This is a genomic window from Nonomuraea sediminis (assembly GCF_018531495.1).
Taxonomy (GTDB): domain Bacteria; phylum Actinomycetota; class Actinomycetes; order Streptosporangiales; family Streptosporangiaceae; genus Nonomuraea; species Nonomuraea sediminis.
The window spans coordinates 566,155-678,763 of sequence record NZ_JAHDTI010000001.1; the positions used below are offsets into that span (position 1 = coordinate 566,155).

119 protein-coding genes and 1 pseudogene (1 of these 120 cut by a window edge) are annotated in these 112,609 nt (G+C 69.9%); 44 read left to right on the forward strand and 76 right to left on the reverse strand.

Going from position 1 to position 112,609, the window contains the following annotated elements; translation table 11 throughout:
- A protein-coding gene (locus tag KIK09_RS02520; RefSeq protein ID WP_214316957.1) for an MFS transporter crosses the window boundary here: on the reverse strand, positions 1–969 show its 5' portion. Its footprint begins 522 nt before the window's first position; only the first 969 of its 1,491 coding nucleotides appear in the window; the start codon lies at positions 967–969; the stop codon falls past the left edge of the window.
- A gap of 103 nt (positions 970–1,072) precedes the next feature.
- Between KIK09_RS02520 and KIK09_RS02525 the strand changes: the two genes are divergently transcribed.
- Positions 1,073–1,666, forward strand: coding sequence for a TetR/AcrR family transcriptional regulator (locus KIK09_RS02525; RefSeq protein WP_214316958.1), 594 nt, complete (start codon positions 1,073–1,075; stop codon positions 1,664–1,666).
- Positions 1,667–1,685: 19 nt separating this feature from the next.
- A pseudogene (locus KIK09_RS60485) lies at positions 1,686–2,882 on the forward strand (glycoside hydrolase family 125 protein); the annotation flags it as partial.
- A 45-nt stretch (positions 2,883–2,927) separates the two neighbouring features.
- On the opposite strand, the gene KIK09_RS60490 reads toward KIK09_RS60485, so the two are convergent.
- The 10 genes from KIK09_RS60490 to KIK09_RS02575 are packed head-to-tail and all read right to left on the reverse strand — an operon-like array spanning position 2,928 to position 10,141.
- Positions 2,928–3,650, reverse strand: coding sequence for a GntR family transcriptional regulator (locus KIK09_RS60490; protein ID WP_372455577.1), 723 nt, complete (start codon positions 3,648–3,650; stop codon positions 2,928–2,930).
- Positions 3,651–3,688: 38 nt separating this feature from the next.
- Positions 3,689–4,447 (reverse strand): 3-oxoacyl-ACP reductase FabG, encoded by a 759-nt coding sequence (gene fabG, locus KIK09_RS02535; RefSeq protein WP_214316960.1) that lies wholly within the window; start codon positions 4,445–4,447, stop codon positions 3,689–3,691.
- A complete protein-coding gene (locus KIK09_RS02540; protein ID WP_214316961.1) occupies positions 4,448–5,392 on the reverse strand; it encodes a phosphotransferase enzyme family protein in 945 nt (314 codons plus the stop codon). It abuts the gene before it with no gap.
- Entirely contained in the window at positions 5,385–6,020 is a 636-nt protein-coding gene (locus KIK09_RS02545) for a microcompartment protein (protein ID WP_214316962.1), read from the reverse strand. Before KIK09_RS02545 ends, KIK09_RS02540 begins: the two co-directional genes overlap by 8 nt.
- The gene (locus KIK09_RS02550; RefSeq protein ID WP_214316963.1) at positions 6,017–6,298 is read right to left on the reverse strand and encodes a BMC domain-containing protein; all 282 of its coding nucleotides are present in this window, start codon (positions 6,296–6,298) and stop codon (positions 6,017–6,019) included. The genes KIK09_RS02545 and KIK09_RS02550 overlap by 4 nt, the downstream gene beginning before the upstream one ends.
- 7 nt (positions 6,299–6,305) lie before the next feature.
- Complete coding sequence (locus tag KIK09_RS02555; protein WP_214316964.1) at positions 6,306–6,539, reverse strand: EutN/CcmL family microcompartment protein; 234 nt, start codon at positions 6,537–6,539, stop codon at positions 6,306–6,308.
- Between the two features lie 2 nt (positions 6,540–6,541).
- The gene (locus KIK09_RS02560) at positions 6,542–6,820 is read right to left on the reverse strand and encodes a hypothetical protein (protein WP_214316965.1); all 279 of its coding nucleotides are present in this window, start codon (positions 6,818–6,820) and stop codon (positions 6,542–6,544) included.
- Positions 6,817–7,410 (reverse strand): BMC domain-containing protein, encoded by a 594-nt coding sequence (locus KIK09_RS02565; protein WP_214316966.1) that lies wholly within the window; start codon positions 7,408–7,410, stop codon positions 6,817–6,819. Before KIK09_RS02565 ends, KIK09_RS02560 begins: the two co-directional genes overlap by 4 nt.
- Positions 7,410–8,885, reverse strand: a complete 1,476-nt coding sequence (locus tag KIK09_RS02570; RefSeq protein WP_214316967.1) for an aldehyde dehydrogenase family protein — start codon at positions 8,883–8,885, stop codon at positions 7,410–7,412. The genes KIK09_RS02565 and KIK09_RS02570 overlap by 1 nt, the downstream gene beginning before the upstream one ends.
- Entirely contained in the window at positions 8,885–10,141 is a 1,257-nt protein-coding gene (locus tag KIK09_RS02575) for a class-III pyridoxal-phosphate-dependent aminotransferase (RefSeq protein WP_214316968.1), read from the reverse strand. Before KIK09_RS02575 ends, KIK09_RS02570 begins: the two co-directional genes overlap by 1 nt.
- Before the next feature lie 178 nt (positions 10,142–10,319).
- Between KIK09_RS02575 and KIK09_RS02580 the strand changes: the two genes are divergently transcribed.
- From KIK09_RS02580 to KIK09_RS02610, 7 genes are all read left to right on the forward strand, one after another.
- Positions 10,320–11,867 (forward strand): APC family permease, encoded by a 1,548-nt coding sequence (locus tag KIK09_RS02580; protein WP_214316969.1) that lies wholly within the window; start codon positions 10,320–10,322, stop codon positions 11,865–11,867.
- A complete protein-coding gene (locus KIK09_RS02585; RefSeq protein WP_214316970.1) occupies positions 11,864–14,080 on the forward strand; it encodes a propanediol/glycerol family dehydratase large subunit in 2,217 nt (738 codons plus the stop codon). The genes KIK09_RS02580 and KIK09_RS02585 overlap by 4 nt, the downstream gene beginning before the upstream one ends.
- Positions 14,077–14,343, forward strand: coding sequence for a diol dehydratase small subunit (locus KIK09_RS02590; protein WP_214316971.1), 267 nt, complete (start codon positions 14,077–14,079; stop codon positions 14,341–14,343). The genes KIK09_RS02585 and KIK09_RS02590 overlap by 4 nt, the downstream gene beginning before the upstream one ends.
- Positions 14,343–15,308 carry a LacI family DNA-binding transcriptional regulator gene (locus KIK09_RS02595; protein ID WP_214316972.1) on the forward strand — a complete coding sequence of 322 codons (966 nt, stop codon included), beginning with the start codon at positions 14,343–14,345 and terminating at the stop codon, positions 15,306–15,308. Before KIK09_RS02590 ends, KIK09_RS02595 begins: the two co-directional genes overlap by 1 nt.
- Before the next feature lie 114 nt (positions 15,309–15,422).
- Positions 15,423–16,856: a flavin monoamine oxidase family protein gene (locus tag KIK09_RS02600; RefSeq protein ID WP_214316973.1), complete on the forward strand. Its 1,434-nt coding sequence runs from the start codon at positions 15,423–15,425 to the stop codon at positions 16,854–16,856.
- Positions 16,857–16,907: 51 nt separating this feature from the next.
- Positions 16,908–17,849, forward strand: coding sequence for a lytic transglycosylase domain-containing protein (locus tag KIK09_RS02605; RefSeq protein WP_214316974.1), 942 nt, complete (start codon positions 16,908–16,910; stop codon positions 17,847–17,849).
- Between the two features lie 12 nt (positions 17,850–17,861).
- Positions 17,862–18,335, forward strand: a complete 474-nt coding sequence (locus KIK09_RS02610) for a hypothetical protein (RefSeq protein WP_214316975.1) — start codon at positions 17,862–17,864, stop codon at positions 18,333–18,335.
- Between the two features lie 48 nt (positions 18,336–18,383).
- On the opposite strand, the gene KIK09_RS02615 is transcribed toward KIK09_RS02610, so the two are convergent.
- Positions 18,384–20,144 (reverse strand): amidohydrolase, encoded by a 1,761-nt coding sequence (locus KIK09_RS02615; RefSeq protein ID WP_214316976.1) that lies wholly within the window; start codon positions 20,142–20,144, stop codon positions 18,384–18,386.
- A 28-nt stretch (positions 20,145–20,172) separates the two neighbouring features.
- Between KIK09_RS02615 and KIK09_RS02620 the strand changes: the two genes are divergently transcribed.
- The 7 genes from KIK09_RS02620 to KIK09_RS02650 are packed head-to-tail and all read left to right on the forward strand — an operon-like array spanning position 20,173 to position 31,335.
- The gene (locus tag KIK09_RS02620) at positions 20,173–20,775 is read left to right on the forward strand and encodes a TetR/AcrR family transcriptional regulator (protein WP_214316977.1); all 603 of its coding nucleotides are present in this window, start codon (positions 20,173–20,175) and stop codon (positions 20,773–20,775) included.
- Between the two features lie 47 nt (positions 20,776–20,822).
- Positions 20,823–23,159 (forward strand): ATP-binding cassette domain-containing protein, encoded by a 2,337-nt coding sequence (locus tag KIK09_RS02625; protein ID WP_214316978.1) that lies wholly within the window; start codon positions 20,823–20,825, stop codon positions 23,157–23,159.
- Positions 23,160–23,217: 58 nt separating this feature from the next.
- Positions 23,218–25,164 carry a CHAT domain-containing protein gene (locus KIK09_RS02630; protein WP_214316979.1) on the forward strand — a complete coding sequence of 649 codons (1,947 nt, stop codon included), beginning with the start codon at positions 23,218–23,220 and terminating at the stop codon, positions 25,162–25,164.
- Positions 25,161–29,699, forward strand: a complete 4,539-nt coding sequence (locus KIK09_RS02635) for a hypothetical protein (protein WP_214316980.1) — start codon at positions 25,161–25,163, stop codon at positions 29,697–29,699. Before KIK09_RS02630 ends, KIK09_RS02635 begins: the two co-directional genes overlap by 4 nt.
- Positions 29,700–29,741: 42 nt before the next feature.
- Complete coding sequence (locus KIK09_RS02640) at positions 29,742–30,170, forward strand: hypothetical protein (RefSeq protein ID WP_250572491.1); 429 nt, start codon at positions 29,742–29,744, stop codon at positions 30,168–30,170.
- Entirely contained in the window at positions 30,167–30,388 is a 222-nt protein-coding gene (locus KIK09_RS02645; protein WP_372455492.1) for a helix-turn-helix transcriptional regulator, read from the forward strand. Before KIK09_RS02640 ends, KIK09_RS02645 begins: the two co-directional genes overlap by 4 nt.
- A complete protein-coding gene (locus KIK09_RS02650) occupies positions 30,385–31,335 on the forward strand; it encodes an NAD(P)-dependent alcohol dehydrogenase (RefSeq protein WP_214316982.1) in 951 nt (316 codons plus the stop codon). The genes KIK09_RS02645 and KIK09_RS02650 overlap by 4 nt, the downstream gene beginning before the upstream one ends.
- Here the strand turns inward: KIK09_RS02650 and KIK09_RS02655 are convergent.
- The 4 genes from KIK09_RS02655 to KIK09_RS02670 form a co-directional block, all read right to left on the reverse strand.
- Complete coding sequence (locus KIK09_RS02655; RefSeq protein WP_214316983.1) at positions 31,325–34,627, reverse strand: glycoside hydrolase family 84 protein; 3,303 nt, start codon at positions 34,625–34,627, stop codon at positions 31,325–31,327. The genes KIK09_RS02650 and KIK09_RS02655 overlap by 11 nt on opposite strands.
- Positions 34,628–34,752: 125 nt before the next feature.
- Positions 34,753–34,917 carry a 50S ribosomal protein L33 gene (rpmG, locus tag KIK09_RS02660; protein ID WP_214316984.1) on the reverse strand — a complete coding sequence of 55 codons (165 nt, stop codon included), beginning with the start codon at positions 34,915–34,917 and terminating at the stop codon, positions 34,753–34,755.
- A 66-nt stretch (positions 34,918–34,983) separates the two neighbouring features.
- Positions 34,984–35,427, reverse strand: coding sequence for a hypothetical protein (locus KIK09_RS02665; RefSeq protein ID WP_214316985.1), 444 nt, complete (start codon positions 35,425–35,427; stop codon positions 34,984–34,986).
- Complete coding sequence (locus tag KIK09_RS02670) at positions 35,424–35,930, reverse strand: RNA polymerase sigma factor (RefSeq protein WP_308163897.1); 507 nt, start codon at positions 35,928–35,930, stop codon at positions 35,424–35,426. Before KIK09_RS02670 ends, KIK09_RS02665 begins: the two co-directional genes overlap by 4 nt.
- A 99-nt stretch (positions 35,931–36,029) precedes the next feature.
- Between KIK09_RS02670 and KIK09_RS02675 the strand changes: the two genes are divergently transcribed.
- A complete protein-coding gene (locus tag KIK09_RS02675) occupies positions 36,030–36,962 on the forward strand; it encodes a DUF4331 family protein (RefSeq protein ID WP_214316987.1) in 933 nt (310 codons plus the stop codon).
- Here KIK09_RS02675 and KIK09_RS02680 read toward each other — a convergent pair.
- Both KIK09_RS02680 and KIK09_RS02685 read right to left on the reverse strand, forming a co-directional pair.
- Entirely contained in the window at positions 36,938–37,573 is a 636-nt protein-coding gene (locus KIK09_RS02680; RefSeq protein WP_214316988.1) for a response regulator, read from the reverse strand. The two genes, KIK09_RS02675 and KIK09_RS02680, sit on opposite strands and share 25 nt — an antisense overlap.
- A complete protein-coding gene (locus KIK09_RS02685) occupies positions 37,570–38,274 on the reverse strand; it encodes a histidine kinase (RefSeq protein ID WP_214316989.1) in 705 nt (234 codons plus the stop codon). Before KIK09_RS02685 ends, KIK09_RS02680 begins: the two co-directional genes overlap by 4 nt.
- 111 nt (positions 38,275–38,385) lie before the next feature.
- On the opposite strand from KIK09_RS02685, the gene KIK09_RS02690 reads away from it, so the two are divergent.
- Genes KIK09_RS02690 through KIK09_RS02700 form a run of 3 tightly spaced genes read left to right on the forward strand, consistent with a single transcriptional unit; the run spans position 38,386 to position 40,730 of the window.
- The gene (locus KIK09_RS02690; RefSeq protein ID WP_214316990.1) at positions 38,386–39,381 is read left to right on the forward strand and encodes a DUF418 domain-containing protein; all 996 of its coding nucleotides are present in this window, start codon (positions 38,386–38,388) and stop codon (positions 39,379–39,381) included.
- Positions 39,382–39,405: 24 nt separating this feature from the next.
- Positions 39,406–39,777: a BlaI/MecI/CopY family transcriptional regulator gene (locus tag KIK09_RS02695; RefSeq protein ID WP_214316991.1), complete on the forward strand. Its 372-nt coding sequence runs from the start codon at positions 39,406–39,408 to the stop codon at positions 39,775–39,777.
- Positions 39,774–40,730, forward strand: a complete 957-nt coding sequence (locus KIK09_RS02700) for a M56 family metallopeptidase (RefSeq protein WP_214316992.1) — start codon at positions 39,774–39,776, stop codon at positions 40,728–40,730. Before KIK09_RS02695 ends, KIK09_RS02700 begins: the two co-directional genes overlap by 4 nt.
- 9 nt (positions 40,731–40,739) lie before the next feature.
- Here the strand turns inward: KIK09_RS02700 and KIK09_RS02705 are convergent, their stop codons facing one another.
- On the reverse strand, positions 40,740–41,618 hold the full coding sequence (locus tag KIK09_RS02705; RefSeq protein ID WP_214316993.1) for an NAD(P)/FAD-dependent oxidoreductase: 879 nt from the start codon (positions 41,616–41,618) through the stop codon (positions 40,740–40,742).
- Between the two features lie 59 nt (positions 41,619–41,677).
- Positions 41,678–43,060 carry a DHA2 family efflux MFS transporter permease subunit gene (locus tag KIK09_RS02710; RefSeq protein ID WP_308163898.1) on the reverse strand — a complete coding sequence of 461 codons (1,383 nt, stop codon included), beginning with the start codon at positions 43,058–43,060 and terminating at the stop codon, positions 41,678–41,680.
- A 129-nt stretch (positions 43,061–43,189) separates the two neighbouring features.
- On the opposite strand from KIK09_RS02710, the gene KIK09_RS59875 reads away from it, so the two are divergent.
- The 3 genes from KIK09_RS59875 (at position 43,190) to KIK09_RS02725 (ending at position 45,913) form a co-directional block, all read left to right on the forward strand.
- Complete coding sequence (locus KIK09_RS59875) at positions 43,190–44,521, forward strand: sensor histidine kinase (RefSeq protein ID WP_214316994.1); 1,332 nt, start codon at positions 43,190–43,192, stop codon at positions 44,519–44,521.
- Between the two features lie 108 nt (positions 44,522–44,629).
- Positions 44,630–45,055, forward strand: coding sequence for a hypothetical protein (locus tag KIK09_RS02720; RefSeq protein ID WP_214316995.1), 426 nt, complete (start codon positions 44,630–44,632; stop codon positions 45,053–45,055).
- Between the two features lie 54 nt (positions 45,056–45,109).
- On the forward strand, positions 45,110–45,913 hold the full coding sequence (locus tag KIK09_RS02725) for an alpha/beta fold hydrolase (protein ID WP_214316996.1): 804 nt from the start codon (positions 45,110–45,112) through the stop codon (positions 45,911–45,913).
- Here the strand turns inward: KIK09_RS02725 and KIK09_RS59880 are convergent.
- Positions 45,910–48,303, reverse strand: a complete 2,394-nt coding sequence (locus tag KIK09_RS59880; RefSeq protein ID WP_214316997.1) for an RICIN domain-containing protein — start codon at positions 48,301–48,303, stop codon at positions 45,910–45,912. The genes KIK09_RS02725 and KIK09_RS59880 overlap by 4 nt on opposite strands.
- 102 nt (positions 48,304–48,405) lie before the next feature.
- On the opposite strand from KIK09_RS59880, the gene KIK09_RS02735 reads away from it, so the two are divergent.
- Both KIK09_RS02735 and KIK09_RS02740 read left to right on the forward strand, forming a co-directional pair.
- The gene (locus KIK09_RS02735; protein WP_214316998.1) at positions 48,406–49,389 is read left to right on the forward strand and encodes a LacI family DNA-binding transcriptional regulator; all 984 of its coding nucleotides are present in this window, start codon (positions 48,406–48,408) and stop codon (positions 49,387–49,389) included.
- 65 nt (positions 49,390–49,454) lie between these two features.
- Entirely contained in the window at positions 49,455–51,995 is a 2,541-nt protein-coding gene (locus tag KIK09_RS02740) for a family 78 glycoside hydrolase catalytic domain (RefSeq protein WP_214316999.1), read from the forward strand.
- On the opposite strand, the gene KIK09_RS02745 is transcribed toward KIK09_RS02740, so the two are convergent.
- The 3 genes from KIK09_RS02745 to KIK09_RS02755 form a co-directional block, all read right to left on the reverse strand.
- A complete protein-coding gene (locus KIK09_RS02745) occupies positions 51,988–53,196 on the reverse strand; it encodes a cytochrome P450 (RefSeq protein ID WP_214317000.1) in 1,209 nt (402 codons plus the stop codon). The two genes, KIK09_RS02740 and KIK09_RS02745, sit on opposite strands and share 8 nt — an antisense overlap.
- 10 nt (positions 53,197–53,206) lie before the next feature.
- Positions 53,207–53,398, reverse strand: a complete 192-nt coding sequence (locus tag KIK09_RS02750) for a ferredoxin (RefSeq protein ID WP_214317001.1) — start codon at positions 53,396–53,398, stop codon at positions 53,207–53,209.
- A 91-nt stretch (positions 53,399–53,489) separates the two neighbouring features.
- Complete coding sequence (locus tag KIK09_RS02755; RefSeq protein ID WP_214317002.1) at positions 53,490–54,611, reverse strand: alanine racemase; 1,122 nt, start codon at positions 54,609–54,611, stop codon at positions 53,490–53,492.
- 101 nt (positions 54,612–54,712) lie between these two features.
- Between KIK09_RS02755 and KIK09_RS02760 the strand changes: the two genes are divergently transcribed.
- The 3 genes from KIK09_RS02760 to KIK09_RS02770 all read left to right on the forward strand — a co-directional run bounded on the left by KIK09_RS02760 (position 54,713) and on the right by KIK09_RS02770 (position 58,648).
- Positions 54,713–55,579 (forward strand): aldo/keto reductase, encoded by an 867-nt coding sequence (locus tag KIK09_RS02760; protein ID WP_214317003.1) that lies wholly within the window; start codon positions 54,713–54,715, stop codon positions 55,577–55,579.
- A 722-nt stretch (positions 55,580–56,301) separates the two neighbouring features.
- Positions 56,302–56,910, forward strand: a complete 609-nt coding sequence (locus KIK09_RS60495; protein WP_372455578.1) for a GNAT family N-acetyltransferase — start codon at positions 56,302–56,304, stop codon at positions 56,908–56,910.
- 979 nt (positions 56,911–57,889) lie between these two features.
- Positions 57,890–58,648 (forward strand): class I SAM-dependent methyltransferase, encoded by a 759-nt coding sequence (locus KIK09_RS02770; protein WP_214317005.1) that lies wholly within the window; start codon positions 57,890–57,892, stop codon positions 58,646–58,648.
- A 323-nt stretch (positions 58,649–58,971) separates the two neighbouring features.
- Here the strand turns inward: KIK09_RS02770 and KIK09_RS60500 are convergent, their stop codons facing one another.
- The 10 genes from KIK09_RS60500 to KIK09_RS02820 all read right to left on the reverse strand — a co-directional run bounded on the left by KIK09_RS60500 (position 58,972) and on the right by KIK09_RS02820 (position 66,028).
- A complete protein-coding gene (locus KIK09_RS60500; RefSeq protein ID WP_372455493.1) occupies positions 58,972–59,262 on the reverse strand; it encodes a helix-turn-helix transcriptional regulator in 291 nt (96 codons plus the stop codon).
- Positions 59,262–59,555, reverse strand: a complete 294-nt coding sequence (locus KIK09_RS02780) for a hypothetical protein (RefSeq protein ID WP_214317007.1) — start codon at positions 59,553–59,555, stop codon at positions 59,262–59,264. Before KIK09_RS02780 ends, KIK09_RS60500 begins: the two co-directional genes overlap by 1 nt.
- A complete protein-coding gene (locus KIK09_RS02785; protein ID WP_214317008.1) occupies positions 59,555–61,447 on the reverse strand; it encodes a hypothetical protein in 1,893 nt (630 codons plus the stop codon). The genes KIK09_RS02780 and KIK09_RS02785 overlap by 1 nt, the downstream gene beginning before the upstream one ends.
- Positions 61,448–61,491: 44 nt before the next feature.
- Positions 61,492–62,373 (reverse strand): hypothetical protein, encoded by an 882-nt coding sequence (locus KIK09_RS02790; RefSeq protein WP_214317009.1) that lies wholly within the window; start codon positions 62,371–62,373, stop codon positions 61,492–61,494.
- A complete protein-coding gene (locus KIK09_RS02795) occupies positions 62,370–62,783 on the reverse strand; it encodes a hypothetical protein (protein ID WP_214317010.1) in 414 nt (137 codons plus the stop codon). Before KIK09_RS02795 ends, KIK09_RS02790 begins: the two co-directional genes overlap by 4 nt.
- 15 nt (positions 62,784–62,798) lie before the next feature.
- On the reverse strand, positions 62,799–63,248 hold the full coding sequence (locus KIK09_RS02800; RefSeq protein ID WP_214317011.1) for a hypothetical protein: 450 nt from the start codon (positions 63,246–63,248) through the stop codon (positions 62,799–62,801).
- 2 nt (positions 63,249–63,250) lie between these two features.
- The gene (locus KIK09_RS02805; RefSeq protein ID WP_214317012.1) at positions 63,251–63,475 is read right to left on the reverse strand and encodes a hypothetical protein; all 225 of its coding nucleotides are present in this window, start codon (positions 63,473–63,475) and stop codon (positions 63,251–63,253) included.
- A 161-nt stretch (positions 63,476–63,636) separates the two neighbouring features.
- Positions 63,637–64,062 carry a hypothetical protein gene (locus KIK09_RS02810; protein ID WP_214317013.1) on the reverse strand — a complete coding sequence of 142 codons (426 nt, stop codon included), beginning with the start codon at positions 64,060–64,062 and terminating at the stop codon, positions 63,637–63,639.
- Positions 64,062–65,630, reverse strand: a complete 1,569-nt coding sequence (locus KIK09_RS02815) for a hypothetical protein (RefSeq protein WP_214317014.1) — start codon at positions 65,628–65,630, stop codon at positions 64,062–64,064. Before KIK09_RS02815 ends, KIK09_RS02810 begins: the two co-directional genes overlap by 1 nt.
- A gap of 74 nt (positions 65,631–65,704) precedes the next feature.
- Positions 65,705–66,028, reverse strand: coding sequence for a WhiB family transcriptional regulator (locus tag KIK09_RS02820; RefSeq protein WP_214317015.1), 324 nt, complete (start codon positions 66,026–66,028; stop codon positions 65,705–65,707).
- Between the two features lie 268 nt (positions 66,029–66,296).
- Here KIK09_RS02820 and KIK09_RS02825 point away from each other — a divergent pair, with 268 nt between their 5' ends.
- Both KIK09_RS02825 and KIK09_RS02830 read left to right on the forward strand, forming a co-directional pair.
- Positions 66,297–67,034: a GntR family transcriptional regulator gene (locus tag KIK09_RS02825; protein ID WP_214317016.1), complete on the forward strand. Its 738-nt coding sequence runs from the start codon at positions 66,297–66,299 to the stop codon at positions 67,032–67,034.
- A 187-nt stretch (positions 67,035–67,221) separates the two neighbouring features.
- Positions 67,222–68,049 carry an alpha/beta hydrolase gene (locus tag KIK09_RS02830; RefSeq protein WP_214317017.1) on the forward strand — a complete coding sequence of 276 codons (828 nt, stop codon included), beginning with the start codon at positions 67,222–67,224 and terminating at the stop codon, positions 68,047–68,049.
- Here the strand turns inward: KIK09_RS02830 and KIK09_RS02835 are convergent.
- A complete protein-coding gene (locus tag KIK09_RS02835; RefSeq protein WP_214317018.1) occupies positions 68,046–69,224 on the reverse strand; it encodes a helix-turn-helix domain-containing protein in 1,179 nt (392 codons plus the stop codon). The genes KIK09_RS02830 and KIK09_RS02835 overlap by 4 nt on opposite strands.
- A 289-nt stretch (positions 69,225–69,513) precedes the next feature.
- On the opposite strand from KIK09_RS02835, the gene KIK09_RS02840 reads away from it, so the two are divergent.
- The 11 genes from KIK09_RS02840 to KIK09_RS02890 all read left to right on the forward strand — a co-directional run bounded on the left by KIK09_RS02840 (position 69,514) and on the right by KIK09_RS02890 (position 79,163).
- Positions 69,514–69,795: a hypothetical protein gene (locus KIK09_RS02840; protein WP_214317019.1), complete on the forward strand. Its 282-nt coding sequence runs from the start codon at positions 69,514–69,516 to the stop codon at positions 69,793–69,795.
- Positions 69,796–69,883: 88 nt separating this feature from the next.
- Positions 69,884–70,291: a hypothetical protein gene (locus KIK09_RS02845; protein WP_214317020.1), complete on the forward strand. Its 408-nt coding sequence runs from the start codon at positions 69,884–69,886 to the stop codon at positions 70,289–70,291.
- Positions 70,292–70,715: 424 nt separating this feature from the next.
- On the forward strand, positions 70,716–71,660 hold the full coding sequence (locus KIK09_RS02850; RefSeq protein WP_308163899.1) for a thymidylate synthase: 945 nt from the start codon (positions 70,716–70,718) through the stop codon (positions 71,658–71,660).
- Positions 71,657–73,399: a carbamoyltransferase family protein gene (locus tag KIK09_RS02855; protein WP_250572494.1), complete on the forward strand. Its 1,743-nt coding sequence runs from the start codon at positions 71,657–71,659 to the stop codon at positions 73,397–73,399. Before KIK09_RS02850 ends, KIK09_RS02855 begins: the two co-directional genes overlap by 4 nt.
- Positions 73,396–74,454 (forward strand): glycosyltransferase family protein, encoded by a 1,059-nt coding sequence (locus KIK09_RS02860; protein WP_214317021.1) that lies wholly within the window; start codon positions 73,396–73,398, stop codon positions 74,452–74,454. Before KIK09_RS02855 ends, KIK09_RS02860 begins: the two co-directional genes overlap by 4 nt.
- Positions 74,455–74,517: 63 nt before the next feature.
- A complete protein-coding gene (locus KIK09_RS02865; RefSeq protein WP_250572495.1) occupies positions 74,518–75,024 on the forward strand; it encodes a P-loop NTPase family protein in 507 nt (168 codons plus the stop codon).
- A 34-nt stretch (positions 75,025–75,058) separates the two neighbouring features.
- A complete protein-coding gene (locus KIK09_RS02870) occupies positions 75,059–75,904 on the forward strand; it encodes a class I SAM-dependent methyltransferase (protein WP_214317023.1) in 846 nt (281 codons plus the stop codon).
- A complete protein-coding gene (locus tag KIK09_RS02875) occupies positions 75,901–76,659 on the forward strand; it encodes a phosphotransferase (RefSeq protein WP_214317024.1) in 759 nt (252 codons plus the stop codon). Before KIK09_RS02870 ends, KIK09_RS02875 begins: the two co-directional genes overlap by 4 nt.
- Entirely contained in the window at positions 76,656–77,303 is a 648-nt protein-coding gene (locus KIK09_RS02880) for a histidine phosphatase family protein (RefSeq protein WP_214317025.1), read from the forward strand. Before KIK09_RS02875 ends, KIK09_RS02880 begins: the two co-directional genes overlap by 4 nt.
- The gene (locus tag KIK09_RS02885) at positions 77,300–78,142 is read left to right on the forward strand and encodes an aminoglycoside phosphotransferase family protein (RefSeq protein WP_214317026.1); all 843 of its coding nucleotides are present in this window, start codon (positions 77,300–77,302) and stop codon (positions 78,140–78,142) included. The genes KIK09_RS02880 and KIK09_RS02885 overlap by 4 nt, the downstream gene beginning before the upstream one ends.
- Before the next feature lie 13 nt (positions 78,143–78,155).
- Positions 78,156–79,163: an NAD-dependent epimerase/dehydratase family protein gene (locus KIK09_RS02890; RefSeq protein ID WP_214317027.1), complete on the forward strand. Its 1,008-nt coding sequence runs from the start codon at positions 78,156–78,158 to the stop codon at positions 79,161–79,163.
- Positions 79,164–79,403: 240 nt separating this feature from the next.
- On the opposite strand, the gene KIK09_RS02895 is transcribed toward KIK09_RS02890, so the two are convergent.
- The 33 genes from KIK09_RS02895 to KIK09_RS03055 all read right to left on the reverse strand — a co-directional run bounded on the left by KIK09_RS02895 (position 79,404) and on the right by KIK09_RS03055 (position 105,385).
- A complete protein-coding gene (locus KIK09_RS02895; protein ID WP_214317028.1) occupies positions 79,404–79,664 on the reverse strand; it encodes a hypothetical protein in 261 nt (86 codons plus the stop codon).
- 65 nt (positions 79,665–79,729) lie between these two features.
- Positions 79,730–80,035: a hypothetical protein gene (locus tag KIK09_RS02900; RefSeq protein ID WP_214317029.1), complete on the reverse strand. Its 306-nt coding sequence runs from the start codon at positions 80,033–80,035 to the stop codon at positions 79,730–79,732.
- Between the two features lie 36 nt (positions 80,036–80,071).
- Complete coding sequence (locus tag KIK09_RS02905; protein WP_214317030.1) at positions 80,072–81,043, reverse strand: peptidoglycan recognition protein family protein; 972 nt, start codon at positions 81,041–81,043, stop codon at positions 80,072–80,074.
- Between the two features lie 41 nt (positions 81,044–81,084).
- Positions 81,085–81,420 (reverse strand): hypothetical protein, encoded by a 336-nt coding sequence (locus tag KIK09_RS02910; protein WP_214317031.1) that lies wholly within the window; start codon positions 81,418–81,420, stop codon positions 81,085–81,087.
- Positions 81,413–82,087: a hypothetical protein gene (locus tag KIK09_RS02915; protein ID WP_214317032.1), complete on the reverse strand. Its 675-nt coding sequence runs from the start codon at positions 82,085–82,087 to the stop codon at positions 81,413–81,415. The genes KIK09_RS02910 and KIK09_RS02915 overlap by 8 nt, the downstream gene beginning before the upstream one ends.
- A 28-nt stretch (positions 82,088–82,115) precedes the next feature.
- Entirely contained in the window at positions 82,116–84,899 is a 2,784-nt protein-coding gene (locus KIK09_RS02920; protein WP_214317033.1) for a phage tail protein, read from the reverse strand.
- Positions 84,877–85,041, reverse strand: coding sequence for a hypothetical protein (locus tag KIK09_RS02925; RefSeq protein WP_214317034.1), 165 nt, complete (start codon positions 85,039–85,041; stop codon positions 84,877–84,879). Before KIK09_RS02925 ends, KIK09_RS02920 begins: the two co-directional genes overlap by 23 nt.
- Positions 85,041–85,514 (reverse strand): hypothetical protein, encoded by a 474-nt coding sequence (locus KIK09_RS02930; RefSeq protein ID WP_214317035.1) that lies wholly within the window; start codon positions 85,512–85,514, stop codon positions 85,041–85,043. Before KIK09_RS02930 ends, KIK09_RS02925 begins: the two co-directional genes overlap by 1 nt.
- A 4-nt stretch (positions 85,515–85,518) precedes the next feature.
- Positions 85,519–88,335, reverse strand: a complete 2,817-nt coding sequence (locus tag KIK09_RS02935; RefSeq protein ID WP_214317036.1) for a phage tail protein — start codon at positions 88,333–88,335, stop codon at positions 85,519–85,521.
- A gap of 200 nt (positions 88,336–88,535) precedes the next feature.
- Positions 88,536–89,405, reverse strand: coding sequence for a phage tail family protein (locus KIK09_RS02940; protein WP_214317037.1), 870 nt, complete (start codon positions 89,403–89,405; stop codon positions 88,536–88,538).
- Position 89,406: 1 nt separating this feature from the next.
- Complete coding sequence (locus tag KIK09_RS02945) at positions 89,407–91,779, reverse strand: phage tail protein (RefSeq protein WP_214317038.1); 2,373 nt, start codon at positions 91,777–91,779, stop codon at positions 89,407–89,409.
- A gap of 65 nt (positions 91,780–91,844) precedes the next feature.
- Positions 91,845–91,988 carry a hypothetical protein gene (locus tag KIK09_RS02950; protein WP_214317039.1) on the reverse strand — a complete coding sequence of 48 codons (144 nt, stop codon included), beginning with the start codon at positions 91,986–91,988 and terminating at the stop codon, positions 91,845–91,847.
- Positions 91,989–92,014: 26 nt separating this feature from the next.
- Positions 92,015–92,536, reverse strand: a complete 522-nt coding sequence (locus KIK09_RS02955; RefSeq protein ID WP_214317040.1) for a DUF7426 family protein — start codon at positions 92,534–92,536, stop codon at positions 92,015–92,017.
- A complete protein-coding gene (locus KIK09_RS02960) occupies positions 92,533–93,006 on the reverse strand; it encodes a phage tail tube protein (RefSeq protein ID WP_214317041.1) in 474 nt (157 codons plus the stop codon). Before KIK09_RS02960 ends, KIK09_RS02955 begins: the two co-directional genes overlap by 4 nt.
- Before the next feature lie 64 nt (positions 93,007–93,070).
- Positions 93,071–93,514 carry a minor capsid protein gene (locus KIK09_RS02965; RefSeq protein ID WP_214317042.1) on the reverse strand — a complete coding sequence of 148 codons (444 nt, stop codon included), beginning with the start codon at positions 93,512–93,514 and terminating at the stop codon, positions 93,071–93,073.
- A complete protein-coding gene (locus KIK09_RS02970) occupies positions 93,511–93,873 on the reverse strand; it encodes a minor capsid protein (RefSeq protein WP_214317043.1) in 363 nt (120 codons plus the stop codon). The genes KIK09_RS02965 and KIK09_RS02970 overlap by 4 nt, the downstream gene beginning before the upstream one ends.
- Entirely contained in the window at positions 93,864–94,175 is a 312-nt protein-coding gene (locus KIK09_RS02975) for a hypothetical protein (protein WP_214317044.1), read from the reverse strand. Before KIK09_RS02975 ends, KIK09_RS02970 begins: the two co-directional genes overlap by 10 nt.
- Positions 94,172–94,561, reverse strand: coding sequence for a head-tail connector protein (locus KIK09_RS02980; protein ID WP_214317045.1), 390 nt, complete (start codon positions 94,559–94,561; stop codon positions 94,172–94,174). Before KIK09_RS02980 ends, KIK09_RS02975 begins: the two co-directional genes overlap by 4 nt.
- Before the next feature lie 2 nt (positions 94,562–94,563).
- Entirely contained in the window at positions 94,564–94,908 is a 345-nt protein-coding gene (locus KIK09_RS02985; protein ID WP_214317046.1) for a hypothetical protein, read from the reverse strand.
- The gene (locus tag KIK09_RS02990; protein WP_214317047.1) at positions 94,895–95,185 is read right to left on the reverse strand and encodes a hypothetical protein; all 291 of its coding nucleotides are present in this window, start codon (positions 95,183–95,185) and stop codon (positions 94,895–94,897) included. Before KIK09_RS02990 ends, KIK09_RS02985 begins: the two co-directional genes overlap by 14 nt.
- A complete protein-coding gene (locus tag KIK09_RS02995) occupies positions 95,182–96,120 on the reverse strand; it encodes a major capsid protein (RefSeq protein WP_214317048.1) in 939 nt (312 codons plus the stop codon). Before KIK09_RS02995 ends, KIK09_RS02990 begins: the two co-directional genes overlap by 4 nt.
- Before the next feature lie 51 nt (positions 96,121–96,171).
- On the reverse strand, positions 96,172–97,002 hold the full coding sequence (locus KIK09_RS03000) for a DUF7239 family protein (RefSeq protein ID WP_214317049.1): 831 nt from the start codon (positions 97,000–97,002) through the stop codon (positions 96,172–96,174).
- Between the two features lie 89 nt (positions 97,003–97,091).
- Positions 97,092–98,234: a phage minor capsid protein gene (locus KIK09_RS03005; protein WP_214317050.1), complete on the reverse strand. Its 1,143-nt coding sequence runs from the start codon at positions 98,232–98,234 to the stop codon at positions 97,092–97,094.
- Entirely contained in the window at positions 98,234–99,805 is a 1,572-nt protein-coding gene (locus KIK09_RS03010; RefSeq protein WP_214317051.1) for a phage portal protein, read from the reverse strand. The genes KIK09_RS03005 and KIK09_RS03010 overlap by 1 nt, the downstream gene beginning before the upstream one ends.
- A gap of 15 nt (positions 99,806–99,820) precedes the next feature.
- Positions 99,821–99,985: a hypothetical protein gene (locus KIK09_RS03015; protein WP_214317052.1), complete on the reverse strand. Its 165-nt coding sequence runs from the start codon at positions 99,983–99,985 to the stop codon at positions 99,821–99,823.
- Positions 99,982–100,245 (reverse strand): hypothetical protein, encoded by a 264-nt coding sequence (locus KIK09_RS03020; RefSeq protein ID WP_214317053.1) that lies wholly within the window; start codon positions 100,243–100,245, stop codon positions 99,982–99,984. Before KIK09_RS03020 ends, KIK09_RS03015 begins: the two co-directional genes overlap by 4 nt.
- An 11-nt stretch (positions 100,246–100,256) precedes the next feature.
- A complete protein-coding gene (locus KIK09_RS03025; RefSeq protein ID WP_214317054.1) occupies positions 100,257–100,547 on the reverse strand; it encodes a hypothetical protein in 291 nt (96 codons plus the stop codon).
- Between the two features lie 11 nt (positions 100,548–100,558).
- A complete protein-coding gene (locus KIK09_RS03030) occupies positions 100,559–101,212 on the reverse strand; it encodes a hypothetical protein (RefSeq protein ID WP_214317055.1) in 654 nt (217 codons plus the stop codon).
- Positions 101,213–101,349: 137 nt separating this feature from the next.
- Positions 101,350–102,483, reverse strand: coding sequence for a hypothetical protein (locus KIK09_RS03035; protein WP_214317056.1), 1,134 nt, complete (start codon positions 102,481–102,483; stop codon positions 101,350–101,352).
- Between the two features lie 27 nt (positions 102,484–102,510).
- Positions 102,511–102,984 (reverse strand): hypothetical protein, encoded by a 474-nt coding sequence (locus tag KIK09_RS03040; RefSeq protein ID WP_214317057.1) that lies wholly within the window; start codon positions 102,982–102,984, stop codon positions 102,511–102,513.
- A 2-nt stretch (positions 102,985–102,986) separates the two neighbouring features.
- Positions 102,987–103,457: a hypothetical protein gene (locus KIK09_RS03045; protein ID WP_214317058.1), complete on the reverse strand. Its 471-nt coding sequence runs from the start codon at positions 103,455–103,457 to the stop codon at positions 102,987–102,989.
- Positions 103,458–103,622: 165 nt separating this feature from the next.
- Entirely contained in the window at positions 103,623–104,897 is a 1,275-nt protein-coding gene (locus KIK09_RS03050; RefSeq protein WP_250572667.1) for a PBSX family phage terminase large subunit, read from the reverse strand.
- A 2-nt stretch (positions 104,898–104,899) separates the two neighbouring features.
- Positions 104,900–105,385, reverse strand: a complete 486-nt coding sequence (locus KIK09_RS03055; RefSeq protein ID WP_214317060.1) for a hypothetical protein — start codon at positions 105,383–105,385, stop codon at positions 104,900–104,902.
- Between the two features lie 39 nt (positions 105,386–105,424).
- On the opposite strand from KIK09_RS03055, the gene KIK09_RS03060 reads away from it, so the two are divergent.
- A complete protein-coding gene (locus KIK09_RS03060) occupies positions 105,425–105,799 on the forward strand; it encodes an ASCH domain-containing protein (RefSeq protein WP_250572668.1) in 375 nt (124 codons plus the stop codon).
- On the opposite strand, the gene KIK09_RS03065 is transcribed toward KIK09_RS03060, so the two are convergent.
- The gene (locus KIK09_RS03065; protein ID WP_214317062.1) at positions 105,796–106,881 is read right to left on the reverse strand and encodes a GNAT family N-acetyltransferase; all 1,086 of its coding nucleotides are present in this window, start codon (positions 106,879–106,881) and stop codon (positions 105,796–105,798) included. The genes KIK09_RS03060 and KIK09_RS03065 overlap by 4 nt on opposite strands.
- A 33-nt stretch (positions 106,882–106,914) precedes the next feature.
- Positions 106,915–107,553 (reverse strand): ParB/RepB/Spo0J family partition protein, encoded by a 639-nt coding sequence (locus KIK09_RS03070; protein WP_214317063.1) that lies wholly within the window; start codon positions 107,551–107,553, stop codon positions 106,915–106,917.
- A 343-nt stretch (positions 107,554–107,896) separates the two neighbouring features.
- Between KIK09_RS03070 and KIK09_RS03075 the strand changes: the two genes are divergently transcribed.
- Positions 107,897–108,115: a hypothetical protein gene (locus tag KIK09_RS03075; RefSeq protein ID WP_214317064.1), complete on the forward strand. Its 219-nt coding sequence runs from the start codon at positions 107,897–107,899 to the stop codon at positions 108,113–108,115.
- Between the two features lie 228 nt (positions 108,116–108,343).
- On the opposite strand, the gene KIK09_RS03080 is transcribed toward KIK09_RS03075, so the two are convergent.
- From KIK09_RS03080 to KIK09_RS03090, 3 genes are read right to left on the reverse strand one after another with little or no spacing between them, the layout of a single operon-like run.
- Positions 108,344–108,508: a hypothetical protein gene (locus KIK09_RS03080; protein ID WP_214317065.1), complete on the reverse strand. Its 165-nt coding sequence runs from the start codon at positions 108,506–108,508 to the stop codon at positions 108,344–108,346.
- Between the two features lie 9 nt (positions 108,509–108,517).
- Positions 108,518–109,486: a tyrosine-type recombinase/integrase gene (locus KIK09_RS57325; protein WP_214317066.1), complete on the reverse strand. Its 969-nt coding sequence runs from the start codon at positions 109,484–109,486 to the stop codon at positions 108,518–108,520.
- A complete protein-coding gene (locus KIK09_RS03090; protein ID WP_214317067.1) occupies positions 109,483–109,734 on the reverse strand; it encodes a hypothetical protein in 252 nt (83 codons plus the stop codon). Before KIK09_RS03090 ends, KIK09_RS57325 begins: the two co-directional genes overlap by 4 nt.
- A 90-nt stretch (positions 109,735–109,824) precedes the next feature.
- Between KIK09_RS03090 and KIK09_RS03095 the strand changes: the two genes are divergently transcribed.
- The gene (locus tag KIK09_RS03095; protein WP_214317068.1) at positions 109,825–110,400 is read left to right on the forward strand and encodes a hypothetical protein; all 576 of its coding nucleotides are present in this window, start codon (positions 109,825–109,827) and stop codon (positions 110,398–110,400) included.
- On the opposite strand, the gene KIK09_RS57330 is transcribed toward KIK09_RS03095, so the two are convergent.
- From KIK09_RS57330 to KIK09_RS03105, 3 genes are all read right to left on the reverse strand, one after another.
- Positions 110,393–110,602: a helix-turn-helix domain-containing protein gene (locus KIK09_RS57330; RefSeq protein ID WP_308163900.1), complete on the reverse strand. Its 210-nt coding sequence runs from the start codon at positions 110,600–110,602 to the stop codon at positions 110,393–110,395. The two genes, KIK09_RS03095 and KIK09_RS57330, sit on opposite strands and share 8 nt — an antisense overlap.
- A 374-nt stretch (positions 110,603–110,976) precedes the next feature.
- Positions 110,977–111,369: a TFIIB-type zinc ribbon-containing protein gene (locus tag KIK09_RS03100; protein WP_214317069.1), complete on the reverse strand. Its 393-nt coding sequence runs from the start codon at positions 111,367–111,369 to the stop codon at positions 110,977–110,979.
- 526 nt (positions 111,370–111,895) lie between these two features.
- Positions 111,896–112,582: a hypothetical protein gene (locus KIK09_RS03105; RefSeq protein ID WP_214317070.1), complete on the reverse strand. Its 687-nt coding sequence runs from the start codon at positions 112,580–112,582 to the stop codon at positions 111,896–111,898.
- Positions 112,583–112,609 lie beyond the last annotated feature (27 nt).

Sequence of the window (112,609 nt, forward strand, 5' to 3'; positions counted from 1 at the left end):
GACCGCGATCACGGTGCCCACCACCATGAACGGCTTGCGCACCCGCAGCCGGTCGGACAGGATGCCCGCGATCACCAGCGCCACCGCGTCGACCGCCCAGTACCAGGCGTTCAGCCCGTTGGCCTGCGAGGTGGTGAACGCGAAGATCGTGGTCAGGTAGATGGTGAAGAAGCCCACCGCGGTGTAGTAGATCAGCAGAAAAATCGAGATGCCCAGCGCGGGCAGGATGATGTCCCTGCGCATCATCTGCCGCCACGGGTGCGACAGGTCCACGTCGAGCTGCTTGGCCCGGGCCTCGATGATCTTCCTGTCGCGGACGCTGACCATGATCTGGTCGCGCAGGCCCGGCGCGAGCTCGCGCAGCCCGAACAGGGCGACGACGAACATGATCAGGCCGACCACGCCGACGATGTAGAACTGGCTCTCCCAGGTGAGCAGCCTGGGCAGCGTGGCGGTGGCCACCCAGCTCACCACGAGGCTGCCGACGACCGGGCCGAGGGTCCAGAAGCCCATCGCCGAGGCCCGGCCGAGCTGCGGGGAGAAGTCCCTGACCAGTGCGGGGGTGGCGACGAGGATGACGCCCTCGACGATGCCGACCACGACCGACAGGATCGCGAAGACGACGGAGTTCGGCGCCGCGGGCAGCACGAACATCATCACGCCGGTGATCAGCAGGCCGTAGGTGACGAGGTTGGCCCGCCCCCATCGGTCGGCCAGCCCCGCGGCCAGCGAGGCGAACGCGCCGAACAGGTTCGCCACCACCAGCATGTTCACGTAGAACGTGAACGACATCTTGTAGTGCTCCAGGATCAGCGGGGCCACCCCGCCGCCCACGTAGAGCTCGTAGTAGAGGACGACCGTGGCGAGCACGGCCACGGTCAGGTACCAGAGGCGGGGCCCGGTGTCGGGGTAGCTCTGGAGCTGGCGGTTCCACAGCCGGGACGGGTGGGCGTCGGAGATTGTTGCCATCGCTGCTCCTGCCTGGCGAGCCCGCTCCCCCGCAACGGCATAAACAAGCGTTCATATAGTCGTACGTCGGCTCCCAGCGACCGTCAAGTGCGACACTTGGCGCATGGGCTCCCCCGCACGTGACCTGACCGCCGCGGCCGTCGAGCTGTTCTACGAGCAGGGCGCCCAGGCGACCACGGTCCGGGAGATCACCAAGGCGTGCGGGCTGACGGCCGGAGCGCTCTACAACCACTTCACCTCCAAGGAGGAGCTGCTCTTCACCGTCATCATGGGCAGCCACGCCACCCTCGAGCAGCTGGTGGTCGCCGCCCAGGCGGAGGCCGCGGGGCCGCGCGGGCAGTTCGTCGCGATCGTGCGGGTCTACGTGGAGCAGCACGCGCAGCACCGCAAGTCCTCGCGGGTGGCCAACCGCGAGTACGGCCAGCTAGGCAAGGACCGCCGGGCCGAGATCGTGTCCATCAGGCGGCGGCTGCGCGACCGTTTCATCCGTGTCATCGAGGCCGGGGAGCGTTCGGGGGACTTCAGGCTGGACGGGGTCTCGGCCACGATCGTGGCCCGGGCGATTCTGGACATGTGCGTGCACATCAGCGCCTGGTTCCACGAGGGGCAGCCGCTGTCGATCGCCGAGCTCCAGGACCGCTACGTCCGCCTCGCGCTGCGCATGGTGGGCGCGAGTGATGGTCACCGACCAGAATGACGTCATGACTTTTCAGGACATGGTGGGCCGGATCCCGGATTCGCTGGAGGAGCTCGCCCTGGCCGTCACCCGGGACCTGGGCGGCCACCCGGCGGCCGGGCTGGTCCGCGGCTGCCTGACCAACACGTGGGCGACCTCGATGCGGCCCGTGGGCGACGGTGAGGTGTTCGTCATCACCGGCGACATCCCCGCCATGTGGTTACGCGACAGCACCGCCCAGGTCAGGCCGTACCTTGCGGTGGCCGGGCAGGATCCGTCGGTGGCCGACGCGCTGGCCGGGGTGTCGCGGCGGCAGGTGCGCTACGTGCTGACCGACCCGTACGCCAACGCCTTCAACGAAGGCCCGGACGGCGGGCGCGCCTATCCGTTCGACGTGCCGCCGCCTGGGCCGTGGGTGTGGGAGCGCAAGTACGAGGTGGACTCGCTCGCCGCCGTGCTGCAGCTGGCGTACGCGCTGTGGCGGGCGACCGGGCGGACCGATCACCTGGACGACCGCTTCACCGAGGCGGCGTGGGCGATCGTCCGGCTGTGGCGGCTGGAGCAGCGGCACGACGGCTCGCCGTACGCCTTCGAGCGGAACGAGGGGCCGTGGGCGGGCGACAGCCTGTCGGGGACGCCGGTGGGGTGGACGGGGATGACGTGGTCGGGGTTCCGGCCGAGCGACGACCCGTGCAGCTACGGCTACCTGGTGCCGTCGAACGCGCTGGCGAGCGTGAGCCTGCGCGGGCTGGCCGAGATGACCGCGGACGCGGAGCTGGCCCTGGAGAGCCTGGCGCTGGCGGACGAGATCGACGCGGGGATCCGGGCACACGCGGTCGTGGACGGGGTGCTGGCCTACGAGGTGGACGGGCTGGGCGGGGCGCTGCTGGCCGACGACGCGAACCTGCCGAGCCTGCTGTCGCTGCCGTTCACCGGCTGGTGCACCTATGACGACCCGCTCTACCTGGCCACCAGGGAATTGGTCCTGTCCCCCGCCAATCCCTGGTACTTCTCCGGCAAGGCGGCGGCGGGGATCGGCAGCCCGCACACCGAGCCCGGCTACGTCTGGCCGCTCGCCCTGGCGGCCCGCGGCCTGACGGCACCCGGCGAGGCCGAGGAGATGCTCGCGGTGCTGGCGCGCACGACCGGCGGCACGGGCCTCATGCACGAGAGCTTCGACGCCGACGACCCGTCCAGGTTCACCCGCGAGTGGTTCGGCTGGGCCAACGCCATGTTCGCCGAACTCGCGATGACGCTGACCGGCCCCCCCTCACCCCGCTGTTCAGCCGAGGTCGATGAGGCGGCCGTTCTCGCGGGCGGAGGCGGCCGTGCCGATGCCGCCGGGGATGCGGACCAGGACCCTGGTGCGGTCGGCGCGGAACAGGTCGTGGGAGTACTCGAACGGCCTGCCGGAGGAGTCCAGCGCCGTCCTGGTGATGGCCAGGGCGGGCGTGCCCTCCGGCACCTCCAGGACCGCCGCTTCCTCGGGGCCGCAGGCCACCGCCTCGATGCGCTCGATGGCCTCCGCGGGACGCGTGCCGTACCGCGCGTCGAGCAGCTCGTAGAGCGAGCCGCCGAGCGGCAGGTCGAGCAGGCCGGGGAAGAGCGCCGCGGGCAGGCGCGCCCGCTCGAGCGACAGCGGCGCGCCGTCCGCGAGCCGGATGCGGACGATCTCGGCGACCAGGTCGCCCGGCTCGAGCCCGAGCGCGGCGGCGGTGACCTCGGGCGCGGGCACCAGCGCGGCGCTGACCACCCGCGACCCGGCGGTGAAACCCTGCTCGCGCAGCAGCGCGGGCACGCCGACCACGGTGGACAGGTCGCGCTCGACCATCGGGTGGCTGACGAACGTGCCGCCGCCTCTGCCCTGCACCCGCCGCACCGACCCGGACTCCTCCAGCAGCGCGAGCGCCTGTCTGAGAGTGGTACGGCTGACGCCCAGGCGCAGGGCCAGCTCCCGTTCCCCGCCGATCCGGTCACCCGGCTGCAGGGCCCCGGAGGCGATCATGGCCAGCAGGTCGCGGCGGGCCGTGGAGACGTCGCCCACTACATCTGACCCAGGGCGTCCTGCGACTCCGGCAGCACCTGCCCGCCGTCCACGACGAGCGGGTGGCCGGTGATGTAGGCGGCCTCGTCGCCGGCCAGGAACAGGCAGGCGTAGCCGATGTCGTCGACCGTGCCCAGGCGCCTGAGCGGGATGGCGGCCTCCATGCCGCGCAGGTACTCCTCGCCCAGGTCGGCCAGCCCCTCGGTGGCGATGTTGCCGGGCAGGACGGCGTTGACCGTGATGCCCTTGGGCGCCAGCTCCATGGCGGCGGTGCGCATGAAGCCGAGTTGCCCGCTCTTGCTGGCGCCGTAGTGGGTCCAGCCGGGGTAGCCGGTCATCGGGCCCGTGATCGAGGAGGTGAGGATGACGCGGCCGCGGCCGGAGGCGGCCAGCGCGGGCAGGCACGCCTTGACGGTCAGCATGGTGCCCTTGAGGTTGACGCCGAGCACCTCGTCGATGTCGGCCTCGGTCATCTCCTCTAGCCGCCTGTCGGGGAAGATCCCTGCGTTGGCGCAGAGGACGTCGATGCCGCCGTGCCGTTCGATCGCCGTCGCGGCGATGCGCTCGCAGTCCGCCGCGCTGGACACGTCACCGGCGGCGAAGCTCATGCCGTCGGGCAGCTTCTCCGGCGCTTCGGGCCCGCGCCCGGTGATCAGCACCCGGGCCCCGGCGCGCGCGAAGACGGCCGCTATCCCCTTGCCGATGCCTTTGGTGCCGCCGGTGACCACGACCGAGCGTCCCGCCACGGATGTGAACATCTACAGTCCTCCCAGATAACGCTCGGCCAGCTCGCAGCTGCCCAGGGTGTAGCCGGCGCCGAGCGCCCTGGCCTCGTCGACGGCCGAGTGCGAGCCGATCCAGGCCACCAGCAGCAGCCGGCGGAACATCACGAACGTCCACAGCTCCTTCTCGTCCTCGGCGGGCAGCTCGAGCACGCTCCGGTAGCCGCGCACCCACGAGTCGATCATCTCCGGAACCTGCGGGTAATGCTCGATAAAGCTGACAGCGGCTCCGAAGTCGTACATGTACCAGCCGAAACCGCAGTCGTCGAAGTCGATGACGCTGACCCGCGAGCCGTCGGTGAGCAGGTTGGCCAGTCGCAGGTCGGCGTGGATCAGCCCGAACCGATCGGCCGTGTGCCCGTAGCGTTCGAGCCGCTCGTGCAGCACCCTCTCCAGCCGCCCCAGCACCTCGCGTTCCCCGGCGCCGACGCCGATGCCGTCCTGCCAGCGGCCCCAGCGCGCCGCGGGCCCGAAAGCGGCCTCGAAGTCCCAGGTGAAGCGGGTGAACCCGGGCGGGCGCGGCCAGGTCCTGGCGTGACCGTGCATCCGGGCGGTGATCGCGCCCAGCTCGTGGAAGTCCTCGACCAGCCGGTCCTCGGCGGGCTCCGCGCCCGGTAAGAACTCGAACATCACGCAGTTGCGCTCGCCCTCGACCACCAGCGAGCCGTCGCGCGCGGGGATGACGCGGGGCGTGCTGATCCCCGCCTGGTCCCGCAGCGCGTCCAGCCAGGCCAGTTCCGACCTGATGGAGTCGGTCGAGTGGTAGCCGGGCCTGTGCACGCGAAGGATCGTGGCCGAGCCCGTGTCGGGGTCGTCGACCCGGTAGGTGGTGTTCTCCGAGACGTTGATCAGCGTCGCGCGGGCCCGCGGGGACAGGCCGTAGCGCGCGAGCGCCGGACCTACGGCCCGCTGCTCATCCATGTGACCTCCCGTCCAGCCCGTCCAGCGCTTCGGTGATCGCGTCGCGCGCCTTGAGTATGGACCCGGTGGAGCCGCTGAGGTAGAGGCGGCCCGCGGCGCCGATCATCTGCACGTCGACCAGGGTGTTGTCGGGTGCCGCCTTCTCCGCCTCGTTCGCCGCCAGCGCCGCGAACAGCGCCGGCGTCACCTCGTAGACCAGCAGCGTCTCGCCGGGCAGGACCATCGACGCCTGCCGGTTCCTGTTGATGATGACCGCGTGCTGGTCGGTGAGGTCCTCGATCACGTCCTGGTAGAGGATCTTGGGGCGCAGCCGGTCGGTCTCGGCGGCGCCGATGCCCTCCAGCACGGCCGCGCCGGCCCGCCGTACCTCGGCCAGGTCGGAGGAGTGCACCTCGAGCACGCCGAACTGCCGCTCCACGAACAGGATGCCCGGCTCCACGCCGGGGACCGCGCGCAGCGCCAGGTCGATGACGCGCTCGATGGCCAGGCCGGGCGCGACCTCGACGATCACCGCGTGCTGCCCCTCGAAGGGCGGGTAGCCGCGTGCCCGCGTCGGCGTGGCCAGGTAGGCGGCGAACTGCCGCTGCAAGTCCTCGATCAGCAGGTAGACGCGGAGCTCGGTGGTCATTCGTTGGCGACGGGGAAGGCGCGCGCCAGGTCGGCGTGCGGGCGCGGGATGACGTGCACCGACACCAGCTCGCCCACGGCGGAGGCCGTCTCCGCGCCGGCCTCGGTGGCGGCCTTGACCGCGCCGACGTCGCCGATCACGGTGACGGCGACCAGCCCGGCGCCCACCTGCTCACGGCCGACGATGGTGACGTTGGCCGCCTTGACCATGGCGTCGGCGGCGGCCAGCGCGGCCACGTACCCCTTGGTCTCGATCAGGCCGATCGCGTTGTTGGACATGTCTCTCCTACTCGTCGATGGAACCGATGATCAATGCGTCGATGGGTGGATTGTCCGGCAGGTGGGCGGCGGCGACGGATCCCTGGACGATCAGCACCCGCTCGCCGGGGCCGCTGCCGAGGGTGTCGAAGGCGACGAGCCGGGCGCCGCCGTCCAGCTCCACTTCGAGGAAGGCGCCGCTGGGCAGCCCGTCGAGCCGCTTGGTCGCCCAGACGCTGCCGATGACGGTCCCGCGCACCATGGCTAGTCCTCCCTTTCGACCGTGACGCCGGTGGCCCTGATCCTGTCCCTGGCCAGCGGCGTCAACACCGCTCGCGGCCCGAGCACCAGCTTGGCCCCGGCCTTGGCGGCCGCGTTCACGTGCCGCTCGGTGACGGCGCCGCGCTCGATCCGGTGTACGGCCTGCGGCCCGGGAGGCCGGTCCACCTCTCCCGGGGGCCTGAGCCCGGCCTTGATCCCCTGCTCGGCCAGCACCTCGCGCAGTACCTCGCGGATCAGGGCGCGCAGCTCGTCGGGGTTCACGACAGCGCCTCCATGGCCGCCTCGGCCGCCTGCCGTACGTCCGACTCGTTGCCGGACAGGTAGACCCGCCCGGTGGCGCCCATCATGCGGTAGTCGACCACCTTGATCTCGGCGGCCTTCTCGGCCTCGTTCGTGGCCAGGATGGCGTAGGAGGCGGGCTGGCATTCGAGCACGAACAGCGACTCGCCGGTAAGCGCCATCGAGCCGAGCTTGTTGCGGTTGATCAGAAAGGCGTGCTGCCCGTCGAGCCGCGGGATGATCCGCGAGGCCAGCACCTTGGGCTTGGCCGTCTGGTCCGCGGTGGTGCCGAGCGCTTCCAGCACGGCCTCACCGGCGGCGCGCACCTGCGCGGTCTGCCCGTGGAACTCCAGGTAGCCGAACTGCCGCTCGACCACCAGGATCCCGGCGCGCACGTCGGCGTGCTTGATCGCCACATCGGTCAGCGGCTCGATGTCCAGCCCGGGCGCGACCTCGACGACCTGCGCCGCCATGCCCTGCCTGGGCAGCGAGCCGCGGATCCAGGTGCCCAGGTAGCACATGGTCTGCGGCTGCAGCCGGTCGATGAAGATGAACGAGCGCAGCTCCGCCATCAGGCACCCCGCATGGCGGCGAGCTCTTCGAGGATGAGCCGCCTGATCTCGGCCCGCAGCGCCTGGTCCCCGTCACCGGCCGCCGGTCGCGCGGGCGGCCGCGGGTCGCTCGCGGCGTTCGAGGCGTGCGGGTACGGCGGGACGGCTCCGGTGGGCGCGTGCCACGGATCCAGTCCCGAAAAATCGGGAAACGTGGTGTCGGTGCCGGACGCCAGGCGGGTCCAGTTGATTAGGTGGGCGGGGTTGAGGTTCTCCCCCACGGAGGACCCGCCGACGAACCCGGTGCCGATCGTCATCGACGGGGCCAGCCCGGTGGTGATCCCCGCGCTGCCCAGGCTGTTGCCCGCGTTGACGGAGACGCGCAGGACCGGGACGGCCGCGCCGTACTTCATGATCGTGGCGGCGTCGGTGCTGTGGATCGCGGCCGAGTGGCCCGCGCCCGAGATGCGCAGGACGGCCTGCGCCGCCCGGATGCCGCCCTCGGCCGAGGGGACCCGGAGCAGGCCGAGGACGGGCATGAGCTTCTCGCGGGCCAGGGGTTCCTCTGGCACGGCCAGGTCGAAGGGCGCCAGGAGGACCTTGGTGCCCGCGGGGACGCGGAACCCGGCGCGCTCGGCGACGCGGACCGCGCTCTGCCCGATGTTCTCCCGGTCGCCGACGGCCGCGCGCAACCGGTCGAGGCCGTCTGCCACCAGGTGCGCGCCCTCGCGGGACAGCGCGGACAGCAGCGTGTCGTAGGCGGCGTCCTCGACGATGAGGACGGACTCGTTGGTGCAGAGGATGGAGTTGTCGAAGCTCTTGCTCTCCACGATGCGCCGCGCGGCGGCGGGCAGGTCGGCGGTGCGGTCGACCAGGACCGGCACGTTGCCCGGCCCGACGCCGATCGCCGGGTTGCCCGAGCGGTAGGAGGCGTGCACGACCGCGGGACCGCCGGTGGCCACGATCAGGTCGGTGCGCGGGTCGGCCATCAGCGACTCGATGAGCGGGATCGTGGGCTCCTCGACGACCTGGACGATCCCGTCCGGCGCCCCGGCCGCGACGGCGGCCTCGCCGAGCACGCGGGCGGCGTCGGCACAGCACTCCTTGGCCAGCGGGTGCGGGCTGACCACGACCGCGTTGCGCGTCATGAGGGCGAGCAGCACCTTGAAGTAGACCGTGGCGACCGGGTTGGTCGAGGGCGTGAGCGCGAGCACCACGCCGGCCGGCCGCGGCACCGAGACGATCTTCCGCGCGGGGTCGATCGAAGGGGAGACGAAGTCCTGGCCCGCGTAGATCTCGACCAGGCCGGTCGAGCAGGCCAGGTTCTTGACGACCTTGTGCTCGGCCACGCCGAGCCCCGTCTCCTTGACGGCCCGTTCGGCGTAGCGGGCGGCGTTGTCGGCGGCGACCCTGGCCACGGCGGCCACGACCCGGTCGACGGCGGGCTTGTCGTAGGTGGCGTAGGCGCGGGCGGCCCAGCGGGCGCGGTCGAGCATCACGGCCTCGCCTGCGCGATGGCGTGAGCCGTACGGTCGAGCAGCTCGTCCACCAGCGGCGGGCTCAGCAGGATGCCCGGTTTGTACTGCAGGACGCGCGGATCGAGCGTCGAGAAGATCGCCCACACCCCGTTCTCGTACAGGCTGCGCATGACGAACTTGGCCCCCTCCGGATGGTCGAACTCCAGGCCGATGACCACGCCGTTCTGCCGGATCCCGGTGAACCAGCCCGCGTTGTCGGCCTTGATGCGCTCCAGCCCGCTGCCGACGGCGTCGCTGATGTAGTGCACGACCGAGCGGGTCTCCGGCCGGGTGCAGATCTCCAGCGTCTTCATCGCGGCCACGCAGCCGAGTTCGGCGCCGCCGAAGGAGGCCATGTGCGCGAAGCCGTCCTCGGTGAGCCAGCCGGCGCAGCGCTCGCTGACCAGCACGGCCGCGATCGGGTAGATCCCGCCCGACAGGCCCTTGCCGGTGACCAGCAGGTCGGGCTCGATGCCGTGCTTGGTGATGCCCCACAGCTCGCCGGTGCGCATCAGCCCGGTCTGCACCTCGTCGGCGATGTAGAGGGTGCCGTGCGACTCGCACAGCCGTTTGACGGCCTCCAGGTAGCCGGGTTCGGGGAGCGGGAAGCCGTACGTGGCCGGGATCGTCTCCATGATCACGGCGGCCACGTCGCCACCCGACAGGGCCTGCTCCATCGCCTCGAGGGAGTTGAACGGCACGTGGGTGAAGTCCGACGGCTGGTCCGACAGGAAGATCTTGGAGAAGCGGTCGTCGCCCGTGCCCACGGCCAGCCCGGTGTGGCCGTGGTAGGCCTTGATGACCGAGACGATCCTGCGCCTGCCGGTGGCGTGGCGGGCGGTCTTGAGCGCGATGTCGATGGCCTCGCCGCCGCCGCTGGCGTAGATGACCTTCGACAGGCCGGGCGGGGCGGTCTGGATGAGCCGCTCGGCCAGCGCGGTGCGCGCCAGCGAGGGGAAATGGTGGTTGCCGATGTCGAAGCGGTCCATGGCCTGGCGCACGGCCGCCACGACCTCGGCGTTGCGGTGGCCGATGTTGTACGTGCCGCCGTTGAGGTGCACGTCGATCAGGCGCTTGCCGGTGACGTCGTAGAGGTAGTAGTCCTCCCGCCGGTCGATGACCAGCGGGACTCCGGAGTCCTCCCAGAACTGGGTCTTGCCCGGATTCCAGAACTCCTTGGACTTGGCCAGCACCTCGTCCTTGGATTCGAAAGCGAATATCCCGTAGTCGAGCATGCACGCCCCAACGGTCCGCGAATCGGTACAGGATCGACATCTAAAAGGTCCAACCGAAGGCCGTCAAGAGGATGTAACAAACCGTAAATAACAAGCCATTGAAGTTGACTACATAGAGATGTCAGCATTTCGCCCAGTACGTATGGTTCGGGGGCCTGCCCAAGGAGGCTGCTGACCGGTGAGCACCATCCAAGACAAGAGCGAGGTCCAGCGGCTCAAGCCGGGAGCCGTGGGCCTGCTCGCGGTCCTGTTCATGGCCGTGGCGAACGCGGCCCCTATCACCGCCATGACCGGCAACGTCCCCATCGCCGTGGGCTTCGGCGACGGTGTCGGCGTGGCCATGGCCTTCGCCTTCGCGACCGTCGTGCTGAGCATCTTCGCGGTGGGCTACACCGCGATGGCCAGGCACATCACCGCGACGGGCACCTTCTACGGCTTCATCTCCCACGGGCTCGGCCAGCTGTGGGGCATGATCTCCGGACTGATGGCGACCGTCGCCTACATCGTGTTCGAGGCGTCGCTGATCGGCATCTTCGCCTCCTTCGCCAAGAACGCGGTCGAGGGCTTCGGCGGGCCCGCGATCAGCTGGATCTGGTACGCGCTGCTGGCCATCGCCGTGATCAGCGTGCTCGGCTACCGGAACATCGCGCTGTCGGGCCGGGTGCTCGGGGTGTTCCTGGTCTCCGAGGTCACCGTGCTGACGCTGCTCGGCGTGTCGATCCTGATCCAGGGCGGCGGACCCGACGGACTGCTGCCTGAGGCGCTCAACCCCGTGTCCGCCTTCCAGTCCGTGGCCGACGACGCGGCGGCGGGGATCACCGGCAGCGCGGCGATCGGGCTGTTCTTCGCGTTCTGGTCGTGGGTGGGCTTCGAGACGACGGCCGTCTACGGCGAGGAGTCGCGCAACCCGCGCAAGATCGTGCCCAAGGCCACCATGATCGCGGTGATCGGGCTCGGCGTCTTCTACACGATCATCTCCTGGCTGTGCGTGGCCGCCAACGGCAAGGCCCAGGCCATCGCCATCGCCCGCGGCAGCACGGGCAACGCCTTCGACCTGTGGTACGGCATCACCGAGCACTTCCTGGGCGGGTGGGCCAAGAGCCTGTACCTGATCCTGGCGGTGGCCGGGTCGTTCGCCTGCGCGCTGGCCTTCCACAACGCGGCCTCCCGCTACATCTACGCGATGGGCCGTGAGGGCCTGTCGGCCAGGCTCAAGCGCACCATCGGCGCCACCCACGACTCGCACGGCTCGCCGCACATGGCCTCGATCGTGCAGTCGGTGATCACGCTGCTGATCACGGTGGGCTTCTTCTGGCTCCAGGCGCCGACCAAGGCCGCGCCCGACGTGGCCTACTTCCACCTGTACGGGCTGATGGCCATCCTGGGCACGGCGATGCTGCTCATCGTGCAGACGATCTGCTCGATCGCGGTGATCTCCTACTTCCACGTCAAGGGCAACCATCCTGAGACCAAGCACTGGTGGCGGACGCTGATCTCGCCGGTCATCGGGGCGCTCGGCATGGGCTACGTGGTGTTCCTGCTGTTCAGCAACATCGAGTTCGCCGCCGGCGCGGCGGCAAGCAGCCCGGTCTTCACCGCGATCCCCTACCTCATCGTGGGCATCTTCCTGGTGGGGCTGGCGATCGGCCTGACGCTGCGGCTACGCAGCCCCGAGCGGTACGCGATGATCGGCCGCACCATCCTGGAGGAGGCGCACGAGCGATGAAGCCCATCGGCCGGGTCCGGTACATGGACGCCCAGCGCGTCAATCTCGACGGGTTCGCCGTGGAGGATCCGGCACTCGGCCTGGTGGCGTTGCGCTCGCCGTACGATCCGGAACCGAGCCTGACCGTCAGCGGCGGTCAGGTGAGCGAGATGGACGGGGTGCGGGCGGAGGACTTCGACTCCATCGACGCCTTCATCGCCGCGCACGGCCTGGACCTGGCCGTGGCCGAGGAGGCGATGGCGCTGTCCGACGTCGAGCTGGCCAGGATGATGGTCGATCCGTCCGTGCCGCGGGCGGAGGTGGTACGGCTGTGCGGCGGGATCACCCCGGCCAAGATGGCCAGGGTGGTCGCGTTGCTGCGGCCGGCCGAGCTGACCATGGCGATGACCAAGCTGCGGGCCCGGCGTACGCCGTCCAACCAGGCGCACGTGACCAACCGGCTCGACGATCCGCTGCTGCTGGCCGCCGACGCGGCCACGGCGGCGGCGTTCGGTTTCCGCGAGCTGGAGACGACCGTGCCCGTGCTGGGCGACGCCTGGTCGAACGCGGTGGCGGTCAGCATCGGCTCGGCCGCCGGCGCCGCAGGGGTGCTCGTGCAGTGCTCGGTGGAGGAGGCGATGGAGCTGGAGCTGGGCATGCGCGGCTTCGCCTCCTACGCCGAGACGATCTCCATCTACGGCACGGAACGGGTCTTCACCGACGGCGACGACACGCCTTGGTCGAAGGCGTTCCTGGCCTCGGCCTACGCCTCGCGCGGCATGAAGATGCGCGTCACCTCGGGCGCGGGCGCCGAGGTGCTGATGGGCGAGCCGGAGCGGCGCTCCATGCTGTACCTGGAGTCGCGGTGCGTGTCGCTGGCCAGGGCGATGGGCGCGCAGGGCGTGCAGAACGGCGGCATCGACGGCGCCAGCGTGGCCGCCGCCGTGCCGCGCGGGGTGCGCGAGCTGATGGCCGAGAACGTCATGGTGATGGCGCGCGGGCTGGAGTCGTGCTCGGGCAACGACGCGCTGATGTCGGAGTCGGACGTGCGCCGCACCTCGCGCACGCTGCCGATCCTCCTGGCCGGCAGCGACTACGTCTGCTCGGGCTTCGGCTCGATCCAGCGCTACGACAACATGTTCGGCCCCTCGCAGTGGAACGCCGAGGACGTCGACGACTTCCTGGTCATGCAGCGCGACTGGGGCGTCGACGGCGGCCTGCGTACGGCTCCCGCCGATCTGGAGGGCCTGCGGCGGCGGGCGGCGCGAGCCGTACAGGCCGTGTATCGATATTTCGGGCTTTGCGACTACAGCGACGCGCAGGTGGAGGCGGCCGTGGACGCGGCCGGGTCCAAGGACCTCGTGGAGTCCGACGGCGCCACCGTGCTGGCCATTTCCGGAAAAATCCGCTCATCCAGGTTGACGATGGATGATGTCGTGAAGGCGCTGCGGGAGACCGGCTTCGCCGTGGAGGCGGGGCGACTCGACGCGATGCTGCGCGCCCGGCTCGACGGCGACCACCTGCAGACGGCGGCCATCTTCACCGAGGACATGCGGGTGCTGTCGGCCGTCACCGATCCCAACGACTACGCGGGACCCGGCACCGGCTACGAGCCCTCTCCTGTACGGCAGGCCGAGATCGACGCCATCCGGCAGGCCCGCTCGGTGGAGGACCTGCGCGACGAGCAGCTCGCCCACCGCACTTCTGTGCGGGTGCTCGGACCCGCGGGCCCGGGCAAGGATCCGGGCGAGGTGGTGATCGGCCTGTCCCCCGCCACCGGGCGCGACGTCTGGCTGACGCTGTGCGGCATGCCCGTCGTGGACGTGCTGGGCGAGCTGCTGGCGGGGCTGGCCGAGGAGGGCTGCACGGGCCGGGTCGTGCGCTTCAACGACACCATCGACCTGGGCATGATCGGGCTGTCGGCGGCGCGGCTGTCGGGGTCGGGCATCGGGATCGGGCTGCAGGGCAAGGGCACCGCGCTCATCCACCGCAGCGACCTGGCGCCGCTGGCCAACCTGGAGCTGTACTCGATCGCGCCGGCGCTGTCGGCCGCCGACTACCGGCTGCTCGGCGCCAACGCCGCCCGCCACGCCCGCGGCCTGACACCCGCGCCCGCCCGCAACCCCTACACCGACGAGGCCATCGAGGCCCGCTACCACACCAAGGTCGTGTCGCTGATCGCCATCGAACGCGGCCACTGCACCGGAGCGGCGCCGGAGGAGCTGAGCCTGTGAACCGCATCTCACCGCAGACCCTGCGCCACCAGGCCGAGGTGGCCCTGACCCACGGCAACCCGCAACTGGCCGCCAACTTCCGGCGCGCCGCCGAGCTGGCGACCCTGTCGGACGAGGACGTGCTGCGCGTCTACGAGGCGCTGCGGCCCGGCCGTTCCAAGTACGACGAGCTGTCCGATCTGGCCGACTGGCTCGAGGCGAACGGCTGCCCGCTGACCGCGGCCCTGGTCAGGGAGGCGCGCGACCACCCGCCCACGCGCTGATGGTCAACATCCGCCAGGTGGCGGCCGCCGCCGGGGTGTCCATCGCCACGGTCTCCAACGCGCTCAAGGGCACGGGCAGGGTCTCGGACGGCACGCGCGACCGGGTCCGGCGCGTCGCCCACGACCTGGGGTACGGCCAGGCGTCCCGGCACGTGCTGGGGCTGGCGGTGACGACCTTCGGCGACCGGTCGTGGAACTTCGCCGGGGTCGACTACTTCGCCCGGTCCATCAGCACGGCCACGGCCGCCGCGCACGCCCGCGGCTACGCGCTGACCGTGCTGCCCGCCTCGCTGGGGACCGCCTCGTGGCGGTCGCTGCCGGTGGACGGTGTGCTGCTGATCGACAGCCCGCAGGACGATCCGGTGGTGCGCACGCTGCGCGGCAGGGGCCTGCCGATCGCCTTCGACGGGCGGCCTGAGGAGGTGCGGCCGGGCGAGGCCTGGGTGGACAACGACCACGCGGCCGCCAGCCGCAGCGTGCTCGACCAGCTGGCCGCGCAGGGCGCGCGGCGGGTGGCGCTCGTGGCCGGTCGCGGGCGCGACCACTACAACCGGGCGTGGATCGCCAACTACCGGGCCTGGTGCGCCTCGCGGAGCCAGGCCGAACTGCTCGTCAGCGCCTCGCGGCCGGACGCGGCCGAGGCGCTGCTCGGGCTCGCCGAGCCGCCCGACGCGATCTACACCACCTACGACTGGGGGCGGGAGCTGCTGGCCCTGGCCCGCCGGCGCGGGCTGCGGGTTCCCGGGGACCTGATGCTGGCCTGCGTCAGCGAGGATCCGCGTTACGCGGCCACGGATCCGCCGGTGACGACGCTGTCGCTGCTTCCCGGGACCTCGGTCGCGCTCGCGGTCGACGCGCTGGTGGACCTGGTCGAGTGCGTTCCCGTGGCGCCGCAGCCGCCGGTGCCGACGCGGCTGGCCGTACGGGAGTCGACGCTGCGAATATCGTCGTTGATTAACAGTTAAGCAACCGAATCTGCAGTTCTTTATCGGAATTTATGCTGATTTCGGGATACGATCTTCGGGATTGCCTGACTCTCACCCCCCAAGGAGACGGCCATGCCCTCAGGTGGATCTCTCGTGTCCAGGCGGACCTTCATGGCCGCGGGCGGCGCGCTCGCGCTCGGCGCGGTCACCCCGATCCAGGCTCTCGCGGCGCCCCGCCGTAGTCCGCACGACGCGCGCGTCGTCGTGGTCGGCGCCGGGCTCGCGGGCGTGACCTGCGCGTACCGGCTCGCGCGGCGCGGTGTGAACGTGCGGCTGTTCGAGGCGCGCGACCGGGTGGGCGGGCGCTGCTGGTCGGCCAGGGACTTCGCCGGAGGGCAGGTGGCCGAGCACGGCGGCGAGTTCGTCGACACCCGCCACGTCCACCTGCGCAGGCTCGTCAAGGCGCTCGGGCTCAGGCTCGACGACCGCGAAGCCCGCTCCCCCAAGCACGTCAGGGGTGTGCTCGACCTGCACGGCAAGGTTCGCGACCGGGCGAGCGTCTACAAGGACATACCGCTGGTCATCAAGCGGATCACCCGCGACGCCAGGCGGATCGGCGGCTACCGCTACGACCGGGCCTCGCGGGCGGCGCGCGCCTTCGACGAGATGTCGGTGCGCGACTGGCTCGACGCCAACGTGCCCGGCTCGCTGCTGGCCACCGCGCTCGCCGACGGCGTGGCCGGATTCTGGGGCGGCGACGCGGAGGACCTGAGCGCGATCAACCTGATCGAGCAGTTCGTGGCGCCCTACGAGGGGGCCGACGAGCGCTGGCTCATCCACGGCGGCAACGACCAGGTGCCCAACCTGCTCGCGGACAAGCTGCCCGAGGGGTGCCTGCAACTGGAGACGCCGCTGACGGCGGTCCGGCGCTCGGGGAACGGCTACCGGCTCGACTTCGGCTCCTCCGGTGAGGTGGAGGCGGATTTCGTGGTCTTCGCGCTGCCCTTCACCACGCTGCGCAGAGTCGACCTGACCCACGCCGGGCTCAGCGCCCGCAAGCTGGACGCCATCGCCCACCACGGCATGGGCACCAACGCCAAGGTGATGCTGCAGTTCTCCGACAAGTTCGCCACGCACCACCGGTGGAACGGCAGCCTGTCCAGCGACAGGCCGCGCTGGAGCACCTGGGACAGCTCCATCGCCGACGGCGGCGGCGAGAGCCTCCTGACGATCTTCTCCGGCGGTACGGCGGGCGCCTCCTACCCCGCCACCCAGCCGCACGGCCCCGCGCCCGACTCGGTGGTCTCCCGCTCGCTGGCCTGGCTCGACCGCCACATCCCCGGCCTCGCCGACTCCTACAACGGCAACTCGTGGCTGGACTCCTGGGTCGACGACCCGTGGGCGCACGGCTCCTACGCCACGTTCCGCCCCGGCCAGTACACCAGGTACTGGGGCCTTTCCAAGCTCCCCGAGGGCCGCCTGCACTTCGCCGGCGAACACACCAGCACCCACAGCCAGGGCTACCTCAACGGCGGCGTCGAAAGCGGCGAACGCGCCGCCCGGGAGATCCTCACCGCTCTGGGCTGACGCGGCGGGGTAGATCGTCCGGGGCGTGATCGACCGGTACGGTGGGGCGTCATGAGGTTTCCCGACGTGGTGGTCGCTGGTGGGCTCGTGGTCGTTCTCGCGGGATGCGGGGTGGCCGAAGGGACGCAACGGGTCGATGGCGGGCCGGGTGCTTCGGTCGCGGGCTCGCGAAATACCGGTGGGAGCAGCTCGCTGGGTGCTGGTGGGAACGGCTCCGGGGCGGCGGTGCAAGCGCCCGCGCCCGACGTCGAGATTCCGGCTGAGGCGGGGGCGTTGGCCGCGGCCTTGAAGCAGACGACGGCGGCGTTGTACGCCGGGATCGACGCGTGGACCGCCGGGTCCGCGGCCGCGGCGCCGCAGGACGTGGTGCTGTACGCGCTGCACCAGCAGCGGATCTACCGGGCGATGGCCAGGGATCCCAAGCTGGCGAGGGAGACGATCGGCCGCCTGCCCAAGCCGCTGGCCGCCGAGGCGCGCGACGACGTGAAGGCCGTCAGCGGCCTGCTGTCCCTGGCCCGCCCGATCAGCGCCGCCCAGCGGAAGAGGATGCGGCTGGCCGAGGCCGAACCCGCCAAGCGCCTGCGCGGCTACTTCCTGGCCGGGGAGAAGCGGTTCGGCGTCGAGTGGGAGGTCCTGGCCGCGATCATGCTGGTCGAGACGAAGTTCGGCCGCGTGAGATCCGCCAGCTCCAGCGGCGCGCAGGGCCCGATGCAGTTCATGCCCGGCACCTGGAAGCAGTACGGCATGGGCGGAAACGTCCACCGCGCCAAGGACGCCGTCCTCGGCGCGGCCAACTACCTGAAGGCCTCAGGCGCCCCAGGAAACTACCGCCGCGCCATCTGGGCCTACAACCACGACACCCACTACGTCGACGCCGTCCTCGCCCACGCCCGCCAGATCAAACGCGACCCGCGCAGCTTCTACGCCTACTACAACTGGCAGGTCTTCGTCCTCTCCAAGACCGGCGAAATCCGCCTCACCGGCCCCCGCTAGAGGCGGCGCGTCATGGCGGAGCTCATCGCGCACGCGGTCGAGGAGGTCAGTGTCGCCTGGTCCTCTCCGATGGTGGTCGACTCGGCTGTCCTCGACCACGAGGATCATGCGCCGTGGGATGAGGAGTGGTCGCCGTTGGAGCTGGACGGGTGGGCGCGCGTGGGACGCAACGCGGTGGTCCTCGAGAAGTCCGCGAGCGCCACCGCCTGCATCCGGCTCGAGCTGTGGACCGGCGAACCCGCCATGAAACAACCGGCCTGGGGTCACGTGTGGACCGGTGAGATCCACCTCCGGTCAGCGCGGCTCCACATCCGCGATCTCTGGGAGGACTGGTCCAGGGGAGACGCGTTCGACCTCGGACAGGCAGGCGCCACCTGGCCTGTGCGGATCCAGCACAGACGGCTGGTGAACGATCAGGAACCTGCCTTTCCTCGCGACCTCTTCCAGGTGGACCTTTACTTGCTGCAGTTCTGGAAGCGTCCTTGACCTGCGCATCGTGAAAGCTCGCCCACCTGGAGTGCGGCCATGCGGGTGCTAGAGGCGGCCGTGGACGATTTTTCCGCCGACCATGGTGAGGAGGACTTGGGTGCGGGGGATCTGTTCGGCGGGGATCTTCATGATGTTGCGGTCCAGGACGATCAGGTCGGCGAGTTTGCCGACCTCGAGGGAGCCTGTGAGTTCTTCCTGCCTTAGCTGGTAGGCGCCGTTGTAGGTGGCGGCTCGGATGGCGGCGGCGCGGGTGAGTCGCTGATGGGGGGTCATGGCGCCGAGTTTGTGGTAGGGGCTGCCGAGCGCGGCGGTGCGGGTGATGACGGTCTTGATCGCCGTCCACTCGTCCAGCGGGTCGACCGGCCAGTCGCTGCCCAGCGAGACGCGCCCGCCGCTGCGGAAGATGTCGCCCTCGGGCTCGTAGTTGGCCCAGCGCTTCGGCCCGAGGTACGGCTTGACCGATTCGACCGAGTCGGGGGCGGGTTTGGCCCAGTGGAAGCCCATCGCGGCCACCACGTCCAGCTCGGCGAAGCGGGCGATGTCGGCCGGGTCGACGAGTTCGGCGTGCGCGACCGTGGGGCGGGTGCGGGTGTCGCCGTCGGCGCGGATCCCGGCGAAGGCGTCCAGCGCCAGCCGTACCGCTCTGTCGCCGATGGCGTGGATGTGCGGGTCGAAGCCCGCCTCGGCGATCTGGCGGACGACGGCGTCGAGCTTGTCGGCGCTCCAGTACTGCGCGCCGTGCTTGGTGCCGGGCACCCAGTGGTCGTGCTTGTGCACCAGGTACGGCTCGAGCAGCCCGGCGGTCTGGGCGGGATACTGCAGCACGCCGTCCATGAAGAGCTTGACGTTGTGTACGGCGACGCCGGGCCGCACCCTGGCGGCCCCGCCGTGGTAGCGGGAACGCAGCCGGGAGACGCGGGCGACCGGCTCCCGCTCCGAGACGTCGACCACCGGCGCGAGGTGGGCGCGGGCGGTGAGCTCGCCGCGCTGGTGCAGCGTGGTGAAGGCCCGCATGGTCGACTCGGGCGCGGCGGCGTCCATGAAGGTGGTGACGCCCTGGCGGGCGAGCGCGGCGAGCGCGGTCCTGGCGATCTTCAGGTTCTCGGCCGCGGTGGGCGCCGGGATCGCGGCGCTGACCAGGCTCTGGGCGCCGTCCTGCAGGACGCCGGTGGGCTCGCCGTGCGCGTCGCGCTCGATGGTGCCGTCCGGCGGGTTCTTGGTCTTCGCCGTGATCTTGGCTAACGCGAGGGCGCGGCTGTTGACCAGCGTGGTGTGCCCGTCGGTGGACCCCATGACGATGGGCCGCCTGGCGTCGACCGCGTCGAGGTCGGCCTTGGTGAGTTCGGTCCCGGCCGGCCGTACCGCCTGGACGTACCAGTGCGTGACGTTCACCCAGCCGTCGCCCGGGTTCTTGGCCAGGTGGGCGCGGATCTTGTCCTGGATCTGCTTGACCGTGAGGGCGGCGTAGTCCAGGTCGCAGCCGAGCAGGCCCTGGCCGCCGTCCATGGGATGCAGGTGCCCGTCGTGCAGGCCCGGCATGACCATGCGGCCGTGCAGGTCGATCACCTTGGTGCGCTTGCCCACGTGCCGTTTTGCGCCGGCGGCGGTGCCGACGTAGACGATGCGGCCGCCGGTGACGGCGACGGCCTCGTGCACGCTGTCGTCGGCGTCGACGGTGTAGACATAGCCGTTGGTGAGGACCAGGTCGGCGCCGGAGGCGGCCTCGGCCGGCGTGGCCAGCGCGGCGGCAGCCGTCACGGCGGCGCCGGCGGCGAGCACGCCGCGGCGGGACGGGTTATTCTCCACGGGTTCTCTCCCCAGATTGCGAGGGTGGATGGCAGAGCAGCGCGGCAGGACGCAGGAACGCGGCAGGCAGGCCAGGCGCCAGGTGCTTGAGGCGGCGCTGGAGGTGATCGCCGAGCGGCCGGTGGCCGAGATCCAGGTCCAGCAGATCGCCGAGCGGGCCGGGATGAGCCCCGCCCGGGTCCTGTACTACTTCCATTCCAGGGACCAGATCCTGGTCGAGACGTTCCGCTGGAGCGAGCGGGGGCTGTCCGAGCGGCGGGCGGCCGAGTTCGCGACGCTGGCCGACCCGGTGGCAAGGCTCGACCGGTACGTCCGGCTCTACCTGCCTGTGGATCGTCACGACGTCTCCTGGAAGCTCTGGTTGGAGGCCTGGCTGCGTTCGACGTCCGCCAACGAACTGAGCAGGACGGCCGACGAGATCGACGGCGGCTGGATGCGTGACCTGGTCGCGATCATCGCTGACGGCGTGGCGAGCGGGGTCTTCCGCTCCCTGCCCGCCGAGGAGTTCCTGCCTTCGTTCAACGCGTTGCTTGACGGACTGGCGGTGCACGTGCTCATCGGCCGGCTCGACCGGGCGCGGGCCGTACGGACAGCGCTCGACGAGGCAGCCGAGAAGCTCGGCACCAACTAAAACTTGAATCAGATTTAAGTTCACTGTGGCGACCGCGTCAATGCAGAATGCTGGGCATGGACAACTACGTCCGGGTGCGTGGGGCCCGGGTGCACAACCTTCGCGACGTCGACGTCAAACTGCCGAGGGACGCGATCGTCGCGTTCACCGGCGTTTCTGGCTCGGGGAAGTCGTCGCTGGCGTTCGGGACCCTGTACGCCGAGTCGCAGCACCGCTTCCTGGAGTCCGTCGCGCCGTATGCGCGCAGGCTGCTGCAGCAGGCGGGCACGCCGGACGTGGACGAGGTGACGGGGCTGCCCCCGGCCGTGGCGCTCGAGCAGCGGCGTTCGGTGCCGTCGGCGCGCTCGTCGGTCGGGACCGTGACGATGATCTCCAACTCCCTGCGGATGCTGATGTCGCGGGCGGGCGACTACCCGCCGGGCGCCGGGCGGCTGGACTCCGACGCGTTCTCGCCCAACACCGCCGCCGGGGCCTGCCCGAACTGCCACGGGCAGGGCGTGGTCTACGAGGTGACCGAGGACTCCCTGGTGCCCGATCCGTCGCTGACGATCAGGCAGGGGGCGATCGCGTCGTGGCCGGGCGCCTGGCAGGGCAAGAACCTGCGCGACATCCTGGCAGTGCTCGGTTACGACCTGGACCTGCCCTGGCGCGACCTGCCTCAGGCGGATCGCGAGTGGATCCTGTTCACGGACGAGCAGCCGGTCGTCACGGTGCACCCGGAACGGGACCCCGACCGGATCCAGCGGCCCTACCAGGGCAAGTACTCCAGCGCCAAGCGCCTGGTGCTGCACGCCTACGCTGACTCCAAGAGCGAGACCAGCCGGGCCAAGGCCGCGCGCTTCCTGGTGAGCGCGACGTGCCCGGTGTGCGGCGGGCGGCGGCTGCGGCCCGAGGCCCTCGCGGTGCGCTTCGACGGGCGCGACATCGCCGAGCTGGCCGCGATGCCGCTGGTGGAGCTGGCCGGGCTGCTGCGCCCGCACGCGGTGGGCTCGGGTCCCGCCGCGGTGCTGTCGCAGGATCTGGTGGCCCGCATCGACGTGCTGGTCGAGCTGGGCCTGGGCTACCTGAGCGCGAGCCGGTCGAGCCCGACGCTGTCCGGCGGGGAGCTGCAGCGGCTGCGGCTGGGCACACAGCTGCGCTCGGGCCTGTTCGGCGTGGTCTACGTGCTCGACGAGCCGTCCGCGGGCCTGCATCCGGCCGATTCCGAGGCGCTGATCTCGGTGCTGCGGCGGCTGAAGGACTCGGGCAACAGCGTCTTCCTCGTCGAGCACGACCTCGACGTGGTGCGGGAGGCCGACTGGCTGGTGGACGTGGGCCCCGGCGCGGGCGTGCACGGCGGCCGGGTCCTGCACAGCGGGCCGCTCGCGCAGCTGCGCGACGTGCCGGAGTCCGTCACGCGCCGCTACCTGTTCTCCGGTACGGCACGGCCGCCCCGCCGCCCGCGCGCGCCGCGGGGGTGGCTGAAGCTGCGCGGCGTACGGCGCAACAACCTGCGCGGCGTGGACGTCGAGGTGCCGCTGGGCGTGCTCACGGCGGTCACGGGCGTGTCGGGCGCGGGCAAGACCACGCTGCTCGGCGCCATCGGCGACCTGCCGGAGGCGGACCGGGTGGTGCGGGTGGACCAGCAGCCGATCGGGCGGACGCCGCGCTCGAACCTGGCCACCTACACCGGGCTGTTCGACGTGGTGCGCAAGCTGTTCTCGGCCACGCAGGAGGCCCGCGCGCGCGGCTACGACGCCGGGCGCTTCTCCTTCAACGTGCAGGGCGGGCGGTGCGAGACGTGCAAGGGCGAGGGGTACGTGGCGGTGGAGCTGCTGTTCCTGCCCACCACGTACTCGCCGTGTCCCGACTGCCACGGGGCCCGCTACAACCCGGCCACGCTGGAGATCGCCTATCGCGACGCGACGATCGCTCAGGTGCTCGACCTGCCGGTGGACGACGCCGCGGACTTCCTGGCTGACGTGCCCGCGGCGATGCGGCCGCTGCGCGCCCTGCGCGAGGTGGGCCTGGGATACCTGCGGCTCGGCCAGCCCGCGACGGAGCTGTCGGGCGGGGAGGCGCAGCGCGTCAAGCTGGCCTCCGAGCTGCAGCGCACCAGCCGCGGCGCGACCCTCTACCTGCTCGACGAACCCACGGGCGGCCTGCACCCGGCCGATGTCGAGGTCCTGATGCGCCAGCTCGAGGCGCTGGTCGAGGCGGGCAACACGGTCGTGCTGGCCGAGCACGACCTGGCCGTGGTCGCCGCGGCCGACCACGTCATCGACCTGGGCCCCGGCGGCGGCGACGCGGGCGGCACGATCGTCGCCCACGGCCCTCCCGCCCGCATCGCCGCCAACCCGTCGAGCCGCACCGGTTCCTACCTGGCGCCCGTCCTGCGATCTTGATCGCAACGATCCGGTGTCTGCGCTACCGCCCCGGCGGCGGAGCGGGAACGATGAACGGGTGAGCCTGCCTCGTGTCCGCGTCGTCGTCGAAGGGGACCGGGTGGAGGTCCACCACGCCGGCACGCCGCTGGCCGGGCCGTACCCTCTGGGACCCGTCGGCGTGGAGGAGGACCGCGGCGCCGTCGCCTACGGCAGGGCGCTGTTCGACGCGCTGCTGGCTCCCGCGTGGCCGGCCATCACCGCGCTGCCCGAGGTCGGCGCGGCGGGCGGGGTCGAGCTCGCCCTGCTCTGGCCGCCGGAGAGCGACCTGCACCGCCTGCTGTGGGAGGCGATGCACGACGGCCGCTGGCACCTGGCGGCCCGCCCCGACCTGCTGGTGGCCGTCACCCGGGTGATCCCCGGCGGCCCGCCCGTGCCCGGCGGCGAAGCCCGGGCTCCCCGAGTGCTGTTCGCGGTGGGCGCGCCGCTGACGGACGAGGTCATCAGGCCGGGCGCGATGTTCATGGGCCTGCTGCGCGCGCTGGACGCGGAGGGCGTGGCGGTCACCCGCGTCGCCCAGGTCTCGCCGGAGGAGCTGGCCGAGGTGTGCACGAGCTTCCGCCCTGACATCGTCCACCTGGTCGCCCACGGGTCGGCGGACGAGGACGGCCGGTCGGTGCTGCACCTGCGCGGCAGGCGATCGGACGGCTGGGTGGGCGCCGCCGAGCTGGCCGCCGCGCTGACGGCCGGCGGCCAGGTCAGGGCCGTCGTGCTGAGCGCCTGCCACAGCGGGGCCGGATTCCCTGCCGAGCTGGTCGGTGCCGGGATCCCGCTGGTCTCCGCGATGGCGGGAGAGATCAGCGAGCAGGCCTGCCGCCTGTTCGCCCGCCGGCTGGCCGGCGCGCTGCCCGGCGGGGAGCCGGTCGTCGAGGCCTCGGCCAAGGGGCGCAGGGCCGCGCTCCTCAGCGCCTCCCGCGACCACCTGGACTGGGCCAGGCCGGCCCTGTTCCTGTCGGAGGGGCTGGACGTCACCCGGCCGCTGGTCGAGCCGGCCGCCGCGCACCGGCTGGTGCGCCTGGCCGACGAGCTGCGGCTGCGCCGCCAGCCGCTGCACATCGGGCGGGAGCGGATCCTGGACCAGGTGGATCGGCTGTTCACCGACCGGCTCGGGTTCCTGCTCGCCTGCCGTGACGGCACGATCCGCCGGACCGGCGGCACCCGGCTGCTGCGCGAGGCGGGCTTCAGGCTCTTACGCGACGGGCACGTGCCGCTGTTCGTCGGCCCGTTCAGCGGGTCGGCGCCGCAGAGCTGCGGCGAGCTGCTGCGCGAGCTGTACTTCCAGGCGGCCGACGTGTCCGCCACGCTCGGCGGTCCCGCTCCCCCGGTGTACGGCAGGCAGCCCGACGGGTTCGAGGAGGCGTTCGCGTGGATCTCGGAGCTCGGCGAGCGCGATCCCCGTGCCGCCAGGCTCACCCTCGCCAGGGATCTCACGGCGTTCGGCGAGCTGATGGGGACGCTGGGCGACCCGTTCGGCCCGCACACCCGGGTGGTCGTCCTCCTCGACAGCCTGCACGCCTACGGCGACGCGCTCACGGCGCTGCTCGCCATGATCCGGCCCACCGGCCTGGGCACGCCGGAGATGCCCGTCCCCGTGGTGGCCACCGCCTCGTTCACCGAGGACCACGGGCGGCTGCTGAAGTCGTTCAGCGAGCGGGAGGGCGGGGTGCCCGGGTTCGCCTTTCCCGAGCTGGCCGCACTGGGCGACGAGGAGGCGGTGCTCGGCTTCCAGTGGGTGCTGCTGCACCCGTGGCGCAGGGACAGGGAGCCGGAGTACCGGCGTGTCTACGTCGCCCCCCGCAACGTCAGGCCGGAGAAGGTGCGTGAGGGGCTGCGCCTGCTCAAGGGCGACCCGACCGTGGTGGACGACAAGCTGTATCTGGCGGCGCAGCTGATGACGCTGCACGAGCTGTTCGTCACCGACGACGACGAGGCCGCCTACGCCAAGTACGTGGAGCGGTTCGAGTGAGCGGGCTCGAGCAGGAGCTGGCCAGGCGCGGCACCGAGCTGCTCAGGCGCCGGCTGTCCGGGTTCGACCCTGATCTGCTGGCCGCGCTGGCGCTGGTGCCGGAGTGGACGCAGGAGCTGGCGGGCAGCGTTTCCCTGCTGTCCGGTGACGACCTGGACCGGCTGGAGGACGTGGGGCTGATCGAGCGGCGGCGCGTCCTGGCGAGTTCGGGCGGGCGGCAGGAGGCGTTCTGGCTGCGTGCCGCGGTCCGCCCGGAGGCCGCCAGGCTGGTCCGCTCCCGGCTCTCCGCGACGTGCGACCTCCTCGAGGCGAACCTCCCCCCGCTCACGCCGACGATCCAGGCCTGGCTGCGGGCCGCCGCGCTGCGGGCCGAACCCACGGGGCTCGAGCTGGTCGAGGCCGTCGACCGCATGATCAACGACGGGGACCTGGCGGGCGCGTCCCGGCTGGTCACCGCCGCGGAGGTGCTCGGTCAGACGCTCGGCGGGCCGCTGGCCGACGCGGCGCGCAGGGCCGGCTGGCGCGTGGACAGGCTCGCCCGCGCGGCCGACGACCTGGAACAGCTGCGCCACTACCTGCACCGCGGCGAGGCGGAGGAGGCGCTGACCGAGCTGATCACCGGCGAGGCGGAACCGTGGGCGCTCCACCTGCTCGGCGGCGGCGGGACCGGCAAGACCATGCTGGTCCGCTACCTGGCCTCGGGCCGCTTCGCGGAGGACCGCGGGATCGCGCCGTTCCCCGTGGCCAGGGCGGACTTCGACCATCTCGACCCGCGCTATCCGGAGCAGCGGCCCGGCGAGCTGCTGCACGCCCTGGCCGGTGAGCTGCTCGGGTACGGCGCCGACCGGCACGCCTCCCAGTCCTTCCGCGCCTTCGAGGACTCCTCCGTGGCGTTGACCGAGGAGCTGGCGCGCACCGGGCCGTCGCCCAGCCGCGTGGAGCAGCTGTTACGCGCCATGGTCTCGGCCTTCGCCGGCTTCGTCGGCGCGCTGCCCTCGCCCGCCGTCCTGGTGCTCGACACCTGCGAGGAGCTGGCCAAGCTGTATCCGCCCGGCTCCACGGCCCCCGGCATCGAGCACACCTTCCGCCTGCTCGAGCTGATGCACGCCGAGCTGCCGCAGCTCAAGGTGGTGCTCGCGGGGCGCCGCTGGCTGGTGCCGCCGCCGTCGGAGCTGACGGTGGGACCGGTGCTCACCTCGCGCCCGTACGTGCGGGTGCTCAAGCTGGGCGGCTTCGCCCTGCCGGAGGCCGAGCTCTACCTGGACCGGCGCGCCCCCGGCATCCCCGCCCCGCTGCGCGAGGCCGTGCTGGAAAGGGCGAGGCAGCAGGACTCCTACAACCCCTTCGAGCTGGCGGCCTACGCCCACTGGGCGGCGGCGGAGCCGGGCATGGACGCCGCCGCGCTGCTGGGCGCGCCCGGCGATCCGTATGTCGAGAGGCGCATCGTGGGCCGGGTGTCGGCCGCGGCGGTGCGCGCGGCGCTGCCCGTGGCGGCCGAGCTGGGCAGGTTCGACCTGGACCTGCTCAGGCCCGCGCTGACGCGCGCCGGGATCGATCCCATGGCCGCCTTCGACGAGCTGGCCACCCACGACTGGATCAACGTGGTCAGCCTGGGCCCCGACGGCCGCGCCGGCGTGGTCGAGGTGGACGAGCACCTGCGTGACCGGCTGCGGTCCGCCCTGCCGCTGTCTGATCCTGGCGCGCTCGGCCGGGACGCCGCCGCGGTCATCGCATCGACGCCGCTTCCGGACCTGCCGGTCGAGACCGTGGAGGCGGCGGTACGGCTGCTGCCGCCCGCGGAGGCGGCGATGCTGTGGGCGTCGCTGGAGCGGCGGGTACTCGACGGGGGCCACTGGGGATGGGCCGTCCAGGTGTCCGCGCGCGTCGGGGCGGGTGAGGAGGGCAGGCAGGGCGAGAGCATCCTGGCCGCGATCCTGGCCACGCAGGCCGCCGCCGCCACGCGGGCGGGCCGCCCGGCGGCGCGGCTGTGGGAGGCGGTGGCCGCCCACGCGGGCCGCCATCCGGACCCGGTAGCGCGGGAGACGCTCGCGCTGCGGGCCGCACTCTGGGATCAGGACCCGCGCCAGGCCATCCGCGACGCCATGGAGCGCGAGGGTCGGCCGGGCATCGGCTCGGTGGCCGCGATCCTGCACCGACGACCCGTCGCGGTACCAGGTCTGGAGGCGCTCTGGGAGAACCCCGGCCCGTTCAACGCGGCGGCGGCGATCATCTTGGCCTCCCAGGCGGTGACCGCCGACACGCCCGAGGCGGCGACCCGTCACGCCGATCGGGCCCTCGGGCTGGCGGCGCTGGATCCAGGTCCGCCACTGCCGGACTGGGAGCCGCCCGCCGGCCTGCTCGACCACTGCCGCGCCGCCCGGCTGGCCGTGGCCACGCGATGGGGCGAACCACTCGACGCGGTGCCCTGGGAATCGTGGCGCGAGGAATGCCTGGCGCGGGCGGACGGACCGGAGCCGCAGCTGGTGCTGGCCTTCGGCGTGGCCTTCGCGCTGGGGCATCGTGCCGTCGACGCCGACACGCTGACGACGCTCGAAGCCGTGGCCACGCCCGGCCCGCTGGCGGCCGAGCTCGCCACCGCCTGGGCCGTCGCCGGCGACCCGGGGCGCGGTCAGGCGCTGCTCGCGCGCTGCCTGGCCGAGGCCGCGGGTTCGGACCTGCCGCCCGACCTCGTCGAGGAGTGCCGGATCGCCCTGATCAGGCTGGCGACCCGATGCCTGACTGCGGCCTGGGTACCCGACCTGGTGCACATCGAGCGCACCGGCACCTCCGCGGAACGCGAGGCCGCCGGCCTGCTCACCCTGGCGCTCGGCAACGCCCCTCTCGAGGTGGACCCGCCGCCCGAGGCCGAGCCGCCCTCGTGGACCGCCGTCGCAAGGTCCTCCGCCGCTGTCACCGGCGCCCCGGGGACTCGCGGCCGCGCGCTGCTGCTCGAGGCGCTGACGTGCGTCAGAACCTCCCGCGACCGGGCGCTCCCGCTGCTCTCCCAGGCCGCGGCGCTGCTGCGCGAGGCCCAGGACGCCGACGGCGCCGACATGGCCCGCGTGCTCGGGCTCCTCTGCAGGGTACTGACCGGCTCGGCCGACGCCCGCGAGACGACCTCGCTCGCCCCGCCCGACCAGCTCATGAACGGCGTGCGCGCCGTCCCGGGCTCCCGCTGGCCCGCGCTGCTGAAGGCGACCGCCGACGTCCTGGCGGCCAGATCCGACACCGCCGCGCGGCGGGCCGCCTCCCTGGCACTCGGCTCCTCGCAGGAGCAGGGGCTGACCGCCACCCCGCGGGCCCGCTCGGGCGGCTCGTCCCGTATTGGCGCCGGTCCAGCGGCCGCCGTCCTGTATCTCGGCTCGGCCGCAGCCGCCGCGTACGGCTTGGCCACGCTCATAGCGGCGCTGCCCGTCGGCCCTCCCCTGAGCGTGGTCTTCGCCGCGACGCTCGGCGTCGCCGTGCTCACCGGCGCCGCCGCCGTCGCCTTCGGCGCCCTGGGCTCGGACAGCCTCAACGGCATGGCGGGCGCGGCGTGGGGTGCGGGGGTCGGGCTGTCGTGCCTGGCGGCAGCCGTACCGGAGGGCCCGCTCAGAATCGCGGCGTTCTGCGTGGCGATGCTGCCCCCGGTGGTGGCGGTGGCGATCATCGCCCGCGTCCGCGCCCTCGTGCGCCGCCATCCGGCCTACTACACGCTGCGCGTCCGCCCCGAGGGGATCCGCCTGTACGAGCGCGGGTCGGCGGCCACGCTCAACGGCGGGCTCGGCCCGCTGGTGCAGCGCTTCGACAGCGTGTACCGGCAGACGTGGGAGCAGGAGGATCCGGACGCCCCGCCGGCACTCGGGAGCGTCTTCCCCCCGGGCGGCGGGCCAGTCGCGGTCTCGCTGGACATCGGCGAGGAGTTCAGGAACCGGCCATGGGAGCAGCTCGTGACCGCCGGGTTCGCGCCCGCCGTCCGCCCGCGCCTGGTGATCTTCCACAGGGACGGCGAAGGACGCGCCAAACGCCGCCACTGGCGCACCTCCCGCCGAGAGGCCTATCTGGGCCCGCCCCACCTGGCCGAGGGGCGTGAACCTCCACGCGAGCGCGGCACGTACCGGATGATCCACGCCATCGGCCGGCCGCTCGACACCGCCGCAGGCCCGCAGCTGCGTGTCATGGACGAGGCCGCCAAGGCCAAGGGGCAGCGGGTGCGCGAGGGCGAGCGGCTCGTCCGCCTCGAGTTGCAGCAGGCGCTCGGCCTGGTCATCCTCCAGGCCGACCCCGCCGAACGCGCCCGCCCCCTGGCGGAGAGCCGCGAGGCCTTTCTCGACGTGGCGGACATCGTCTTCTTCGGCAAGCCCAAGAGCGTCCTGGTCATCCCCGCGTTACCGGACGACGTCGCGCTCGACGCCGTCGCCACGCTGCGCCGCGAGTATCTGGCCCGTGGCCGCCAGCCGTACCCGACCGAGCTCATCGACCTCGTGCTCCAGCTCAAAGGCCGGCTCCCGCCCGAGGTCGCGCCCGACGTCATGCTGTTCATGAAGGTCATGTAAAACAAACTAGACATGATGTCGGTGATGTTTTACATTACCGGCATGCCCTTCGAAGAGAAGCTCGCGTGGATCATGGCGGTCGTCTCGGCCGTCGCCTACGCGGTCTACCTCGCCCTGATGCTCGCCGCCACCGGCCAGACCCCGATCCCCGAGGTGCCGTACGTGGCCACGATGCTGTGGAGCATCGGCGGAGCGATCCTCGCCTCGATCGTGCTGCGCGTGGTGGCCTCCGCCCTGGCGCCGCAGGACGCCGGCAAGAAGGACCAGCGCGACCGGGAGATCAGCCGGTTCGGCGACCACGTCGGCCAGTCGTTCGTCGTGATAGGCGGCATCGTGGCCACCGTGCTCGCCATGGCCAGGGTGGACCAGTTCTGGATCGCCAACGTGCTCTACCTGGCGTTCGTGCTGTCGGCCATCCTCGGCTCCTTCACCAAGATCGCCGCCTACCGCCGGGGCTTCTGGCCGTGGTGAAGGCGACGAGGGTCACGAACTCGATCCGGACGCTGCGCTTCGCCTGCGGCGAGATGACCCAGGCCGAGCTGGCCGACCGCATCGACGTGACCCGCCAGACCGTCATCGCCATCGAGCAGGGCCGCTACTCGCCGTCCCTGGAGATGGCTTTCAAGATCGCACGCGTCTTCGGCGTCCCGCTCGACGACGTGTTCCAGTACCCCGAGGAGGAATCATGAAGGCGATCGTCCACGACAGGTACGGCACGGCCGACGTGTTACACGTGGCCGAGATCGACCGTCCGGAGCCCCGCCAGGGCGAGGTGCTTATCCGGGTCCGCGCGGCCGGCGTGGACCGGGGCGTGGTGCATCTCGTGAGCGGCCTGCCGTACCTGGTGCGGCTGGGGTTCGGGCTGCGCGGCCCGAGGACCCGTGTCCGCGGCATGGACGTGGCGGGCGTGGTGGAGGCGGTCGGTCCGGGTGTGACCAGGTTCCGGCCGGGCGAGGAGGTGTTCGGCGTCTGCGCGGGCGCCTTCGCCGAGTACGCCAGGGCCAGGCAGGACCGGCTGGTTCCCAAACCCGCCGGGCTCACCTTCGAGCAGGCCGCGGCAGTCCCCGTGTCCGGCACCACGGCCCTGCAGGGAGTTGGAACGCTCCAGGAGGGGCAGCGGGTGCTGGTGCTCGGCGCGGGCGGCGGGGTGGGCACGTTCGCGGTGCAGGTGGCCAAGGCCGCCGGCGGCCGGGTGACCGGCGTGTGCGGCCCCGGCAAGGCGGACCTGGTGCGCTCGCTCGGCGCCGAGCAGGTCGTCGACTACACCACGCAGGAGGTCGAGGGCCGCTACGACGTGGTCCTGGACATCGCGGGCGACCGCCCCCTGTCGCGGCTGCGGCGGCTGCTCGTGCCCGGCGGGCGGCTGGTCATCGTCGGCAGCGAGAAGGGCGGGCGGCTCCTCAGCGGCATGCACCGCCAGTTCGGGGCGATGCTGCTGGCGCCGTTCGTCCGCGACCGGATCCGCATGCTGGTGTCGCTGGTGCGCGAGGACGACCTGCGCCGCCTGGCAGAACTGCTGGAGTCCGGCCAGGTGACGCCGGTCGTCGGGCGGACCTACCCGCTGGACGAGGCCCCCGACGCCGTCCGGTACGTCGCCGGGAGCCACGCCCTGGGCAAGGTCGTGCTCACCGTGTAGCGCGCACCTCGAGCTCCCACAGGGAGTAACCCCACTCGAGCGCCCGCTTCACGCCCTGCAGCCGCAGGTAGCGCGTGGAGTTGGGCTGGTCGATCCAGAGCACGTCCACGCCGCCGTCACCGTCGGCGACCTCGGCCAGCGGCTTCCAGGTGGCGCCGTCGGCCGACGACTCCACCCGGTAGGCCTTGCCGTAGGCGGTCTCCCAGCGCAGCGTCACCTGGCCGACGTCGACCGCGCTGCCCAGGTCCACCTTCAGCCACTCGCCGTCGGTGTAGCCCGACGACCAGCGGGTGCCCGGATCCCCGTCGACGGCCCTGGCCGCCTCGAACGCGGTGCCTCCCTCGACGCTTGAGGCCGTGACCGGCTTGCCGAGCGCCAGGTTGGTCTCGCCGACCGGCCGGTGCGCCTGGACGGTCACGCTGGTCTTGATCCCGGCGAAGGAGACGTCCAGAGTGCCGGAACCGGTGGGAGTGAAGGCGACGGGCAGCGCGAGCACGCCGCCGCGCGGCAGCGTGACCTCCCGGTCCGCCGGCACCTTCCAGCCGTCGGGTCCCTTCACCGCGAGCGTGCCGATGATCGCGGCGGCCCGCTCGCTGCTCAGGCTGACCGTCACGGTCGCCTGCTCGCCCGCGGTGGTGTCGAGCGTGGCCGGATCGGCCGACAGCACGGCGGCGGGGACGTCGGCGTACCTGGGCACGATCTCGGCGATCTTCGGCGCCGCGCTGCCCGCCGTCCAGGCCAGCCTGATCGCGTCGGCCTTGACGTCCTGCGGGTCGAGCTCGGTGTACGGCGGGGCCAGCCGCCCGATCGCCTGCCACTTCCCGTCGACGCGCAATTGGACCTCGGCGTCGCCGGAGCCGACGACGGCCACCTTGTCGATCAGTCTCGGCTTGGACAGCTCGGCCTGCAGCGCGTCCCCGGCCGCGGGGGCGGCCGAGGCGGTCCAGGCGGTGGCCAGGTTGCCGTCGGCGGCGGCGCCCGGGTTGGCGCCGGCCGGGGTACCGCTCACGGTGATCCTGGTGGCGTCGTCGCCGAGCGTGGCGACCTGGAACTCGCGCACGACCAGCCAGTAGTCGTTGCCTCCGGTGGCCCGGTAGCGGACGTAGCGGGCCTTGGTCCCGGCCGGGGCGGTGGCCTTGACCTCGGGAGTGGTGCCGGTGGTCAGCTGGGTCCAGGCGGCTGCGTCGGTGGAGTACTCGAGCACCCCGGCGTGGATGTAGTCGTTGGGGCTGCCCGGCTTGCCCATGAGCACCGCGACGTCGCCGATCACGCGGATCGCACCCAGGTCCACGCTCACCGCGTCGCCCGCCCCTGGTGAGCCGTTGCTCCAGTAGAAGGTGGACGGGTCACGGTCGACCATCCTGTCGGCGGTGTTGTCGGCGTAGGTGCCGAGCGTGGTGGAGGCGGCGGGCCGGTCGTTGACCACGCCGATCCACCGGTCGAGCGCGGCCAGCGCCCGGTCGATGAAGCGGTCGAGGACGCCGTCGCCGATGCGCGGGAACGTCGTGGCGTGCGGCTGGCGCGGGTCGCGGATGGCCTTGGCGGAGGCGATCAGGGTCAGCGCCTGGTCCCTGGCCTTGACCGCGGTCACGCCGTCGTCGCCGCGGACGGCCTCGAGCAGGTCCAGCGCCTTGAGCATGGCCTTGGCCCACAGCCTGGTGGCCTCGAGCCACGACTTGGCCTCCTCGAGGAAGGCCTGGTCCTTGACGCCGCGGGCGATCACGTCCGGCGCCTGGAGGAGCCGCTCGCCGTACTCGCGCAGGGGCTCGATCCTGCCGTCGCGCCAGAAGTCGGCGATCTTGGCGGCCAGGACGGGAGACTGCTTGGTGTGCAGGGTGCCGTCGTAGGTCGACAGGTCGGCGAAGTCGCGCAGCGCCCGCACCACGGCCGGGTCGTGCCCGGCGACCTCGTCGAGCGCGCGCAGCCATGACGCCTGGGCGTCGAAGGCCTTGTCGTTCCAGCCGAAGTCGGCGAAGGAGTAGAGCGCGACCTTGCTGACGGCGGCCTGGTTCATCGGGTTGGAGATGATGCCGGCCAGCTGCTCCGACAGGCCGGGCTCGCGGCCGGCGTAGTCGTTGAGCGGGATCCTGCCCGGGTTGTAGTCGTTGACCGGGTAGTTGTCCCAGACCAGGATCTGGTGGCCGAAGACCTTCCTGGCCTGCGCCGCCTGCGCCTTGGTGATCGCGCCGGGCACGACGCCCAGGCCGGTCCAGTGCACGACGACCTTCTGGTCGAGCATCTCCCTGACGGCCTTCTTGTAGGGCGACTCGGAGGCGTTGTAGTACTCGGTCGGCACCATCTGCAGCGGCGCGACGTCGCCCTTGGCCGTGGCCCAGGCCTGGACGGCGTTGATCAGCTCGCTCTGCGCGCGGCCCGCGCCCGCGCCGCCGGGGTTGCCGTACTTGGCCTTGTCGCCGTCGCAGTTCCACCTGCCGGCGTCGATGTCGTCCATCGGGATGTTGAACGAGCGGCCGCCCAGCTGATAGATCGCCTCGAACTTGGCCAGCAGCTTGGCCAGGTCGCCGGGGTCGGTGTAGCAGATCGACAGGCCGGGCGACAGGGCGAAGGTGAAGCGCACGTGGTTCTCACGCGCCCGGGTGACCAGCTCGCCGAGCTGGGCCAGCTTGTCCGCCGGGTATGGCTCGCGCCACCTGTCGCGGTGGTAGGGATCGTCCTTGGGCGCGTACTCGTAGGTGTTCATCTTGTGCGCGCCCAGGTAGGCGAGGTGGTCCAGGCGGTCCTGGTGCGACCAGGGCGTGCCGTAGAAGCCCTCGATGGAGCCGCGGTAGCGCATGGTGGGCCAGTCGCGCACCTCGATGCCGGGCATCCGGCGGTCCTTGACGAGCTGGCGGAAGGAGAGCGCGGCGTAGTAGGCGCCGTCGGCGTCGACGCCGTCCAGGACGACCGTGTGCCGGCCGGCGGCCAGCACGTAGCCCTCGGGCGGCAGGCCTTCCGCGCCGCGCACGCCGAGCCTGGCCAGCGCCTGGTCGCCGCCGCCGAGGTAGATCGTGGTGGGCGTGTGCGGGTCGGCGCCGTCGGTGGTCTCGACCCGCTTCACGCCGGCGTCGGTGAGGGTCTGGCGGACGACGGCCTCGGCGTACTGGTCGGTGCCACTGGTACGGACCAGCCCCACGACGGGGGTGAGGGGGAAGCCGTCCGATCGCGGCTTGACCTGCTGGGCTACGGGGAAGAGCTGCTGGGTCACGGGGGCTGCCTGCGCCGGGGCGGTGATCAGGGAGGATGCGACGAGGAGGGCGGTGAGGGCGATGGCTAACGGGCGTGCGGACTGCACATGCACTCCTTGGGAAGGCGGCTGCGCAAAACCTTCCGGATGTCCGGAATTTGATCACATAAGATCATTCGCCTGGCGACTGGTCAATACCAGCCGCCTTCCCAGTTTCAACCGGTACGGACCAGTTACCGCTCCTCGCGGAACAGCACGTGCTGGCGCACGATCGGGTCGTACTTGGTGAGGGTCAGCCGGTCGGGGTCGTTCCGCCGGCTCTTGCGGGTGATGTAGGTGTAGCCGGTGCCCGCGGTCGACCGCAGCTTGATCACCGGGCGGAGTTCGTTCCTGGCCATACCGAGTCCTTTCTCGTTCCAGGCTGTGTAAGTCGCCGAGAACGGTTTTCATTCCCGCACCTGGCGTCAGCCACCGAGTTCGCGCTTCCTGCGGAGCAGGGCGGCGCGGCGCAGGTGGGCGCGGATGGTGAGGGTGGTCGCCACGACGAGGAAGGCGCCCCCCACGAGGGCCGCGAGCGGCATCCCCTCACCCCGCGACGCGGCGATCGCGGTCAGCCCGGCCGTGGTGGCGACCGACACCGCCACCGCGGCCCAGCCCGCGACCACGCGGTCCAGGCCGAGGAGCGGCCTGCGGATCAGCGACCATGCGCCGTAACCGGCCCAGAACGCGCAGAGGAGGAGCAGCGCCAGGAAGGCCAGCCGGGTCCGGTCCGGCAGGGCGGGCTCGGTCAGCCACAGGAGCCCCAGCATGCAGGCGCCGGCGAGACCGGAGACGAGGGCGAGCACGTGGCCGACGCGCCCGCGGGATCGGAAGAGCTTGTCGGCCGGCTCGTCGGGACGCGGGGTCATGGGTTCTCCGTGAGGTGGGTGCGAAGCAGGCGGCGCGCCCGGTTGAGGCGCGATTTGACGGTGCCGACGGGCACGGCGCAGATCTCGGCGCAGTCCTCGAGCGACAGGTCCTCCAGGTAGAACAGGATGAGGACCTCCCGCTCGCGGGCGGGCACCTTGGCCAGGCCCTCGACCAGCTCGACGCGGTCCAGGAGGGTGTCGGCGGGGTCGTCCATGACGGGCTCGACGGGTTCCTGGCCCGGCTCGCCGTACGAGGAGCGCAGCGCGTTGACGACCGAGCGGCGCGCGATCGTGAACAGCCAGGGGCGGAACCGTTCGGTGTCGCGCAGCCTGGGCAGGCCGCGCAGCACCGCCAGCCAGATCTCCTGGGTGACGTCGTCGGCCCGCGCGGGGCCGAGCATGCGGCGCGCGTAGCTCCAGATCGGCTGGTGCCAGGCACGGACCAGCTCGGTCAGCGCCTCGCGTTCGCCGAGCTGGCATCGCACCAGTAGTAGTTGATCCACGACAGTACAGTCGCGCCCGGGCCGCCTGGGGTTCACGGAGAGGGGAAAGAGCAGGTCAAGGCCTGCTTCCGAGCGTAGGGGCAGGGAATGTCAGCACACATGTCGCATCATCTCAGTGGACCGAACCTGCGACCGCCGTCGGGTGACGCCCGGCTTGATCTGACGGACGTGTTCGCCTTCCAGTCCAACACCGAACCCAGTCGCACAGTGCTCATCATGGACGTGAACTCCTTCGGGTTCGATCCGTCCGCGGGGCAGTACCTGCACCCTGAGGCCGTCTACCGCCTGTGCGTCGACAACGACGGCGACAACCGTCCCGATGTCACCTTCGACTTCGTCTTCTCGCAACCGCAGGACGGCAGGCAGACCGTCACCGTCTCCAAGGACGGCGAGGTCGTGATCGCTGACGCCGAGGTGAGCTTCGGGGTGGAGCCGAACGTGGTCGAGGCCGGCGGTGTGGTGTTCTCCGCGGGGCTGCGCAGCGACCCGTTCTTCGCCGACCTGGAGGGCATCGGCAACAACTTCACCTGGACGGGCAACGACACGATGGCCGAGAGCAACGTGATCGGCATCGCGCTCGAGGTCCCCGACGACCTGCTGGGCCCGGACCCGCGGATCGGGGTGTGGGGCCGGGTGCTGCTCAGGAAGGACGGCGAGCTGGTCTCCGTCGACAGGGGCGCGCACCCGTCGCTGACGGCGTACTTCAACGCCGAGGACGCCAAGGACGCCTACAACGCCGGCGACCCCGCCGACGACGTGCGCAACTACCGCGAGGCGTGGATCGCGGTGCTGGAGCACACCGGCGGCTACACCGCCGACGAGGCGATGGACGAGCTGGAGACGGTGCTGCCCGACGTGCTGCGCTTCGACCGGTCGCAGCCCGCCAGGTACCCGAACGGCCGGCGGCTGGCCGACGATGTCACCGACGTGCGGCTCCAGATGATCAGCCACGGGAAGATCACCGGCGACGGCATCGGCCACCACATCGACCTGCTCGACGAGTTCCCCTATCTGGGCCCGCCGCACGCGTAGCCGTTCTCCCAGGCCCAGGCGGCGATCTCGACGCGGTTGCGCAGGCCCAGCTTGGCCTGGACGAGCGAGACGTGGCCCTTGACCGTGCTGAGCGAGATGAACAGCTCGGCGGCGATCTCCTGGTTGGTCCGTCCCCTGGCGACGGCCCGGACCACCTCGATCTCCCTGTCCGACAGCCGCCGCTCGGTGCGGCCCGCCGGCCGGGTGAAGCGGCGCAGCAGCCGCAGCGTGATCGACGGTGAGATCAGCGCGTCGCCCACGCTGGCCGCGCGCACCGCCTCGACCAGCACGCCCGGCCCCGCGTCCTTCAGCACGAAGCCGACGGCGCCGCCGCGCAGCGCCTCGTGGACGTACTCGTCCAGGTCGAACGTGGTCACCACGATCACCCGCGTGGAGCCCGCGAGCGCGCGGGTGACCTCCAGCCCGTCAAGCCCGGGCATCTGCACGTCGACCAGGCACACGTCGGGCCGCAGCTCGCGGGCCAGGGCCAGCGCCTGGTCGCCGTCGCCCGCCTCGCCGACGACGCTGATGCCGGGCTGGTCGTCGAGGATCACCCGCAGGCTCGCCCGCACCATCGCCTGATCGTCCGCGACCAGCACCCTGATCGTCACGTTCTGTCCGCCGGACCCGGTACGGCGGGCCGAGCCGGATCCGCCGCGCCGCGGAGCCGCCCGACGAGCCGGTGCGTGGCGGCCAGCGCGTCGGCCCCCGCCGTCTCGATCTCCTCCAGGGCGCCGCCCACCCGCGCGGACCGGCGGGCGAGGATCTGGCTCGCCTGGGCCTGCAGCACGATGCCGCCGACGTGGTGGGCGACCACGTCGTGCAGTTCCCTGGCCAGCCGCAGCCGCTCCTCGCGCCGGATCCGGGCCGCGATCACCCGTCCGCGCAGGTCGGCCACCCGCGGGCACGTCCCGGCCACGACGGCGGCCGACCAGCCCGCCGCGTTGAGCAGCGTCACAGGCGGCCGCTCCGCCCAGGTGAGCGCCACGATCGCCAGCCCGCCACCGGCCACCAGGCACGCGGACCGGGCGGGAAACCGCCACACCGCGAACCCGACGAGCACGGCCAGCCCGAGCGCCATCCCAGGCCCCGGCTCCGCGGGCAACCCCGCCACCCGCGACACGGCCACCGCCGCCGCCGCGACGCCCAGCCCGGCCATCACGGCCCACCTGCGCCCCACCAGGGCGAGCGCGCACACCAGTGCCCCCGCCACGCCTCCGAACACCGCGTACCCGATCCCCCAGCTCACCGCGACCCGGTACGCCCAGAAGGCGAGCACCGCCCCCGCCACCATGCCGAACCCGAACCGCACGCCGTACACGCTAGAACCAGGGCACCGGCCGGCAGAACCGGCCGAAAGTACGATCTCGCCCCTGCTTTCGACCCGTGCCGCGCCCGGGCGGGCCACGCAGGATGAAGCCTCATGCCAAGTGAAACCAGGCGCAGGATCGCCGCGCTCGACGTCGTCCGCGGCTTCGCGCTGTGCGGGATCCTGCTGGCCAATATCAGGCCGATCGCCAACCTCGACGGCGTCATCCTGCAACACGGCGAGCCGGATTCTCCCGCGTGGATCGGGCTGTTCGTCGAGCAGCGGTTCTTCCCGATCTTCGCCACGCTGTTCGGCGTCGGCTTCTCGCTGCTCGTGGGCTCCGCCGCGGACCGCACCACCCGCCCGCGCGTGCTGTTGCTGCGCAGGCTGCTCGTGCTGCTGGCGGTCGGGCTCGCGCACATGTTCCTGCTGTGGCGGGGCGACGTGCTGACCTACTACGCGCTGTCCGGGTTGCTGGTGCTGCTGCCGTCGACGTGGCTGCCGCGCTGGGCGGTCGCGCTGCTGGCCGTGGCGGTCTGCGCGGTCACGATCGCCTTCTCCGGCGGCGGCTACATGCTCTCGCCCGGACTGGTGCTCGCGGGCTCGGCGCTGGTCCGCTACGGCGTCATCGACAGGATCGAGACCTCCACCCGCGGCCCCGCCGTCGTCGGGCTCGTGCTGGCGGCCGCCGCGGTGCCCGCGCTGTGGGCGCAGGAGCGGAGCCAGAGCCCCGCCCTGTTCGCCGTCGCGGGCCTGCTGATCGCCGGCGTGTACTGCTGCGCCCTGCTCCTCCTGCTCAGGACGCGGCTGCGCGCGGCGCTGCAGACGCTGTTCGCCCCGCTCGGCCGGATGGCGCTGACCAACTACCTGTCGGCCACGGCCCTCGTCCTGACGATCGCCCACCTGTACGGCAGGCCACAGGACTGGTCGTGGCCGGCCGTATACCTCATCACCGGCGGGATCCTCGCACTCCAGTGGGCATGGTCCACCCTCTGGCTGCGGCACCACCTCTACGGCCCGCTCGAGTGGTTGTGGCGCTGGGCCACCTGGCTACGCCGTCCGCCTCTGAGCCGGCGATGGGAACGGTCTACGAAGTTGAGTAGGATGTAGGCCGATCACGGAGGGTGGGAGCTGATGCGCACACTGGGGGATCTCGAGTCGGCGATCATGGACCGGATGTGGTCCTACCATCGCCCTGCCTCGGTCAGGGACGTCCTGGAGGATCTACGGCAGAGCCGCGAGATCGCCTACACCACCGTGATGACCGTCATGGACAAGCTGTACAAGAAGGGCCTGCTCAAGCGCGAGCCGCAGGGCAAGGCCTACGTCTACGAGACGGTCGGCACCAAGGAGTCCTACACCGCCCAGCTGATGCGCGAGACGCTGGCCAGCGGCGGCAACCAGGCGGCCACGCTGGTCCACTTCCTGGAGCGGCTGACGCCTGAGGAGGCGGCGGCACTGGAGTCGGCGCTGCAGGTGTTCCCGCCGCGCGGGGGCCGCCCATGACGGTCGCCGCCGTCCTGGCCGCCTACGCCCTGATCGCCGCCATGCTGCTCCCCCGGCTGCTGGTCAGGGCGGCGTGGAGCGAGCGGGCTCCGCGGCTGGCGATCTGCATGTGGCTGGCCGCGGGCCTGTCGGCGGTCGGCTCGGCGGTGCTGGCGGGGCTGAGCGCGGCGATCCCGGGCGACGCGGTCGGGCACGGGCTGGCCCGGCTGTTCGAGGCGTGCAGGATGCTGCTCGGCGACGGGTCGGGCGTCCAGGTGGCCTCGGCGACGTTCCGGCTGGCCGTACTGGCCAGCGGGCTGATCACGGCGCGGGCCGTGTACTGCGTGGCCAGGGTGCTGCTGACCGCGCGCCGCGAACGCGCGCGGCACGCGAGCATGCTGGCCATCCTGGGCCGCCGCGACGGCGAGCTCGACGCGGTGGTGCTGGAGTACGGCGAGCCGGTCGTCTACTGCCTGCCCGGCAGGCAGAACAAGGCCGTGATCACCACGGCGGCGCTGCACGCGCTGCCGCCCGAGCATGTGGCGGCGGTGCTCGCCCACGAGCGCGCGCACCTGCGCGGGCGCCACCACCTGGTCATCGCCCTGACCGAAGGCCTGGCCGGAGCCTTCCCCTGGCTGCCGCTGTTCGCGGTGGCCAGGCGGGAGGTGGCGCGGCTGGTGGAGCTGCGGGCCGACGACGTGGCCGCGGGGCAGCACCCGCGGGTGCACCTGGCCGCCGCGCTGGTGGGGCTGGCCACGGGCCGGGTCCCTGCCTTCGCGCTGGGCGCGGCCGGGGAGAACGCGCTGGTCAGGGTGCGCCGCATGCTGCAGCCCGCGGCGCCGCTCGACCGCCGCGAGCGCGCCGTCGCCGTGGCCGCCACGGCCCTGTTCCTGGCGGGTCCCGCGGTGCTGGCCTTCGCCCCCGGCGTGGCCGCCCTGGTGGCCCACCACTGCCACGCCCTGCTGCCGATCTGACCGCCGGTTCTAGGCGTAGAGGAGTTCCTGGTCGATCACGATGGCCGCGGTCACGCCCTGGGCGGCGGCCAGGACCACCTGCGCGCCGGGGAAGGGCATATCGGGTTTCCTGGCCATGTCGCCGGCGGCGAAGACGCCGCGCACGCTGGTCTGGCCGAAGTCGTCCACCTCGACCGCGCCGTCCTCGAGGAACCGGCAGCCGAGCCGTTCGGCCAGGTCGCTGCGCTGGCGGGTGGGAGGGTGCAGGAACAGCGCGTCCCGCTCGACGGTGTCCCCGCCCTCGAACACGAGCGTGGCCAGGCCCTCCACCCGCTCGATCGGGCCCCTGCGCACCGTGATGCCGCGCCCGGCCAGCATCACCCGCTGCTCGCCCGGCGGATCGCCGACCAGCAGCACGTCCTTGCCGAACCGGGCCAGCTGCACCGCCTGGTGCACGCCCCACCCGTCCACGTCGAGCACGGCCAGCCGCAGCCCGGTGCGCTCCCAGCCGTGGCAGTACGCGCAGTGCAGCACGCCGCTCCCCCACCGCTCGGCCAGCCCGGGGATGCCGGGCAGCACGTCCTCCACCCCGGTGGCCAGCAGCAGCCGCCTGGCCAGGCGCGCGCCGCCGCCCAGGAAGACGCGGAACCCCTCCTGCTCGATCTCCGCCCCGGTGACCAGTCCGGTCACCACGTCGACCGACGGGTACTCCTCCAGGTCGCCCAGCGCCTCGGTCCGCAACTCGGCCGGGGCGATGCCGTCGCGCGAGAGCAGGTTGTGCACGGCGTCGCTGCGGGCGTTGCGGCCGGGGCCGCCGTCGACCAGCAGCACCCGGCGCCTGGCCCGGCCCAGCGTCAGCGCCGCGCTCAACCCCGCGGGCCCGGCGCCGACGACGACGGCTTCGTACATGTACCGATGGTAGCCAAACCGCCACGCACGGTCTGTCCTACACGGGTTAGTAGTCCAGGTCAGTGCGCGTGCACCCCGGCGGGGACGTGCGGCTTGCCCGCGGGGACGAGGGCCAGGCCGATGAGCGCGGCCACGCCCGCGCCGATCGCGCAGGCCACGTAGGCGGCGCCGAACCCGGCCGTGGTGGCGTGCTCGATGCCGGAGGCGGCGACGGTCGACATGATCGCCACGCCGATGGAGCCGCCGACCTCGTGGAAGGTGTTCACCACGCCGGAGGCCAGCCCGGCCTCGTGGTGGGAGACGAACCCGAGCGCGGTCGTGGTGGCCGCCACGAACACCGGCACGACGCCCGCGGCGCCCACGGTCAGCCCGATCACGGTGCCGGCCGTGCCCTGAGCCAGCGCGAGCACGAGCGCGCCCGCCCCGGCCACGAGCAGGCCGCCGACCGCGACGGGCCGCGCGCCGAGCCGCCCGATCAGCCGGCCACCCAGGTGCCCGGCGACGGCGGTGCCCACCGCCATGGGCAGGAACAGCAGCCCGGCCGCCAGCGCCGACAGCCCCTGGACCCGCTGCAGGAGCAGCGAGCCGAGGAAGACGTAGCCGAGCAGCAGCCCGGTGGCGACCAGCATGAGGAACGCGCCGGTCGCGATGGGCCGGCGAGCCAGCAGCCGCACGTCCATCAGCGGCTCGCGGGTGGCCCGCTCGGCCAGCGCGAAGGCCAGGTAGCCGGCGAGCGCGCCGGCCAGCGCCACCAGCGTGGCCGGGCTCGTCCAGCCCGCGTCCCCGGCGTTGACCAGGCCGTAGATGAGCGCGGCGGTCGCCGCGGTGACCAGGACGGCGCCGGGCACGTCGACGCGCCGCCGTACCTCTGGCCTGGCGGCGGGCACCAGGCGGGGCAGCCAGAGCAGGACGACCAGCCCGACGGGCACGTTGACGAAGAAGACCCAGCGCCAGCCGGGACCCGCGGTGAGCAGGCCGCCGAGCAGCGCACCGGCGGCGAAGCCCACGCCGCCCAGCGCGGCCCAGATGCCGAGCGCCCTGTTGCGTTCGGCGCCGTGGAAGGTCCTGGTGAGCGTGGCCAGCGCCGACGGGGACAGCAGCGCCGCGCCCGCGCCCTGGGCGAGGCGGCCGCCGATCAGCAGCGGCCCGGAGGCGGCCAGGCCGGTGGCCAGCGAGGCGAGCGTGAAGACGGCCAGCCCGGCCAGCAGGACGCGCCGCGCGCCGAAGGTGTCGCCGAGCCGCCCGCCGAGCAGCATCAGCCCGCCGAAGCACAGGGTGTAGGCGGTGACGGCCCAGGTGAGCGTGACGCGGTCGAGGTGGAGGTCCGCCCCGATGGTGGGCAGGGCCACGTTGATCACCGTGACGTCCAGGATCAGCATGAACTGCGCCACGCACAACAGCACGAGCGCCGTCCAGCGTCTCGGGTCGGGGGTGTGATCCACGAGAACTCCTTAAGTCGAACATTCATGTACGGATTATCTTATACATCAATGTTCGAGTTAGCGCTCCTTTGCCTCCGCGAGAACCGCCGCTGGCTTTGCGTCGAGCTTGTTGGGGCGACGATGAGCGTTGTGAGGTCGGTTAGGGCCCGGGTGACCCTGGCGGCCATCGTGGTGGCGGCGCTCGCGCTGGGACTCGCGGCCGCCATCCTCGCGGTGACCGTCCCCCGCGCGCTGAGGAGCCAGGTCATCGACGGCGTCGAGCAGGCCGTCCAGTGGCAGGCAGCCGACGCGCGCCTCGGCACCATCCCCGCCGACCTGTCCACCCCGCCCGGCGTCGACTTCCTGCAGATCATCGGTCCCGGCGGCCAGATACTGGGCAACTCGCCGCAGGCCGCGAGGGCGGGCCGCCTCTCGAACCTGGCCACCCCGCAGCCCGACCGCGTCTACTCCACGTACGGCAAGCCGGGGCGGCTGGCGTCCCGCGCCCCCTACTACATCGCCGCGATGACCACCCAGAGCCCGCGCGGCCAGGTCACCGTGTACGCCGCCGAGGACATCGCGGGCGCCGAGCAGGCCATCAGGATCTTCTACCTGCTGCTCGCCTTCGCCTTCCCGGTGCTCCTGCTCATGGTCGCCGGAGGCGCCTGGGCCGCCGTCGGCAACGGGCTGCGCCCGGTGGAGCGGATCCGATCCCGCCTGGCCGACATCACCGCGAGCGACCTGGGCCGCCGCGTGCCGGTGCCCAGGACGGACGACGAGATCGCGGCCCTGGCCACCACGACCAACGACACCCTGTCCCGCATGGAACGCTCGGCCGAGACCCAGCGCAAGTTCGTCAGCGACGCCTCCCACGAGCTGCGCAGCCCGATCGCCGCCCTGTGCACCCAGCTGGACCTGGCCCTGGCCTACCCCGACGAGACCGACTGGCCCGAGGTGTGCCGCAGGGCGCGCGAGGCCGCGCATCGCCTGTCGGACATCATCGAGGAGCTGCTCATGATGGCCCGGCTGGACGCGGGAGCCGTGCCCGACAGGAAGGTCGTGAACCTGAGCGAGCTGGCGGCGGTGCGCGAGGGCAGGCGGGTGCCGCTCATGATGAACCTCGCCGCCGGCACCCGGGTGTACGGCTCGCCCACGCAGCTCGACCGGCTGCTGACGAACCTGCTCGACAACGCCGACCGCCACGCCGCCACCCGCGTCGACCTGTCGGTCGCGGTCGAGGACGGCTCTGTGGTGCTGACGGTCACCGACGACGGCAACGGCATCGCGCCCGAGGACCGCGAGCGGGTCTTCGAGCGTTTCATCAGGCTCAAGGAGGGCCGCGAGCGCGACACGGGCGGCAGCGGGCTCGGCCTGGCGCTGGCCCGCGAGATCGCCGCCGCCCACCACGGCACGCTCGCCATCGCCGACCACTCCCCCGGCGCCCGCTTCGTCGCCCGTTTCCCCCTTGCTCCCCTCCCCTAGATCCCGCGCATAGGAGATCAGAATCGAGGATCTTCCCGGTCTTTACTTCGACCACATATCCCGTGACATGTACTGGAGGTAACGAAACTGCGCACAAGTAGGTGACGGATGAATCCGAACGCGTTACAGGCCAAGGCCCAGCGATGCGGCTGGCGGGTCATCACCGAGCGCGACGCCTCCGGTCCGATGATCACGCTGGTGCGCGACGAGTGGGAACTGTGGGTGGCCTTCTCCGGCACGGCCCCGGAGGCAGCCACGATCCGCATGCCAGGCCGTGGAGAGCATCAGAGAATTCCCTTGCGCGAGATCGGCCAGTGGGTGCGCGGCGATCGCCACCAGATGAGCCGCTTCGCCATCGGCGACCGCGTCACGGTCGTCGGCAGGTCCGGAATCGTCACGGACATCACGCTCGCGCTCATCCACCACGCGGGCAGACCCGGCGCCATCAGGCTCAGGATCGACTACGATCACGGCGGCGTCGGCACACCCTTCAGCGACCAGGTCCACCGACCACACGCCGAACTCCATCGTTAACGCGCAAGGGCCGTGAGACTCCCGTGAAACGCCCGGGAGGCGACACTGGGACCCATGAACGACATGTTCGTGACGTCCCGGGACAGCACACGGCTTGATGTCAAGGTGTACGGGCAGGGCCCGCCGATGGTCCTGGTCCATGGCGCGTCCGTGGACCGCAGGAGCTGGTCGCGTGTCACGCCCAGGCTCGCCGAGCGCTTCACCGTGTACGCCCTGGACCGCCGGGGCCGGCGCGGCAGCACCCGGGAGGGCGGGCCGTACGCGCTGGCCCGCGAGACCGAGGACGTGGCCGCCGTCGCCGAGGCGGCGGGCGGTGACGTCTACGTCGTGGCGCACTCCTACGGCGCCCTCTGCTCGCTGGAAGCCCCGCTGATCACCGGCGCCATCGGCCGGATGCTGTTGTACGAGCCGCCCGCGCCGACGCCGGGCGTGCACGTCGCGCTGCCGGACGTGCTGGCGCGCATGCGCGAAGCCGGCATGGACGAGCGCCTGGAGATCTTCTACCGCGAGGTGATCCTGCTGTCGCAGCGGGAGGTGGACGCCCTCAGGCGTGCCCCCGCCTGGCAGGCCTACCTGGGCGCGGCGCCCGTGCTGTCGCGGGAGGTCGAATCCGTCCAGGCCTACGAGATCTCCGACCGGCCGGCCAAGGTCGACGTGCCGGTCCGGCTGCTGGTGGGCACCCAGAGCCCGCCGTACCTGCGCCCCGCGGCCGAGGCGATGGCGGCCAGGCTGCCGCGCGCCGACCTGGTCACCCTGACCGGCCAGGGGCACATGGCCAACGAGTACGCGCCCCGGCTCTTCACCGACCAGGTGTTCGCCGCCGCCCTGGACGGGCAGGGCGGCGGCGTGTCCGGCTAGGAGATCGTCCAGTGCTGCAGGGCCGAGCCGGTGTCGGCCTGCTGGGTCACCAGGGCGCCGTCCGCGGTGGAGGCGGTGGTGAGCAGCAGGCCGCTCTTCTGCGAGGCGATCGTGTAGCCGCCTGAGACGGGCGCGACCACCCAGCGCTGGTTGCTCGCGCCGGTGCAGGTCCACTGGATCACCGCGGCGCCGGCTGTGACCGAGCCGCCGTTGACGTCCATGCACAGGTTCGACTCGCCGTTGACGATCTGGTACGAGCCGTCGGACTGCTGGGTGAAGACCCACTTCTGGTTCGGCCCGCCGTTCGGCGACCAGGTGACGAACTGCGTGCCGGGGGTCGTGGAGTGGTTGGGGTCGTCGAGCGCCTTGCCGGACGCCACCAGGGTGTGGGTGCCGTTGAGGGTGGCCGGGCCGACGGTCCAGGTGAACGACGCCGAGCCGCCGGCCGTACCCGAGGAGGCGGTGACCCTGACGGTGGCGGTGCCGGTCGCGGTGGGCGTGCCGGTGATGAGGCCGGAGGCGCTGATCGAGAGTCCGGCGGGCAGGCCCGTGGCCGTGAACGTCAGCGGCTTGCCCTGCGAGTCCGCGGCGTTGACCTGGAGCGAGACGGCGGTCCCGACGTTGCCTGTCTGGTTTCCGGGGTTGGCGACGGTGACGGTCTCGGGGCCCTGCGCGGTGGACGGGGTGAACGTCAGCGTCTGCTCGGCCGCGGTACGGCTGCCGCCGACGGCGTTGCCGGTGGTGTTGGTCCAGTGCCGGGTGGGCGTGGTCTCCGCGAGGCGCGCGGAGTCGGACGACATGCCGAGCACCAGGCCGCTGTAGCGGTTGACCAGGCGGTACGCGCCGCCGGACGGGATGATCCACCACTGCTGACCCACGCCCGAGGCCGCGGTCGCCGTGGGCTTGGTGCCCCAGGCGCGGCTGCCGGCGCCGAGCGCCTGCCCGGTGGAGGCGTTGGTGATCCGGTAGGAGCCGTCGCCGTTGCCGGTGAACTGCCACAGCTCCAGCGCCGACCCGGTCGCCGAACCCACCGAGGTGGTGGTCGAGCCGCCCGCGACCTGGGCCAGGATCCGGCCGTTGCCGCTGCCGATCTGATAGGTCCTGGCCGGGTCGACGGGGGACGCCGCCGGCGCGGTCGAGGCGACGGTGACGTTGGCGTACTCACCGGAGGAGGCGGCGCAGGCGATCGAGCAGTAGGAGCGGAAGGTCTTGCCGACGATCGTCCCGGTCGTCCTGGTCGCGCCGTCGACGAACCAGCGGTACCAGGAGCCGGAGGTGTAGCCGCCCGAGTCGCCGATCAGGTACCACTTCTGGGTGGACAGGTCGTCGGTGACGTAGAAGCGCTGCGGCGCGGTGCCCGAGACGACCTCCGGCTCGCCCAGGTACAGGCCCAGGTAGGCGTCGTAGGTGATGTTCATGATGAACAGGTCGGACTTCGGCGGCAGCTTGCCCGCCGACACCTGCTGGTCGACCGTGCCGGTGTTGGCCGGGTTGTAGTCGCCGGCTGGAGGGGTGTACCCGCCGGGGACGAGGTTGCTCTCTAGCCCGCCGGCACCCGGCTGGGAGAACGACCCGTTGTAGAACTTGGTCCACGTCCCGGTCGCCATTTTTCCGGACAAGGGGGCGCGGGCCACGTGCGCGAGCCCGCCGTTGCTGCCGCCCACGCCGCCCTTCGGCACGATCCGCGAGCCGTAGTAGACGTAGAAGTATCCGGAGGCCGTGTCGACGAACAGCCGCGGGTCGCCGTCGCCGTAGTCGTAGGTCTGGTTCGGGAACGCGGCGGTGTCGCCCCGCCTGGTGCTGTACGGCGAGGTGATCGCGTGGCCCTTGATGGTCCACACCTTGCCCTGGTCGGTGGAGACGGCGTAGTCGAGCGAGTCGTAGTGCAGCCCGTCGCCGAACGGCTGCGGCGTGAACTCGTTGTGCACCAGCCCGTACCAGTCACCGGTGTCCGGATCGACCCAGACGCCGACCAGGTCGCAGAAGTTCTTCTGCGTGTACCCGGACCCGGCGGGCGCGCTGGTGGCCTCCACGCCGGTGGGGCTGTTGTTGCAGCGCCAGGTCGTGTCGTTGTTCTTGTCGCTGGTGTTGGCCGGGTTGACCGCGTTGCTGATGGCGCTCGAGCGGGTGGCGCCGTCGAAGTCGGGGCCGGTGTAGAAGTCCCAGTAGCGGGGGTCGTTCTTGCCGTAGAGCGCGGCGGACTGCTGGAAGTAGAACGTGCCGTCCTTGTCGATGTACGGGCTGGCGGGCGTGTCGGTCGGGTAGGCGTAGGCGGCCGTCGATCCGATCGTGATCGTGTACGTGGCCGCGGGCGGCGCCGCCGTCGCGGGCACGGCGCCGACGCCGAGCGTCAGCAACAGGGCGGCCAGCATCTTGGGGGGTCGTAACACGGGCGCTCCTTCCATTCTGGGCTCGCAGCCGGACAGTACGTCTCATTTGACCGGTAAAACAAGAGCTATTGCGCAGTCTCTGGATTACCTATGATGCTGGCCATGGTGACGATGCGGGACGTGGCCGAGCGCGCCGGCGTCACGAAGCAGACGGTGTCCAACGTCGTCACCGGCCGCGTGAAGGTACGGCCCGCCACCGCCGCCCGGGTCCGCGCGGCCATCGCCGAGCTCGGCTACACCCCCAACCTGGTGGCCAGATCGCTGGCGACCGGCACGACGATGACCGTCGGCCTGTTCGTGCCGACGGTGGCCAGCTCCTTCTACTCGGCCGTGGTCGAGGAGGTGGAGAACGTCCTGGACGAGCGCGGCTACCACCTGCTGCTGTGCACGACCCGCCAGGACGGCGAGCGCGCCAGGCGCCACCTGGCGAGCCTGTCGAGCCGCTCGGTCGACGCGCTGCTCATCGCCGGCGACCAGGACCTGATCGACCACCTGCCGCTGCTGGCCGACGCCCCCTTCCCTGTCGCGCTGTGCGCGTGGGAGTCCGACGCGCCCGACACGCTGCCGGTCGTCACGATCGACTACGAGCACGCCGGCTACCTGGCCGGACGCCACCTGCGCGACCTCGGCCACGAACGGGTCGCGGTGCTGGCCAGCCTGCCCGCCCACGCCCACCGCGTCTCGGGCCTGCGGCGCGCCTTCGGCCGCGACGTCCCGGTCTTCGCCGCGCCCGAGCCCACGGCCGAGGGCGGCTTCACCGCCGCCAACGCCGCCCTGGCCGCCGACCCGCGGACCACCGCGATCTTCGCCACCCACGACATCCTCGCCCTGGGCGCGCTGGAGGCCGCCCGCCTGGCCGGCCGCCCGGTCCCGCGCGAGCTGTCGGTGGTCGGCCTGGACGACATCGACGAGGTACGGCATGCCCATCCGGCCCTCACCACCGTGGCGATCCCCAGCAGGGAGATGGCCCGCCAGGCGGTCGGCCTCCTCCTGCGCGCCGTCGACGAGGCCACGCCCCCCGCCGGCACCCTCCAGCTCCTCCGCCCCGCCCTGGTCATCCGCGAGAGCACCGCCCCGGCTCCTTGACGCCCTCGGAGGGAACCCTTACGTTAGCTCGCATCGCCCAGTTGTTAAAACGTTTTAGGAGCGATGTGGAGACCTCTCCCCCCGTCTTCGAACACCACCGCGAGCCGCTCGGCATCGGCGAGCGGGCTCCGCGACTGTCCTGGACCGTCTCCTCCGGCGTCGCCGGCTGGCTGCAGCGCGGCTACGAGCTCGAGCTCAGCGACGGAACCGCCACCGGCCTGGTCGAGTCGGGCGAGTCTGTGCTGGTGCCCTGGCCGGGCGCCGAGCTGTGCTCGCGCGAGCGGCGCGGCGCCCGCGTGCGCGTCCACGGCGCCGACGGCTCGGTGAGCGACTGGAGTCCCTGGTCGTGGGCCGAGGCCGGGCTGCTCGACCCCGCCGACTGGCGGGCCGCCGCGGCAGGTCCGCCGCTCGAGCTGCTCGGCCCGCCCGACGGCCCCGCCCTGCTGCTGCGCCGCGACTTCACCGTCCGCGGCCCCGTCGAGCGGGCCAGGCTGTACGTCACCGCGCTCGGCGTGCACGAGAGCGAGATCAACGGCCGGGTGGTGGGCGACGACGTGCTCGCGCCCGGCTGGACCAGCTACCACCACCGCCTGCGCTACCGCACGCACGACGTCACCGGTCTGCTGCGCGAGGGCGCCAACGCGATCGGCGCCACGCTCGCCGACGGCTGGTACCGCGGCCGGCTCGGCTTCGGCGGCGGCAAGAGCGGCCTGTACGGCGAGCAGACCGCGCTCGTGGCCCAGCTGGAGATCACCTACACCGACGGGAGCACCGACGTGGTGGTGACCGACGGGGAGTGGCGGTGCTCCCCTGGCCCGGTCACCGCGGCGAGCCTGTACGACGGGGAGAAGCACGACGCCCGGTTGCTGCCCGTCGGGTGGTCGGAGCCCGGATTCGACGATGGGTCCTGGGTTCCCGCCGACGCCGTGCCGTACGACCCGGGGGTGCTGCGCGCGCCCACGGGGCCGCCGGTGCGCAGGACGGAGACGCTGAGCCCGGTGGAGGTGCTGACCAGCCCGTCGGGGAAGACGATCCTGGACTTCGGGCAGAACCTCGCGGGCCGGCTGCGCATCCGCGTGCAGGGCCCCGCGGGACGGACGGTGACGCTGCGGCACGCCGAGGTGCTCGAGGACGGCGAGCTCGCGCTGCGCCCGCTGCGCGAGGCCGCCGCCGAGGACCGCTACACCCTGCGCGGCGGCGAGCCGGAGGAGTGGGAGCCGCGCTTCACCACGCACGGCTTCCGCTACGCCCAGGTCGACGGCTGGCCCGGCGAGCTCGACCCGGCCTGCGTCCAGGCCGTCGTGTGCCACACCGACCTGCGGCGCACCGGCGACTTCTCCTGCTCCGACCCGCTGCTGGCACGCCTGCACGACAACGTGGTGTGGAGCATGCGCGGCAACTTCGTCGACGTGCCCACCGACTGCCCGCAGCGCGACGAGCGGCTTGGCTGGACCGGCGACCTGCAGGTGTTCGCCCCGACGGCCGCGTTCCTGTACGACTGCACGGGCGCGCTGGCGACCTGGCTCGCCGACCTGGCCGACGAGCAGGCCGAGCAGGGCACCGTGCCGTTCTACGTGCCGTGGGTGCCGCTGCTCGGCACGCTGCCCACCGCGGCCTGGGGTGACGCGGCGGTGCTCGTGCCGTGGACGCTCTACCAGCGTTCCGGCGACCTGGAGATGCTGCGGCGGCAGTGGCCGAGCATGAAGGCGTGGGTGGACCAGGTCGCGGCGCTGGCGGGCGAGGACCACCTGTGGGACGAGGGGTTCCAGTTCGGCGACTGGCTGGATCCCGCCGCGCCTCCGGACGACCCCGGCAGGGCGCGCACCGATCACGCGCTCGTGGCCACCGCCTACCACGCGCGGTCGGCCTCGGTCCTGGCGTCGGCCGCCGAGCTGCTCGGGCATGACGCCGGGCCGTACACGGCGCTGGCCGGGCAGGTCCGTGCGGCCTTCCGCCGCGAGTTCGTCACGCCGTCGGGACGGCTGGCCTGCGACACGCAGACCGCCTACGCCCTCGCCCTGGCCTTCGACCTGCTCGACGGGCCCGCGCAGCGGGAGCGGGCCGGGCGGCGGCTGGTGGAGCTGGTCGCGCGGGACGATCATCGGATCGGCACCGGGTTCGTGGGCACGCCGCTGGTCTGCGACGCGCTGTGCTCGGTAGGCGCCCACGAGACCGCGTACCGGCTGCTGCTGCAGCGCGAGTGCCCGTCCTGGCTGTATCCGGTGACGATGGGCGCCACCACGGTCTGGGAACGCTGGGACAGCCTGCTGCCGGACGGGTCGGTCAATCCCGGCGAGATGACCTCGTTCAACCACTACGCGCTCGGCGCGGTGGCCGACTTCCTGCACCGCACCGTCGCGGGGCTGGCACCTGCCGCCCCCGGTTACCGGCGGTTGCGCATCGCGCCTCGGCCGGGCGCGGGTCTCACCCACGCCTCGGCCCGGCTCGACACGCCCTACGGTCCCGCGTCGGTCCGCTGGGCCGTCGAGGGCGGCGGGCTTACCGTGTGGGCGACCGTACCTGCCGGGACCGTCGCCGAGGTGGATCTACCGGGGATGGAGCCGGTGGAGGTGAGCTCGGGTACCCACACGTTCGGCCCTATCTGATACGGAGGGGAAGGGTGCGGGGGCCGCGGACCTGGCCGGTGGCCCAGGTGACCGCGGCCGGGTCCGCCAGGGTGAAGTCGGGGACGCGCTGCAGCCAGACCTCCAGCGCGACCCGCAGCTCCATCCGCGCCAGGTGGGAGCCGACGCACCGGTGGATCCCGAGGCCGAAGGCGGCGTGCCGGTTGACCTCGCGGTCGATGACGACCTCGTCCGCCCGCTCGAACTGCGCGGGGTCGCGGTTGGCCGCGGGGAAGGACAGCAGGACCCAGTCGTCGGCCTTCATGTCCACCCCGCGCCAGTGCACGTCATGCCTGACCAGGCGGGCCATCGTGACGGGCGCGTAGGCGCGCAGGAACTCCTCCATCGCGGTGGGCAGTAACTCCGGCTCGGCAACCAGGCGCTCGCGGTCGGCGGGCGTCCTGGCCAGGTGCCACAGCGAGGCGCCGATCGCGCTCCACGTCGTGTCGATGCCCGCGATGAGCAGCAGCGCCATCGTGCCCGCCACGTGCCCGGGGTCGAGCTCGAGGTCCAGCAGGTACGAGGTCAGGTCGTCGCGGGGGTTCTCCGCGTGGTCGCGGATCTGCTCGTCCAGGTACTCGTCGAGCCCGTCGAACTTGGCCAGGCGCTCCTCCGGCGGCAGGTTCACCGATTCGAGGACGTCCTCGACGAACACCCGGAAGCTCGGCCCGTCCTCGGGCGGGAACCCGAGCATGTCCGCGATGACCCGCATCGGGATGTGCTGGGCGTAGTCGCGGGCGGCGTCGACGACGTCCTGCCCCTCCAGCGCGTCGATGAGGGCGTGGCACAGGGCCCTGGTCGCCTCCTCGCGCTTGGCCACGGCGGACCTGGTGAACGCGGGCAGCAGCAGCTTTCGGGCGAAGTGGTGGAACGGCGGGTCGGACGAGATCGGTGGCACCTCGCCCATCGGGGCCAGCTCCAGCGGAGGCCGGTTGTTGCTCACGACGATCCCCCGCGAGGAGAACCCGTCGGTGTCGTAGGCGATGGCCGCCACGTCCTCGTAGCGCGTGGGCAGCCAGCCGCCGCCGAACCGCTCGGTGTGCGCGATCGGGCAGCGCCCGCGCAGCTCGTCCTGGATCGGGTACGGGTCGGCCGCCCACTCCGGCTCGGCATGGGAGAAGTCCGTCGCCCAGTCGGAGACCGGGCCCGTGATCACCTCGCTGGAGCGGTCCTCGGCGGTCATCTCGTGCCTCCTACAGGATCTCGATCGCCCGTTCCGGGCAGTTGGCCACCGCCAGCCGGGCCGCCTGCTCCTGGCCCTCGGCCACGGAGCCGTCGCCGCGCACCTGGCCGTAGCCCTCCTCGTCGTCGCCGAACAGCTCGGGCGCGAGGTCGTAGCAGCGGCCGTGGCCCTGGCATTTACCTGAGTCGATGCGCACCTTCATCGCGGTGCTCCCCTCTGGGGCATATGCCCCATACCGAATTAAAAGATCGTTCATTAACGCCGTCAAGCATGCACCGGCATTGTGCCCTGGGTCACAGTGTGCCGCGTGCGTCGATGGGCCAGATGTCGAGGAGGGTGTCGCCGTCCACGACGTGGAGGAAGTCGTGCAGGTTGACGGTCGGGTCGCAGTGCGAGGTCTGGAGGTCGACGATGTCGCCCACTTCGCAGCCGGCCGCGCCGTCCATCATGCCGAACTCATCGCCGAAGAAGCGGTACGTCGCGCCCGGCCACTGCCCTTCCCGTACCCGCGGCAAGGGGCCGTCGGTCGAGACGCTCTTGAAGCCGGCGTTGATCGAGACGTAGCCGGGCTGGTTCGCGCTGACGACGGAGCTACGCAGGTAGAGGGCGAACCGATAGGGGTTGGGCTCGCCGGGGAACAGCTCCACCGCGTCGTAGTCCACGTCCATCACGCAGTACGACCCGGCCTGGCTCTCGGTGTAGATCTTGCGCTCGGCGTCGATGGCGAACGTGCCGGTGCCGCCGCCGCTGACCACGGCAGGGGCGAGATCGGCTGCCGCGAGCGCCGCCAGGGTCTCCTGCAGCCGGTCCAGCTGGCCGCCGTACGTGCTGCGCCGTTCCCGGTAGTCGAGGATGTGCTGCACCCGGCCCGAGTAGGCCTGGAGTCCCGCGTAACCGAGTTCCTCCGACCGTTCCAGGCGGCGGGCGATCGCCACCGCATCCGCGGGCGAGGCCGCGCCGGTCCTGCCCATGCCGATGTCGAGGTCCACGAGCGCGCGTAGCGGCCTGGCGGTGCGGCCGAGGACGGACTCCCACACGTCCACGTTCTCGATCGTGTCGAAGACCAGCGTGATGTCGGCTCCTTCGTGGTGGAGCGACGCGAGGGCCTCGATGTGCGCCCGCTGCACGATCGGGGTCGTCACCAGGACGCCGGGGATCCGTGCCTCGGCGTACACGATCGCCTCCCGTCCGGTGGTTGCGCACACGCCGACCGCGCCCGCCGCCACCTGTTCGCGGGCCAGGGCGGTGCACTTGTGGGTCTTGCCGTGCGGCCGCAGCGCCATGCCGGCGCCCGCGCACCGCCGGTTCATCTCCGCGAGGTTGGCGCGCAGGGCGGGCAGGTCGATGACGAGCGCGGGCGTGACGAGCCGGAGCGCGCCACCGGGGACACCGATGAGGCGGGCGTTGGGTGACATGAGACCTCTTTAGCACCTGCTTTCCACCTGCGGTAAAGGGGCATGGCTTCGGGGAGTCGTTCGGGGAGGCGCTTCCGCGCCCGGAATCAGAGGTTCAACCCATGACCACCACCCGACCGGCCGACGCCTCGGGCACCTTCGCCCTGGGCGGCGACCTCACCGTCAACCGCCTCGGCTATGGCGCGATGCAGCTCTCCGGCCCTGGCGTCTGGGGCGAGCCCGAGGATCCCGCGGAAGCGATCCGTGTCCTGCGCCGCGCCGTCGAGCTCGGGGTGAACTTCATCGACACCGCCGACTCCTACGGCCCGTTCGTCAGCGAACGGCTGATCCGCGAGGCGCTCCACCCGTACCCGGAGGACCTCGTCATCGCCACCAAGGGCGGCCTGACCCGCCCGAGCCCCAGCGACTGGCGCCCGGTCGGCCGGCCCGAGTACCTGCGCCAGCAGACCGAGCTCAGCCTCCGCAACCTGGGCGTGGACAGGATCGACCTCTACCAGTTGCACCGCATCGACCCCCAGGTTCCCCTCGCCGACCAGCTCGGCGAACTCGCCCTCCTCCAGCGGGAGGGCAAGATCCGGCACATCGGCGTCTCCGAGGTGACGGTCGAGGAGCTCGAGCAGGCCAGGAAGCACGCCGAGATCGTCTCCGTCCAGAATCTGTACAACCTCGCCAACCGCTCGGCCGAGGACGTGCTGAACTACGCCGAAGCCGAGAACATCGGCTTCATCCCGTGGTTCCCCATCGCGACCGGTGAGCTCGCCCGGCCAGGAGGGCCGCTGGACGCCGCCGCCGAGCAGCACGGCGCGGCTCCGGCCCAGCTCGCGCTCGCCTGGCTGCTGCGCCGCTCGCCCGTCATGCTGCCCATCCCCGGCACCTCACGCGTGGCGCACCTGGAGGAGAACCTCGAAGCGGCACGCATCACGCTGACCGACGCCGAGTACGAGGACCTGACCAGAGCCGCGGGGTGATGTCGTGGCGCAGGAAGAACGCCGACACCTCCTGCTCGCGTCCCTCGCGCCATCGCCTGCCGCCATACAGCCGCACCAGTCCTTGGAACACGATCGTCTTGCGGAAGTGCGGACCCGGCCCGCTCTCATCGACCCCGATGCAGCCCTTTGGACACCACCGGTGGTGCTTCCGGTGGCGAGATCGTGGATGTCCCGCCCGCCGTACGACAGGCCCGCAGGTTGGGTACGGGGCCAGAAGATCGCGCTGGCATGTCCGGTGTCGCCCTCGTAGCGGAGCAGCGCGCGCGACCGGCTCGCTCATGCGGGACGCGATCCGCCATCGGCTACCCTCCCACGGCCTGCAGTGGCGCGTTCACAACCTGTACGACAAGGCCCGGGCTCCAGCACCATCCGGGCGCTTCCAGATCATGTGCCACCCAATGTAGATCTTGAATGAGAACGTTTGTCATCCTCTCTCGGAGGCTTCCCGACTTTCACGGAACAGAGACGGAATAGAACAGCCATAGACGTCGGGCAGCCCGGATACACGACCCGTCCCTGCCCGTGGGTCGTCGTCCCACCCACAGAGCAAGGGCCAGCCCCTGCGGTTGTGAACTATTCGTGAAACGTTGCGGCCCTATCCACAGCAGTACGTGACGAGGCGTCGCACGCGAGCTCGTTTCCCATATGACATCTGACTGCGATGCGGCAGTTGTCGCCTTGCCGTACAGTGACCGGCCATGATGAGAGTTGCTTGCTCGAAAAAGCTTCATGTGATAACGGCTGACGATTTTGTGATAAGGACGGCCGGTTACTGGGCCCTGAGAGCCGCCAAGGCGGCCGGCAGTGATGAACATGCGCAGCGATGGCTCGGGTGGCCTTTGGACATGGTGCGAGAATATGAGAGTTCGCATGGCAAACTCCTTGACCGCGAATTGGATGACGAGTCGGAGGCCCCCAGCCCCGGTTGGTTCGCACTGATCAACAGGCATGATCGTCGAATTATGGGCGCCTTGGTGATTGCGGTATCGCAACTGAACCGGGTTGAGATCGGTGGTTATCTGGCACCGCAATATCGGGGGCGTGGATTCGGGGCCCAGCTGTTCACGCTCGGCAGCGTCCTGGCCCACACGCACCTGGGCCTACCAGAAATATATGCGGGCACCGAGACCGGCAACATCGCTTGTCGGCAATCGTTGTTGAAGGCCGGGTTCACGTACACGGACGGTCCCGCTCAGCACACCCTACCGAATGGGCGAATGGTTGACAGCGTATGGTTCAAGAGTGCCGTGGCACGTGAGGCCACGTGCAGGCCTAGGTGGCTCTGGCGGCGATGGGCCCGGGTCAGATGACCAGGTCGGGTTGTTCGGAGACAACCCATGTAGGGTGGGCCCCGAGCTGGTTTGCAGGCCTGGTTCTAATTCGGCGTGAACGTGACCTGCTGAGGAAACTCCAAGGATTACTTCCCACTCTCTGATATTGCCTTGCGGTGCAACATGCTTCGGAAGCACTCCTCAGTGATCGCGTCACTAAGCAGACCGCCAGGGGATTGCGATTCACCATTTGATCTGCGCGAGAACAGCAGCAGCGTCGCGGCCTGCATGGGAGTGGGCGTCGCATCCCATCCCGTCACGCCAACGGTGGCTTTGGTGACTGCGCCAGCGCAAGCGCGCTTGTTGTCTCGGGGCACGCCGCGATCCCAAGTGGCGGACTTTGCCCGCGCGCGGGTCGCTTCGGCGAGGCACTGAGAGCCCTGGTCAGGGCATTGCGCCTGAACGCCGTTGCCGTACTTTGCGGCCGTCCAGGGACATCAGGCCTATCGAACTGGTAGGCCGGTGACCGCGCGGCAGATGATGAGGCGCTGGTCTCGCCGGCACCCTCGAAGATGGTGTAGATCTTGATTCGGTGTGATCGCCACCTGTGCAAGAGTGTCGAATCAGCATCATGATCAGCCCACCTTGGGCACCCCGGATGCCACTCAGTTTGTCATCGACAGCATCTGCGGCTTGCTCAGCCAGTTGGGACGTGTCCCATGGATCGGTCGACGGGGTCCCGGAGCCAGATCCTGATCGAGGCGACATCACCCTCGGCCTGGTCACGCCCGGCCCGCAGCGCGTCCAGAGCTTGGCCCACATTCCCTCCATCGACCAGCGGCGATGCCGGTTGTAGATGATCTTCCCGTTCCCGTAACGGCGCCCTGACCTGGCTGGTCACCACGATCCGCAATGCCCATCTTGCGACATGACGCGACACTGCATATCGTGCCGATGTATCAACTCGATATATCGGGCCGACGGTTTGCCGTAGCCCGACGGGGACGAGGGAGCTGCCATGAGACGGATCGACTACGACACGGAGCAGTACCAGGACTACGCGCGTGGCCGTGCGCTTGCCGAGCAGCAGATGCAGACATGGATCAGTGCCTTCGGAGCGGTGCTGCCCGAGCAGCGTCCGCTGACGGGGCTGGACGTGGGCTCAGGGACCGGCAGGTTCACCCCCGCGCTGGCGCAAGCGTTCGGGCCGGTCACTGGCGTCGAGCCGTCGGTCCGCATGCGCGAGATAGCGCAGGCGCAGTCCCTGCATCCCGATGTGCAGTATCTGGCGGGCTCCGCCGAGGACATCCCCGTGCCGTCCGGCAGCGCCGACTACGCTCTCATGTTCTTGGCCTGGCACCACGTCCAGGACAAGCCGCAGGCGGTCCGGGAGCTGGCCCGGGTGCTCAAGCCCGGCGGGCGGCTGCTACTGCGCGCGAATTTCAGCGATCACCATCCCAGGCCGTGGTGGCTGGAGTACTTCCCCCGCGGCTATGAGGTGGACGCGTCGATATTTCAGCCGCTGCACGAGGTCATCGCGATGTTCACGTCGGCCGGCTGGCGCGTCGCCGGCTTCGGCACGGTTACCGAGCCGTCCTCCGGCACCCGCGGTGACATGCTCGAACGGCTGCGCCTGCGCACCCTTTCGTTCTTCGGTCAGCTCGGCCCCGACGACCTGGAGGCCGGCTTCCGCCGCCTGGAGGAGGCTGTTGCCGCAGATCCCGGCGCACCAGCGCCTGTGTTCTCCGAGCCGCTGCTCACGCTCCAACGGCCCTAGCAACGGCAGGGGGCGCGTTCACGCTGTTCAGGGTTATCGAACCGGCAGGCCGGTAACGGCGCGGCCGATGATCAGGCGCTGGATCTCCGACGTGCCCTCGAAGATGGTGTAGATCTACGATGCAGAAAGGACCGACCTGCAGCTTCACGCCGAAAATCGGCTTCTACCTGCGGAAACTCTTCTCGTCACTTGTCATCGTTTGCCATCGCTAGCCACCCTCAGGCAGAACTGAGACAGAACCAAGGCAAGGAGAGTGCGCCGCCAGAGACGCCAAAGCCCCGTATCACAGAGCGTGATCCGGGGCCCCGCGCGCTCGCCCAAGGTCAGCCGACCCGCTCCGCGTAGAGTGATTCTTCCCAGGCGTTCACGTCTGCGATCTTGTAGCGGACGTACCTGCCGATCCTCATGAAGCGCGGTCCACCACCACGCGAGTTCCACTGGTACACGGTCGAGACGGGAACACCCACCCGTTCTGCGAGGTCCTCTGGAGTCAGATGCTTCGCTGTCACCGATCCCCCTTCACGATCCCGGCCGCCTTTCGCAACACTTGTCGCCGCTTGCCAGCGCGACGCAATTGACGCAATTGTTGCATATTGACGCGCCATACGCGTCATCAAGCTTTCGCGCGTCCGCTGGCGAGGACCGCTAGGCCCGACACCAGCAGCACTGTGCCGCCGACCAGGCCCCACGTAGCGGCTGCGAACGTCCAGACCGCCATGACCGTCAGGACGATGCCGATCACTCCCCCACCAAGGCGCTCCAGTGTCACCAGCGCCGCGCCTACCGCGACGACGACTAGCGGTACCGCCACCGCCAGGTTCACGCTGCGGACCTGCGACAGTGGTGCGGCCGCCCAGACGACCGCCAGCCATGCCGACACCACAGCGATCCGTACCAACTCCCTCATCAGGCCTCCAGCCGCTCCAGGATCTCCTCAGGCAGGGCGAACGCCTCTGCCCCGTCCTTGCTGACCGGCCACACCCGGCCGTCCGCCACAAGCCGTTTGAGCTGGGCGTTGATCTCGCTCGGCGGTGCCGTCACCCGCCGCTTGAGCACGTGGTGCAGCAGCTCCCCGAGCTCCAGCGCCAGGCCGTCCGCTTCAGCGAGGACGTCGATGATCGCGGCCTTCACGTCGCCCGGCGTCGCACGCGGCTCATTCGCGCGGCGGCCGCCGACGCGCGGCTCGCGCCCGGCCTTCTTCGCGTCGATGAACTCGTCGATCCAGCCCATCGTCAGGTCGTCGATCCGGCCGGCCGCCGGTTGGCGAGCGATGTACTTCGGCTTGGCGGTGTACAGCCACCGCATCAGTGCTGCCCGCCGGTCGATCCCGGACAGGTAGGCCAGGCCTTGCGTCAGCGACCCATCCCGGAACGTCATCGGCAGCAGCGACGGGTCGTGCGGGAGGCCCATCTGGTAGGCGGCGCCGGGCGTCTGCGTCCGCAGCGCGCAGGCGTTCTTGCGCAGCTGCGCCCGCAGCGTCACCGACCCGCCCAGCTCGGTCATGTTCGGATCCTGGGCGACCAGGACGATGCCGCCGCCGCCTTTACGCCAGGTCTTCGCGCCGGAGGCGAGCATGCCCACGGCCTTCTTGCCGTGCACGTCATGCTGGAGCAGCTCCGGGGCCTCCTCCAGCACGAAGAAGATTCCGGTCATACCACCGGCGTCGGGGTCACCGGGCACCAGGTGCGTCTTGCCGCGCCGCTCGTCGCCGTCCTCGTCCACCCACGGGATCCGCGCGAGGTGGTGGACGCGGCGGCGCATCACCCAGTGCCACAGCTCCAGCTCGCCCATGCAGTCGTCCTCGCCGAGGGCGCAGCGGTGGGTGTTGCCGTTCCAGTCCGGCATGGAGCCACCCTGCGGGTCGAGCAGCACCGTCGCCAGCTTGTCCGACAGGTGAGCCAGGCTGATCAGTGTCTCCACCGACCGGGACTTGCCCGCCTCCGAGTCGCCGACGATGAAGCCGTGCCGCATGCCGCCCGACTTCGTGAAGAACGCCCAGTGCGCGGGCTGCAGGTCGTAGAAGTAGCCAATGTGGGCGCGGCCGTCCTCGCCGATACGGGGCTGCAGGTCCTCAAACCGGCGCACCGTGGCGAGCGTGTCGTCCTTGAGCAGGGTGAACATGGCGCGGGAGTTGTCGCCGTACGTCGTCGGCTCCAGCACCGCCAGTTGCATCGAGGTTTGGAACGCCGAGGCGACCTTTCCGGCCGCCATCATGATGTCCTTCGTCTCCTTCTCGCCCGGCACTGCCCGGATCTCCGCGCGGTAACCGGCGTCGATTCGCTTCGGTGTCGTCAACGTCATCCCATCGAGGGCCTTGCCCTTGGCAGCCAGCCGCTCCTTGAAGCGGCGCATGATCCGCTCCACTTCCGGGTCGATCTCGACCTGCTCGACGACGACCCCCGGCTCCTCGACTGGCTCGGTCTCGACGCCGGGCAACTGAAGGCGGCGGTGGACCCGCCAGTGCAGCAGCGCGAACACCAGCCAGCCGGCCACACCGACCTCGGCGACCAGCCCCGTAGGGCCGGCCGTCGAGGCGACGATGAGCCAGGCCGCGCCGAACACCGCGGCGGCAACGTTGTGGCGAGCCTGCACCGACTTGCGGACCAGTACGGCGGCCGCGGCCGCCGCGATGAGGGCAGCCACGGCCGGGTGCTTCGACAGGGCGTAGATCATCGTCGATATCGGTAGCGCTATCAGCCACACGAACGGAGCCGCCATCACAACGCGGTATCGCTGGCGGAACACGATCCGCTGCACGGTGCGGGTGACCTCGACGGTCTTCGTGCGGTCCTTGGACATCGTGTGGGGCTCCTTACGCGTGGTCTGTTGACGTACGGCCGGGCTCAACCGCCCGCGTACGCGTCCTTGTTGGCGACGTTGTCCACGCCGCCAACCGCCGCGTGAGCTTCCGCCACGGTGTCCTGAGCAGCGGCGAGGTCAGCGATCTTCTGGTGCTGGGAGGCGAGCTGGTTCGCGGTCTCCTGCGCGGCCATCAGCGCCGCGATGAGCTCGCCGCGGCCCATGTCCTTCGCGAGCAGGCCAGCCACCTGGCCGTCGATCGCGGCCGCGACATGGGTCATGTCGGTGTTGGCGGTCTCGTGGTCGTGCTTGAGCTGGGGGAAGGAGGTGAATTCGGCGTTCACGGTGGCCCTCTCGTCTGGGATGTCGTACATGGTCAGGTCTGCGGGCTTTTGGTCGCGGTCGTCGGCGGCGGCCGACGGTTCGGGCGTCTCCTCGGGCGCTGTCTCCTCGGGCGCTGTCTCCTCGGGTGTGTCCTTCTCGGCCTGCTGAGCTTCCTCCTCGGTCTCCTCAATCAGCTCGGCTTCTTCGATCTCGCGCGTGGCCTGGTAGTCGCGGTATGCCTGACGGGCGCCCTCGGCGGCCTGGCGTCCGATTCGGACAGCACCACCGAGGACCTTGAGCAACCCGTACGTGCCGCCCGCGACCGCTGCCGTGGTGCCGCCGACGACCCCGAAGGCAAGGGAGGTCCACCAGCGGAGGTTGCGCGGTCCCGGCGGGGCGCCGGATGCGGTCGGGCGGGTGAGGTACTCCTGGGCCTGGTCGTAGTGGGTGCGGGCGGCAGTAAACCCCTTGCGGAACTCGATGTCGGCCTGCGCCGCGCCGGCCCGGAGCCCTCCCAGGGTGGCGGCGCGGGCACTGGGGCGCTTCACGAGCGTCGCGGTGATGACCCCGGACAAGATGAGGAGCAGGATCAGGGGGATCACCTGCGGCCTCCCTCGACGTTGGCCGTCATGGTCTGCTGCCAAGCCTTCTTGGCGTCTCGGCCAAGGTCGGCGGTGTTGATGCCGAAGACCGTGATGGCGCTGACGACCAGCAGCGTGGGGATGGCTGGGGCGACGATCGCGGTGGCGCGGCCGACCTTGTTCGACTTGCCCCACACATCCGCAATCCAGATGGCGACACAGACACCGAGCGCCACCGCTGGGACGACGGGGTGCAGGCGCCCGGTCACGGTGCGGATGATGACCTCGAAGAACGTGCCGATCAGGCCGACGCCAGCCACGAGCATCCACCAGGCGGTGAACCGGGGCGCGGTCTTCTTCCAGATGAACACGACTCCGACCGCCAGCAGCAGGGCGGTCGTGGCACCGAGCCCGACGAGCAGATTGTCCACGGTGAGGGGCACCTTTCAGGCGAAGAAGTGGATGACGAGGTAGGCGACGATCGAGGCCGTGGTCAGCTCGGGGAGGTAGATCACCATGGCGGGGATGTAGAACGCCGTGTACAGCAGCGCGCGGACCAGCAGCAGCACCCGCCAGGCCCACACCACGGCGCCGACATCGCGTGGCAGCCACTGCGGCTCCCAGCGTTCGCGTGCGAACGTGATGGGCGAGGCCAGGTAGGCAGGCCGCTCGCGGGCGATCCAATCCGATAGCGGACCCTGCACGAACTCGACGAGCTGGTCGATCCGTGACACCTGGGACCTGGCGGGAAGCTGAGGCTGGTCCTCGCGCAGGGGCACGACCGGGGCGACCTGCTCGGCCGCCTCGGCGGCGGGCCGCGCCTCCTCGGCGGTCCTGTTCGGCTGCTCGGCCTCCGGCTGGTTGGGCGCGGGGTAAGGCGAGCGGATGCTGCGCAAGGTCACCTCCTTTGGCGGTTGACGTCGTCGGCGCTGCCGCGCAGTTCGCGGGCGTAGTGGGTGTAGAGCCGATCCCCCTCGGCCTCGTCGGCGTTGCGCATGTCGGCGAGTTCGGCCGTGAGGTAGCGCACGGCCTCGTGGAACGCTGCCTTCGGGCTCTCTGCGCCCTTGATGTTGGCGTGGAAGCGGATCTTGCGTCCCTCGCGGCGAGTCGGCTTGGTCGGCACGTGACTCCTCCCGATCGTCACGGACGGTTACGGCTGGCGGGGCCGTGATACGATCTCGCGCACGTGCGCGCACGTACACTTGCGCGCGTAGGGTCTCCCCAGTGTGGCGGTTCGCGGCCTTGGTCGGCGCTGGATGTGGCCTCGCGGCTGGTTACGCTCGGTCACAGGGACAGGTTGGCGATCACGGTGTCCCAGTCGATCCGGGCCATCTCCTCGCCGTCCGGTACCAGCTCGTACAGGCTGGCCGTGTGCTTGGCCAGCAGCTCGGCGGGTGTCCGGAACAGGCCCAGCAGCAGGTCCCCCTGCGTGACGCCGAGCAGCATGTTCTTGCGGTCCGAGGACAGCCGGGCCCGCAGCGCGGTGCTGTCGGGCTTCGACAGGCACTCGGCCCGCCCGTTCAGGCCGTCCAGCAGGACCGCTCGGGGCGCGACCACCGTGGCGGGCCAGTCCTCGATCTCTAGGTGGACGAAGTACGGGTCGTCCGCCCGGTAGTTCAGCCACGCGTTGTGGAACTCCTCTGTGGCCTCGTCCCACAGGGGGAGGTAGCAGGCCCGCTCGACCGTCTCGTTCGTCCGGCTGGTCGTCATCACTTCGCTCCCTTGTCGTCGCTGTCGTCGGCGGACGAGCCGTCTTCGTCCGCGTTGTCCGTGTCGGACGGTCCGCCGTCAGGCGCCTTGTTCGTGCGCAGGGACGAACCGTTCCCGTCCGCTCCATTCGCGGCGGACGAGCCGTCCGTCTGCAGCAGCTTCAGCAGCGCGCTAGCGCGTTCGTTGCTGATCGTTCGTCCGTCCGATTTCACGGCGGCGGAAAGCGCGTCGCGGGTGAGCCGCTTCCCCGTCCGCTGATACCTGGCAAAGATCGTCCGCCCGAGCGGCAGCAGGTCGCCGAAGTCGTCCGGGCCTACAGTCCGTCCACCCGTCCGCGCGGCCCGTCCGCCGTTCGTCCGTCCGGACGGACGACGCTCGTCCGTCCGCTTCTTGCCAGACCGTCCGCCCGAACGAGACTTACCGTCCGCGCGGCCAGTCCGCGTGTTCGCGGGTTCCTCGTCCGCCGTCCGTCCGCCGTCCGGCTGGCTCTCGTCCGCCACGTTCGTCCGCGCGCCCTGTGCGTTCTCGTCCGCCTTCCGTCCGCGTAGGAGCCAGGCCCAGCGAGGCCGTCCGTCCACCCACATTCCGCCATCTGTCCGGCCGTTGTCCGCATCGTCCGTCCGGCCGTCGACCGCGTTCTCGTCCGCTGGACGAAGCTCGCCGACGAACAGCGGACGGTACATCGGGAACATCCCGCCGCCGACCTTGTTCACGAACCGCGCGATCGTCTGCTTGGCCGCCAACGCTTCTGGAGCCATGCCATACAGCTCCTCCGACAAGGCGGCGAGTTGCGTCAGCGCTAGCTCCAACTGCGTCCGCTGCGCGGCGACCACCGCGGCCTGAGCGTCGTCCACGGAGCGCCTCGTCATCCGGACGGCGCGACGCGTCCGCACCACCTCGACCGCGATGTGCGGCGACTGCACGCCCTCGCTCACCGCCCACCGGAATGCCGCGAACGTCTCACGGGTGTGCAGCAGCCACCGCAGCACGCTGAACTTCGGCGCCCGCGGGTCGATCAGACCAGCCGACCGCAGGTCCTGGCGGTGCAGGTGCCGCGAGTGCATCGACCACAGCCACGGCGAGGCCAACGAGCACGCCGCGAACAACTCCGGGTAGTCCGGCACGTGCGTGTACGACAGGTACCCGGCGCCCGCGCCGATGCCGTAGGACCACATGCGGGTCACCAAGGCCGCGTCGCCTTCCCGCAGCGCTACGTGTGCGTGCCAGGACACGTACACCGCAACCGACTCGACAATCCCGGCCGCGAGCACGGCCCACAGCGGCGGCAGACCACGCTGCATGAACGCCATCGCCTGGCCAGAGACCGCGACTCCGTTCACGCCCACGTTGGTGATCGACATGACGGCCAGGCGGCTTGCCGTCCGGGTCCGCTCGGCCCAGACCTCACGCCGCTTCCGCCACTTCGCGCGGGTGCGCTCGGCCTCGGCTTCCGACTCCGCGACGATCCGGGTCTGCTCCTGCTCGGCCAGCTCGCCCGCCCGCTCGGAGAGGGCGGCGCGGTGCTCGGCCTCCTCGATCTCGCGCAGGCGTCGCGCCTCGTCGCGCATGCGCTCCTGCTCGATGCGGAGCTGCTCCGCTTCGAGCCGGGCGCGCTCGCGCTCGGGGCTGGGGGCAAGCAGTCTCACGCTGCCACCTCGTAAGTACCGATCCCGAGGATGCGACGCTGCTCGGGGGTGGTGCCGCCGATGATGCCCCAGTTGTCGAACGGCATCGTCCGCGCCCGCATCACGCAGGCGCCGGTCAGGCCGGCGAAGGGGCAGCCGGAGCACAGCGTGCGGGCGTAGTCCTCGTTGCCGGTCTGGCGGTCGTCGAGGGGGTACCAGTCGTCGGGGTCGGTCCCGGGCTGGCGGCACTTGGCGTCGCTGGTCAGCAGGACGGCATCAAGGTCAGGGGTTTCGTCGAATGTGACAGTGTGGCGGTGTGATGCCACGATGTGGCTGGACATCGGGTCTCGGTTCCTTTCGCGAGGGCTGAGAGACCTGGTGTTTGTAAGGGCCCTGCCTGGAAGTGGAGTTCCGGGTGGGGCCCGTAAGGGCTTGTGGCAGGCGGCTTTCCGGTGGAGCGGAGAGCCGCTTTTTTCACAGCCTGTTAAGCTGTGTTTATCAGTAAACAGCGCCAAACGATCAGTGTCAAGCGCGCACCCGAGCACTCCACCGACTACCCGTAATACGATCAACGCCAGCCCGAACAGCGAAGTAGGAGAGGACCCGCCCGTGCCCATCGAGAGGTTCGCCGAGGTCCTGGAAGACCTACGAGCGAAGATCCTCGACGGCACATACCCGATCGATGAAGCCCTCCCCCACACCGAGCGGCTGAAGGCGACCTACAGCGTCAGCGCAGCCGTCATCACCCGGGCTATGAAGGAGTTGAAGACCGAAGGGCTGATCTGGCGCGTCGCCAACAGAGGCATGATCGTCCTGCCGTCGCCCGTCCCCGTGGCCCTGTCGAACGCGACCGCGCCCCACCACGAGCATCAACGATGGGAAGAAGCTTGCCGCAGCGCAGGCGTCACCGGGCGAATCCAAGCGGACCCGCGGACCACGACCGCCCCTGCCGACAATCTGCTCGCCCAGGTCTTCAACATCAACGAGGGCGACCCAATCGTGTGGTGGCGGCGCACAGCCATGGTCAACGAAGACACGGCCGTCTTCCACGACCGCGTCTACTACCCGAGATCCATCCTCGACGAGAGGCCTCCAGGCGCGGTCACCCCCGAAACCGTCAGCATCGCTCTGTCGCGGATCAACCCGAGCACCAGCTACGCCGACATCACCACGAAAGTCCGGCCCTGCAAGGACAAAGAGGCCAGCATGCTGAAGATCAGCGAAGGCATGCCGGTCTACGACATCACTCGGACCATCCGTGATGAGGATGGCCGCACCTACGAGCTGCTGCGCCGCATCGCGAACCCGTTGCGGGTCCGCCTCGTCGAGCACCACCAGGGCCTGTAACTCCCATCGGCGGAAAACCCCTGGGAAACGAAAATGGGCCGCCCACTCCGCAGGGAGTGGGCGGGCCCAATGAAGCGAGTGACGGGCGCATGTCAGCTGCCTTCACCATTCGCCGACCGTCCGTTCTTGTCGGTTTTGCCGCGCTCATCGCCCTGAATACGCCTGCCCCAGTCGTATGCTGCTGTTCGTGACCTCAACCGAGCAAGAAATCACCTTCCGCACCCTCGACGGCCTCAACCTTGCCGGAACACTCGTCACACCAGCCGAGCCGCCCAGTCACGCCGTCGTCCTTGTACACGGAGGCGGGGTGACGCGTGAGGAGGGTGGGTTCTTCACGCGACTGGCAGCCGGGCTGGGCGATTCCGGCTTGGCGTCCCTGCGTTTCGACCTGCGCGGCCATGGAGAGAGCGAGGGCAGGCAAGAAGAACTGACGCTCTCGGCCATCCTCAACGACATCCGCGTAGCGCTGCGGTATGTCAGTGACGCGACCGGCGCGGCAGACCTCAGCCTGCTCGGTACAAGCTTCACCGGCGGGATCACGGCCTACTACGCCGCCAAGTGCTCGGATGAAATCTCCCGCTTAGTGCTGCTCAACCCCCGGTTGAACTACAAAGAGCGCACTATCGACAGCCGTCCTTTCTGGCAGAACGACTATCTGACCGACGAGGCAGCGGCGCAGCTTCGTGCCCAGGGGTACCTGTTCCACTCAGCCACCCTCAAGCACGGACGGGCCATCTACAACGAGGTCTTCTGGCTACGTCCCCACGAAGTGCTTGGCGAGGTGGCCGCGCCGACGCTGCTCGTGCACGGCACCAAGGACACCTTCGTGCCAGTAGAAGCGTCCAGGGCAGCAGTGCCGCAGTTCCGTGCGCCGTGCCAACTGGTCGAGATTGAGGGTGCCCAGCACGGCTTCGCCGTGCACGATGACCCGCAATATCTGAACCCGCAGAGCCAGGAGTGGCAAGCCTTTGTCATTCAGACGGTGGCCGAGTGGCTGACGCAGGAGAAGCACTAAGCACGTAGTGCCTCATCCAGTTCCCTCGGTCCGGGCCGTGCGGCCCACGGCCCGAGGGCACGAACGGCGCGTCCCAGTTCACGTTTGGTACGAAGGGAGCTGGTGGCGTTGGCAAGTTGCACCGACACCAGGCCAACCATAGCGGCCTCATCGGGCTGGCCAGCTAGGGCCAGGGAGAAGGCTCGGCGAGCCAGAAAGTATCCCTGGTCCCGGCGAGATAGCGACTTGCTCTGCAACACCTCCTGGTACAGCCCAGCCGCCCGCGCCGGCTGTCCGGCCTCGATGTAGCAGCTGGCGGTTCGCAGACTCAGGTCGGCACGGCTGTACTTACCGCTTAGCTGCGTGCCGCTGGCCTCGCGGCCGCCCTCGAACTCGTCAAGCCACTGGAGGGCCTCGCCGAGCGCCCGCTCCACCCTGTCCATAGGTTCACCGACCATGGCATAACCGCGGGCTTGCTGTTGCGCGACCTCGGCTCTGACCTTCGCCGGCAACTGCCAACGCTCAAGTCCAGCGGCCTCAGCCAAGGTGAGCACCTTCAACGCATCGCGCCGGTCATAGGCGAGTTGAGACTTGCGCAGCAACACATAGCCCTGCATAGGGCCGTCGTCGGCTTCCTGCGCCCATTCGATCGCCCGGTCGTACCAGTACGTTGCCGTAGGCAAATCCCCTAGATCACGATACAACCAGCCCACGAACTCCGCAGCATCCGCTCCTACGGCCAGCAGTTGCCGTCGAATCTGGGGCCGAACTTCGCGGACGGAGTGCTGCGTGACCGCGATCACGGCCTGCGCTTTGGGCAGAGCCGCTGACGGACCGAGGGTGCCATCATCTGCCTTGCTCGCGTCGAGCTGGACGCGCAGTTCCCCCACTACGGAGCCATCCACATAGCGGCGAGGATCAGCAAGGATCGCCGCGACAGGCGGCAGCGCGTCCATGCTCGCTGCCGGCCAGACAACAGCACGCTGTCTGTCATCGGCCAGGGCCAAGAGGTAACCACCCGCTCCGAGCGCCTCATCGAGTGCCGCTGCGATAGGTGCGGTTGGCGGCCGTCGTCCGCTTTCGAGATCGGCAACATGGGTCTTGCTGCAATGAGCCAGAGCAGCCAGTTCGCGAAAGGACATACCGGCGCCCAGACGTAGGCGCCGTAGCGCCTCACCGAACGTTTCCATGCCCATTCGGCGCTCCCTGTCACGTCCGCAAAGGTGTCCGCAAATTCGCGGACGCCGCTGCGGACAGTCCACCCCTAGACCATGACTCGCGGTATTGACGACGCTACTACGGAGGGCCGCAGCCACCAGCAGCCTTCACCACGAAAAGGGCGGCCCCGGCCTCGGTGCGTGAACACCGCGGAAAACCCGGGGCCTAGATCAGGAATCGAGGTCCTGACCCATGAGAAAGCGTAGAGCCACCACAAACCGATCGCACAGGGATCGGTCCGATATCGCCGCCAGAACCACCGAGGTCTTGAGCAACGAGACAGCCAAGCGGATGGCGGCGCAGTTGCAGGAATCGTGGGCTGGCCGTTGGCAGGTGCTGTGGGAACCCTCGAGCCGCAAATTCCGTGCGTTCCCGGCCTACGACATGAACGTGAACACTCCGGTAGACGGCAGAAGCCTCCGCGAGCTGTGGCGCAACGTCCTCAACGTTGATCAGGAGCTGCTGCTCGCCGTGGCCGAGGCCATTCCGACGCACCCGCCCAAGGTCGTTCATATGCCCCCTGGATTCCTCCAGGAGGTATTCGGGTGATCAGACGAGACGTGTCCCAGCAGGCTGCCCACCGAAAGGTCCGGCAGCAACTCCTCACGTTCCGACGCGGCCTGGAGGAACCGACACCGTGACGCCTCGCCACGCAGTTACACCAGACGAGCACAAGCAGGCAGTATTCGCGGCCACGCATCTCTCGCACCTGCTGGTCACCCGCCACAACATCCCCGCCACCGCGCACGACCTGCCCAGCGGCGTCGTCGTGTCTGTGTTCTACGGGCTCGTCGCCCACGTCGCCCACGTCACCCACGTCGATGCCGTCATCTGGTGGGCCGTCCCCGACATGACAGGCACCCGCAGGCGGCCACTGACGACCTACGCTCACACCACGGAAATCGCCGCCGACCGGCTCGCTGAGCATTACCACCAGCTGCGCTCGGTGCCGCTGGCCGACATGCTGGCCAGCAGACGCATCACCTACATAGCGGCCGCCCTCCTCGAGGAGACTGAGGTCCGTCGTGCGGCTGCACCGATCTGACGCGCACGAGGTAGCCCGAGCGAACCTCATGCCTGGCATCCTGCCGACCCCGGCGTTGCCGCTGTGTCGAGTCCGCGGACCTCGACGAACTGCGCGCACTGATGGCTGATGCCGAACTCGAGCTCTGGCGGGCCTCACACGTCCTTCACCGGCAGCCCACATCCAACGCCGCCGGCGAGGTCCGCCAGACCTAACACCCGTGGCCCGGAGAAGACGACCGGTTTCCTGCCCTGCCCGAGAGGCTGGTGAGGGGGAGGCGGCACGTCTCTCCGGGCCGCGGGATCCACCACGACTACGACGAAAACGGACCCAGCGATAACGCTCGCCACCCAGTTCCTCGCCCCCGGCGCAACGCCGAGCTGATCAGCATGCAACTCCTGAGCACCCTGCTCCGCAGAGCGATCTCACAAAGGAGAACCGCAACGTGACCACCATCTCCGGCGAGACCATCGCCGACCTTTTCACCAGCGCCGTAACACTGGCCATGAAGGGACAGAAAGTCAGCCCGCGCGGAATGGCCACCCGTGAACTCCTGGACGTGCGGTTGCTCCTCATACAGCCCCGTGCCCGGCTTCTGCTCGCGCCGCCTAGCCGGGTGCTGAACACCGCCTTCGCTGTCGCTGAAAGTGTGTGGATTCTGTCAGGGTCTGACGACCCCTGGATCTACGGGTTCAACAGCCGTCTACGACAGTACGCGGAGGACGACGGTATTTTGCGCGGCGCCTACGGACCGCGCATGCGCCGCTGGGACAGCCACATCGACCAGCTCGCCCACGCCCTGGCCACCTTGCGCGGCGACCCCGACTCCCGACGCGCTGTCATCCAGCTCTACGACCCGGCCCGCGACGCTGGCGGGCACCGGGACGTGCCATGCACCCTCGGCTACCGCTTCCATCTGCGCCAGGGACGGTTGCACATGGTGACGACGATGCGCAGCAACGACCTGTGGACTGGCCTGCCGTACGACATGTTCGCCGCCACGATCCTGCATGAGCTGGTGGCTGGCTGGCTCGGTGTCGAGCTCGGAACTTACCGCCACCACGTCGACTCGCTGCACCTGTACGAGCGCGACGTGGAGCAGGCGGAGGCCGTCCGGCCAAGCCCTCCGAGCGAGCCCCTTCCGTCGCTGGCCACGCCGTGGGAAGGATTTGACGAGCTTCTGGCCGCCGTCTGTGTGGGGCGCCCGGTCGGCCACCCCGGCTGGGACGCGATGGCCGCCGTGCTGGACAGTTACCAACAGTGGAAGCGCGACAAGCGCGACCTGGCCGTTAAGGCCGCCCGCGACATCGACGGGCCGCTCGGTGAAGGGTTACGCGCCTGGTACGCCACCCTGCCGAGCCGCTCTAACGCTGCGGCGGTGACCGAATGAGCCCGGTGCTGCGCGGTCCTGGCCGCGCCTCGCACGTCGTGCTGGGGCTGTGCTCCTACACCCACGACTCGGCCGCCGCCCTCCTGGTCGACGGCGCCCTGGTCGGGTTCGTCGAGGAAGAGCGTCTGTCACAGGTGAAGCACACCCGCGCTTACCCCAAGCAGTCCATCGCATGGCTGTTGGAGGAGGCCGGGCTCACGGCCGACCAGGTGAGCGCGGTCGCCTACAACTTCTACGGCCTGCGCTACCTGCCGCCAGCCGTGGGCGCACTGTCCCTGCTGGCCCATCCCGCGAGCAGCGACCGCGCCTTACCCCGAGCGGCCAGCTTCGCCAAGGTCGCCATGCGCACCGTTCGCCGTGTCCGAGAGCTCGGCCAGCGCTTCCCGCGGGCCCGCGTCCGGCCGCTGCTGCATCACGACACCCACCAGATGTACGCCTTTGCCGCGTCCGGCTGGTCGAGCGCGGCAGTCCTGGTCGTGGACAGCCTCGGCGAGGCGCAGACCACCACCATCGCCGCCGGGCGCATGCTCCAGCCTGGCCGACCCGACCTGCAGCCGGTGCTCGCGCTGCATGACCCGGCCTCACTCGGCTACGCCTACGGCGCGGTCACCGAACATCTGGGCTGGCGGCGCGGCGACGAAGAGGGCACCGTGATGGCGCTGGCCGCGTTGGGGGACCCGACCCGCTTCCGCGGCCTGTTCGAGCGGGCGATCCCGATCACCGCGTCCGGGTTCGCGCTGCACCCGGCCTTCTTCGCCCCCCGGGTCCTGTCGTCGGCTTTTGCCCGGCTAACGCCGCGCTTCACCGCGCATACCTGCCCGCGCCGCAAGCCTCAGGAGCCGATCACCCAGGTCCACCAGGACCTGGCCTCCGCCCTGCAAGAGCGCACCGAGCAGGTGATGATGCACCTGGCCAAGCTGGCCAAGGTGCGCACGGGTGAGCGGCGTCTGTGCGTGGGCGGGGGCGTGGCCACCAACTGCGTCGCCATCGGCAAGATCATCGAAGAGGGCGTGTTCGAGGAGGTTTTCGTGCCGCCCGCGCCGGGCGATGCGGGCACAGCTATCGGCGCTGCCGCGCTCGCCCATCTTCAGATGAGTCCGCGGCCGTTGTCGGGCATCGCCGGAGCCTGCTACCTCGGTCCCTCCTTCGACGTCCACCCGTTGGCCCTGACCGCCTGGCCGCAGCTCACCGAACATCCAGTGGACGGCGACGTTGCCGACTTTCTCGCCGCCCAGCTCGCCGAAGGCCGCATCGCCGGCCTGTTCCAGGGCCGTGTCGAGGCAGGCCCGCGCGCCCTGGGTAACCGTTCCATCCTCGCCTCCCCGCTGCGCGCGGGCGTAGTGGCACGGCTGAACGACACGGTGAAGTTCCGTGAGCCGTTCCGCCCGTTCGCACCCATGGTGCTGGCCGAGCGCGCCACCGACTACTTCACCCTCGGCCAGGACGCCCCGTTCATGTCGATGGCCTCGGGCGTGACCGAGCTCGCCCGCAAACAGATCCCCGCGGTCGTGCACGCCAACGGCACAGCACGCATGCAAACCGTCACCAAGGACGGCAACCCGTTCATGCACGCCGTCCTGACCGCGTTCGCCCGCCGTACTGGCGTCCCCGTCCTGATCAACACCTCGCTCAACGTCAAGGGGAAACCAATCTGCGGCACCCCAGCCATGGCGCTGGACTGCCTAGCCCAAAGCGGCCTGGACGCGCTGCTGCTGGAAGGCCGGTGGATCACCTCATGAGGATCGGCTACAGCTTCTGGGGATTCCTAGGGGCGGGCATCACCGACACCCCTGACGGTGGCCGCAGCCACCGCCGCCCCCTCATCGATGCCCTCATCGCCGCCGGTCACGACGTGGTCCTCCTTCAGCCCAACCGCGACCTGATCGAAGCCGGGGACGACCTCGACGGCCGCTACACCTTCGACTCGGGACTGCCCGATATCGACGTGCTGTTCGTCGAGTGGCGATGGGCCATCGCCGAACGCAACACCACCGATTGCGGCACCGCCGGACACACCTGCGACCTGCATCGGCAGGCCGACCTGCTCCGCCATTACACCTACCAGGGCGGCCTGCCCACGATCATCTGGGACAAGGACCGGCAGCTCCCTGCCAACGATGCGCTGCGCCGACGCCGCGGCGTCGTGGTGTGCGAGGCCGCGCTCGCCCCCACGCCAGGGGCCCGCTCACTGCTGTTCCCGCTGGACGATGCGCTCCTGCGGGCGGCCGATCCATCGGCGCTGGCTGCCCAGGCACGGCCCTGCCCGCTCGCCTACGTCGGCAACCAGTACGACCGCGACGAAGCGTTCACCAGGTTCTTCGCCCCGGCGGCGGCTCGCGTGCCCCACCGGGTGGCCGGCAAGTGGTGCGAACCCAGCCGCTGGCCCCACGTCAACTTCATCGGCCGAGTCCCGTTCAACGAGGTCCACCAGATCTACGGCAGCACCCTGGCCACCGTGCTATTGCTGCCCGACCGGTACGCCGCGGCTGGGCAGATGACGCAGCGGATCTTCGAGGCGGTGCTGGCGGGATGCGTGCCGTTGGCCCCGGCCAACATCGCCCACGTGGAGGAGTTCCTGCCACCGCAGCTGATCGTCCAGAGCGCAGAAGACGTGATCCGCTGCCTGCATTGGCTGCACAAGATCGCGGGAAGTGGCGAGCACGCCGACCTGATCGCCACGTGTCTGGGACGGCTTGAGCTGTTCCTGCTCAGCCGTCAGTTCCGCGTTCTCCAAGCGACCCTGACAGAGCTCACCTCCAGCCACGCCGCCGTCCTGACCTGGAGACGACGATGAACCTTTCACCCGCTCACCCGCAAGCAATCGACGCCCCCGCTATCGTGGAGCACCATGCAGCAGATGAACCGGATCGCCATCGTCGGATCCGGAGGCAGCGGCAAATCCCACCTCGCCCGCGACCTGGCCAAGCTGCTGGACGCCCCCGTCACGCACCTGGACGCCGTGTTTTTCGACGACGAGTGGAACCCGCTGCCGCCCGAGAAGTTCGAGGCCGCGCAACGGGAGCTCGTCGCCGAGCCGCAGTGGGTCATCGACGGCAACTACAACTCCTCGCTGCACGTACGGCTGCAAGCCTGCGACACCGTGGTGATGATGGACGTCCCCACCTGGGCGGCACTGTGGGGCATCTTCTCCCGGCAAGCCCGGCACGGTGCTGGCCAGCACACCGCAGGTGTCTACAACCGCATCCACTGGGGCGTGATCACCTACGTGGCCACCTACCGACGGCGGATGCGCCCCAAGGTCCTGGCGAAGATCAACGAGTTCGCCTCCGGCAAGAACGTGGTGTTCCTGACCAGCCGCGCCCAGACGCGCCGCTGGCTGGAAAAGGTGGCCGCCAGCCGCTGAGCGGTCGCCGCGGCCGCGTTGACGGGCGGTGTCCATGACGCCGACCGGCAACGCCTTCACCGAACACGCGGCCGATCTGTACCGCGATGGTTCTAGGCTGGCCGCGCGCACCTCGGCATTGCACCGGGCCAAGACGCACGGGCGGCCCGTCGCCGACGTTATCGCCGAGTTGGCCGCCAACCGGCTAGCCGTCCCGCAGCACGCTGTGGTCGCAGACATTGGCTGCGGACGCGGCACCAGCAGCCGTGTCCTGGCTGAACGACTTGGGCCGCAACTGCTGCTGTGTGTCGACGCCTCAGCGGCGATGCTCTCCGCCGCCCGCGCCCGCATCAGCGCCCGTACTCGCGGCACGCATACCACGGTGGTCTTCCTGCGCGCCGATTTCCACCACATGCCGCTCCCCGATGCGGCCTGCGACCTGGCCGTGGCCGCGTTCTGCCTCTACCACGCGGCCGACCCGCGCCCGGTCATCGACGAGATCGCCCGCACCCTCGCCCCGTGCGGCGCCGCCATCCTGGTCACCAAATCCGCCGACAGCTACCGCGCGCTCGACTGTCTGGTGGCCGATGCAGGACTCGACGTCCACGCCACCGAGCGGCCGAGCCTGTACGCGGCAGCGCACAGCGGCAACCTGGCCGACCTCACCGCGCCCTTCCTCCAGGTCGAGCGTGTTCAGCACGAGGAGCACCGCTTCGCCTTCACCGGCCTGGATCACGTCGCCGACTACCTGGCAACCAGCCCCAAGTACGACCTGCCGCCCGGCCTGGCAGCCGATCCGGCCGCAATCGCCGCGGCGTTACACGCCGTCCTGCCTGATCGGCCGCTGGTGACCACCTCCACCATCACCTACCTGACCGCCACCCGAGGTGCACCGGCATGACCACCTCCGACACGTTCGCCAAGCCGTACCGCACGAGCGAGGACGTCCACCAGGCTGCCGCCCACCACGCCTGGCTCACCGAACACGCCCACCCGCTCCGGCAGCCGCCGATCACGGCCGTCCACGACGACCGCATCGACTTCGCCTTCATCCACGGCCGCCACACTCTCATCGCCGACCTGCTGACCGTCGCCACTGTCCTCGGCCGCGCCCACGCCGCCGCCTGGGCCAGCGACCTGCACCGGGCCCGCCTCACCACACCGCACCCGCTTCCCAGCGGGCACGTCCTGGCCGACTTTGTCACCCCGCGGGTGGCCGCGCTGCGCCGCCGCCACCAAGCCGGGCTGGCCACCACGGAGCAACTGGCCGCCCTCGAACCGCTTCTGGAACCCGTCCCTGGCACCCCGGTCGCGTTCTACAAGGACACCAACCCGCGCAACGTGCTCATCACCGCCGCCGGCGAACCGGTAGCGGTGGACGTGGACGACCTCACCTTGGCTCCGTTTGGCTACGACCTGGCTAAGTTGCTGGTCACCTTGTCCATGACGCACGGCCCGATCCCGGTTGGGTACTTCACTGCTGCCCTGGACTTCTACAACGAGTCGCTCAGCGAGATGAGCCTGGAGCCCGTCTCGCTGACCCAGTTTCTCGGCCATGCCGACCTGCATCACCTGCTCACCCTGCCCTACCTCGGTACGGGCGGCTACCGGCACCCATGGCCAACCGTCCGCCCCGCCCTGGAGGACTCACAATGATCGTCACCGAGCTGACGTTCGCCCGGCACGGTCAGGCCCAGTGCAACGCCGATGGTGTCGTCGGCGGCCCCCGCACCTGCACCGGCTTGACCAACCTCGGCCACGAGCAGATGAAGCTGACCGCCGCACGGCTGGCTGCTGAACACGACGTCACCCCGTTCACCCACGTCTACGCGGGGCCGCGGCTGCGGCTGCGTGAAAGCGGTCGCGTCCTCGCCGACGCCCTCGATCTGCCGCTCATCATCAGCGACCTCCTGGACGGGCCGGTACATGGCGACGCGGACGGCAAACGCTGGCACGAAGTCAAGACCACCTTCCGGGGCGGGCCGCACGCGCACCCCGACCGGCCGTGGGCCCTCGGTTCCGACACCTGGAACGGCTATCTCAAGCGCGCGAGCACGGTACTCGCCGATCTGATCCGCAGCCATCACGGCGCGCGGGTGCTGTTCGCCGCCCATGGTGAAACCGTGCTGGCCGCCCACACCCTCCTGCTGAACCTCCGGCCGGGCCTGGCGGCCGGCTTCACCGTCGACCACGCCTCGATCACGCGCTGGCAGTTGCACAGCAACCGGTTCGACGACAAGCGGTGGATGCTGGACCGCCACAACGACACTGCCCACCTGACTATGGCGGGCACTCGATGAATACAGTCGAAGACGACCTGCTCGCCGCCGCCCGCCGCCAGCTCGGCACCGTCGCACTCGTGCCGAACATCGGCCTGCCGCCACACCTGCGGCTCTTAGCCGCACCCGATGGCCAGCGCTACATGCTCAAGCGCCACAGCACTTCGGAGCGGTTCCGCGCCGAGACCCGCGCCTACACCACGTGGGTGCCGCAGCTGGGCGAACGCGCGCCCCACTTGATCAGCGCCGACCCCGAAACCCTGTCCCTACTGCTGACGGTTCTGCCGGGGCGACGCGCCACACAGCTCCCCGAGGGCTCACCTGCCGAACGACACGCTCACTACGCCGCTGGCCACACTCTCCGGCTGCTCCACCAGGCCCCGCCCGGCCCGCACCCGAGCACAGACGTCGCCGCCTACCTCGCCGAGCGCATGCGCTGGTGGGCAGCCCGCGCCCACCTGGCCACCCTCATCTCCACCTCCGAACTACGCACCCTGCACACCTGGGCAGACACACTGGCCACCACCGCCCTCGACAGCACCATCTGCCACCTGGACTACCAGCCGCGTAACTGGATCCTCAGCTCGACCGGCGCACTGGCCGTCCTGGACTTCGAGCACACCCGCCTCGACGCCCGCATCCGCGACTTCGCACGGCTGGAACACCGCCACTGGGGGCGAGACCCACGGCTGCGCGCGGCGTTCTTCGACGGCTACGGCCACCACCCCAACCCCGCCGAACAAGAACTGCTCAAACGCTTCGGCGCCCTGGAAGCCATCACCGCGCTGGTTCGCGGCCACGAATGCGGCGACCCGGAGCTCCTGGCCCACGGCCGCACCCTCCTCACCCACCTACGCTGATCCGGAGGATCCCATGCACGCGACGGCCCACGCCGACACCCCGCCGCAGCTCCTGCTCCGGCGCGCGGTCGTCACCGGCGCCGCCGGATTCATCGGCTCCCACCTATGCCAGGCCCTGCTCTCCAGAGGCGTCAGCGTCATCGGCGTCGATCGGCGCGACCCTGACCAGCACCACGTCGCTGCCGCCAATCTCGCCGACATTCGCAACGAGCCCGGCTTCATCTTCGTCACCGGCGACCTTCGCACCTGCGCCATCGAACCGCTGCTGCCGGAGTCCGATGTTGTCTTTCACTTGGCGGGGATTCCCGGCGTCCACCCCTCCTGGGGAGCTGACTTCGACGACTACGTCGCCTCCAACATCAGCGCCACCCAGCGCCTCATGCACGCCACCACTCGACTCCGTATCCCCCGCCTAGTGGTCGCTTCCTCCTCCAGCGTCTATGGCGCCACAGACGGCCGTCCCAGCGCGGAAACCGACCACCCTCGCCCCGCCTCACCGTACGCGGTCACCAAACTCGCCGAAGAGCAGCTCTGCCTCGCCCACGCCGCCCGCCCCGGCTGCGCCACTACCGTCGTGGCCTTGCGCTTCTTCACTGTCTACGGGCCCCGCCAGCGTGAGGACATGTTCATCCAGCGCGTGCTCACCGCAGCCACCACCGGCCAATCCGTGCGCATCTACGGAGACGGCAAACAACGCCGCGACTTCACCTACATAGACGACGCCGTCACCGCGACCATCGCAGCAGCCTCCACGCACGCCCACAATGCCGTGATCAACGTCGGAGCCGGGGGCGGAGCATGCCTCCTCGACGTCGTCGAACACGCCCGCGATCTCACACACCGCAAGATCAACATCAGCACAAGGAATGCCCGCAGCGGGGACGTGCCCACTACCTGCGCCGACATGTCCGCGGCTCGTCGTCTGCTGGGCTGGACCCCCAGCATCGACCTGCGTACAGGCATGGCATCTCAGTTGCACTGGCTCGCCTCCCGGCGAAGCGCACTGTCCTCACTGGGATAGGGGAATCAGCCCAGACGTGCCCTCTCCAAACCAGCGACACCACGAGATGATCAGCAACGGACCGGCCGTCGAGCTACCCGACTCTGCCGCAGCTTCCAGATGGGCCAAACGTGTCACGTGACATCGGCGGCACCGAGCGGCAGCTAAGGCGAGCATCCCTGGACTTCATAACGCGCGGAAACGCGGAAAGCGCCCCGCTCCTCCGCGATGGGAGGAGCGGGGCGCGCTCGTGTGCGGCTGCTACCGCTGGTCGGGCGGGAGGTCCGGCCGCGGGGTGTGCCTGGCCTTGAAACCGGCCACGGCCGCCAGTGCGGTCGGCAGCAGCGGCAGGGTGATCGCCTCCATCCAGTCGGGCAGGAACGAGATCATCGACGGGTCGCTGCTGACCGCCTGCAGCACCGCCATACCGGCGACACCGGCCAGGTAGGACGCCAGGGTCATGGCCTTGACCTTGGTCTCGACGGGCGGCTTCGAGTAGGTGATCTGGGGATCTGCGTGCATGCGCCCTCCTTAGGGGCAGCCCGCCACCACGGCGGGGGATTCAACGAATGGGGGAAGGTCAAACGTCAGCTGCGGGGCGGCCACGACCACTGGCCGTGGTCCGGGCCCTCGGACCTCGAGGTCGCCCAGTAGGTCGTGTTGCCGTCGAGGAGCACCTGGAGGTTCACGGTCTTCTCGGCGCCCTCGAAGGTGCGCACGACGATCGCGGGGTAGACCTCGCCGAGCTTGACGGGGGAACGGACGATGCCCTGACCGCCGTAGGACTGCATGTTGTGCAGGTCGATCATGGACACGTCGTGGCCGGACAGCCTGTAGTGGACGATCCGGCCGATGGTCGGCTTGGGGGTCGTCTCGGGAGTGGGGGTGGACACGGGTCCTCCTTCGTCGGGCCGAAAGCGGAAGCGCTATCAGCGGCGAAACATGCTGATCTTGGCCATCGAGACCTTCTCGACGACCGCTGTGGCGACGTCCTCGCGCGGGTTGAGCACCCGCAGACGCAGCTGATTCTTGGTGTCCAGGGAGAACTGGCCGCCAATGTTCTCCTCGACCCTGCCGTTGATGTCGGCGCGGGCCGACAGCCGCCACGCGTCGTTCTCGAACGTCTTGCCGTCCCGGCTGTAGCGCGACCAGGCGATGTCCACCTCTGCACCCGGCGGCAGACCGCGGACCTTCACCAGCCCATCCACGATGCACCAGCGGGAGCCGCTGGCGAGGACCGCGACACCGTCCTCGCTGTGCGCGTTCGGGTCGTCGGTCCACTCGGTGCTCCAGCGCACCGCTACATCGCCACCGGCGGGGACGTCCTGGTCCTCACCGGCACCCAGAGAGATGACCTCGGGCACGTCTTCCTCCTGCTGCTTGTTGGGCGTTCCAGGGCTCTTGATCAGTGCGGCAATGTGCTCCCGGAACGTGGACATGTTGAGAGTGTGAGGGTCGGGCTTTTGCGTGTTGACCTCTTTGTGGCCCATCACCCTGGATGCGGGCAGGCCGAACTCGCGGCACAGCTCGGCGCACAGTGCGTGGTAGGCGTCGATCTGCACACTCGGCCACGGCGTACGCCCGTCGTTCTCCGCTTCGATCCCGATGCTGGCGCCGTTGCGGTGGTGCGGGCTCGTGCTCGGCGCGTTGTGCCAGCACCTACCGGCGGCGACGACCCAGATCCGGCCCGTGTGCTCCAGCCAGACGTGCGACAGCGGCCCGTCAAGCCCTGGGCGGCCGTTGACTACGATGTGCCGGTCACGCCACCCGGCGGTGTGGTGGCACACAATACCCTCGACGGACGGCTGCGGCCCGTGCCCGCGGGTCTTCCACCCGCCCACCTCTGTCACCGGGAAGCCCGTCTTACGGGCGACGTCGGCTAGCTGAGTCAGCCATGGCATGTTAGTTGTCCCCCTTGGAACTGTCGTCTTCGGATGGGGAGTCAGCCCCGAGTGAGCTGGATCAGCGCGATCAATGCGCCGGCCACGGCCACCAGCACGGTCACGATGGCAATAATCTGTCGCGTCCGGTCTGCGAGCTGCGAGCGCGTCACCGCCTCCCGCTCAACGGCGTCCACGCGCGCCTCCAGCGCCGCATGTCGGACTTCCCCAGCCACGCGGTCCTGCTCGACACGCTGCGCCAGTTCAGCGTGCCGGTTGTCCACCTGGTCCAGCCGCTGCAGGATCAGCGCCGTACTACCGTTGGTCCGCTCGAATCCGACCTCGACCAGGCCCCGCAGTTCGGTCAGTGCCAGCGTGAGCCGGTTCAGCTCATCCACCGGCCACCACCCACGGCTTGCGACCCATCCACGTCGCCGGCGGCTTGACCGCGTACGACGGCGTGGCCAGCTGCGTTCGGTTGTCGCGGTGCCAGGCGACCGCCAGCCGGCGAGCCTCGACACGTGCAGGGTCGAGCCTGGTTTTGGTCTTGACTGGCTCCAGCGGATCCTCTGGCACGACCATGTCGAGCCCTACGAATGCGACCACATCCTGCCGCAGCTTGCGGTCCTCGGGCACCATGCGGACACGGTGCGCCTTGACCGCCTCGACCCGCGCGAGTTGGGCAGCAAGGCGATCAGTGTCCGAGACACCCGGTGTCCAGCACGTCGGCAGACCCTGCGTGTCCTTGAGCACTTCTGCCGCGCCCGGTTGGAGACGCGCCATCGCGTCGTCCGGGGACGGAATCCACGGCTCATGCAGCACGATCTCCAGTAGCGTCGTCATGTCGTCGGGATCGATCCCGTACTCCGCGCAGCGCCACTCCCAGGTGGAGTGCGGGATGATGTGTATGTGGGCCACGCCGTCCGGCCGGACCCGGCTGATCCCCCACATCGGCTCCGCCCCGTCGTGGCTCGTCCGCTGGTCGGCGTGCGCTCCGCCCGCCTGCAGCAGGCTGGTGGTGGAGTAGCCGAGTTCGGCGTCCCAGATGGTCCAGGTCTCTGCCACGCGGGCACCCTCTCTATGTTGAAGATCGTTAATGGCGGTGCGACCACCAGTAGAAACCCTTGCCGGACCACACGCCGCCGCCCGCCGACCAGGCGAAGGAGAAGTCGGTCTGAGTGCTGAGATCGAGGCACCAATAGAAGTTGGCTCTCTGCGCGCCGTCCCTGACTACCGCGACTGGCCCCATGTTGCTGGCCATCGTCGGTCCGTAGTGGATGGTCACGCCTCCGCTGTCCGGCGGGACCGTGCCCGAACCGGCGTGTACCGCGTCGTACGGGTCTGCTGTGTTGGTGTCCCACACCCGGCCGCGCAGGTAGAAGCGGCCTGAGCTGTTGGTGTAGATGTACGTCTCCGTACCGGAGAAACCATCGGTGTAGCCGTACCGCCCGTACCCCTCGGCGACGTCGAGCCCGCCGCCGTTGTCGCCCGAGCCGGACGCGTCGCGGATCCGCAACCGGATCAGACCGGCCGCCACCTGGAGCTCCGCCCGCGCGCTTCCGCCTGAGTTTGTACCGCTGGTGATGAACGTCGTTGTCTCGCCCGGATACAGGCCGTCCACCGCGTATAGGCGGGAGTAGTTGGTGTTCCCAGCCGGGTAGAACCGCAGGTCGAGTGTGGAGCTGTCGAGCACGAACCGTTGCCCCGTGGCCGCCGAGCGGACGATGGAGCCGGTGATGGTCTTGCCGGTGATCGCGTCGGCGGCGATCTTCGCTGCGGTGATGGCGTTCGCCTGGATCTTGTCGGCGGCAATGGCGTTCGCCGCGATGTGACCGGCCTGGATCTCCCCGGCCTGGATCTTGTCGGCGGTGATCGCGTTCGCCTGGATGTGGCCCGCCTGGATTTCCAGCGCCTTGATCAACCGGCCGGTGATCGAATCAGCCGTGATCTTCGCGTCACCCGGAATCGTGCCGTCGATGATGTGCTCGGCACCGTCGATGACCTTGCCGATGACGTCGGTGTCCACCAGCGGCTTGGTCGCCACGGTGACATGCGCGGAGGGCGCCGACTCATTGCCCGACCGGTCGATACTCGTGAGCCAGATCTCCCGGCCAGCGTTGTACGGCTGGCCCGGGATCACCTCGGTCCCGGCAGCCGTCAGGTAGCCGACCTTCGCACCCTGATCGCTTACGTTGAGCGGGTCACGCATCCATACGTGGACCCGATCGAAGTCGATCGGCATGGCCTCGCCGAGCGAGCCACGCCCGTTCCACCCCACATGGATCACGCCCAGCCGCGACGCCACAACAGGCGTGGACGGGACTGGGGGCGGCGTCACGTCGCCGGGGACGAGCTTCACCACCTGATCGGAAAAGCCGCCCTTGACCCCAGCCGAGAGCGCCCGAACCTTCCACGCGTACTCCCAGCCAACCACAAGCGGCGAGACCGTCGCCATGGCGTCGCCGCCCGCAGTCTGCGCGACCAGCAGCCACAGCTGCCCCGCCTGGTTACGGCGGGCGTACACCTCGTAGCCGTCGATGTCGAGCGCGACCCCGTTGACGTCGGAGGTGACCGGGCTCCACGTCACCGTGGCCTGCCCGCGCGCGTAACCGTGCTCATCCAGGTAGGCAGCCAGCTCGACGATGAGGCCCTGCGGCGCAGCCGGGGTCCGGTTGTTCGTCTCCGGAGCGGGCTCGCCGCCCGAACCGCCCGACGAGACCCCGCCATCCAGGATCCCGGCAGCCTGCCGGGCCAACCGGATCTCCCTCTCAAGGAACCGGTCGTTGAGCACGACGTTGCCGCCGACCTGGCCGTCCGTGTCCACCGACAAGGTGATCTGCCGCAGCCGAAGCGACTGCATCGCCCCGCCGTCGCCCGGCGCGAGCAGGTAGTCCCCCGGCCGGTAGTGCGCGAACGGCAGCCACCGCGCTACGGCGAACATCAGCCCGCGGGTGACCTGCACCCGCTCGCGGGCGACCCGCTGCAACGCGTTCTGCCCCAGCAGGGTCGCCGTGCCCTGATCCGTCACCCCGCCCTGCGACTGGTAGGTCTCCCAGCGCCCCCACGGCGCGACCGCAGCCGGGTTGGTCACCTCCACCGACAGGCCAGCCTCGCCGCCAATCAGGATGGCCGACGCGGCATCCTCGAGAGTGCCTGTATCGGGCGCCTCGGTGATGTCGCGGCCAAGCCTCAAGTCCACCGGCGACGCACCGGACGCCCGGTCCGTGCCGAGCACTGTGTCCGGGTTGTACACCTGCAAGGTGCGGCCCTGCATCCGCCAGTCGATGACGCCCTGCTCACTCAGGTTGATCAAGACGGTGAGCAAGTCCTTGCCGGGCTCGATCGCCAGCGTCAGCGTCTTGGACCACGGGGCGCCCGCGCTGTCGTGGCTGGTCGAGAAGTCGTACGCCAGGCCGGGCAGCGCGCCGCGCGCCTTCCCCTCCTGGATGAACGTCGCGAGGATCGCGCCCGGCGACACCGCGCTGAACTGCCGCTTGCCGTCCACCATCGCGCCGCTCGGATATAGCACGACCTTCCGCAGCATCCACGACCAGCCAGGCAGGTCATACGATCGTGCCCCCGCCCGGTCCGAGCTGTCCCCGCCACGCTTGATCCGGAGGAACCTCGCGTTCGGCGGCTCAACCCAGCCGCCGCCAGCCACCGCGTACTCCACCGCGACCTCGCAGTGCCCAGCGATGAGCGCCGCATTCAGGCCACCCGCCGCATAGTCCACCTTGAGGCCCGGCACGTCGTTCAGCGGAGCCGCCAACTCGAACCCGCTGTGCTGCGGCAGCACCCCCAGACGCGGCCCGTTCGGGGCGTACGCGACCAGCCGGAGCGCGAAAGGGGTGGGCTTACCCGGGACGATCACCTGCACCGTTGGTCCCCCTCAGTTCGTTGATCTCATCGCGCTGCTGGTCCACGGCCGCCGACAGCACGGCGTTCGCGTAGGTCAGCTCCTCCACCTGCCGCCGCAACACGGCGATGATCCGGACGGGATCCACCACCAGGTCCTGCATCACGTCCCTGCCTGGCGCAACGCCCGCTGCTGCTCCAGCCGGGCCGTCGCAACCTTCACCCGGTCGATCCGCACATGCGAGCGCAGCGGCGCGAGCACGTCAGCCACCTTCCGCGCGGCCGCCATACGGCCCTTCGGAACGGCGGCCGCGACCGTCGCGTGGTCCCGCTTGCACCGCTCGACACGCTCCAGCGCCGCGGCGCGAGCGTCCTCCCCCGATATCTGCCACGGGTTGGTCTCGCGCAGGTTCGGCTCATAGATCGGGTGGACTGCGCGGTGCAGCAGCACGTCGATCGCCTCATCCGCCGAAGTCAGACCGCACGCCACGGCAGTGTGCTCGATCGCCATCTTCGGCAGGAACATCGCGACCGTGACACCATCAGCCGGCCGGGTCAGCGTGATCTCCCACGCCTCGACCTGCCCGGAGTCGTCAGAGGTGTCGATCACCTCCGTGACCTGCCAGTCGTCCGGCACTGCGTCACCTCCAAGCCCAGATGTGGAACGTCCGGTTCGGCGCGGGAGAGCCCGCGGCCGGGTCGTAGAAGAAGAGGTCGCTGTTGGTCCGGGAGAACAGCTGCATCGTGCTCACCTGCTCGGCCGTGAACACGACCTTCGGCGTCGTCGGGAAGGTGTAGCCCAGCACCACCTGGTAGTAGGTGGCGCCCTTCGACAGCGTGACCGACATCATGATCAGACCCGACTCACTCCCGTACTGCCAGGTGCCCCGATGCAGCGTCCCGGACTGGTCGAACAACATGTACTGGTCCTGCTGCGTCGGGTGCATCCACCCGATCGACGCCTGTTGCTCGACTGCCGACACCGCGCCGCCGCGCTGCTCACCGTTCGACGGGTTGAGGATCGCCGCCTGCCAGAAACCAGCTGCATGCGTCAGGCGGCACATCGCGGTGCTCGCCTGGTTGGTGCCCGACTCCATGATCAGAGTCGCCTCGCCCGTGAAGCGGGAACCGTCGCTGTAGATGCGCGACTGGTTGGTCCCGCTACCGGGAATGAACCGGATCTCCGGGTTCGTCGCGCCCGCAGGGTTGACCACGACCCGCGCCCCGGTCACCCCCGACGCGAACTGCCCGACGATGGACACCGCGCCGGTGGCCGCCGAGATGCTGGCGGTCTGCTGACCGGACGCGTTGAACACCACCAGGCCCGAGCTGTTCAGCTCCACACGCGCCCCGGAAGCGTTCCCCGCGACGACCCGCGTGGACAGCGTCAGCACCGACTCCAGCTTCGCGGCCGTGACCTGGTTGGCCCCGATGTGGCCAGCCTGGATCTCTCCCGCCTTGATCTTGTCGGCGGTGACCGCGTTCGCGGCGAGATGGCCCGTTTGGATCTCCAGAGCCTTGATCAGTGCGCCCGTGATGGAGTTGGCCACCACCTTGTCCGAGGCGCTGATCGAGCCGTCCACCAGGTGCGCGCCGTCGATGACCTCGCCGATGATGTCCGTGTCCACCAGTGCGGACGTCGCGATCGTCGCCGAGCTCGACGGAGCTGACTCGTTGCCGCTGCGGTCGATGCTGGTAAAGCGGAACTGCCTGCTCGCTCCGTACGGCTGGCCCGGCACGACGATCGTCCCGGCCGCCACCATCGAGTCGATGACCGACCAGCCCGGCGCAAGCGGGTTCTGCATCCACACCAGCAGCCGCGCGAAGTCAGACGGCATCGGCACGCTGCCCGTGCCGTGCCCGTCCCAAGTCACGTGGATCACGCCCAGCCTCGTCGCAAGTTGCGGCACGGTCGGAACCGGCGGCGGATCAGCGTCGTCTGGGATCGTCACCGCCACCACGGACGAGAACGGGCCCGTCTTGCCGAGATTCACCGCACGCACCTTGAAGGCGTACGACTCCCCCACCACCAGCGGCGAATACGTCGCCGTGGTGTCACCAGCCTCCGTGGAGGCGACGAGGAACCACGGCGCGCCCGTCTGGTTGACCCGCATGAACAGCTCGTAGCCGCCGACGTTCAGCGCGACCCCGCCCACGTCCTGCGTGACTGCGCCCCACGTGACCGTCACCTGGCCGCGGGCGAACCCGTGCTCGTCCAGGTAGGCGATCGGGTTCACGATGAGACCCTGCGGGGCCGCCGGCGTGCGCGGCTCCGGAGCCTCCGGGGCCGGGACCGGCCGAGCACCGGACCCTCCGTCCGCCGTCGAACCACCGACGATGCCCGCCGTACGGCGGGCCAGGCGGATGTCCCTTTCCAAGAAGCGGTCGTTGAGGACCAGCGACCCGCCAACCGCGCCCGCGCCGTTGCGGGCCAACGTCACCTGCCGGACCCGCAGCGGCTCCAGGACGCCCCCGTCCCCGGGCGCGAGCACCCGGTCACCGGGACGGTAATCCTTGAGCGGCAGCCAGCGTGCGCCGTACAAGACGATGCCCCGCGTCCGCTGCACCCGCTCCGAGCCAGCCCGCTCGAGCGCGGAGTCCGCGAGGATCGTTGCGGTGCCCTCGTCGGAGACGCCGCCAGCGCCGATGTACTGCTCCCATGGCCCCCACGGCTGGACGGCGGCGGGGTTCGTAAGCGTCTTGACGAGCCCGTTGTCGCCGACGACCAGCACTGACGATGCGGTGTCTTCCAACGTGCCGTCGTCGGGCGCTTGCGCGATGTCTCGGCCGTACCGCAGGTCTACCGGAGCGGCCCCGGACGCGAGGTCTCGCTGCATCGTCGTGTCGGCGTTGAACACCTGGACGGTGCGGCCGGACACCCGGTAGTCGCACACGCCCTGCTCGGCGAGGTTCTGCAGCGCCGTCAGCGCGTCCATGCCAGGCTGGTAGTAGATCGTGAGGGCCTTGTCCCACACTGCGCCAGCGCTGTCGTGCGTCGGCGTGAAGTCCCAGTTGAGGCCGGGCACCGCGCCGCGTCCCTTGGCCTCGGCGATGAACGTCTGCAGGATTGCCCCAGCGGTCGCCGACAGGAACGCGCGTTTGCCGTCCACCAGCGGCGCAGACCCGGGGTAGAGCACGATCTTGCGGAGCATCCACACGAAGCCCGGCAGCTCGAACCGGGTCAGCCCGGTCGGGTCGGAGCTGTCGCCTCGGCGCTTGATGCGCAGGAACCGCGAGTCGGGCGCCTCGGTCCAGGTGGTGCCGTCCGTGCTCCATTGGACGGCGATCTCGCACGGCTGGTCGAGCAGGTCCGCGCCTACCGCCGTGGTGGTGTAGGCCACCTTCAGGCTCGGCACGTCGTTCATCGGCATGCCGACCTCGACCGACAGCGGGTGCGGGAGCACGCCAAGTCGGCCGCCGAACGGCGAGTAGACCATAAGCCGCAGATCGAAGGTCACGGGACGACCTCCCCATCAGCGACAATGGGAGCTATCGTGATCGCTCCCACCTCACGGCCCCCGATCGACGTCCATGTGACTCCGCGCGGCCGCATCGTCATACTCCCGGCCGTGTGGCCGCCCGAGCTCGACGCCGACGACGCCGATCTCCTCGCGGAGAGGCTGATGGCCGCTGCCACGCAGAGTCGGGCGCGGGTCGGTCACAGGTAGGCGCGCCTCGCTCGGATCTCGATCTTCGAGTTCGCGTCCGTGCTGGTCGCCGATGTGGACACCAGCACCGCGCGGGAGAACGGGTCGCCCACCGCCACGGCGGGCGTCAGGTGCAGCCACCGGAACTGCGAGCCGGGGCCGATCGCGTCGATCTCCCCCGTCACATCCGTCCCGGCGGACAGGTTCCACGTGTCGGTCATCACCTTCGCCGCCTGCATGCGGCCGCAGTCGATCAGCAGGCGCTCCCCCGCCAGTAGACCGCCCGTGCGCAGAACCCACCCGCCCGTGGCGACGTCCCCAATCGACGGTTGTACGGCCGGGCCGGTGAAACGCAGCAGCGCGTCAGTTATCGGCCCGGTCGAACCCGCGAGCGTGGTCACCGCCTGGGCGAGCTGGTTGGACGCGCCCAACCAGGTGGATTCGGACTCATCCCGCCACAGCGCGCCCGGCACTTCGACCACGGCTGTGATCCGGGCGGTCGCGGCCCCGGTGTTGATCTCCGGTTCGGAAGTCGCGGTGATCGTCACGTCGGCGACGCGGACGATCGACCCTGCCTCGTACCGCAGTTTCATCAGCCGGTGCCGCACCCCCAGAAGCGCCGACAGGGCTTCGAGGTTCCGCTCCATCTGCTCGTAGCCGCCGTTCGCCCCCGAAGGGGTCGCTGAGCTGACCTTGAAGGAAAGGCCGAACGTCGTGGCCTCCAAGTCGAGCCCGACGACCGCGATGTCACCATGCCGGCCCGGCACGCTGACCTTCACGGCCCGCGCGCCGGGCAGCGGCCTGCGCTGCGTCCCCTTCTTGAGCCGCCAGCAGCCCGCTGGGTGGTCGAGTGGAACGCCGTCGAGCATGTATGACGGCATGTCAGATCACTCCCATCGCGCCGACGTACTGAAGTCCGCGGTTCACGGTCACCGACGTCGGTTCGGCCTGCGGGTAGTGGTTCGTCACGTTCACCACCGTCCGCGACAAGGCGCCGCCTCCCGCGAGCCCGTCCGGGACGGTCACACCAGGCACTGACAGGTCCGACATCGCCGTCTTCGACGCGAGAGAGGCCACCTTCTTCAGCGAAGAGACGACGAGCCCAGTGCTCTTGTCGAGGCCGATCGACATGCCCTGCATCATGAAGGCGCCGATCTGGGCGAACACCTTCGACGGCGACTTGATGCCGAGGGCGTCTTTGGCGCTCTTGACGATGTTGGCGAAGAAGCCGCGGACGTTGTTGTACAGGGTGCCCGCCATCGACTGGAGTTTGTTCCAGAAGCCGGACACGACGTCCTGGGCGATGCCCGCCATGGCCGGACCTATGTTCGACACGGCGGACTTGATCCGGCCTGGGAGGTCGCGGAACCAGCCCACCAGGGTCGTCCCGATCCACTGGCCGATGGCGTTGACCATGTCGGGGATGATGCTGTGCCCGACCAAGACGTCGTACATCCAGCGGAACACGGCAACCCCGGCCTCGATGATCGGTTTGATCTGCGCGACGATCTGCGCCACCTTCACGCCGAGCTGGGCGAACCCGACTCCGATCTTGGTCAGCCACGGCAGGATGGGAATCAGGGCAGGGATGACCTGCTGAATGACCATGACGGCCAAATCGGTCAAAATCGGAAGCACGGGCAGCATCGCCCTAGCTAGCTCGACAAAGGCAGGAACTAGCCCATTCAGTAGCGAAGGGATCAGCTGCAGGAACGGCGGCAGGACCTGCTGCACGACCGCAGCCGCGATCTGACCGAACGCGGCATAGACGGGCTGCATCAGCGGCCCAAGCTGGGACAAGGCGCCCGAAACGGCCATAAGGGCAGGTTGCAGGGCGCTCGCCAGCGCACTGATCACAGGACCGAGCGCAGCCGAGAGATTACTCAGCGCAATGCCGAGTACCTGGCCGAAGATGCCCGCGAGCTGGGCAACGATCGGCAGCAGCGGAGCGACAGCGGCCAGCGCAGCCGAGAGTCCTTGACCGAGCGCGAGCAGCCCCGCCTGCAGTTCAGGCGACGCGAACGCCTTCGCGAGCATCGACGCGACCATGGTCAGCCCAGGACCGAGCGCAGCCAGAGCCGGCCCGAGCGCGGACACCGCCGCGGCGAGCCCCGGACCCAAGGCGGTCGCGATGTTCGCGATGTGCGGCGCGATCTGGGCGACCGCGCCGCCCAAGGCCGCGAAGATCGGGCCCAGGGCGCTGCCGACCTGGCTCAGGCTCTTGAAGATCGTGACCAAGGCCTGCTGGCCCTGCGCGCTGTTGACGAACTGGTTCACCTGGCCGAGCAACTGGCCGATGATGCCAAGCGCGTTCGACCCGCCGGTCTGCATCGCGGAGAAGACGCCACGCACGATGCCGATGACGTTGGACAGCACGCCGCCGAGCTGCTTGAACACAGCGAGCGCGCCCTGCATCCAGCTCAGAGCCCGTCCGCTCGCGGCCGCGTTCGACAGGAACTCGCCGAACCGCTGCGCCACAGACGCGATCCCAGGTGCGACACCAGACGAGAACTGCGCTCCCACCACGGCGATGTCGCGGAACCCGGCCAGCACCGGCTGGATCGCGGGCTGGATCGCGGCGACCGCCGACCGCAGCGACACGAAGATCGACGTGATCGCGGATGCGGTGGACGACGACGCGGCGAACCGCGCCACCTCCGCACCAGCGAGACCGAACTCCCGCGCGACGCCCTGCATACCGGACTGCAGCGGCCCCGCTACAGCGGCCGCAGCCGCCCGGATATGACCTGCAAGCGGCGCGAAGAAGGCGTCCTGGACGGCGCTCCGAAGCTGATCGATCGTGGGCTTGACCGAGCGCAGCTCACGCGCGGCGGCCTGCGCGGCTGGTGACAGCCCGGCCAGGGACTCCTGGAACTTCTTCGGGTCATCACCGAGCGCCGCCTTGAAGGCGTCGCCAACTCCGAGTAGAGCTACCTTGAGGGTGGCCATCGCGCCGACGCCGAGCGCTACCGCACCCGGCAGAGCAGCGACAATGCCGCCAGCCGGGGCCAGCGCTGCGGCGAAACCAACCGCGCTTTGTGCGGCCGCCGCCATTGAGGCCGCCAGGGTCGCCGCTTTGAGCGCCGCGACGGTGAACTGGGCGCCCATGGACCCGGCCGACTTGGCGAGACCGCCAGCGTCGATGTCGAGCTTCTTCGCGGCGTCCCGCATGAAGGTCATGAATCGGCGGACAGCGGTCGTGCCCCGGTCCTTCACATCGATCGTCGCGAACAACTCGCCAACGTTCAGCGCCATCGGGTTTCACCTCCTGTGATCTGGGGTGGGTGAAGCCAGTGGAAAGCTGGACGATGGCGGACGCTTCACCGCTGCTCGCCCGGGTCAAGGGCGCGGGCCAGTCGCGAGTCACACGTCAGCAGCCCGTGCAGCCGCGTCCGCAGCCATCGCCACGACCTGGCGCGGAGCAGACTTGGCTCGCCGAGGTCGATGCCGAACACCTCGTGCAAGTCGGCCTCGACGAGCGCCCAGCGCGTCAGGATGTCTTGCCACGAGACGGTTCGGCCTTTCGAGACCGAGAGGCCGTCGTCGGGGTCGTAGTAGTCGCGGACCCCCGAGACCGGGTCGATTTCGCCGCCGCTGCTGTCGCCCGACGAGTCGCCCGATTCGGGGCTGGGGCTTCCCCCGCGCCGCCCGAAGCCCAGATCTTGGCCGCGGCTTCCTTACCGGCCGCCACCCACACCAGCGCCGTCGCACCGACGTGCTGGATCTTCGGCCACGACACGCCGTCGTCACGCAGTTCGTCCCAGACGGGCCCGAGGACCCGCTGGTACAGGTCCCGCTCCTCGTCGTCGTTCAGCACGACTTCGGCCAGCTCGTTCAGCTTCGGGTCGTCCACCGCCTGGCCCTGCTCGGCCGCCAGGCCAGCGTGCATGAGCCGCTGGCACAGCAGTCCGACTTCAGCGTCCGGGGCGGGGATGCGGTACAACTTCCCGCCGACCGGAAGCGGCAGGGAGTCGTCGAAGAAGTCGTCGAGGTCCTGGAACGTCGTCGTCACGGCGCCACCGGGTTCGTGATCTCGATGGGCGCACCCTGACCCAGCAGGGTGAAGTCGAACGGCTCCAGGTCCGTGACGCTACCGCCCTTGGTGAACTCGGATACGGTGCAGACGCCCTTGTAGGCGTCCGGCGCGCCGTCCCGGCGGTACCAGCGGACCGGGATGTTGGCGCCGAAGCCGACCTTCCGGGCGGCGTGACGGATCGCTTCTTGACCGGGGTCGGCCGTGAACACTGCGTCGTCGGTCCGCTTGCGACGGCCTTCCGCCTCGATCTGCCAGGTACGGCTCGTGACGACGCTGCTGCCCCAGCCCCCCTCGTCGTCGAAGTCGCCATCGTCCTCGGTGTTGTCGTCGGTGGTCTCCTGGAAGCTGGTGAGACCCTTCACCGGGATCCACGTCGGGTTCTCCATGTCGGGCCCGGTGCCGACGTCGAGCTTCCAGTCCTTCGCAAGCAGGGAACGCAGCCCCATGATCACTCCTTTTATGGGCATCCCAGATAGCCGAAAGCGGAAGCGCTATCGGCAGAAAAGGTCACTAGTCGCGGTGCGGCGACGGCCTATAAACCATCAGGTCAAACGAGTCGGCCCGCTCCCAACGACCGCTGGAATCGCGGCCGAGCGGGGCGATCAGCGTGCGGCGCGCGAGAAGCACGTGCACGCCCGTCGATAGCGTCACGTTGGCCAAGCCATGCACGGCGTCGAACACGCCGTCCGCCAGGTCATCCACGACCCTCGGGTCAGTCTTGGCTCGGAAGCGGGCCTGCATCTGCACGCTGGAGTCCGGCTGCTCCACATCGTCGCCCGCCTGCCCCACGCCGTACACGGCGAGCGCGATGGCCGTGTCGGGCTTAGCCGGGAGACCACCGATCGTCAACGCGATCTGGTTGTCGGCGTAGATGCCGTTCGGGTTCCAGTCAGCAACACCAGCCTCGCCGAGCAGAACCGCGAACCCGGTCAGAAGGTCACGAGTCCAGCTCACTTGAACACCTGCCGCAGCTGTCTGGCGATCATCAGTTTGACCACCTCAGCCTCCTCACGGACCGCGAGCTCCAAGAACTTCGCGGTCCGCCCCGGCTTGTGGTTGTAGTCGAGGTTTTCGTGTTGCACGACGGCATACGGGGTGTCGTAGGAGACGATGCCGCGCAGGTCGGACTCCTTCACAACGGCCGCGCCTGACCGCTCCAGCACGCCTTCGTCGTGCGGGACACGCTGGTTGGACACCGACAGCACATGCTCAGTGGCCAAGCGCAGGCCCCGCGAGGCCGCGCGATGGATCTCGGCGGTGACCTCCTCAGCGTTGACCTTCGCGTTGAACCTGGCCTTGGCCATCAGCGGCACACCACCTCAACGTGGTCCGGCGTCGGCAGCCCGCCGGCGTCGCGGGCGAAACTAGTGATGACGGTGGTCACCCGCCCGTTGACGGTGACTCTGCTCCCCTCCGGGCAGAGCGTGCCCGGAGGGAAGAACACTGTGGTGTCGGACACGACTTCGGCGCCCTGCGCGTCTCTGACCAGCCTGCGCTCATCGTCAACAAGGCAGCGGGACTCGAAAGCTGGCCCGTACACCGGGCCGTACGCCCCGTCCCCCTGGAACGGTTCGATGGTCGCGGTGTGCCGAAGTAGCCACTCGGGCAGCATCACCACACGCTCCCGTCGAGGATGTAGCCGGGCAGCAGTCCGGCCCGTTGCAGGATCGACGAGGCGTCCGGGGAGTACCGCGGGGGCGGCGCATCCCCGGAGTTGCCACGCTCGAGGCGGACCGAGCCGATCGACACCGACTTGAAGGCCGCCGCGACCCCGAACTCGTCGCCCACGGCGATCGTCCACGCGGCCTGCGCGCACGTCGCCAACTTCATCGCGTCGGCGTCCTTGGCTCGCGTCGGCATGCCAGCGTCGTCGGTCGGGTAGATCGAGGCGAACAGCAGCTCGTCGATCCGCTCCGACGCCCGCTCAAGCCGCCGGGCGATGCCGTCGGGCGCGGCCTGGCCGGTATATGCCGTGTAGTCGGCAGCGGTCGCGTATCCCATGGCTATGCCGGGAGTTCGAGCACCGCGACGGACAGCCCGGCTGGGTTGTCGTAGTCGATGTACACCTTGCCGTTGGCCTGCCGGTACACCGCGCGGAACGCCGGGATCAGCACGTCGCCCGTGGTCGGCGGGATGACGTAGGGCCGGTCCACGATGTCCTGGCCGTCCACGGTCGCCGGGATCTGCACCGTCACCGTACGCGCGGCGGCGTTGGTGTTCTTCACCCGCAGCATCCGCCGCTCCGAGTGGACGAACATGTGTCCGTCCACGATGGCCGGTGTCAGCGCGGCGGTGAGGTCCAGGCCCCCGCGGGGGACCGGGACGGCGTTCAGGTCAGTCCTCGCCATTGCTTTCCTCCCCGAACTCCTCGATGAGCGCGGCCTTGCTCAGCGACTTGGCGTCGGCCTCGGGCATGCCACGAGAGACCGCGTGGGCGACCCACGCGGCCTTGTTGTCGTGTTCGGATGGGCGGGCCGGCCCGGCCGGAGCCGGACCGGACTCGTCGTCGGCGGGCGCGGAAGGCCCGCTGATGATCTGCCAGTTGTCCAACATGTCCAGCCAGGGATCGCGGTCGGCGACCTCGACCACCTGGCCGGTGTTGGAGTTGCGGTAGACGAACGTCACGCCGCCACTCCGTGGATCAGGACGGCGCGGTTGGCATCGAGGGTCTTGACGCCGTAGAGGCAGTCCACTGAGACCACGTCCTGCTTGGCCTTGATGTCGTAGTCCATGACGACCCTGACGCCGAAGCCCTTGTACGACTCGACGGCCGCGTTGGCCGCGCCCTGCGGCAGAACCAGCGGCCTCGTGACCAGGCAGAACGCAGTCCGATGGAACGCGACGCCGATCTCCGTGTTCGGCTGGCCGGACGTGGGCGTACCGGTCGGTCCGTGGATGTTCTGCGTCTGGTAGCCGTCGAATCCGAAGACCCTGCGGCCCAGGTTCGCCTCACGCAGACCGTCCGTGTCGCCACGGGTGTCGGCCTGGTGGAACAGCGGGTCCGACAGCCACAGCGCCTCGATCTCCGGGCCGACGACGAGGTGCCTGTCGGCCGCGGGGACGTTGCGCTGGTTGAGCACGCGTCGGGCGTCGATCGCGACCTGCGGCTTGTCGTAGTTGTGGATGCAGGGGCCGGTGACGCCTGTGATGGGCGCACCAGCCTTGCCCACGCGCTGCACGATGTCGTTGCGCAGCGCCAGGATGTCCCGGTCGATCTTCTGGGCGATGGCCTCCATCGCCGGGTTGAGCAGCTGCGTCCCGAAGTCCTCGATCTCGAGGGTCAATTCTTCCGCCGTGACCGCGAAGGACACGTCGGCGAAGTGGTTCAGCGTGATCGGCACGCTGCCCTCGGAGGCGTTCTGGATCTGGATGCCGGTCGCGCGGTTGAACTCGTTCGCCGTGAACACCGCGGGCTTCCTGACGGAAATCGTGTCGCCGACGCGGGAGACAAACTCCTGCTCATAGTCCCTGTGGACGAGCTGGGCCATGACGCAGGTCTCGTACAGGGTCGCCAACGCCTGCTTGGCGATGATCGACGGGGTGAGGAAGGTGTTAGCCATTCGGGCCTTTCAACTCCTTAGAAGTGCCAATAGCGGGACCGCTCTTGGCTGCTAGGACGAGGCGCGCTTCTTACGCCTGGCGCGGAACTCGTCGATGGAGGGCTCGGAATCCACGGGACGTCCACCAGGCCCGCCGGTGAACTCGCCTCCCGAGCGCGCGGGCGGCCCCGCCTGGGTGGCCGCCTTGAACTTGGGGTTGTTCTCCACCGCCGTCTGGATCGTGTCCGTCAGCGACGTGGAGAAGTCGTCGGCGTCCGGGTCCATGTCCCGGACGGCCTTCAGGAACGACCTGCTGTCGAGCAGAGCGTCAGGGTCCGCGCCCACCTTCTGGCTGGCACGGTGGACCGCGAGCTCGATCAGGGCACGACGGTGCCGCTCCTTCTCCGCGTCGCGCTCCTTGGCCGTGGTGTCCCGCTCGGCCGTCAGCGTGTCGATCACCTGTTGCGGGTCCAGCGGCTTCTCCTCCTCAGCCACCAGGCCGAGAGCCTTGGCGATCTGCTGGGCGAAGTCGGTCTTGACCTGCTGGGTGACCTCGTCTGCGGACGGCCCCTGCTGCCCGGTCGCCTCGTCGGCGGCCTTCTGCGCGTCTTTCAGCTTCGACCGGTAGTCGGCCGCCTCCGCGCGGGTGTCCTTGATGAGCTTCTGCGCCCACGAAGGAAGCTGGTCCACGCGCTTGGCGTCGGGATTCACCGCTGTGTCGTCGGCCACCGGCGGCTCGGGCGGCGTGACCTCGGCCTGCGCGGGAGGAGTCTGCTCCTCCTGCTGCGGCTGGCCTTCGCCGTCCTCGGGAGCGCCACCCGCGATCAGGTAGATCGGGGTGACAAGGTCCTTGCGGTAGCCGAGGAACGCGCCCGGCGTTGTCGGCAGGATGTTTTCAGGCATGACGAGATCGCCCTCCTGGAGCGTGTTCGTCGGGACATGGGAAGGACTCGCGCCCGGCGGGTCCGAAGAAGGGCGCCTAAGCGCCTGAGCTAGCGAGGCAGCCTGGCCGCCTTCGTCAGGCCCTTAAGCTGCCGCTGGTAGTTGGCGATCTTGGCGGCGGCCTTCGCGCGGGCTTCGTCGTCGAGCGCGACCGCTGCGCGCCGCTTGTTCTCTCGGATCTTCCGCTCCAGGTAGCGCTGCCGCTGCGCGTCCTCGTACGTGGCCTTCGACCGCACGACCGGTGCCGGCCTCGACACCCCCGGAAGGTAGGCGTTCAGTGAATGCCCGCAGTTCGGGTGGAGCAGCCCCGCCAGCCGGGCCTCCGCGACCGTCCCCGCGACCTGGACAAACACCTGCACGCCGGTCGCCGGGTTCTCCTCGACCCTGGTCCCTGCTGAACCGGACAGGGCCAGCACCTCGCCCTCCCAGCGGGCGCACCGATCGCACGTGTACGGCAGCCGCGACACACTGACCAGACCGATCCCGGCGTCGCGCAGCGTGGACAGGTGTCCGTCCACTGCTGCCCGCGCGGTCGCGGTCCGCATGGCCATCTCGACGTAGCTGGCCATGTTCCACGTTCGGGACGGGTTGGCCGAATCGGTGAACCCTGTGATCCCCTGCGCGGTGAGCCGGTCGAGCGCCCGCTGTGCGGCCTCGCGCCGTGTCTCCGCGCCGACCAGCACCCGGCCGGCCGTCTCGGCGACGACGTTGCGGTAGATGTCGTCCACCGCGCGCAGCGCCCCCTCGTGCACCGACGTGACCAGACTGACCGCCTGCGCGGCCAACTCGGCGACGCCCTGACCGGCGCTGATGCCCCGCTTCGCGCCGAGATTCCTCGCGTCCTGCAGCACCCGCTCCAGCCGCTTACGCAGCTTTGCGTCAGCGACCTGCAGCACCGCGCCACGCACCGCGGCGTCCATGCCTTCGGCCCACGTGTCCAGCACTGCCGCCTGCGCAGCCTTCTTCGCGACCGACTCGAGGCGGCGGACGATCGCCTCGGCTTCCTTGCGGAGCTGGGTCACCTCAGCGAGCCGCTTGGCCGCCCAGTCGTTGCCGTCGTCGTTGTCGAGGTCTTTGCCGACCCGCGCCGCGATTCGCTCCAGCAGCGCCGCCTCAGCGTCGGCGTACATGGCTGCGACCAGCCGCGCCTGCTCCAGCCCGGCCTCAATCGCCCCGGCTGGAGTGATGGCCATCAATCCTCGCCGAGGTCAGGGACGAACGTTTCATCCAAGGCGGCCGGGTCGGGCACGTTCAGCCCGAGCTCGTCGCGGAGCCGTTTCTTCTCGGCCTCCACCTGTACGTCATCCCAGTCGGGGTGGACCCACCGAATCTTGGTGTCCAGTGACACGGCCTGCGCCCGATTCAGCATGTCCAGCGTCCGGCCCATGCTCTCGGGGTCGGGCATGACGCCGTCCGGCCACTCGACCATCGCACGCTCGGCCACGACCTTCGTCCCGAACACGGCGTGATCGACGGCCATCATCGCCTCCGACAACCAGGCCAAGCGCGGCGTCCAGTAGCCGATCTTCCGGCCGCGCGTTGAGTACGACCGGTGCTTCTGCATGTGGATCTCGGTCGCGGTGCGGGCCTGCCCGTCACCGCCCTCACCGAAGCTCTGCACCGAGTACCCGGCGCCCCGCACGATCTGCTCCACCAGGTGCTTCGACGTCTCGGCGTGCTCCTGCACCCGGATCGCGAACTGCGACAACGTGATCATGCTGCCGGGGTTGTTCGGCGACGGCAGCATGCCGCCCAGCGGACTGTAGATCTCCCGGTCGGGATCCCATGCCGCGGCTTGTCCGCGGCCGGTCGTCGTCAGGTACACCTCCGGGACGATGATCCGCGCCTTAGCCAGCCGCAGGTCCCGCATCCAGCTCGTCCACGTCTCATCCAAGGCGTCCATCAGCGGCTCGACGCCCTGGTAGTCGCTTCGGCCGATCGCTGTGCCCCGGATTAGCCTGTGTGGCCTCATGTTCGGGACGTAATCGACGAGCAGGCCCCGCTCGAAGCCGCTGTCGAACCCGCCGTCCTCGTCCACCAGCGCGGCGAACTCCTCGGTGGCGGGGTGCTCCTGCAGCGGCACCTGCATGCCCAAGTGATCCTCGTCGCCCAGGTACAGGCCATGGAAGACGCGGCCCTGCTCGTGCCGCTCCAGGTGCCGCCACACCTCGCCGTTGCGGTCGTCCTCGTGCACAACCTTCCAGAACGTGACCGCCTTCAGCCGCCCGTTGTGGAACTCCGGCACAGCGGCGTCCGGCGGCAACGCATCCACCACCGGATGGTCCGCCATCGTCGTGTCCCAGCCGACCCGCAGATACACCCCGCCGTACGCGGCAGACAGCTCGGCGGCTTCCAGCAGAGAGCCGTAAACCCCGGCCTCGTGCATCACCGAGTCGAGTCGGGTCTGCCCCTTCTTGCCCTTGACCTTGAGAGTCGGCGGCTCCGAGAACAGCAAGTCGGCCGACGTCGCGGCAATGTCAGCGGCCATCGGGACATGAAGCTTCGTCGCCCGCGACTGCGCGGCAGGCGTCGGCGTCCCCCAGAAATAACGGACCAACCGGCCAAAGTAGCCGCCTGCACGGGTGATCGGACGGTCCCAGCCTTTCGGGTCCGTCCCCACCCTCGGCGCTGGCTTGTTGCCGCCGTATACGTCGGCCAGCCGGTCCGGGTCGCCCGCGTACCAGGCCCCATGCGTGTCGTAGAGCCGCATCTCCTGTCGGATCGCTGGCGGCGGCCACTCCTGATTACGCTCGGGAAGCGGCATCGGCCACCCTCCTGTTCACGTTTGTTCGATCTCCGACAGGGCCGCGGCCAATTGCGTCCATCCCTCAGCGATGGAAACCTTGGCCTCGACCATCGCGGGGTTGGGTTCGCAGTCGGCGCGCTCCAGGACGTCGGCGGCCCGCGCTGCTGCCTGCCGCCAGGTGATGGTCTGGTCGCTCATCCGGCGTCCGCCGGCCAGTGCCAGGTGCCGGGGTCGGCCCCGTACCGCACGTTGAACTCGTGGAACCCGCCGACAGCGCCAGGGGTGAACACCCACAGGTGGACGTGCAGCGAGTCGTCCAGCGCGGGTACCGCGCCGATCTTCACGCCTTCCGGGTCCAGCGTCGTCATGTCGGCAGTGACGATCGCGGCCCGCACGGCGTGCAGGCCTCGCTTGCCTCGGTAGCGGACGATGTCGCCGGTGGCTGGGATGCGGAGCATGAGGTGTCTCCTCAGGTGATGGGGACGGACCCGCAGGGGAGCACAGGCCGCTCGACCGCACCGGTCACGCGGACCCACATCAGGTAGGTGCCGTCCGGCAGGACCACCGACGAGCCGGGGCCGATGAGGATGCGCGCCCGCGCGCCCTCCGGGGTGGTGCTGGCCCACTCGGCGGGCTTCCAGTCGCCTTCGGTCGGCTCGGCGCCGAGGTTGGTGAATGCGATCTCCACCTGCTCCGACCCGGATGCGCCCTTGACGGTGGTGTAGATGTAGGGGCGGCTGAGAGACGAGATCGGTTCCATGGCAGGGCCTCCTACGACGTTGTTGTCGGGGGATCGGCAGACCACGAGGTGTGCGGTGAAGAGGCGTGCCATTCCACGACGGGCGGCGATGCTGACCACGCTGTGAACGGGGCGCTGGCACGAAGCGGCGGGATAAGGCGCAGGATCCGTCGCACGGTGCCGGTCTCGACGACCAGGCCCAGGACACGGACGATCGGCGGCTGCGGCCGGACCGGGAGCGTCGAACCGGTCTCGGTCACCGAAGTGACCGGCCGGACCTTGACCCGGCCGAACGAGGCAGCCGTACCGATCTCAAAGACCTGCGTAATGCGTCGCCCGCGGGCGACATGGAGCGTCTGGGACTGGCCGTTCTCAACGACCATGCCCAACACACGTACCTTGGCCGGGGTGATCGGCCGCGCTTGTCCTGTCTCGGCAATCTGGCGGACCGCTGCCCACCCTCGGAACGGAGCCGCGGTGCCGAGCTCGGCGACCAGCCCCACGCCGCGGGCCTTGATCTGGGTGAGCGGCCATGCCGTACCGGTCTCCATCGATCGGCCGAGCGTGCGCGCCTTCGTCCGAACCAGCGCTGCGGGCTGACCGTCCTCGACCACCCGGCCGAGCAACCGGGCCATGATGCGCGTGAGCGGCTGCGCGCTGCTGACCTCAGTCACCTTGCCGAGCACCCGGGTCTTCGTCCGGCCCAACGGCTGGACGAACCCAGCCTCTGTGACCTTGACGACGACTGATCCGGACGCTGTGGACCGGACGACGATGGGGCGTGCGGGGAATCCGCGTCCTGCGCGGGGCATCGTCTACCCCCTCACCACGTTGCTGCCCGGTGCGCCGCACGTGAGGCACCGACTGTGGCGCGAGGCCGCCTGCTCACGGTGGACGGGGCCGGGCCGAGTTTGTCCGGCCCGACAGCCAGCTCGTCCATGTACCAGCGGCCGGCGTCGCCGCTGTCGCGCCAGAGGTGGAACTCGGCTGTGCGCGGCTTTCCGCCCGGCCACGCCGTGATGGGCGAAATGACGTAGTCGTCGTGGGCTGCGGACTCTGGATCAAGGTAGGTCCACATCTCGCTGGTGCCGTTGCCAGCCGAGTCGATGGTGTAGCAGAACTCCAGACGGACCCACTGGTTGACTGGCATCACCGCGTTGCCGGTCACCGCGGCGGTGGTGCCTCCTCCAGTGGCGATGCGGAACTTGAGGGTGCTGTTGCCCATCCACACCTTGGACACGACCCCGGTGGGGCCGAGCAGCGCCATCAGCGGCTTGAACGTGGCCGGGCCGATCGCGCCTGCCCAGTAGAGGTAGACACGCAGGTACAAAGCGTCGCCTACCGTGCCGAGGGCCTGCCAGTCGATGTGGGTGTCTGCGCCTGCGACGCCGTTAGTCGCCACCAACCCTGATCCGCCAAAGGGATTGGCATTGCTGAACTGCGGCGACCCCACGACGTTGGTGAACGGCGAGCCGCTGGCTCCTCCAGAGTTGCCGGTGGTGATCGCTGTGCCGTTGGTGCCACCGTTGAGGTTGTTGGTCCGCGGGCTGGTGAGGTCGGGGACCTGAAAGACGATGTCGTCGATGTAAGCGGCGTCGCTGCCTGTGGAGACGCTGCTGTCCTTGCTGTAGCGGAACACCACTTGCGTGGCACCCGCCAGGTTGAAGACGGCTGATTGTGTCCAGGGCACCGTGCCGTGGGCGGTCAGCTTCACGACGCCGTTGATGAGGAATTCCAGCTTGTCGTGCGTCGGCTCGGAGGAGACCGCGTGCCAGAATTGGATAGTGGTGGCCCCAGGCGGCACGGTGAGCGTCCAGGTCGCCGACTGGCTGTCCGCGATGGGGACGTGGGAGTAGCAGTAGGTGCCGCTGTGAGGGTTGGTGTTGTTGAACCCCCATAGACCGCCCTCATCGGACGGCAGCCCAAGTCCGCTCTCGAAGTCCTCCACCCACAGCATGCCGGAGCCTCCTCTCGTTCCTGCGCGTCAGGCGCGCTCGACCCAGAAGCCCGCAGAGATGCTGACCGGCGCCGCGTACTTGGCGCGCAGCACGAAACCCGTGCCTGGTCCGCAGTCCGGGGTGTCGCCCAGCGGGATGTCATAGTGGACGAGCCCGCCGTTCGGGCTCAGTGGGAACGCGTCAATCACCGTGAGCACGGTCGGCTCGGCCGTCCACGCAGCAGCAGCGAGGAAACCGGCCGCGATGGTGCGGCCGTACAGCTGCTGCGGTGTCACCGAGGTCGAGCCGGCCGCGCCCGGGGCGTTGGTAGCGAAGGTCGCGGCGCACAGCTCGATGTCACCCGGCACCCCGCTGGCGGAGATGCCGTACAGGCCGACCCTGATCTTCTTGAGGTCCAGGCCACACGCGGCCGGGGCGAGGACGCCGACCACGCTCTTGGCCGTGTTCGCAACCAGCGCGACCGGCGCGGGCGTGAGGACGGAGTATCCGGTCTTCGCCATGGTCACACCGCCCGGAAGAAGCCGCTGGGGTCCACCTGCGCGACCACGTTGGAGCCGTCTGGGTTGATCGGGAAGTCATGCGACGTGAGTGGCACGATCGCCGAGTCTGGCGACGCGGCCGCCGGACGGTAGCAGACCAGGATCTTCGACCAGTTACTTCCCGGCTGCACGTTGGCCCACGTCTGCCCGGGGATGGACAGGTCCACCCAGTCGTTGACGTCGTCGGGTACGACCGGGTTCAGGTCGGCCGCGACCAGCACCTTGCGGCTGTAACCCGTGTTGGTGGCCTCGTCGGTGGCTCCGCCGAGCACGTCGGCCAGCGTGTCCTTGTCTTTCAAGACGGCGTCGGTTTCGACGTTCGCAGCGGCCAGGGCCAGCACAATCAGCGCGCTGCCAGCTGGGTCCCCGATCTTGACCCGGTTGTACAGCTCGGTGGTACGGCCCTTGGCGACGTTGAACTGGAAGTCGGGCATGACACTCCTCACTCATGAAAAGAAACGGGGCTGTCTCGGCCTCCGGCGTAGCCCCTCAACTACGCAGGAGACCGAGACGGCCGGTGCTCAACGCACGCGGGTGGGGCGTGCGGAGCGGGCGCACCCCTCAGCCCGCCACAGATCGAGGGGTGCGCGTTCATGGGGTCAGAAGGCTGGTTGCAGCATGGGCAGCCACGCCGCCTGAGTGGTGTGCAGGGCGTACCGGACGGCGTCCAGCGCGTGATCGTCCACCTTCACGGGGGCATCCTCGCCGCGTTCGGCCTTCTTGTCGTCCCACGCGTACGACCCGACCTCGTCCAAGAACCCGGACACCGACCGGTGCACCCGCAGGTGGTCGGCCGCCAGCAGGTTGCTGACGGTGCGGATGCCGTCGTTGACGGAGTTGTCGCCCATCGTCGGGGTGAACCCGTCGCGTAGGAGTTGGGTGATGAAGCTCGCGGCGGACGGGTCCACGACCACCCACTGCGGCCGCACCCCGCTGGTGCCGGGGCCGTAGGTGCCGGGGACGTTGTCCAGCCAGTCGGTGAGCTTCTGCGAGTACTCGGCGTCGGTGAGTTGCCGCCGTTCCTTGCGGGAGTCCCATCGGAACTCGCTGGCGAGGTAGATGCGGCGCTGCCCCTTGTCGTCCGGGGTGGACACGCCGACGAGGATGGCGTCGAACGGGTTGACGGTGCCATAGTCAACGCCCACGCTGAGCCAGCGCTCCATCAGCGGCAGCTCGTCCACGACGTGCCGGTCCGGGTCGTACATGTCGTAGATGGCGCCCTCGGCCATCACCCAGAGCCCTAGGATGAACCTCTTGTACCAAAGGCCCGTGTACTCGGCCTTGAGCGCCCGCACGTAGTCCGAGTCCAACGCCTTGTTGTCGTCCAAGGTGAAGTGCCAGTGCCGCAGGTCCAGCGCGTGCTTGCGGTCGAGGAACTGCCTTTTAAGCCAGTGATTCGGGGCGTCCGGGTTGGTGGTCGCGAATAGCTTCGCGCCCTTCACCGACAGGCGCGCGAGCAGCTGGTCCCAGAACTCGCGCTCGATCAGCGTCGCCTCGTCCACGTACGCCCCGGCACAGGTCATGCCTCGCAGTCGGTTCTCCGACCGAGCGTCGTTCGACGAGATGATCTCGACGCGGCGGCCCAAGATGTTGGCGGTGGGCGCGCCCCTCGTATAGATGATCCGCCTCGCGATCGGGCCGGTAATCGCCGGATCCGTGAGCGGGTCGAACACGTTCCGAGCGATGGTGTCGCTCGTCTTGCCGACGATCACCAGCGAACCACCACGGGGCGCGTTCGCCACGTAGACCAGGAACCGCAACAAACTGGCGATGGTTTTTCCAGAACGGATCGCTCCGCTCCATATATTTAGGCGCGCCGTGGACTCGGCGATGCTGCGCTCCTGCTTGGGCGACAGCGTGAGCGGGCCCGGCATGGTCACAGGTCGTCTCCCGACTCGATCTCGCCGAGGACTTCGACCTCGAGGATCATGTCCGTGTCAGGGTCGGGGGTGGCGTGCTTCTGCTGGAGCTGGATGAGCAGGTTGCCCAACAGCGACGCCATGTCGCCGTCCGCGACGCCGTTGCGGTTGATGAGGTCAAGGCCGAGCAGGCTCGATCGCCTGTTGATGCACTTGAGCGCGGTCTCGCAGGCCTGAACCTCGCCCTTGATGACCTTCGGCCACAAGCTGGCCATGATCCGGTCGAGGCGGTCGATCTCCAATTTGAGCAGCTGCTCGCTGGCCATCTGCTCCTGCTTGGCTGCCCTCTGCAAGGCCCTGTCGATGTCCTTGCTGACGGAGGCCGCGCCCGAGTAGCCCAACCGCTCAGCGATCACGGTGGGGCTGACGCCCGCGATACGCATCTGCACCGCCTGGTAGCGGCGCTGGGAGATCTCGACCTGGCGGGCCTTGCTGACGACCATGAGGGGAACTCCTGATCTAGGTACGCTTCTCGGGTGCAGATGCGGATGCTGACCGTCCGGCAGCCATGGGCGGCGTTGCTCGTCGCGGGCATCAAGGACGTGGAGAACCGGAGCTGGCCCACTCCGTATCGGGGCAGACTCCTCATCCACGCGGGCCTCAAGACCGACGCCGAGGGCTTCGAGCTGATGGAACGGCTGGGGGTCACCCTCGACGGGCCGCTGTTGCATGGCGTGATCGTCGGGTCGGTGGACCTCGTCGATATCCGCGATGACAGCGCCTCGCCGTGGGCCGCACCCGGTGCCCATCACTGGCTGCTCGCTGACGCCCAGCCAGCCGTCAGCCCGATGACCGCTGTCGGCGCGCTCGGTCTACGGCCGGCTCCGGCCGGGTGGGAGAGGGCGTTCGCCGCCTAAGAGCGCGGCGCCACGTACTCGAATGACACGACGCCGAGACGGCGCGGGTCGAGCGTCTGCGCGTGCATCCACTCATGCTTGGAGCGGGTGCCCAGCTTCTTCTGGCCCTGGATCATCCGCCACCGCGGCGACGCGCTCCGATACGCGATCAGCGCCGGGTGACTGGACACCGACCGGTAGCGGAACCCCTCCTCGTACAGGCGCTGCCCCATCCACTCGGAGAACCGGCTGCCGATGCCGAGCCCCTGATAGTCCGGCAAAACCACCAGCCGATGCTCCATCTTGAGGTTCCGCGTGTTGGGATGCTGGAAGTGCCTGTAGGCCAGGAACGCGACCGGCTCGCCGTCGATGAACCCGGCGAACTTCTTGCTGGCGCGGTGGAGCTCCTTGCTCAAATAGTGATGACGTGCGAAGACGGACCAGAGCTGCCCATCGACCGGCCGGATCTCGAGCTGGAGCCGAGGCCGGGGTTGAACCGACCTCCACTCAAACGAGCCGGTGGAGACGTCCAGCACCCAATCCGGCTGCAGCCAGTCCAGCACGTCGTAATGGCAGGTCACCGCGACGAACTGACGGCCGCCGCGCCGTACCGCCTTCTGGATGGTGTGGCTGGCGACCTTCGCGACCTGGCGGTCCACAACGCTGGTGAACTCGTCGACGACGACCAGATCGCCGGACTCGGCCAGGGCCCGCGCGATCGACGCGCGGAACGCCTCCCCGTTGCTCAGGGTTCGGTACGGCCGCAGCCACGCCGGCGGCGATGACAGGCCAACTGAGCCCAGCAGAGCCACGATGTCCTTGATGGACATCCCTTCGGGGAAGTCGTCCACCAGCGACTGGTCATCGGACCAGGAATGGGAGGCGGCGACGAGGTCCGGCCACAGGTGACGTGCCAGGGTCGTCTTGCCAGCCCCAGAGGGGCCGACGATCATGCCGACGCTCCACGGCCCATCCTCGACCGGCAGGTCCACCTGCCACGAATTGCTCAGCCGCTCCTCCACGGGCACATCGAACAGGCCCTGAAGCTGCAGCACTCGGGCAGTCTTGCGGACCGACGCCGACACGGTGACCTCGGCTCGCACAGCACGACCTTTCAAGAGGGGGGCGACAAGGGGTTACATCAGGGCGCGGACGTTCCAGCCCTGACCGGCGAGCTGGTTGAGGAGCTGCACCTGCTGCGCTTCGCTGTCGCAGGTGACCACCACGCCCCAGACCACAGGCCGCGTGTGGGTCTCAGCGTCGCCCGGTTCGGGCAGCTCCTCCTCTGCGCGAGCACCGGACCCGGCCTGATCCGCGCGGCCGCCGCCCGGGGCCGAAGCACCCTCGGGGGTGAGGGCCACCACAGCGTTGTCGGATGCGATCGCCTCGGCCAGGTCGTCGAGGTCCTGCTCCGTCCAGCCGGTGCCGTCGAGATCGTCCAGGCCGCGCAGCAACTCGGCGAGGGCCTGGTCGTCGTACGCTCCGAACTCGGCGGTGCGGTTGTCCGCGAGCATGATCCGCGTGGCGGTGTCGTCGTCCACGTCAATGACCAGGGCGGGCACCTGCTCCAGGCCGTTGGCCTTCGCGCCGCGCCAGCGGTGCTCACCGGCGATGATCCGCATCCGGCTGGCTTGGACAAGGACGGTGCCGTAGAAGCCGTTCTTCGCGATCGACTCGGCGATCACGTCCACGTCGCCCTCGTGGGGATTGTCCGGGTGCGGCTCGAGGTCGCCGACCGGGACCATCCGGTAGGTCTGGGACACGATGGCGGGCACAGCAACCTCCGGAATCAGCTGGATTACGAGTAGGTCACGTGTACACTCGCGTTCAGCGACTCGGCGCATGTGATGCCGATAGCCTTCTCATCGCGAACACATCGACACACGCACTCGCCACGCCACGTCTCAATCGATCCCGTACTGAACGCTGTAACTCATCTTTCTGATCACGTAGCTAACGAACTTAACGATCAAGCGCTTAGCAAACTCAGGATCACAGGATTCAGCGATTTCAGGATCATGCGAGCACGGCCCGTCTCCGCATCCGTGGAGACGGTTGGCCTTGAGGTACTTCAGGCGCCACGCCTGAGAACACCTCTGTCGGTGCAAGGACCTTTCGATGTCTGGTTTCCCTCTATGGCTGCGCGTGATCGTCGCAGCCTTGATCGCGCTGCCTCTGGCGGTGGCAGTGCTGGCGGTCGCTCCAGCTCTAGCTCTCTCCGTCGCCCTCCCAAAGGACCGACGAGATTGGCTGCTCGAAGTGCTTGACCGGTTCGTGGACTGGGCTCAGGCAATCTTCTCGAGCACCGAAAAGAGCGACGAGGGCGACAACGCCTGACGTACCAGGTCCCGCAGGCCCTTCACGCCTGCGGGACCACGTTTTGTCGTTATGTCGATTGACCTGCGGAAACGTCTCAGAACGACGCTAACAAGATCAGCTTCGGGACCTACCCCTAACACTCGGACAGTCCCGATCGCGTCTCAGCGTGCACGTGGGACGCGCGAATCCAGCGTGCTCAGCGTTCCGCATGCGCACTCATGCGACCGATGCGACGAATGAGAGGATTCACCAGACGCGCACCAGCCGGAACTGCTCGACGTCCTCGGCCTGATCCACCGAGAACCGGCACCCGCCGCACACCGTCCGAGCAGTCCACGTGCCCATGTTGATCGCGCCGCAGTGGTGCGTCCACGCCGACTTGTCCAGCGCACTCGATCTCGACCTGGGCACGCCAACCTCCTACTCCAGCATCGCCGCCACCAACTGCGAGGAGTCCCGCTCCAGCCGGTCCCGGCTGTGCACGTAGATCTCCGTCGTAGACACATCCGCGTGGCCCAGGTCTTCCTGGACCTCCCGCATCGTCGCCCCGCCCTCGACGGCCAGCGAGGCGTAGGTGTGCCTGCATGTGTGCGGCGACACCTTCGACTCGATGCCCGCCTGCCGGGCGATGCGCCGCACCAGCTCGAACGCCTTCGACCGGTCCCACGGCCGGCCCGTCGCGGTAGCGAACAGCGGGCCCCGCAGGTCCCGCAGCTCCACCCCTTCGCGGCGCGCCCGCTCAGTCAGGTAGGTGTCCAGCGCGTGAGTGGTCTCAACGGGCAGCTTCCGGATCAGGTCGTTGCCACCCTTGGCCGTGATACGCAGCGTCCGATACCCACGGGCGAACCCCAGGTCGTCGATCTGCGCGTTCACCGCCTCCGAGATGCGCACGCCGACCTGCAGCAGCAGCCGGATCAACGCCGCGGTGCGCAGACGACTCAGCCCGTGATCAGCGTCGGCCGCCCGCACCATCGCCCGCGCCTCGTCCTTGGTCAGGGCGATCGTCTCGGAGTGCTTGCGCGGGATCTTCGGCCGCTTCGTCTTCTTGAAGCGGTTCGCCTCGATCGCGTCGGTCTCGTGCAGGTACTCGTACCAGGACGACACCGACGACAGCACCTGAGCGACCGTCTTCGGCTTCGGCGGCCGCCGCGCCGTCTCCTGGAACCACCGTGAGAACACGTCGCCGTGCGGCTTACGCGCCTCCATCGGATCGAGACCGGTCTCCACACAGAACGCGAACCACCGCCGGATGTTCCGCTCGTACGCCTCGCGCGTGTTCTTCGAGTCGAACGACCACAGCCACGCCCTCGTCAGGTCGAGGATGATCGGCGGAAGGTCGAGCGGGAGCGCGAGGTCGCCGCGCGGCGACTCGACCAGCTCGGCCGTCACCGGTCCTCGTTGGTGTCGCCCGCCGGCCGAAAGACAATGACGCCGATGTAACGGCCGTAGTTCTCCGGGTCCTCTTCAACTACGGCCGACACGACATCGAGGGGCAGCACATCGCCATAGAACCGCGCCGCATCGTCTAAGGCGTGGGCGCGAACCTCCTCGGGCGTGGCGCCCCAGGCGCCCACCCTGAGGTCGATGGGAAAGTCGATAGCGGCCGGATGGAGCCGGTCGCCCCTGTGGTGGCTCATTCGAGCACCTTTCGCGAGGGAAGTGGATCACTCGCGACGGTAGCACACCGAGCGGAACATAACTTGGATTATGTTCCGCTCTCAGCGATCTTGATCACCGTCTATCGCGATCAGATAACACCGCCCCAACGTCGTCGTATGCCGCGCTGCAATGAACGAATGACACCGAAACGCCGTGACTGGATCGCCACGATCGTGTTCGTCGTAGCAGGCGCAGCAAGCTTTTCGCTCACGTTTCTCTCCGGTCAGGGTTTTTGGCCAAGCAGCTTGGTTGGCCTCGCGGCAGGAACTGCAGGAGGCTCGCTAATCAGAAAGCTGTTCACCACAGAGGAACGCCTGAGACAGGCCGAGGAGGACCCCGCCGAGGTACTCCGCCGCCGCATCCAAGAGGTCAACCTAGCGTTCAGCGCAGCGGTCACTCTGAAGGACGACCTGGAGCGCGAACTCCAACGACAGCTCGCCGAACTTGAGGGCATTATCAACCGCAGCGAGGAGCACGAAGTACTGCTCGCTCAAGATGCGGAACGGGCAGAAGCCCTCCGACGTGCGATCACACGCAAGACCAAGCAGGAGATCCGCGCGGAGCGCCGACAACAGTTGCTCTACGTCGCGATCGGCGCGGTCATCTCGTTCCCTATCGGCCTGCTGGTCAACTGGATCAGCTAGAGCGGGCCAACCTCTGGTTGCCGCCCCGCGGCCGCAGAGGCACCCCCGCCTCTTCCAGCAACCGGTGGACGAACCCATACGAACGGCCCGTCGAAACCGACAGCGCCCGGATCGACTCGCCCGAGGAGTACCGGCGCTTCAGGGCAGCCTTCAGCGTCTCCCGCTCCGCGCCCGACACTCGGGCGTGCTTCCGCATCTCCATCACAGCCACCCCTGTTCTGTTCATGCGGCCGATGCCAACCGAACACGCAACGCATCCCGACCCTCCGGCGTCTCAGGCACAGGATCGCCCCGCCAGATACAGCCCTCGATCGTCGCGAGATCCGCGAAGTCGTACACGACCTCCCGGCCAGCCAGGCCCAACACCCGCACGCCATACCGGCGCGCCCACTGCCGGATTGTCACGGCCTCCCGGCCCAGCCGAACAGCAGCGGTCTTCGCCGTCGCAGGGGACACGAACACCCCCAGACAGCAAAAAGCCCCCGGACCGTGATCAGTCCGAGGGCACAAGTCTCTCCGTCGCCCGGAAGTGTTACACACCCCGCGCCCAGACGCAAACCGACAGCGGAACCGCTATCAACACGCCGACTCCTCTTCCACCCGCGCCGACGCCTCACCCTCCGAAACATGCGTGCCACACGCCGCGCACACATAGAAGCCCGCCTTCGCGTCCCAGCGGAACGACCGCTCACCACACCGGCACCGGGCCGGCGTCCACGCAGGAGGCTCATCCCCCGCCAACCGCTCCAACACCAGCCGCCAAGACAACGCGAAGTCCACCAGACCCACCAGGTCCTCCCGCACCAGGACGCTTTCCAGACGACCCGACTCCACCAGCCAGCCCACCGCCCGAGACCGAGCAACCGCCGATCGGACACCCCCCAGACGCGACCCCGCCCCCAGCCACACCCGCGCCCGCCCCTCGAAATCCAGCAGCCCGCCCGTCAGCTTCTCCAGCAGCTCCCCCACCGGCGACATCTCCGGCTTCGGCCGCGACCCCGACACCCGCGACCACTTCGACGGCGGACGGAAACCATCCGCCTCCCTCGCGAGCTGCGCAGCGAATGCGTCCACCTCCAACAACGCCGCCCGAACCGTCGCCGTACACCGGCCGCACACCAGCGGCTCCCCCCGCCGCCACCTCAACTCCGGAACCTCTGGCTCGACAGGAGGCTCCCCAACCTCGCCGCCCCTCACCCACGCATCCACCAGATCCGCATGCTCATCACGCGCCCGCTCAAATCCAGCCCACGCACGCCGCGACCTGCCATTACACGGACCCACACACGCGCCCCGCACCACCGACACACCCGAAGCAAGACCAGACACGGCACCCCCGACCCGTCGCAGAAACCGCCACAACCCTACAAGATCAACTTGTTTCCGCAGGTACCGAAACAAGTACTCCCCCGGCTGGCTCCGGCCGGAGGGGGGCGGGGGTACGCGAAAGCGCCGGTCCGCGTGGGGCGGTCCGGCGCTGTCGGCGCATCGCAAACTACACGGACACCTGTGCGCGTTCGGCCAACCGCTGCGCGCTGTGGGCGTCGCGCTCTACCTCATGCCATTCGCGGCGCTGCGTGTGCGCGCGTAGGGCTTGCAACAGGTAGAGCGCTGCGGCGAGGTACTGCCCCGACTTCTTGGCGCTGTCCTGCTGGGCGCGCACCTCGGCCCCGATGAACTCGGCCGAACTCCAGACGACTCGCACGATGCCGGTGTCGCTGCGATCCACGTTCACCTTGATGTTGACCTCGTACTTCGCCGCGACCGCGAGGCACAGCGCGACCGCGCGCTTGACCTTCCCAAGCTGCTCGCGCTGCTGTGCCTCCCGGCTGGTCAGGTGCAGTGATGGCAGGGTCGCCACGAACGGTGCGACGTCCACCGACGACAGGGTGTAGGCGCTGTACGGGGCATTGCGGGACGGCCCCATCACAACGAACGTGCTTCCCCGGTACGTCTCTTGCTGGCCGTGGTAGACCACCTGGCTACCGGGCGGCAGGTACGCGGCCAGTGCGTCACGCGCTTCCCGCTGGATCCTAAGCGCGCCTCGCCGCAGCATGCCGCCCAGCTCGCACGGTATGGACTGCTGGGCGCACTTGCGGCACGTGGCGGTGTGGTCGTTGACGGCCGCTTGTGCGTTGAGTGCGTAGTCGCGGGCGCGCTCGGCTTGATCGCGGCTGATCATGTCTGGGTCCTCCTGTGGCGGTCGTGG

Coding starts and splice junctions, on each gene's coding strand:
- KIK09_RS02525 (WP_214316958.1), top strand. CDS start 1,073: ATGGGCTCCCCCGCACGTGACCTGACCGCCGCGGCCGTCGAGCTGTTC.
- KIK09_RS60490 (WP_372455577.1), bottom strand. CDS start 3,650: ATGATCGCCTCCGGGGCCCTGCAGCCGGGTGACCGGATCGGCGGGGAA.
- fabG (WP_214316960.1), bottom strand. CDS start 4,447: ATGTTCACATCCGTGGCGGGACGCTCGGTCGTGGTCACCGGCGGCACC.
- KIK09_RS02540 (WP_214316961.1), bottom strand. CDS start 5,392: ATGGATGAGCAGCGGGCCGTAGGTCCGGCGCTCGCGCGCTACGGCCTG.
- KIK09_RS02545 (WP_214316962.1), bottom strand. CDS start 6,020: ATGACCACCGAGCTCCGCGTCTACCTGCTGATCGAGGACTTGCAGCGG.
- KIK09_RS02550 (WP_214316963.1), bottom strand. CDS start 6,298: ATGTCCAACAACGCGATCGGCCTGATCGAGACCAAGGGGTACGTGGCC.
- KIK09_RS02555 (WP_214316964.1), bottom strand. CDS start 6,539: ATGGTGCGCGGGACCGTCATCGGCAGCGTCTGGGCGACCAAGCGGCTC.
- KIK09_RS02565 (WP_214316966.1), bottom strand. CDS start 7,410: ATGGCGGAGCTGCGCTCGTTCATCTTCATCGACCGGCTGCAGCCGCAG.
- KIK09_RS02570 (WP_214316967.1), bottom strand. CDS start 8,885: ATGCTCGACCGCGCCCGCTGGGCCGCCCGCGCCTACGCCACCTACGAC.
- KIK09_RS02575 (WP_214316968.1), bottom strand. CDS start 10,141: ATGCTCGACTACGGGATATTCGCTTTCGAATCCAAGGACGAGGTGCTG.
- KIK09_RS02585 (WP_214316970.1), top strand. CDS start 11,864: ATGAAGCCCATCGGCCGGGTCCGGTACATGGACGCCCAGCGCGTCAAT.
- KIK09_RS02595 (WP_214316972.1), top strand. CDS start 14,343: ATGGTCAACATCCGCCAGGTGGCGGCCGCCGCCGGGGTGTCCATCGCC.
- KIK09_RS02605 (WP_214316974.1), top strand. CDS start 16,908: ATGAGGTTTCCCGACGTGGTGGTCGCTGGTGGGCTCGTGGTCGTTCTC.
- KIK09_RS02610 (WP_214316975.1), top strand. CDS start 17,862: ATGGCGGAGCTCATCGCGCACGCGGTCGAGGAGGTCAGTGTCGCCTGG.
- KIK09_RS02620 (WP_214316977.1), top strand. CDS start 20,173: ATGGCAGAGCAGCGCGGCAGGACGCAGGAACGCGGCAGGCAGGCCAGG.
- KIK09_RS02625 (WP_214316978.1), top strand. CDS start 20,823: ATGCTGGGCATGGACAACTACGTCCGGGTGCGTGGGGCCCGGGTGCAC.
- KIK09_RS02640 (WP_250572491.1), top strand. CDS start 29,742: ATGCCCTTCGAAGAGAAGCTCGCGTGGATCATGGCGGTCGTCTCGGCC.
- KIK09_RS02650 (WP_214316982.1), top strand. CDS start 30,385: ATGAAGGCGATCGTCCACGACAGGTACGGCACGGCCGACGTGTTACAC.
- rpmG (WP_214316984.1), bottom strand. CDS start 34,917: ATGGCCAGGAACGAACTCCGCCCGGTGATCAAGCTGCGGTCGACCGCG.
- KIK09_RS02665 (WP_214316985.1), bottom strand. CDS start 35,427: ATGACCCCGCGTCCCGACGAGCCGGCCGACAAGCTCTTCCGATCCCGC.
- KIK09_RS02675 (WP_214316987.1), top strand. CDS start 36,030: ATGTCGCATCATCTCAGTGGACCGAACCTGCGACCGCCGTCGGGTGAC.
- KIK09_RS02690 (WP_214316990.1), top strand. CDS start 38,386: ATGCCAAGTGAAACCAGGCGCAGGATCGCCGCGCTCGACGTCGTCCGC.
- KIK09_RS02695 (WP_214316991.1), top strand. CDS start 39,406: ATGCGCACACTGGGGGATCTCGAGTCGGCGATCATGGACCGGATGTGG.
- KIK09_RS02700 (WP_214316992.1), top strand. CDS start 39,774: ATGACGGTCGCCGCCGTCCTGGCCGCCTACGCCCTGATCGCCGCCATG.
- KIK09_RS02705 (WP_214316993.1), bottom strand. CDS start 41,618: ATGTACGAAGCCGTCGTCGTCGGCGCCGGGCCCGCGGGGTTGAGCGCG.
- KIK09_RS02720 (WP_214316995.1), top strand. CDS start 44,630: ATGAATCCGAACGCGTTACAGGCCAAGGCCCAGCGATGCGGCTGGCGG.
- KIK09_RS02725 (WP_214316996.1), top strand. CDS start 45,110: ATGAACGACATGTTCGTGACGTCCCGGGACAGCACACGGCTTGATGTC.
- KIK09_RS02735 (WP_214316998.1), top strand. CDS start 48,406: ATGGTGACGATGCGGGACGTGGCCGAGCGCGCCGGCGTCACGAAGCAG.
- KIK09_RS02745 (WP_214317000.1), bottom strand. CDS start 53,196: ATGACCGCCGAGGACCGCTCCAGCGAGGTGATCACGGGCCCGGTCTCC.
- KIK09_RS02750 (WP_214317001.1), bottom strand. CDS start 53,398: ATGAAGGTGCGCATCGACTCAGGTAAATGCCAGGGCCACGGCCGCTGC.
- KIK09_RS02755 (WP_214317002.1), bottom strand. CDS start 54,611: ATGTCACCCAACGCCCGCCTCATCGGTGTCCCCGGTGGCGCGCTCCGG.
- KIK09_RS02760 (WP_214317003.1), top strand. CDS start 54,713: ATGACCACCACCCGACCGGCCGACGCCTCGGGCACCTTCGCCCTGGGC.
- KIK09_RS60495 (WP_372455578.1), top strand. CDS start 56,302: ATGAGAGTTGCTTGCTCGAAAAAGCTTCATGTGATAACGGCTGACGAT.
- KIK09_RS02770 (WP_214317005.1), top strand. CDS start 57,890: ATGAGACGGATCGACTACGACACGGAGCAGTACCAGGACTACGCGCGT.
- KIK09_RS60500 (WP_372455493.1), bottom strand. CDS start 59,262: ATGACGCGTATGGCGCGTCAATATGCAACAATTGCGTCAATTGCGTCG.
- KIK09_RS02780 (WP_214317007.1), bottom strand. CDS start 59,555: ATGAGGGAGTTGGTACGGATCGCTGTGGTGTCGGCATGGCTGGCGGTC.
- KIK09_RS02785 (WP_214317008.1), bottom strand. CDS start 61,447: ATGTCCAAGGACCGCACGAAGACCGTCGAGGTCACCCGCACCGTGCAG.
- KIK09_RS02810 (WP_214317013.1), bottom strand. CDS start 64,062: ATGACGACCAGCCGGACGAACGAGACGGTCGAGCGGGCCTGCTACCTC.
- KIK09_RS02815 (WP_214317014.1), bottom strand. CDS start 65,630: ATGCGCGACGAGGCGCGACGCCTGCGCGAGATCGAGGAGGCCGAGCAC.
- KIK09_RS02820 (WP_214317015.1), bottom strand. CDS start 66,028: ATGTCCAGCCACATCGTGGCATCACACCGCCACACTGTCACATTCGAC.
- KIK09_RS02835 (WP_214317018.1), bottom strand. CDS start 69,224: ATGGGCATGGAAACGTTCGGTGAGGCGCTACGGCGCCTACGTCTGGGC.
- KIK09_RS02855 (WP_250572494.1), top strand. CDS start 71,657: ATGAGCCCGGTGCTGCGCGGTCCTGGCCGCGCCTCGCACGTCGTGCTG.
- KIK09_RS02860 (WP_214317021.1), top strand. CDS start 73,396: ATGAGGATCGGCTACAGCTTCTGGGGATTCCTAGGGGCGGGCATCACC.
- KIK09_RS02865 (WP_250572495.1), top strand. CDS start 74,518: ATGAACCGGATCGCCATCGTCGGATCCGGAGGCAGCGGCAAATCCCAC.
- KIK09_RS02870 (WP_214317023.1), top strand. CDS start 75,059: ATGACGCCGACCGGCAACGCCTTCACCGAACACGCGGCCGATCTGTAC.
- KIK09_RS02875 (WP_214317024.1), top strand. CDS start 75,901: ATGACCACCTCCGACACGTTCGCCAAGCCGTACCGCACGAGCGAGGAC.
- KIK09_RS02880 (WP_214317025.1), top strand. CDS start 76,656: ATGATCGTCACCGAGCTGACGTTCGCCCGGCACGGTCAGGCCCAGTGC.
- KIK09_RS02885 (WP_214317026.1), top strand. CDS start 77,300: ATGAATACAGTCGAAGACGACCTGCTCGCCGCCGCCCGCCGCCAGCTC.
- KIK09_RS02890 (WP_214317027.1), top strand. CDS start 78,156: ATGCACGCGACGGCCCACGCCGACACCCCGCCGCAGCTCCTGCTCCGG.
- KIK09_RS02895 (WP_214317028.1), bottom strand. CDS start 79,664: ATGCACGCAGATCCCCAGATCACCTACTCGAAGCCGCCCGTCGAGACC.
- KIK09_RS02905 (WP_214317030.1), bottom strand. CDS start 81,043: ATGCCATGGCTGACTCAGCTAGCCGACGTCGCCCGTAAGACGGGCTTC.
- KIK09_RS02925 (WP_214317034.1), bottom strand. CDS start 85,041: ATGCAGGACCTGGTGGTGGATCCCGTCCGGATCATCGCCGTGTTGCGG.
- KIK09_RS02940 (WP_214317037.1), bottom strand. CDS start 89,405: ATGCCGTCATACATGCTCGACGGCGTTCCACTCGACCACCCAGCGGGC.
- KIK09_RS02945 (WP_214317038.1), bottom strand. CDS start 91,779: ATGGCGCTGAACGTTGGCGAGTTGTTCGCGACGATCGATGTGAAGGAC.
- KIK09_RS02960 (WP_214317041.1), bottom strand. CDS start 93,006: ATGGGGCTGCGTTCCCTGCTTGCGAAGGACTGGAAGCTCGACGTCGGC.
- KIK09_RS02980 (WP_214317045.1), bottom strand. CDS start 94,561: ATGGGATACGCGACCGCTGCCGACTACACGGCATATACCGGCCAGGCC.
- KIK09_RS02985 (WP_214317046.1), bottom strand. CDS start 94,908: ATGGCGAGGACTGACCTGAACGCCGTCCCGGTCCCCCGCGGGGGCCTG.
- KIK09_RS02995 (WP_214317048.1), bottom strand. CDS start 96,120: ATGGCTAACACCTTCCTCACCCCGTCGATCATCGCCAAGCAGGCGTTG.
- KIK09_RS03000 (WP_214317049.1), bottom strand. CDS start 97,002: ATGCCTGAAAACATCCTGCCGACAACGCCGGGCGCGTTCCTCGGCTAC.
- KIK09_RS03005 (WP_214317050.1), bottom strand. CDS start 98,234: ATGGCCATCACTCCAGCCGGGGCGATTGAGGCCGGGCTGGAGCAGGCG.
- KIK09_RS03010 (WP_214317051.1), bottom strand. CDS start 99,805: ATGCCGCTTCCCGAGCGTAATCAGGAGTGGCCGCCGCCAGCGATCCGA.
- KIK09_RS03015 (WP_214317052.1), bottom strand. CDS start 99,985: ATGAGCGACCAGACCATCACCTGGCGGCAGGCAGCAGCGCGGGCCGCC.
- KIK09_RS03020 (WP_214317053.1), bottom strand. CDS start 100,245: ATGCTCCGCATCCCAGCCACCGGCGACATCGTCCGCTACCGAGGCAAG.
- KIK09_RS03025 (WP_214317054.1), bottom strand. CDS start 100,547: ATGGAACCGATCTCGTCTCTCAGCCGCCCCTACATCTACACCACCGTC.
- KIK09_RS03035 (WP_214317056.1), bottom strand. CDS start 102,483: ATGCTGTGGGTGGAGGACTTCGAGAGCGGACTTGGGCTGCCGTCCGAT.
- KIK09_RS03040 (WP_214317057.1), bottom strand. CDS start 102,984: ATGGCGAAGACCGGATACTCCGTCCTCACGCCCGCGCCGGTCGCGCTG.
- KIK09_RS03045 (WP_214317058.1), bottom strand. CDS start 103,457: ATGCCCGACTTCCAGTTCAACGTCGCCAAGGGCCGTACCACCGAGCTG.
- KIK09_RS03050 (WP_250572667.1), bottom strand. CDS start 104,897: ATGCCGGGCCCGCTCACGCTGTCGCCCAAGCAGGAGCGCAGCATCGCC.
- KIK09_RS03055 (WP_214317060.1), bottom strand. CDS start 105,385: ATGGTCGTCAGCAAGGCCCGCCAGGTCGAGATCTCCCAGCGCCGCTAC.
- KIK09_RS03060 (WP_250572668.1), top strand. CDS start 105,425: ATGCGGATGCTGACCGTCCGGCAGCCATGGGCGGCGTTGCTCGTCGCG.
- KIK09_RS03075 (WP_214317064.1), top strand. CDS start 107,897: ATGTCTGGTTTCCCTCTATGGCTGCGCGTGATCGTCGCAGCCTTGATC.
- KIK09_RS03090 (WP_214317067.1), bottom strand. CDS start 109,734: ATGAGCCACCACAGGGGCGACCGGCTCCATCCGGCCGCTATCGACTTT.
- KIK09_RS57330 (WP_308163900.1), bottom strand. CDS start 110,602: ATGGAGATGCGGAAGCACGCCCGAGTGTCGGGCGCGGAGCGGGAGACG.
- KIK09_RS03105 (WP_214317070.1), bottom strand. CDS start 112,582: ATGATCAGCCGCGATCAAGCCGAGCGCGCCCGCGACTACGCACTCAAC.